The organism is Micromonospora sp. NPDC049081, from assembly GCF_040648835.1.
Classification (GTDB): domain Bacteria; phylum Actinomycetota; class Actinomycetes; order Mycobacteriales; family Micromonosporaceae; genus Micromonospora; species Micromonospora antibiotica.
In genome coordinates, this window is record NZ_JBEZEK010000003.1 from 216,869 (window position 1) to 332,211 (window position 115,343).

86 protein-coding genes, 1 tRNA gene and 2 pseudogenes (2 of these 89 running past the window's edge) are annotated in these 115,343 nt (G+C 72.2%); 36 read left to right on the top strand and 53 right to left on the bottom strand.

Features of this window, described 5'->3' with window-relative positions:
• Together AB0B63_RS08105 and AB0B63_RS08110 are read left to right on the top strand one after the other, a co-directional pair.
• Nucleotides 1-525 carry the 3' portion of a DUF5753 domain-containing protein gene (locus AB0B63_RS08105; RefSeq protein WP_357015708.1) on the top strand. 231 nt of this gene lie to the left of the window's left edge, so the window shows 525 of its 756 coding nt (coding positions 232-756); its start codon lies off the left edge, out of view; its stop codon occupies nucleotides 523-525.
• Nucleotides 518-712, top strand: a complete 195-nt coding sequence (locus AB0B63_RS08110) for a DUF397 domain-containing protein (RefSeq protein ID WP_208567283.1) — start codon at nucleotides 518-520, stop codon at nucleotides 710-712. Before AB0B63_RS08105 ends, AB0B63_RS08110 begins: the two co-directional genes overlap by 8 nt.
• A 51-nt stretch (nucleotides 713-763) precedes the next feature.
• On the opposite strand, the gene AB0B63_RS08115 is transcribed toward AB0B63_RS08110, so the two are convergent.
• The 4 genes from AB0B63_RS08115 to AB0B63_RS08130 are packed head-to-tail and all read right to left on the bottom strand — an operon-like array spanning nucleotide 764 to nucleotide 7,852.
• Nucleotides 764-3,694: a type I restriction endonuclease subunit R gene (locus tag AB0B63_RS08115; protein ID WP_357015711.1), complete on the bottom strand. Its 2,931-nt coding sequence runs from the start codon at nucleotides 3,692-3,694 to the stop codon at nucleotides 764-766.
• The gene (locus AB0B63_RS08120) at nucleotides 3,691-4,863 is read right to left on the bottom strand and encodes a restriction endonuclease subunit S (protein ID WP_357015714.1); all 1,173 of its coding nucleotides are present in this window, start codon (nucleotides 4,861-4,863) and stop codon (nucleotides 3,691-3,693) included. The genes AB0B63_RS08115 and AB0B63_RS08120 overlap by 4 nt, the downstream gene beginning before the upstream one ends.
• On the bottom strand, nucleotides 4,860-6,353 hold the full coding sequence (locus AB0B63_RS08125) for a class I SAM-dependent DNA methyltransferase (protein WP_357015717.1): 1,494 nt from the start codon (nucleotides 6,351-6,353) through the stop codon (nucleotides 4,860-4,862). The genes AB0B63_RS08120 and AB0B63_RS08125 overlap by 4 nt, the downstream gene beginning before the upstream one ends.
• The gene (locus AB0B63_RS08130) at nucleotides 6,350-7,852 is read right to left on the bottom strand and encodes a class I SAM-dependent DNA methyltransferase (protein WP_357015720.1); all 1,503 of its coding nucleotides are present in this window, start codon (nucleotides 7,850-7,852) and stop codon (nucleotides 6,350-6,352) included. The genes AB0B63_RS08125 and AB0B63_RS08130 overlap by 4 nt, the downstream gene beginning before the upstream one ends.
• Nucleotides 7,853-8,340: 488 nt before the next feature.
• Between AB0B63_RS08130 and AB0B63_RS08135 the strand changes: the two genes are divergently transcribed.
• Nucleotides 8,341-9,738 carry a stress response protein gene (locus AB0B63_RS08135; protein WP_208567288.1) on the top strand — a complete coding sequence of 466 codons (1,398 nt, stop codon included), beginning with the start codon at nucleotides 8,341-8,343 and terminating at the stop codon, nucleotides 9,736-9,738.
• 23 nt (nucleotides 9,739-9,761) lie between these two features.
• Here AB0B63_RS08135 and AB0B63_RS08140 read toward each other — a convergent pair whose 3' ends face one another.
• Nucleotides 9,762-10,823 carry a helix-turn-helix domain-containing protein gene (locus AB0B63_RS08140; RefSeq protein ID WP_357015723.1) on the bottom strand — a complete coding sequence of 354 codons (1,062 nt, stop codon included), beginning with the start codon at nucleotides 10,821-10,823 and terminating at the stop codon, nucleotides 9,762-9,764.
• Nucleotides 10,824-10,964: 141 nt separating this feature from the next.
• On the opposite strand from AB0B63_RS08140, the gene AB0B63_RS08145 reads away from it, so the two are divergent.
• Entirely contained in the window at nucleotides 10,965-11,435 is a 471-nt protein-coding gene (locus AB0B63_RS08145) for a DUF2690 domain-containing protein (RefSeq protein WP_357015726.1), read from the top strand.
• 135 nt (nucleotides 11,436-11,570) lie between these two features.
• On the opposite strand, the gene AB0B63_RS08150 is transcribed toward AB0B63_RS08145, so the two are convergent.
• The 8 genes and pseudogenes from AB0B63_RS08150 to AB0B63_RS08185 form a co-directional block, all read right to left on the bottom strand.
• Nucleotides 11,571-13,235 carry a SulP family inorganic anion transporter gene (locus AB0B63_RS08150; RefSeq protein WP_357015729.1) on the bottom strand — a complete coding sequence of 555 codons (1,665 nt, stop codon included), beginning with the start codon at nucleotides 13,233-13,235 and terminating at the stop codon, nucleotides 11,571-11,573.
• 137 nt (nucleotides 13,236-13,372) lie between these two features.
• Nucleotides 13,373-13,699 (bottom strand): annotated as a pseudogene (locus AB0B63_RS08155) (metalloregulator ArsR/SmtB family transcription factor); the annotation flags it as partial.
• A gap of 184 nt (nucleotides 13,700-13,883) precedes the next feature.
• On the bottom strand, nucleotides 13,884-14,813 hold the full coding sequence (locus tag AB0B63_RS08160) for an acetyltransferase (protein ID WP_357015732.1): 930 nt from the start codon (nucleotides 14,811-14,813) through the stop codon (nucleotides 13,884-13,886).
• Nucleotides 14,814-14,974: 161 nt separating this feature from the next.
• Nucleotides 14,975-17,017 (bottom strand): FAD-dependent oxidoreductase, encoded by a 2,043-nt coding sequence (locus AB0B63_RS08165; RefSeq protein ID WP_357015735.1) that lies wholly within the window; start codon nucleotides 17,015-17,017, stop codon nucleotides 14,975-14,977.
• Nucleotides 17,018-17,256: 239 nt separating this feature from the next.
• On the bottom strand, nucleotides 17,257-19,734 hold the full coding sequence (locus AB0B63_RS08170) for a glycoside hydrolase family 2 protein (RefSeq protein WP_357015738.1): 2,478 nt from the start codon (nucleotides 19,732-19,734) through the stop codon (nucleotides 17,257-17,259).
• Complete coding sequence (locus AB0B63_RS08175; protein ID WP_244252305.1) at nucleotides 19,731-20,636, bottom strand: carbohydrate ABC transporter permease; 906 nt, start codon at nucleotides 20,634-20,636, stop codon at nucleotides 19,731-19,733. Before AB0B63_RS08175 ends, AB0B63_RS08170 begins: the two co-directional genes overlap by 4 nt.
• A 55-nt stretch (nucleotides 20,637-20,691) precedes the next feature.
• Nucleotides 20,692-21,591, bottom strand: a complete 900-nt coding sequence (locus AB0B63_RS08180) for a sugar ABC transporter permease (protein ID WP_357015977.1) — start codon at nucleotides 21,589-21,591, stop codon at nucleotides 20,692-20,694.
• Between the two features lie 145 nt (nucleotides 21,592-21,736).
• Nucleotides 21,737-23,017 carry an extracellular solute-binding protein gene (locus tag AB0B63_RS08185; RefSeq protein ID WP_357015742.1) on the bottom strand — a complete coding sequence of 427 codons (1,281 nt, stop codon included), beginning with the start codon at nucleotides 23,015-23,017 and terminating at the stop codon, nucleotides 21,737-21,739.
• Between the two features lie 386 nt (nucleotides 23,018-23,403).
• Here AB0B63_RS08185 and AB0B63_RS08190 point away from each other — a divergent pair, with 386 nt between their 5' ends.
• Nucleotides 23,404-24,423, top strand: coding sequence for a LacI family DNA-binding transcriptional regulator (locus AB0B63_RS08190; RefSeq protein WP_208567296.1), 1,020 nt, complete (start codon nucleotides 23,404-23,406; stop codon nucleotides 24,421-24,423).
• A gap of 30 nt (nucleotides 24,424-24,453) precedes the next feature.
• On the opposite strand, the gene AB0B63_RS08195 is transcribed toward AB0B63_RS08190, so the two are convergent.
• A complete protein-coding gene (locus AB0B63_RS08195) occupies nucleotides 24,454-27,015 on the bottom strand; it encodes an EAL domain-containing protein (protein WP_357015746.1) in 2,562 nt (853 codons plus the stop codon).
• A 177-nt stretch (nucleotides 27,016-27,192) separates the two neighbouring features.
• Between AB0B63_RS08195 and AB0B63_RS08200 the strand changes: the two genes are divergently transcribed.
• Nucleotides 27,193-27,567 carry a PH domain-containing protein gene (locus AB0B63_RS08200; RefSeq protein WP_208567297.1) on the top strand — a complete coding sequence of 125 codons (375 nt, stop codon included), beginning with the start codon at nucleotides 27,193-27,195 and terminating at the stop codon, nucleotides 27,565-27,567.
• A gap of 184 nt (nucleotides 27,568-27,751) precedes the next feature.
• Here the strand turns inward: AB0B63_RS08200 and AB0B63_RS08205 are convergent, their stop codons facing one another.
• Nucleotides 27,752-28,678: a 2-hydroxyacid dehydrogenase gene (locus AB0B63_RS08205; RefSeq protein ID WP_357015749.1), complete on the bottom strand. Its 927-nt coding sequence runs from the start codon at nucleotides 28,676-28,678 to the stop codon at nucleotides 27,752-27,754.
• A 165-nt stretch (nucleotides 28,679-28,843) separates the two neighbouring features.
• Here AB0B63_RS08205 and AB0B63_RS08210 point away from each other — a divergent pair, with 165 nt between their 5' ends.
• The 3 genes from AB0B63_RS08210 (at nucleotide 28,844) to AB0B63_RS08220 (ending at nucleotide 33,619) form a co-directional block, all read left to right on the top strand.
• Nucleotides 28,844-30,649 (top strand): SpoIIE family protein phosphatase, encoded by a 1,806-nt coding sequence (locus AB0B63_RS08210; RefSeq protein WP_357015752.1) that lies wholly within the window; start codon nucleotides 28,844-28,846, stop codon nucleotides 30,647-30,649.
• A gap of 70 nt (nucleotides 30,650-30,719) precedes the next feature.
• Nucleotides 30,720-31,883: a PQQ-dependent sugar dehydrogenase gene (locus tag AB0B63_RS08215; protein ID WP_357015755.1), complete on the top strand. Its 1,164-nt coding sequence runs from the start codon at nucleotides 30,720-30,722 to the stop codon at nucleotides 31,881-31,883.
• Nucleotides 31,884-31,984: 101 nt separating this feature from the next.
• Nucleotides 31,985-33,619, top strand: a complete 1,635-nt coding sequence (locus AB0B63_RS08220; RefSeq protein WP_357015758.1) for a metallophosphoesterase — start codon at nucleotides 31,985-31,987, stop codon at nucleotides 33,617-33,619.
• An 810-nt stretch (nucleotides 33,620-34,429) separates the two neighbouring features.
• On the opposite strand, the gene AB0B63_RS08225 is transcribed toward AB0B63_RS08220, so the two are convergent.
• The 6 genes from AB0B63_RS08225 to ligA all read right to left on the bottom strand — a co-directional run bounded on the left by AB0B63_RS08225 (nucleotide 34,430) and on the right by ligA (nucleotide 45,240).
• On the bottom strand, nucleotides 34,430-36,787 hold the full coding sequence (locus AB0B63_RS08225; RefSeq protein ID WP_357015761.1) for a transketolase C-terminal domain-containing protein: 2,358 nt from the start codon (nucleotides 36,785-36,787) through the stop codon (nucleotides 34,430-34,432).
• Nucleotides 36,788-36,941: 154 nt separating this feature from the next.
• Nucleotides 36,942-38,441, bottom strand: coding sequence for an Asp-tRNA(Asn)/Glu-tRNA(Gln) amidotransferase subunit GatB (gene gatB, locus AB0B63_RS08230; RefSeq protein ID WP_357015764.1), 1,500 nt, complete (start codon nucleotides 38,439-38,441; stop codon nucleotides 36,942-36,944).
• 13 nt (nucleotides 38,442-38,454) lie between these two features.
• Nucleotides 38,455-39,930 carry an Asp-tRNA(Asn)/Glu-tRNA(Gln) amidotransferase subunit GatA gene (gene gatA / locus AB0B63_RS08235; protein WP_204923724.1) on the bottom strand — a complete coding sequence of 492 codons (1,476 nt, stop codon included), beginning with the start codon at nucleotides 39,928-39,930 and terminating at the stop codon, nucleotides 38,455-38,457.
• 112 nt (nucleotides 39,931-40,042) lie between these two features.
• On the bottom strand, nucleotides 40,043-40,348 hold the full coding sequence (gene gatC / locus AB0B63_RS08240) for an Asp-tRNA(Asn)/Glu-tRNA(Gln) amidotransferase subunit GatC (RefSeq protein ID WP_088641698.1): 306 nt from the start codon (nucleotides 40,346-40,348) through the stop codon (nucleotides 40,043-40,045).
• Nucleotides 40,349-40,537: 189 nt separating this feature from the next.
• Entirely contained in the window at nucleotides 40,538-42,910 is a 2,373-nt protein-coding gene (locus tag AB0B63_RS08245) for an EAL domain-containing protein (RefSeq protein WP_357015769.1), read from the bottom strand.
• A gap of 191 nt (nucleotides 42,911-43,101) precedes the next feature.
• Nucleotides 43,102-45,240 carry an NAD-dependent DNA ligase LigA gene (ligA, locus tag AB0B63_RS08250; RefSeq protein WP_357015772.1) on the bottom strand — a complete coding sequence of 713 codons (2,139 nt, stop codon included), beginning with the start codon at nucleotides 45,238-45,240 and terminating at the stop codon, nucleotides 43,102-43,104.
• Nucleotides 45,241-45,422: 182 nt separating this feature from the next.
• On the opposite strand from ligA, the gene AB0B63_RS08255 reads away from it, so the two are divergent.
• Complete coding sequence (locus AB0B63_RS08255) at nucleotides 45,423-45,935, top strand: type II toxin-antitoxin system PemK/MazF family toxin (RefSeq protein ID WP_357015776.1); 513 nt, start codon at nucleotides 45,423-45,425, stop codon at nucleotides 45,933-45,935.
• A gap of 149 nt (nucleotides 45,936-46,084) precedes the next feature.
• Here the strand turns inward: AB0B63_RS08255 and AB0B63_RS08260 are convergent, their stop codons facing one another.
• From AB0B63_RS08260 to AB0B63_RS08290, 7 genes are all read right to left on the bottom strand, one after another.
• Entirely contained in the window at nucleotides 46,085-47,086 is a 1,002-nt protein-coding gene (locus tag AB0B63_RS08260) for an ADP-ribosylglycohydrolase family protein (RefSeq protein WP_357015779.1), read from the bottom strand.
• Between the two features lie 162 nt (nucleotides 47,087-47,248).
• Nucleotides 47,249-47,617, bottom strand: a complete 369-nt coding sequence (locus AB0B63_RS08265) for a VOC family protein (RefSeq protein WP_357015782.1) — start codon at nucleotides 47,615-47,617, stop codon at nucleotides 47,249-47,251.
• Between the two features lie 37 nt (nucleotides 47,618-47,654).
• On the bottom strand, nucleotides 47,655-48,662 hold the full coding sequence (locus AB0B63_RS08270) for a methionine synthase (RefSeq protein ID WP_357015785.1): 1,008 nt from the start codon (nucleotides 48,660-48,662) through the stop codon (nucleotides 47,655-47,657).
• A 134-nt stretch (nucleotides 48,663-48,796) separates the two neighbouring features.
• Nucleotides 48,797-49,870, bottom strand: a complete 1,074-nt coding sequence (gene mnmA / locus AB0B63_RS08275) for a tRNA 2-thiouridine(34) synthase MnmA (protein WP_208567311.1) — start codon at nucleotides 49,868-49,870, stop codon at nucleotides 48,797-48,799.
• A 353-nt stretch (nucleotides 49,871-50,223) separates the two neighbouring features.
• Nucleotides 50,224-51,399: a cysteine desulfurase family protein gene (locus tag AB0B63_RS08280; RefSeq protein WP_208567312.1), complete on the bottom strand. Its 1,176-nt coding sequence runs from the start codon at nucleotides 51,397-51,399 to the stop codon at nucleotides 50,224-50,226.
• A gap of 285 nt (nucleotides 51,400-51,684) precedes the next feature.
• The gene (locus tag AB0B63_RS08285) at nucleotides 51,685-52,353 is read right to left on the bottom strand and encodes a class F sortase (protein WP_208567313.1); all 669 of its coding nucleotides are present in this window, start codon (nucleotides 52,351-52,353) and stop codon (nucleotides 51,685-51,687) included.
• A complete protein-coding gene (locus AB0B63_RS08290) occupies nucleotides 52,350-53,180 on the bottom strand; it encodes a DUF4397 domain-containing protein (protein WP_208567314.1) in 831 nt (276 codons plus the stop codon). Before AB0B63_RS08290 ends, AB0B63_RS08285 begins: the two co-directional genes overlap by 4 nt.
• 251 nt (nucleotides 53,181-53,431) lie before the next feature.
• On the opposite strand from AB0B63_RS08290, the gene AB0B63_RS08295 reads away from it, so the two are divergent.
• Nucleotides 53,432-54,037: a sigma-70 family RNA polymerase sigma factor gene (locus AB0B63_RS08295; protein ID WP_208567315.1), complete on the top strand. Its 606-nt coding sequence runs from the start codon at nucleotides 53,432-53,434 to the stop codon at nucleotides 54,035-54,037.
• A complete protein-coding gene (locus AB0B63_RS08300) occupies nucleotides 53,991-54,869 on the top strand; it encodes an anti-sigma factor (RefSeq protein ID WP_357015790.1) in 879 nt (292 codons plus the stop codon). The genes AB0B63_RS08295 and AB0B63_RS08300 overlap by 47 nt, the downstream gene beginning before the upstream one ends.
• Before the next feature lie 253 nt (nucleotides 54,870-55,122).
• On the opposite strand, the gene AB0B63_RS08305 is transcribed toward AB0B63_RS08300, so the two are convergent.
• From AB0B63_RS08305 to AB0B63_RS08320, 4 genes are all read right to left on the bottom strand, one after another.
• A complete protein-coding gene (locus AB0B63_RS08305) occupies nucleotides 55,123-56,082 on the bottom strand; it encodes an electron transfer flavoprotein subunit alpha/FixB family protein (RefSeq protein WP_208567317.1) in 960 nt (319 codons plus the stop codon).
• Nucleotides 56,083-56,093: 11 nt separating this feature from the next.
• Nucleotides 56,094-56,873 carry an electron transfer flavoprotein subunit beta/FixA family protein gene (locus tag AB0B63_RS08310; RefSeq protein ID WP_208567318.1) on the bottom strand — a complete coding sequence of 260 codons (780 nt, stop codon included), beginning with the start codon at nucleotides 56,871-56,873 and terminating at the stop codon, nucleotides 56,094-56,096.
• Between the two features lie 405 nt (nucleotides 56,874-57,278).
• A complete protein-coding gene (locus AB0B63_RS08315) occupies nucleotides 57,279-57,695 on the bottom strand; it encodes a hypothetical protein (RefSeq protein WP_219468001.1) in 417 nt (138 codons plus the stop codon).
• Between the two features lie 2 nt (nucleotides 57,696-57,697).
• Nucleotides 57,698-58,495, bottom strand: a complete 798-nt coding sequence (locus tag AB0B63_RS08320; protein ID WP_357015796.1) for a GNAT family N-acetyltransferase — start codon at nucleotides 58,493-58,495, stop codon at nucleotides 57,698-57,700.
• 41 nt (nucleotides 58,496-58,536) lie between these two features.
• Between AB0B63_RS08320 and AB0B63_RS08325 the strand changes: the two genes are divergently transcribed.
• The 3 genes and pseudogenes from AB0B63_RS08325 to AB0B63_RS08335 form a co-directional block, all read left to right on the top strand.
• On the top strand, nucleotides 58,537-58,926 hold the full coding sequence (locus AB0B63_RS08325; RefSeq protein WP_357015799.1) for a DUF202 domain-containing protein: 390 nt from the start codon (nucleotides 58,537-58,539) through the stop codon (nucleotides 58,924-58,926).
• On the top strand, nucleotides 58,923-59,249 hold the full coding sequence (locus AB0B63_RS08330) for a DUF202 domain-containing protein (RefSeq protein WP_357015802.1): 327 nt from the start codon (nucleotides 58,923-58,925) through the stop codon (nucleotides 59,247-59,249). Before AB0B63_RS08325 ends, AB0B63_RS08330 begins: the two co-directional genes overlap by 4 nt.
• A 27-nt stretch (nucleotides 59,250-59,276) precedes the next feature.
• Nucleotides 59,277-59,666 (top strand): annotated as a pseudogene (locus tag AB0B63_RS08335) (PLD nuclease N-terminal domain-containing protein); the annotation flags it as partial.
• A gap of 158 nt (nucleotides 59,667-59,824) precedes the next feature.
• Here the strand turns inward: AB0B63_RS08335 and AB0B63_RS08340 are convergent.
• From AB0B63_RS08340 to AB0B63_RS08355, 4 genes are all read right to left on the bottom strand, one after another.
• Nucleotides 59,825-60,643 carry an ABC transporter permease gene (locus tag AB0B63_RS08340; protein WP_208567323.1) on the bottom strand — a complete coding sequence of 273 codons (819 nt, stop codon included), beginning with the start codon at nucleotides 60,641-60,643 and terminating at the stop codon, nucleotides 59,825-59,827.
• Nucleotides 60,640-61,632: an ATP-binding cassette domain-containing protein gene (locus AB0B63_RS08345; RefSeq protein WP_208567324.1), complete on the bottom strand. Its 993-nt coding sequence runs from the start codon at nucleotides 61,630-61,632 to the stop codon at nucleotides 60,640-60,642. The genes AB0B63_RS08340 and AB0B63_RS08345 overlap by 4 nt, the downstream gene beginning before the upstream one ends.
• A 144-nt stretch (nucleotides 61,633-61,776) precedes the next feature.
• Nucleotides 61,777-63,399 carry an acetolactate synthase gene (locus AB0B63_RS08350; RefSeq protein WP_357015807.1) on the bottom strand — a complete coding sequence of 541 codons (1,623 nt, stop codon included), beginning with the start codon at nucleotides 63,397-63,399 and terminating at the stop codon, nucleotides 61,777-61,779.
• Nucleotides 63,400-63,548: 149 nt separating this feature from the next.
• Nucleotides 63,549-64,322 carry an enoyl-CoA hydratase-related protein gene (locus tag AB0B63_RS08355; protein WP_208567326.1) on the bottom strand — a complete coding sequence of 258 codons (774 nt, stop codon included), beginning with the start codon at nucleotides 64,320-64,322 and terminating at the stop codon, nucleotides 63,549-63,551.
• Nucleotides 64,323-64,420: 98 nt separating this feature from the next.
• Here AB0B63_RS08355 and AB0B63_RS08360 point away from each other — a divergent pair, with 98 nt between their 5' ends.
• The 3 genes from AB0B63_RS08360 (at nucleotide 64,421) to AB0B63_RS08370 (ending at nucleotide 66,005) form a co-directional block, all read left to right on the top strand.
• Entirely contained in the window at nucleotides 64,421-65,008 is a 588-nt protein-coding gene (locus AB0B63_RS08360) for a DUF6232 family protein (RefSeq protein ID WP_357015810.1), read from the top strand.
• 146 nt (nucleotides 65,009-65,154) lie between these two features.
• Nucleotides 65,155-65,637 carry a DUF6232 family protein gene (locus tag AB0B63_RS08365; RefSeq protein ID WP_208567328.1) on the top strand — a complete coding sequence of 161 codons (483 nt, stop codon included), beginning with the start codon at nucleotides 65,155-65,157 and terminating at the stop codon, nucleotides 65,635-65,637.
• Complete coding sequence (locus AB0B63_RS08370; RefSeq protein ID WP_208567329.1) at nucleotides 65,634-66,005, top strand: hypothetical protein; 372 nt, start codon at nucleotides 65,634-65,636, stop codon at nucleotides 66,003-66,005. Before AB0B63_RS08365 ends, AB0B63_RS08370 begins: the two co-directional genes overlap by 4 nt.
• 22 nt (nucleotides 66,006-66,027) lie before the next feature.
• Here the strand turns inward: AB0B63_RS08370 and AB0B63_RS08375 are convergent, their stop codons facing one another.
• Complete coding sequence (locus tag AB0B63_RS08375; RefSeq protein WP_357015815.1) at nucleotides 66,028-67,707, bottom strand: alpha/beta fold hydrolase; 1,680 nt, start codon at nucleotides 67,705-67,707, stop codon at nucleotides 66,028-66,030.
• A 318-nt stretch (nucleotides 67,708-68,025) separates the two neighbouring features.
• Here AB0B63_RS08375 and AB0B63_RS08380 point away from each other — a divergent pair, with 318 nt between their 5' ends.
• Entirely contained in the window at nucleotides 68,026-68,838 is an 813-nt protein-coding gene (locus tag AB0B63_RS08380) for a hypothetical protein (RefSeq protein WP_208567331.1), read from the top strand.
• A gap of 116 nt (nucleotides 68,839-68,954) precedes the next feature.
• On the opposite strand, the gene AB0B63_RS08385 is transcribed toward AB0B63_RS08380, so the two are convergent.
• Together AB0B63_RS08385 and AB0B63_RS08390 are read right to left on the bottom strand one after the other, a co-directional pair.
• Nucleotides 68,955-69,848 (bottom strand): ribokinase, encoded by an 894-nt coding sequence (locus tag AB0B63_RS08385; RefSeq protein WP_208567457.1) that lies wholly within the window; start codon nucleotides 69,846-69,848, stop codon nucleotides 68,955-68,957.
• A 195-nt stretch (nucleotides 69,849-70,043) separates the two neighbouring features.
• The gene (locus AB0B63_RS08390) at nucleotides 70,044-70,874 is read right to left on the bottom strand and encodes an ABC transporter ATP-binding protein (RefSeq protein ID WP_357015819.1); all 831 of its coding nucleotides are present in this window, start codon (nucleotides 70,872-70,874) and stop codon (nucleotides 70,044-70,046) included.
• A 131-nt stretch (nucleotides 70,875-71,005) separates the two neighbouring features.
• Here AB0B63_RS08390 and AB0B63_RS08395 point away from each other — a divergent pair, with 131 nt between their 5' ends.
• The 3 genes from AB0B63_RS08395 (at nucleotide 71,006) to AB0B63_RS08405 (ending at nucleotide 73,513) form a co-directional block, all read left to right on the top strand.
• On the top strand, nucleotides 71,006-72,037 hold the full coding sequence (locus AB0B63_RS08395) for an ATP-binding cassette domain-containing protein (RefSeq protein WP_357015821.1): 1,032 nt from the start codon (nucleotides 71,006-71,008) through the stop codon (nucleotides 72,035-72,037).
• Nucleotides 72,034-73,047, top strand: coding sequence for an ABC transporter permease (locus AB0B63_RS08400; protein WP_357015824.1), 1,014 nt, complete (start codon nucleotides 72,034-72,036; stop codon nucleotides 73,045-73,047). Before AB0B63_RS08395 ends, AB0B63_RS08400 begins: the two co-directional genes overlap by 4 nt.
• Nucleotides 73,048-73,117: 70 nt before the next feature.
• On the top strand, nucleotides 73,118-73,513 hold the full coding sequence (locus AB0B63_RS08405; protein WP_357015827.1) for a hypothetical protein: 396 nt from the start codon (nucleotides 73,118-73,120) through the stop codon (nucleotides 73,511-73,513).
• A 254-nt stretch (nucleotides 73,514-73,767) separates the two neighbouring features.
• Here AB0B63_RS08405 and AB0B63_RS08410 read toward each other — a convergent pair whose 3' ends face one another.
• The gene (locus tag AB0B63_RS08410) at nucleotides 73,768-74,943 is read right to left on the bottom strand and encodes an ROK family transcriptional regulator (protein ID WP_357015830.1); all 1,176 of its coding nucleotides are present in this window, start codon (nucleotides 74,941-74,943) and stop codon (nucleotides 73,768-73,770) included.
• A 200-nt stretch (nucleotides 74,944-75,143) separates the two neighbouring features.
• Between AB0B63_RS08410 and AB0B63_RS08415 the strand changes: the two genes are divergently transcribed.
• The gene (locus AB0B63_RS08415) at nucleotides 75,144-76,625 is read left to right on the top strand and encodes a glycoside hydrolase family 3 N-terminal domain-containing protein (protein ID WP_357015833.1); all 1,482 of its coding nucleotides are present in this window, start codon (nucleotides 75,144-75,146) and stop codon (nucleotides 76,623-76,625) included.
• A gap of 191 nt (nucleotides 76,626-76,816) precedes the next feature.
• Here AB0B63_RS08415 and AB0B63_RS08420 read toward each other — a convergent pair whose 3' ends face one another.
• Together AB0B63_RS08420 and AB0B63_RS08425 are read right to left on the bottom strand one after the other, a co-directional pair.
• On the bottom strand, nucleotides 76,817-77,179 hold the full coding sequence (locus AB0B63_RS08420) for an STAS domain-containing protein (RefSeq protein WP_357015836.1): 363 nt from the start codon (nucleotides 77,177-77,179) through the stop codon (nucleotides 76,817-76,819).
• 427 nt (nucleotides 77,180-77,606) lie between these two features.
• Nucleotides 77,607-78,269 carry a GNAT family N-acetyltransferase gene (locus AB0B63_RS08425; RefSeq protein WP_357015839.1) on the bottom strand — a complete coding sequence of 221 codons (663 nt, stop codon included), beginning with the start codon at nucleotides 78,267-78,269 and terminating at the stop codon, nucleotides 77,607-77,609.
• A gap of 203 nt (nucleotides 78,270-78,472) precedes the next feature.
• Here AB0B63_RS08425 and AB0B63_RS08430 point away from each other — a divergent pair, with 203 nt between their 5' ends.
• Together AB0B63_RS08430 and AB0B63_RS08435 are read left to right on the top strand one after the other, a co-directional pair.
• The gene (locus AB0B63_RS08430) at nucleotides 78,473-78,667 is read left to right on the top strand and encodes a DNA repair protein (RefSeq protein WP_244252307.1); all 195 of its coding nucleotides are present in this window, start codon (nucleotides 78,473-78,475) and stop codon (nucleotides 78,665-78,667) included.
• 105 nt (nucleotides 78,668-78,772) lie between these two features.
• Nucleotides 78,773-79,291 carry a hypothetical protein gene (locus AB0B63_RS08435; RefSeq protein ID WP_208567340.1) on the top strand — a complete coding sequence of 173 codons (519 nt, stop codon included), beginning with the start codon at nucleotides 78,773-78,775 and terminating at the stop codon, nucleotides 79,289-79,291.
• A gap of 102 nt (nucleotides 79,292-79,393) precedes the next feature.
• Here AB0B63_RS08435 and AB0B63_RS08440 read toward each other — a convergent pair whose 3' ends face one another.
• Entirely contained in the window at nucleotides 79,394-80,110 is a 717-nt protein-coding gene (locus AB0B63_RS08440; protein WP_357015842.1) for a Clp protease N-terminal domain-containing protein, read from the bottom strand.
• Between the two features lie 181 nt (nucleotides 80,111-80,291).
• Here AB0B63_RS08440 and AB0B63_RS08445 point away from each other — a divergent pair, with 181 nt between their 5' ends.
• Together AB0B63_RS08445 and AB0B63_RS08450 are read left to right on the top strand one after the other, a co-directional pair.
• Nucleotides 80,292-81,191: a hypothetical protein gene (locus tag AB0B63_RS08445; protein ID WP_357015845.1), complete on the top strand. Its 900-nt coding sequence runs from the start codon at nucleotides 80,292-80,294 to the stop codon at nucleotides 81,189-81,191.
• Between the two features lie 196 nt (nucleotides 81,192-81,387).
• Complete coding sequence (locus AB0B63_RS08450; RefSeq protein ID WP_357015981.1) at nucleotides 81,388-82,215, top strand: DUF72 domain-containing protein; 828 nt, start codon at nucleotides 81,388-81,390, stop codon at nucleotides 82,213-82,215.
• Between the two features lie 136 nt (nucleotides 82,216-82,351).
• Here AB0B63_RS08450 and AB0B63_RS08455 read toward each other — a convergent pair whose 3' ends face one another.
• Nucleotides 82,352-84,802: a tetratricopeptide repeat protein gene (locus tag AB0B63_RS08455; protein ID WP_357015848.1), complete on the bottom strand. Its 2,451-nt coding sequence runs from the start codon at nucleotides 84,800-84,802 to the stop codon at nucleotides 82,352-82,354.
• A 363-nt stretch (nucleotides 84,803-85,165) separates the two neighbouring features.
• On the opposite strand from AB0B63_RS08455, the gene AB0B63_RS08460 reads away from it, so the two are divergent.
• From AB0B63_RS08460 to AB0B63_RS08485, 6 genes are all read left to right on the top strand, one after another.
• On the top strand, nucleotides 85,166-86,461 hold the full coding sequence (locus AB0B63_RS08460) for a hypothetical protein (protein WP_357015851.1): 1,296 nt from the start codon (nucleotides 85,166-85,168) through the stop codon (nucleotides 86,459-86,461).
• Between the two features lie 575 nt (nucleotides 86,462-87,036).
• On the top strand, nucleotides 87,037-88,377 hold the full coding sequence (locus tag AB0B63_RS08465) for an MFS transporter (protein WP_357015854.1): 1,341 nt from the start codon (nucleotides 87,037-87,039) through the stop codon (nucleotides 88,375-88,377).
• Nucleotides 88,374-90,191: a prolyl oligopeptidase family serine peptidase gene (locus tag AB0B63_RS08470; RefSeq protein WP_357015857.1), complete on the top strand. Its 1,818-nt coding sequence runs from the start codon at nucleotides 88,374-88,376 to the stop codon at nucleotides 90,189-90,191. The genes AB0B63_RS08465 and AB0B63_RS08470 overlap by 4 nt, the downstream gene beginning before the upstream one ends.
• Nucleotides 90,192-90,444: 253 nt before the next feature.
• Nucleotides 90,445-92,379, top strand: a complete 1,935-nt coding sequence (locus tag AB0B63_RS08475) for a RiPP maturation radical SAM C-methyltransferase (RefSeq protein WP_357015984.1) — start codon at nucleotides 90,445-90,447, stop codon at nucleotides 92,377-92,379.
• A gap of 11 nt (nucleotides 92,380-92,390) precedes the next feature.
• Nucleotides 92,391-93,074, top strand: a complete 684-nt coding sequence (locus AB0B63_RS08480; protein WP_357015860.1) for a DUF5825 family protein — start codon at nucleotides 92,391-92,393, stop codon at nucleotides 93,072-93,074.
• 482 nt (nucleotides 93,075-93,556) lie between these two features.
• Nucleotides 93,557-94,588: a glycoside hydrolase family 11 protein gene (locus AB0B63_RS08485; protein ID WP_208567349.1), complete on the top strand. Its 1,032-nt coding sequence runs from the start codon at nucleotides 93,557-93,559 to the stop codon at nucleotides 94,586-94,588.
• 84 nt (nucleotides 94,589-94,672) lie between these two features.
• Here the strand turns inward: AB0B63_RS08485 and AB0B63_RS08490 are convergent, their stop codons facing one another.
• The 8 genes from AB0B63_RS08490 to AB0B63_RS08525 all read right to left on the bottom strand — a co-directional run bounded on the left by AB0B63_RS08490 (nucleotide 94,673) and on the right by AB0B63_RS08525 (nucleotide 111,420).
• On the bottom strand, nucleotides 94,673-97,114 hold the full coding sequence (locus AB0B63_RS08490) for a ricin-type beta-trefoil lectin domain protein (protein WP_357015864.1): 2,442 nt from the start codon (nucleotides 97,112-97,114) through the stop codon (nucleotides 94,673-94,675).
• Nucleotides 97,115-97,441: 327 nt separating this feature from the next.
• The gene (locus AB0B63_RS08495; RefSeq protein ID WP_357015867.1) at nucleotides 97,442-98,662 is read right to left on the bottom strand and encodes a hypothetical protein; all 1,221 of its coding nucleotides are present in this window, start codon (nucleotides 98,660-98,662) and stop codon (nucleotides 97,442-97,444) included.
• Nucleotides 98,663-98,838: 176 nt separating this feature from the next.
• On the bottom strand, nucleotides 98,839-100,209 hold the full coding sequence (locus tag AB0B63_RS08500; protein ID WP_357015870.1) for a ricin-type beta-trefoil lectin domain protein: 1,371 nt from the start codon (nucleotides 100,207-100,209) through the stop codon (nucleotides 98,839-98,841).
• A 467-nt stretch (nucleotides 100,210-100,676) separates the two neighbouring features.
• Nucleotides 100,677-103,370, bottom strand: coding sequence for an RICIN domain-containing protein (locus tag AB0B63_RS08505; RefSeq protein WP_357015873.1), 2,694 nt, complete (start codon nucleotides 103,368-103,370; stop codon nucleotides 100,677-100,679).
• Between the two features lie 550 nt (nucleotides 103,371-103,920).
• Nucleotides 103,921-105,183 (bottom strand): DUF6357 family protein, encoded by a 1,263-nt coding sequence (locus AB0B63_RS08510; protein WP_357015876.1) that lies wholly within the window; start codon nucleotides 105,181-105,183, stop codon nucleotides 103,921-103,923.
• An 84-nt stretch (nucleotides 105,184-105,267) separates the two neighbouring features.
• Nucleotides 105,268-105,921 carry a DUF6357 family protein gene (locus AB0B63_RS08515; RefSeq protein WP_357015879.1) on the bottom strand — a complete coding sequence of 218 codons (654 nt, stop codon included), beginning with the start codon at nucleotides 105,919-105,921 and terminating at the stop codon, nucleotides 105,268-105,270.
• Nucleotides 105,922-106,061: 140 nt separating this feature from the next.
• Nucleotides 106,062-107,669: a glycoside hydrolase family 44 protein gene (locus tag AB0B63_RS08520; protein ID WP_307799216.1), complete on the bottom strand. Its 1,608-nt coding sequence runs from the start codon at nucleotides 107,667-107,669 to the stop codon at nucleotides 106,062-106,064.
• 304 nt (nucleotides 107,670-107,973) lie between these two features.
• Complete coding sequence (locus AB0B63_RS08525; RefSeq protein ID WP_357015987.1) at nucleotides 107,974-111,420, bottom strand: ATP-binding protein; 3,447 nt, start codon at nucleotides 111,418-111,420, stop codon at nucleotides 107,974-107,976.
• Nucleotides 111,421-111,759: 339 nt separating this feature from the next.
• Between AB0B63_RS08525 and AB0B63_RS08530 the strand changes: the two genes are divergently transcribed.
• Both AB0B63_RS08530 and AB0B63_RS08535 read left to right on the top strand, forming a co-directional pair.
• Complete coding sequence (locus AB0B63_RS08530; protein ID WP_357015883.1) at nucleotides 111,760-112,509, top strand: hypothetical protein; 750 nt, start codon at nucleotides 111,760-111,762, stop codon at nucleotides 112,507-112,509.
• Nucleotides 112,509-114,566, top strand: a complete 2,058-nt coding sequence (locus tag AB0B63_RS08535; RefSeq protein WP_357015886.1) for a hypothetical protein — start codon at nucleotides 112,509-112,511, stop codon at nucleotides 114,564-114,566. The genes AB0B63_RS08530 and AB0B63_RS08535 overlap by 1 nt, the downstream gene beginning before the upstream one ends.
• A 178-nt stretch (nucleotides 114,567-114,744) precedes the next feature.
• Here AB0B63_RS08535 and AB0B63_RS08540 read toward each other — a convergent pair.
• Nucleotides 114,745-114,820, bottom strand: a tRNA-Lys gene (locus AB0B63_RS08540).
• A gap of 187 nt (nucleotides 114,821-115,007) precedes the next feature.
• Here AB0B63_RS08540 and AB0B63_RS08545 point away from each other — a divergent pair.
• Nucleotides 115,008-115,343, top strand: partial view of an Ig-like domain-containing protein gene (locus tag AB0B63_RS08545; protein WP_357015889.1) — the beginning only. It continues 939 nt past the right edge of the window; the window shows 336 of its 1,275 coding nt (coding positions 1-336); it begins with the start codon at nucleotides 115,008-115,010; its stop codon lies off the right edge, out of view.

Consider the following 115,343-nt stretch of genomic DNA (forward strand, 5'->3'; position numbering starts at 1 on the left):
ATTCTGGGGCTGTTCCAGACGCGCGGCTACGCGCTCGCCGTCTATCAACACCGCGAGGAGGTGACCGAGGACGAGCGCGAGCGCTTGGTCCAGGTGCGGCTTCAGCGGCAGTTCCTGCTCACCCGCCGACTGCCGGTGGCACCCCGGCTGGAAGCCGTGATCTCCGAGGCCACACTGCTGCGGATCGTAGGCGACCGCCCGACCATGGCCGCCCAACTGCGCCACCTGCTCGACGTCGGCGAGCGGGACCGGGTCGGCATCCGGGTCCTGCCGCTCTCGGTCGGCCTGCACCGGGGCGTCGAGGCCGACACCTTCGTCATGCTGGAGTTTTCGCTCGGCAACCGGGCGACGCCCGACCCGCCGGTGGTGTACAGCGAATCCTGGACCGGGGCGCTCTACCTCGACCGACCAGACGAGTTCGCCGCCTATGAGAAGGTGTGGTCGAGCCTGGATCAACTCGCCCTCGATGAAGGACAACCAAGAAATCTGATCAACAAGATCGCCACGGAGGTCCACCATGGCTGATCTGAGCGGTGCGCACTGGCGCAAGAGCACCCGCAGCGGCGGCAACGGCGGTGAGTGCGTCGAGGTCGCCGATAACCTGCCCGGCATCGTCGCCGTCCGCGACAGCAAGGACCCTACCGGCCCTGCCCTCACCTTCATCCCCGCCGCCTGGGCCACCTTCACCGGCCAGGTCGGGCGCACCCGTTGACGGCAGTCGGGTGGGGCGGGCGTCTGACCCGCCGCACCCGGCAAGCCGCTGTCAGTAGTACTCGCGGATGTAGCCGAGAGCCCGCTCGTACACATCGGGGTCACGGATCTTGAACTTGATGTAGAGGGTCTTGCGGAGGGCCTGCTGGACCAGGCGGTCGCCGTCGCGGGTGTCCTGCCAGCCGGTGAACCGCACCGCCCGCACGACCTCGTCGACCTCGGCGACGATGCGCTCGGCGATGATCGGGGTTCCGCTGCCCTTGAGGGACTGGAACAGCTCCGTCAGGGCCGCCTTGCCCTGGTCCTCGCGGGGGACCTCGGCGGCTTCCTTCTCTGCGGCCACGGTGTCCTTGGCCAGGAGGAACAGTTCCTTGAGAAACTCCAGGCTGGCCTGCTGGGAGTGCGCGTACTTCTCCCGCAGGGCCGTGAGTCGCTTGCCGAGTTCGATGAAGACAGGATTACCGAGGTGCCTGGCGATGCGGGCGGTAATCCACTTTTCGACCTCGACGGGGTCGACGTCCGTCGGCCGGCCCGACATCAGGTCCTCGATCACCTGGGCGTCCAGGACGATCGTGTCGAGGTCGGTGCGGGGCACCTCAACGGTGACGTGCGCGTTGATGAGTTCCAGGGTTTTCGCGCCGAGGGTGTGCCACACCAGCCGGCCGGCGACGTCCGCCGGCCGCACCGACTCGTAGACGTCGGTGAGCCACCGGTAGTCGGTTTGGTGGGTCGAGAGGATCGGGTCGGGGCTGAGGGTCTCCCAGAGTTGGGCGACGACGCTGAATGCCTGGCCGAAGGCGTCGCGGGCTGCGTCGCTGCTGATCGCGGTCTGCGCGGCGGTCAACCCCTCGTAGCCGCCGACGGTCCGGTCGACGCCGGGAAAGAAGGCCAGCGCGGCCTGGATGGCCGGGCCGAGCTGGTTCCGCAGCACGTCGATGTTGCTGACGACCTGCTGAACGCTCTTCTCGTCGAAGGCGAACGCCTTGGCGACGTCGTCGAAGATGCCCAGGTAGTCGACGATCAGACCGTGCGTCTTGCTCGGCGGGTAGACCCGGTTGGTGCGGGTGATCGCCTGGAGCAGGTTGTGCTCCTTGAGCGGCTTGTCGACGTACTGCGCGTAGAGGATCGGCGCGTCGAAGCCGGTGAGCAGCTTGGCCGTCACGATGATGATCTTCAGCGGGTCGGCCGGGTCGTTGAACCGGGCGGTGATCCGCTCCAACTCGACCCGGTCGGGGGTGTATTCCTTCCATGCCTTCGGGTCCCGCGCGCTGTGGCTCATGACCACGGTGGAGGCGTCAGGGCCGAGGAGCTTGTCGAGTTCCGCCTTGTAGGCGACACAGGTCGGCTTGTCGTAGACCACCACCTGTGCCTTGAAGCCCTGCGGCTCGACCTTGGCCCGGAAGTGCCCGGCGATGTCGGCGGCGATCCTGCGGACCCGCCCGTCGGCCTTGATCAGCGACTCCAACGAGGCGGCCCGCCGCGACAGCGTGCTCTTGTCGGCCTCGGTCAGCCCATGCTGTTCGGCCAGTTCCGCGAACGCGGCGTCGATCGCCGCCGCGTCGAGGTGGATCTCCGACAGGCGCGGCTCGAAGTGCAGCGGCAGTGTCGCCCCGTCCCGGATCGAGTCCTGGAACGAGTACCGCGACAGGTAACCACCGTCGTCCAAAGTGGACCCAAACCACATAAAAGTATTGCGGTCGCGCTTGTTGATGGGAGTGCCGGTCAGACCGAACAGGAACGCGTTCGGCAGCGCCTCGCGCATCTTGCGTCCGTAGTCACCCTCCTGGGAACGGTGGGCCTCGTCGACCATGACGATGATGTTGTCGCGGTCGTCCAGCACCCCGGGTGCCTCGCCGAACTTGTGCACGGTGGTGATGATGACCTTGCGCGCCCCCGCACCGAGGAGGGCTTGCAACTCTCGACGGCTGTCGGTGGAGACGAGGTTCGGCACGTCGGAGGCGTTGAACGTGCCGGTGATCTGCGTGTCCAGGTCGATTCGGTCAACCACGATGATCACAGTCGGGTTCGTCAGCCCGGCCGTGGCCCGCAGCTTCTGCGCGGTGAACACCATGAGCAGCGACTTGCCCGAACCCTGGAAGTGCCAGATCAGGCCCTGCTTGATCTCGCCGGTCAGCACCCGCTCGACGATCAGGTTCGTCGCCTGGAACTGCTGGAAGCGGGCGATGATCTTGATCTTGCGGTGCTTCTTGTCCGTGGCGAACACCGTGAAGAACCGCAGGAAGTCCAACACCGCCGCCGGGCTGAGCACGCCCTTGACGGCCTCGCGCACCGCCGCCAGGCCGCTTGGTGCCGGGACGTCATCGTCGGATTCCTCCCGCCACGGACCCCACAGGTCGACGGTCATGCCGACCGAGCCGTAGCGGAAGTCCTTGCCCTCGGTAGCGAAGTTGAACACGTTCGGCACGAAGAAGGCGGGGACGTTGACCTCGTAGTCCTCGTTGATCTGCGCCGCCGCGTCGATCCAGGTGTACGCCGGCCGGACCGGCGACTTCGCCTCACCCACGACCAGCGGGAAGCCGTTGCACCACAGCACCAGGTCGAAGCGGCGCTCCACCCGCCCGACCTTGTACGTCACCTCCGTGGAGATCATCCACTGGTTGGCGCTCGGTTCCGGGCTGTCGAAGTCGACGAGCCGGACCGTGATGTGCTCCCCGGCCGGGCCGAACGGCATCGACTTCTGCCCGGTCAGCCACGCGGCGAACTCCTCGTTCGCCACCACCGGGTTCGGCGTTCGCCGGGCGGACAGGATGATCGCGCGCAGATGATGGATGACCTCGTCCGCCCGCCGGGGGTCGGCCTCGATCGCCGGGTTCAACCGCCGCAGCGCCTCCGTGACCGGCCCCTCCAGCAACACCTCGTCCGCCCGACGCGGCAACTCCCTGCCGGCCACGAACTGAGTGTCGGTAGACGCGACAAGATCCCGCACAAAGTCTCGGACCGCGTTTGCCTCGGTGAAGATCATTTCTCATCTCCGAAGATCGCCCGACTGAGAGTCGCATAAAGCGCACCAGCGGCAGAGACATGCTTCACCGCCGCATCCCGCTGATCACTGAGGGTCTCAATCCGATCGACAATTTTGCGCTGTTCCGCCAGGCTGGGCAGCGGCAGGTTGACCAACTTGAGCTTGCTCGCGCTGATATTCGCCTGCTGAACACCCTTTGAAATATGCATCCGAATGCGCTTCTGGCCGAGCCTCGAATTAATGAAATAGTTGAGAAATCTCGAATCCAAGACACTTGGATCGGGTCGAAGCCTCACCAAATACGATGCGAAAACGAAATCGCCATCCAACTCAAAAAGACCCGACCGCCCAACGTGCTCAAAACTGTTCGTCCGATTGAATAGCACGTCACCCTTGGCAACCCGATAGGCGGCGAGTTCGGCACCGCCAAGCTCGCAGTACTTGAGGTCACGACCCACCACATAACCCGCATCAAGATTCGTCATGCGGAGCATGGGATAGGTGCCGTTTTCGGCAGCCCGCACGGATAGCCCGTACTGACACGTTTCCAGGACTTCAGAGATGCGACGCTCAGGGAAGACCGGATCAGCGAGAAGTGCATCAGTTACTTCTTCTACGACTCGACCAACTGTCGAGACCACACGATTCGCCGCACGGCGGTCACGCTCAACACTCCAGAGTAGTTCGGCGAGGCGCCTTTGCTCGCGAAGCGGCGGAAGGTCGAAATCGTAACGCGCAATGTCAGACCAGTTGAGGTATGGATTCACCGACCCCTTCGACTCACGAACAGCGAAAGCGTGAAATGCATCCGATTTCATCACGAAGGGTAGAAAGCTCTGCAAAAGCTGGCCGGAGCCCCTTGCCTCAACGACAAATGTGGTATTGGCAGTAATCCCGCTAAAATCAGCGACCGCCACTTTGCGCAAATAGGCCCTACGGGAGCCATAGAGCACCTGGCCCGGATGGAACCGCCGATGAAAGGCAGGCCCGAGGTATCCGTCGCCCACTTGACCCCAGCGGTGAATCTTCAGGTCGTCCGTATCCATGTGCTCGCCAGCAACGTACCGATCAACGACGCCCGAGCCAGGATCCACCTTCTCTTTGGAAGACGCCGCAATGTCCCCCAAGGCGACCCGCCTCCAACTACTCTTGTCAAGGCTGAGCGTCACCGAGACAGCTCCTTTCGCACGAAGGCGAGCAAACCGTCAATCGCGATGTCAGCATCGGTAGCTGCAGCCAGCCACAGGGTTGCCGCTGCGGAAACGCTCATCTGGTCAGCCTCATCAGCGGCAGTGTCATGTGCTACATGGAGCGGAATCGCTAGACTGTACTGCTGATTGGCGATCTCATCGAGGGTGGCGACTGCGGCGAATCCGTCTTCAGCGGCGAACGCCTCGTAAGCCGTCAGGATCCTCTTCTGATGATGCTCACGCAGGAATGACTGTGCCTGCTCGCGGGCGACCTCGTTGACCGCGTTGATGAAGAGAACTTTGCCGCGTTGCTCGGCGGACTTACTGGCGCGCAGCGTGACCACCACGGCCTCCATGGGCGAGTTGTAGAACAGCCCGGCTCCGAGTCCGATGACGGCTTCCAGCAGGTCGGACCGCACCAACTTCTCGCGCAGAGCCGCCTCTTCCCGGCGGAACAGCACGCCGTGCGGGAAGAGGATCGCGGCGCGGCCGGTCCTCTGGTCGAGGCTGGCGGCGATGTGCTGGAAGAAGGCGTAGTCGGCGCGGCCCTGCGGCGGAACGCCCCACATGTTTCGGCCGTACGGGTCGTTGGTGAACGCGGTGCGGTTCCACGCCTTGATGGAGTACGGCGGGTTGGCCAGCACCACGTCGAAGGTCCTCAGCTGACCACCGCGATCGAGGAAGGCGGGCTTGGTGAGCGTGTCGCCGTGCGCGACGTGGCCGTCGGCGATGCCGTGCAGGAACAGGTTCATTCGGGCGATGGCCGACGTGCCGTAGTTGAGTTCCTGCCCGTACAGGCGCAGGTTGCGCCACTCCTTGCCCTGGCGGCGCAGCTCGGCGGCGGTGGAGATGAGCATGCCACCGGTGCCGCAGGTCGGGTCGTAGACCGACTCCCCCGGCTCGGGCCTGAGCATCATCGTCATCAGGTGGACGAGGGTGCGGTTGGTGTAGAACTCCTGCGCGGTGTGGCCGGAGTCGTCGGCGAACTTCTTGATGAGGTACTCGTACCCCTGACCGAGTTCGTCCTCGGGCAGGTTGGCCACCGTGAGCGTCTTGGTGGAGAAGTGCTCGACGAGCTGCTTGATGGTCGCGTCGGGGAGCAGATTCTTGTTGCCCCAGTCGCCGTCGCCGAAGACACCGGCAAGAGTGTCCGGGTTGGCCGACTCGATCGCCCGCATGGCGGTGAGGATCGCCGCGCCCACGTCGCTCGCGACCTTGCGGACGTCCTGCCAGTGGGCACCGTCGGGGATGGCGAAACGGTGGTTCTCCGGCAGGTCGGCCAACTCGTCGTCACCGTAGACCTTCAGCGCGGCTGCATGCTCCTCGTCGTAGACGTCGGAGAGCCGCTTGAGGAAGACCAGCGGGAAGATGTACTGCTTGTAGTCGCCGGCATCGATGAGGCCACGCAGCACGACGGCTGCGCCCCACAGGTACGACTCCAGTTCGCGCTGGGTGATGCGGGCGCTCACGCCGTCACCTCCGTCGGGGCGAGGCCCCACCGGGCGAGTTCGGCTTCCAACGCGGCGCGGGTCTCCCGGGCAGCGGCGTGGGCCGCTTCGAGGTCGGTCAGGGCCTGCTCCAGGGTCGGCTGGTCGCCCCCGTCGGCGGGGGCGACGTACAGCGGGATGTTGAGGTTGTAGCCGTGGGCCCGGATGTCGTCGAGCGTGGCGACCGCCGCCAGGCCGGGCGCCTCGGCGAACTCCCGGCAGGCGCGCAGCAGGATGTCGGCGTGCCCGGGTTCGAGGGTGTTCTGGTTTCGGCCGCGCTTGAACAGCGTCTCGCCGTTGACGAACAGCACCCTGCCTTTGCGCTCGTCGGCCTTGCGGCGGCGCAGGATGAGCACGCAGGCGGCGAGGCCGGTGCCATAGAAGAGATTCGGTGCGAGACCGATCACGGCCTCCACCAGGTCCGCCTTCAAGACGAACTCACGGATGCGCCCCTCGGCACCCTGGCGGAACAACGCGCCCTGCGGCAGCACGACGGCGACCCGACCGGTCCCGGGCGACGCCGAGTCGATCATGTGCTGGACCCAGGCCCAGTCGGCATAACCCTTGGGCGGTACTCCCCCCAGGCGGTTGCGGCCCCACGGGTCGGTGCCCCAGGCCACGTCGCCCCAGTTCTTCAGGGAGAACGGCGGGTTGGCGATGACACAGTCGAACTGGGCGAGGCGCGAGCCGTCGTAGAAGGCCGGCGACCGGAGCGTGTCCTCCTGGGCGATCTTGAAGTCCTCGACGCCGTGCAGGAGCAGGTTCATCTTGGCGAGGCCGGAGGTGGCGAGCACCTTCTCCTGGCCGAACAGCTTGCCCCAGAGGGTCTGCGGCCGGCCACCCTGGCGCTTCACGTGCTCGATGACCTCGATGAGCATGCCGCCCGTGCCGCACGCCGGGTCGTAGACCGTCTCACCCTCCTGCGGGTCGAGGATGTCGACGAGCAGCTTCACCACCGGGCGCGGGGTGTAGTACTCGCCGGCCTTCTTGTTGGACTGGTCCGCGAACCGCTTGATGAGATATTCGTACGCCTGCCCGAACACATCCGGTGCGACGACCGCGTTGCTCAACGTCTTGGTCGAGAAGTGCTCGATGAGATCGCGCAGCTTGGCATCGGGCAGCTTGTCCTTGTTCGTCCAGGCGGCACTGCCGAATATGCCGTACAGCACGTCCGGGTTGGCCTTCTCGATCGCCCGGAAGGCGGTCACCAGGGCCTGCCCCACATTCTGGGTGCGGACACGCACGTCTTCCCAGAGGCTGCCCTCCGGAATGCCGAAACGGTGGTTCTCGGCGAACGAGGCGTACTCGTGGTCACCGTCCGACTCCGCGAGCGCCCGCTCATACTCCTCGGTGTAGGCGTCGCTGATCCGCTTGAAGAACACCAGCGGGAAGATGTACGCCTTGAAGTCCGCCTGGTCGATGCTGCCGCGCAGCAGATCAGCAGCCCTGGCCAGATATTGCTCCAGCTCAGACAGGCTCAACGGGACGGCCAGTGTGTCCCGGGCGGACACGGGGGGTCGCGCGAATCGGTCGGTCATGACAGGTACCCGTTCACGGTCATACTCGGTGGTGTCTCCTCACGGGCCGCGTGCTGGCGCTCGCGCCGGTCCCACCGTAGTCGCAACTATGCGCAGCGAGAGATTCCGCCCGAGCGAGTTCTGCGTGCTGTCAGGCGGCTCCCGCGTTCCCAGCATCGGCCAGCGCAGAGCAGCGCCCTTCTGGCCGCCCCGACTCGTCGAGCCAACATCCAGCTTCGCTGACCGGCCGCAGTCGACTACCTGATAGAAGTGCCGTCAAGGACCGAAGCGGCGATGTCGACATCGCCGTTCGACAGCCGCTGACAGCCGGGCGGATCGGCTGCCGTCCGACCCGGCAGCTTCTTCGGTGCGATCGCGCCGACAGTCGCGCCGGTTTCTCCCCGGTTCGCCGAGTAACTTCTCGTACCACCGCCTTCACGAGGAGTCATCGCATGTCCGAGGAGACCTGGCTCGCCGCCCGCCTCATCCCCACCTCAGGCATCAACGGCGCAGAGGAACAGGAACGCCGGGCGACCTCCGCCCTGCTGGCGGTGATGAGCGCGGTACGGGAGTTCGGGCGCGTCCTGACCCAGTCCCTCGGTGCGCCGGCCGGCACGGTGCAGACCTTCATCGAGGTCCCCTTCAAGCTCGGCACCCAGCAACTCTTCCCGGACGGCCTGATCCGCGTCACCCGGGGACAGCGCCAGTGGACCGCCCTGGTGGAGGTCAAGACCGGCAGCAACGTGCTGAAGACCGACCAGCTGGAGGCGTACCTCGACATCGCGCGGGAGCAGGGTTTCGACGCCCTGATCACGATCTCCAACGAGATCGCCCCCGTACCGGGCCAGCACCCGACCGTCGTCGACCGCCGCAAGCTGCGCAAGGTCGCCCTGTACCACCTGCCCTGGTCGGAGATCCTGACCCAGGCGGTGATCCAGAAGGAGTATCGCGGCGTCGCCGACCCGGACCAGGCGTGGGTCCTCGGCGAGCTGATCAGGTATCTGGAGCACCCCCGCTCCGGCGCGCTGGAGTTCAGCGACATGGGACCGGCGTGGGTGTCGGTACGCGACGGGGTGTCCGCCGGGACGCTACGGGCCAACGACGGCGGCGCGGCGGAGGTGGCCGGCCGCTTCGACGCGCTGATCCGCTATGCCTGCCTGCGTCTCGGTCGACAGTTGGGCACCGAGGTGACCCCGGCGTTGAGTCGCCGGGACCTGGCCGACCCGGCCGCCCGCACCCAGTCGTTGGTGAACCAACTCGTCACCACCGGCACCCTGACCGGCAGCATCAGGATTCCTGGTGCGGTCGGAGCGCTCCAGGTCATGGCCGACCTGCGGGCTGGGCAGATCGTCTGCCATGTCGACGTGGACGCCCCCCGCTCCGGTCGGCCGACGACGAGGGTGAACTGGTTGGTCCGCCAGCTGAAGGACGCGCCGGACACCGTACGGATCGAGGCGTTCGCCATGCACGCCCGGGGCGGCGGGGCCACGGACCTCCTACGTCGGGTCCGCGAGGAGCCCACCACGCTGGTCACCGATCCGTCCCGTGAACTGCGGGCCTTCCGGGTCGCCCAGAGCACCACGGCGGGCACCAAGCGCGGCAGTGGCCGGGGTGCGTTCATCGACTCGGTGCTGCACTCGATCGACGACTTCTACGAGCAGATCATCCAGAACCTCAAACCGTGGATGCCCGCGCCGCCCCGGCTGCGTACCCCCGATGACGTCACCCCTGTGCAGCCGGTGGCCGCCAGTCTCGTTTCCACCGCCATCTCCTCCCAGGACAACCCGGAGTTCGACACCCCGCCCGCAGGGTCCGAGCATCGCGCGGGCGTCGGCCAGCCGGGGGAATGACCGGGACGGCTGCCGGGGCGGGTTCAGGGGATCGGGCGGACCTGGGTGGCACCCCGGTAGCAGCCGGTCCGGGCCGGCGGTGACGTCCAGCCCGCGCCGGTGATCCGCACTTCGGCCCAGACGCAGGTCCGGGTGCTGGTGAGCAGGTTGCCGTAGGCGGAGATGCCGGCGTAGTCGATGGTGAAGTCGTGGCTGCGGGCCGGGGTGTCCCCGTCGGTGACGGCGAGCACCACCCGGGCCGGCCGGGGCACGGTCGGGGTGCCCGCCGGGGCCGGCATGAACCGGGGCCAGCTCGCCCCGCAGACCGGTGAGTATCTCAGCTCCACCAGGCCGATTACCCGCTCGTCGATCAGCACCGCCGCGCTGTCGACGGTGGTGACGGCGGGGTCGGCGGCACACCCGGCGTCCTTGGGGTCCGCCCCGTCGTGCACCCGCAGGGCGGGAGCGGACCCGGTGGGTGTCGGGTCGGGCACCCCGGCGGGTGGGCCGGACGTGGCCGAGGTGACCGGCGGTTGGTCGACGGAGCGCCAGCCGATCGAGGCCAGGCCGACGGCGAGCACCATGAGCAGGCCCGCCCCGGCGGCGGGGAGCAGCAGCCGACGATCGGACCGACCGGCCGGCACCGCAAGCGCCGGTCGGCCGTCGGGCGAGGACTCGGCAGCAGGCGAGGACTCAGTAGCGGGCGAGGACTCGACGGCGGGCCGAGGCTCGACGGTAGGCGGGGAACCAGCGACGGGCAGGGGCTCGACGGTGGACAGGGAATCGGCAGCGGGCGGGGACTGGGCGGTGCCGGGTTCGCGGTCGTCGGCCGCCGGGTCGGGGGTACTCGCGGCGACCCGGTGCCAGCGCCGGGCCCAGGCCGCCTCGTCGCCGCCGAGCACCCGGACGTACGCCAGGGTGGTGTCCAGGGTGGGTAGCTTCCGGCCGCCGGCCGCCTCGGACAGCGAGCTGGACGACCGGTGGGCCCGGCGGGCCATCGCCTGGTACGTCGGCCGACCGGCCCGGTCGCGCAGGCTGCGCAGCTCGGCGGCGAACGCCTGCACCGGGTCGGCGTCGGGATCGAGCGGGCGCTCCGTCCGGGCCACCGTGACTCCTCGGGGTTGATTGACCAGCGCCGGCTATTGATTGTCCAACGCCACACAGCGTAGAGACGACCGTCGACGGAAGGTAGAGATGGGAGTCGACCCAACCCGGTCCGAAAGTCGACCATCCACATCGGAGGAACGATGACCACCGCACCCCGAACGTCGAGGGCTGTCCACCGGACGGTGGCCACCCTGGCCGCCGGCGCCCTGGTCGCCGCGAGCCTGCTCGTGGCGAGCCCGGCGAGCGCCGGCTGCCCCACCACCGGCTGCGACGGCACCGACCCGATCAACACCCAGTGCTCGGCCGACGCCCGCAACGCGACCAGCCAGCCGGCGTACATCGTGAAGGGCGCGACCACCCTGGCCGTGGTGGAGCTGCGGTACAGCGCCGCCTGCGGCACCAACTGGGGCAGGATCAGCAACCGGGTGACCCCGAACCGGGTCCAGGTCACCGTCTACCGGGACAGCCCGCGCAAGTCGACGCCGTGGTACGGCGGCACCGGTGCCCAGTACTACGGCGACCAGCTTGACGGCCAGAACTCGACGATCTGCGCGGTCGGCGAGGTCGTCTACAACGGCACCACGTACACCAGCACGCCGCTCTGCGCCTGACCGCTACGGCTCCGGCCTGACCGGGGCGGCTGCGGGCCGGCCGGGGCGACGACGGGGCGGCGAGGTGCGCGCCGCCCACCGGGCGGCGGTGGGTGACGGTGGTCGCCCACCGCCGCGTGCGCCGGCCGGCCACCGTCAGGTGGTGACGGTGCCGCGCAGCAGGTCCCGGGCGTGGGCGATGGCCGCCGGGGTGTCGGCGAAGACCAGGCCGGCGCGGCGCAGCTCGTCGGCCACCCCGAGGGTCGCCAACACCTGGTCGTGGTCGGGGGTGATGCCGGAGAGCAGCACGGTGATCCCCCGGCCCCGCAGTCGCCGGACGGCGTCGCCGAGCACGTGTGCGCCGGTGGCGTCCAGCGCCGACACCCGCGACATCCGCAGGATGACCACCCGGACGTCGGCGACCTCGGACAACTCCAGCAGGAAGGTGTGTGCGGCGGCGAAGAACAGCGGCCCGTCCAGCCGGTAGGCCACGATGTGCTCGGCCAGCAGGGCGTGCTCCTCGGCGCTGTGCTCCCCCCGGTCGAGCGGGACCTGTTCCAGCCGGGCGCTGCGGGCCACCGCGCGCAGCGCGATCACCACCGCCACGGCCACCCCGACGGCGACGGCGGTGACCAGGTCCCAGGCGACCGTGACGACGAAGGTGAGCACCAGCACCAGGGCGTCGCCCCGGGTGGCGCGGGCCAACGCCCACAGCGACCCGGCCTCGACCATCCGTACCGTGGTGGCGAGCAGCACCCCGGCCAGCGCGGCGAGCGGAATCCGGCCGACCAGCGGGGCGGCGGCGAGGACGATCGCGGCGAGCGCCACCGCGTGGGTGAACGCGGCCAGTTTCGACGACGCCCCGGCGCGGACGTTGACCGCCGTGCGGGCGATCGCGGCGGTGGCCGGGATGCCGCCGAACAGCGGCGAGGCGAGGTTGGCCAGGCCCTGACCGAACAGTTCCCGGTCCGGGTCGTGCCGTTGCCCGACGGTCATCCCGTCGGCGACGGTGGCCGACAGCAGGCTCTCCAGCGCGGCGAGCGCGGCCACCGCCAGCGCCGACGGCAGCAGCACGCCGACCGCGCCGGGGTCGAGGAAGCCCAGCGACGGCGCGGGCAACCCCTGCGGCAGCGCCCCGATCCGGACCAGGTCGAGCGGGAGGGTCTCGGCGAGCACCGTGGCGGCGGCCACCCCGAGCAGCGAGAAGGGTACGCCGGGCCGGAAGCGTGCGCCGAGCAGCATCAGCGCCGCCACCCCGAGCGCGACGGCCAGCGCCACCGGCCGGGGGTGCACGACGAACCGGGCGACCGCGTCGGCGGCGACGGCCCACACCCGGTCGCCGTGCGCGTCGGTCACCCCGAGCGCGGCGGGGAGTTGTTGCAGGGCGATGACCACGGCGATGCCGGCGGTGAAGCCCTCGATGACGGGGGTGGGCAGGTAGCGGACGTAGCGGCCGAGGCGGGCCAGGGCGAGGGCGATCAGCAGCAGCCCGGCCAGTGCGCCGACCATCAGCACCCCGGTCGGGCCGAACTGCTGCACCACCGGCACCAGCACCACGGTCATCGCCCCGGTGGGGCCGGAGACCTGGAGGTGGGAGCCGCCGAACACGGCCGCCACCGCCCCGGCGACGACGGCGGTGACCAGCCCGGCCTGCGCACCCAGCCCGGAGGTGACGCCGAAGGCGAGGGCGAGCGGCAGGGCCACCACGGCCACGGTCAGCCCGGCGACCAGGTCCCGGCGGGGTGCCCGGCGTACCGCCTGCCAGTCGGCGCGGTCGGGCAGCAGGCCGAGGATCCGGTCGGCGACGGCGGCGGCGCTCACCGGCCGGGCCGGGTCGGTGGGCCGTTCGTGGCGGGGGTACGGGGCCCGTCGCCGGCCACGACGGGACCGGACGGTCCGGCGGCGGGTGTGGCTGCGGTGCTGCCGGCGACCGGGTCGGCGGTGGCGGTGGCGGTGGCGGTGCCGGCGCGGAGTTCGTCGAGGAGGGCGTCGCGGTCGGTGAGGACGGTGCCGAGGATGCGTCGGCCGGCGGCCAGCAGGTCGGCCACGTCGGGGGTGCTCAGCGAGTACATGACCAGCGGGCCGTCCCGGTAGGAGGTGACCATGCCGGCCCGGCGCAGCACGGCGAGCTGCTGGGACAGGTTGGACGGCTCGACCTCGATGACGGCGAGCAGGTCGCGGACCGGCTTCGGCCCGTCCTGGAGGAGTTCGAGCACCCGGATGCGTACGGGGTGACCGAGGGTGCGGAACAGCTCCGCCTTGGCCTGGTACAGCGGCACCGACACCGGCGACCTTCTTCCCGTTCGACGACGTGAAGACTTTAGCACTTGCACAATTCTTCAATTCACCTGTCGCGTGGTTCGTGACTCCCGCTTCGGGGCGGATCGCGCGGTGTGCCCCCGGCGGACCTGTCGGGGGCACACCGCAAGGGTCAGTCGACGCCCGGCCGACCAAGCACGGCCGCAGTGGTCAGCGCGGCCGCCCCGGATCGCTGGTCGACGCCGACAGCGCACCGTCGGCCGGCTCGAAGATCAACCGGGAGCGCAACTGCCGGAAACCGGTACGTTCCAGCTCGGCGACCACCGCCACCCGGTGGGCGTCCACGTCGGCCACCACCTCCCGGGCGCCGTCGGCCGCCAACGCCACGACCGAGTCGGCCAGCAGGTCGCCGCGCGCCGACGGATCGAGCACGCCGACGTAGCCGAGCATCGGGAAACAGGCATCCCCGGTCGGCCCGGCCAACCCCACCGGCTCCCCGGCGGCCAGGGCGACCCGCCAGCTCGTGGCCGGGCCGGCCAGCCAGGCCCGTGGATCCCTGGCCAGGTCCACCCCGGCCACCGCCTGGGCGATCTCCCGGCCGGTCAGCACGTCCGGGTCGGCTATCCGGGCGACCAGGGCGTCGATCTCGCCGGTGTCGGTGGCCGGACGGAAGGCGTGACGGCCGGAGGGTGCCGGAAGTGGGGTGCCCGCCCACGAGCACCGGAGTCGCTCACCCCGCTCGACCAGCCCGGCGAGCCGGGCCGCCGCCAGCGGTGCCCGGACCACGGCCAACACCTCCGGCCGACGCCGCCAGTGCGCCGGCAGGCCGGCGTAGTACCGGTGCGGACCACCGAGCGCCTCGTGGGCCGCGCGCAGCAGTGCCGCACCCACCTCCGGCCCGGCGGCCAGGTCGAAGCGGTCCAACCAGGGCGTGCCGGCAACTCCGGGTGGCAGGAGCCACGCGGCCCGGCCCACCACCCGGCCGTCCCGCAGGGCGATCCAGGTGCGCTCGGGTCGGTAGCCACCCCCGGCGACACCGTCGGCGTAACCGACCTTGCGCAGTTGGGGCAGCGGGTCGGGCATGGACTCGAACAGATCTTCCTCGCCCGCGACGAGCGGGCGGATGACCAGGTCGGTCATGGGGAATCCTCCGGAAAGCGAACGCCCCGGTCAGATCCGCGTGGACGCCGGGACGCGGAGGGGGCGCAGAACATCGGACATTGTTCTGACCTCCTTCCGGCTCGACGGCGTGCCGCAAAACGTACTCGACGCGCCAGCACGGCCGCAACACCGCCGACGGGTCAGGCCGGGACGAAGCGGACCGCGTCGGCGACCACGTAACCGTCGGTGCCCTCGGTGCGGATCAGCACGCTGCCGGCCGTACCCGCCGGGAACTGGTACGTCCCCAGCGACACCCACTGCCCGCCCGAGCCGCGCTGGTCGACCACCCGGGTGGTCACCCCACCGCCGTGCACCACGTCGACCGGGACGTTGCCGGCCCGGTTCGGGTCGGCCGTCCAGCGCAACTGGACCGCCCAACTCCCGGCCGTCGGCAGGGCGGGGGTGAACCGCAGCCGGTTGACGCCCTTGCCGGTGTTGCCGTCGTGCTCGTAGTCCGACCCCCAGTAGCCGCCGATGGCGGTGCTGCCCACCCAGACTCCGGCCCGGGTGACCCCGGCCGCCCGGTTGTCCACCACGATCTCACCGTCGGCGGTGGGCGGCCAGCTCAGGATCTGCCCGTCCCGGCGCAACCGGGCCTGGAGGGCGGCGACGTCGACCTGCTGCACCGGCACCCCGGCATCCACCGCCAGCAGCGCCGCCGTCGCCGCGGACTGGGCGAGGATCATGAAGACCGGTTCCATCCGGATCGAGCCGTAGGCGATGTGGCTGGCCGACAGGCAGACCGGGACGAGGAGGTTGGCGCACTGCCCGGTGGTCGGCACGATAGACCGGTAGCTGATCGGGTACGGGCCGGGCACCCCGACCTGCACGTCGCCCTCGTTCTTCACCAACCCGTCGACCACCACCCGCTGGCAGTTGTGCGAGTCCATGGTGTAGCTGGCCAACCCGACCGAATCGGCGGCCCGTACGCTGCCCCGGCAGTCCCGTTCGGTCATCACGTACGCCGACACCATCCGGCGGGCCTCGCGGACGTAGAGCTGCGGGGGCCACCCGCCGGTGGCGGTGAACTCGTCGGCGGCCAGGCCCCAGCGGGCCACCCCCGCCCGGACCGACGCCGGCAGCCGGGGGTCGTTGGCCAGGAACCACATCAGCCCCTGCTGGTACGTCAGGTGGTCGGCGACCATGCTGTCCCGCTGCGCCCGGGTCGCCGTCGGGTAGGCGTAGTTCGCGCCGATGAAGTCGGTGGAGAACGCCCCGGTGTTGTTCGAGTCGGTCTTGCCGCCACCGACGCTCTGCGTGGTGAAGAACGGCCCGGTGTACCCGGCCTGCACGTACCGCAGCAGCAGTTCGTAGTCGGCCGGGTCGTAGCCGGCCGGCTGCGGGAACGGGACCCGACCGGCGGCCTGGGTCAGGCACATCCGGAAGTTGTACGCCTGGATCCGGTCGTCACCGGTGCCGTTGCTCCCGACCGGGGCGGCGGAGATGCCGGGGAGCAGCCCGCTGGCCGGGCTGCCCGGCACCACGTACGGGTCGACCGGCAGGGTGAACTGGTGTGCCCCGCGCAGCTGCACCCCGTTGATCGTCTCGCCGTACGCGGTGTTGGCCTCCCGTCCGACCGTGTACGCCACCCCGGCGGCGGCCATCAGGTCACCCTCGTAGGTCGCGTCGACGAACATCGGACCGGTGAAGAGCTGCCCATTGTCGGTGACCAGGCCGGTGATCCGGTCCCCACTGCGCTGCACGGCGGTCAGCCGCGCGTTCAGGTAGACCGGCACCCCGTGCTCGGTGAGCAGCTCGTCGAAGACCCCGGCGGCCACGTGCGGCTCGAAGACCAGCCGCATCGGCGAGTCGGGGGTGACCGGGACACCCTGGTACCTGGCGTACACCCGGCGGTAGAACTCCCCGGCTAGACCGCCGATGGCGGCGCTGGTGCCGCTGTCGGTGTAGCCGAGCCCACCGGTGGTGAGCCCGCCGACGTGGCTGCCCGGTTCGACGATCACTGCGGTGCGCCCCAACCGGTGTGCCTGCACGGCGGCGACGATGCCGGCCGAGGTGGCCCCGTAGACCACCAGGTCGACGGTGACGGTGCCGGCAGTCAGGGCCGGCAGGCCGAAGCCGGTGCCGGCGGCCGGGGCGGGAAGCCCGGGACCGGTGCCGGCGGCGACGACGAGGGTGACCCCGCCGAGGCGGATCAGCTGACGGCGGGTGAACGCAGGCGACATCACGGCTGCCCTTCGCAGACGAGGGGAGGAGCGCGCCGCCGCACCCGGAACGCATCGACCCTCGCTGATCGAGTCGGGGGTGTCAAGAGGCGGACCGGAGCCCTCCTCCCCCGCGCCGAAACGGGAGCCGGACTCCGGCCGCCGCTGGCCTGCTGGCTCCGGCCGCCGCCGGGTTGCTGACCCGGCGTGGGTCGGGGTGGCCGGGCCGGGCCTGTGGAACGGGCACCCGGGTAGTCCGGTCAGCTCTCCGGAGCCGGAGCCAAAGCCGCGTCGTCCACCAGGTCGTTGACGCAGCGCAGCACCGGCCGGGCGGTCAACGCCGCCGGGTCCAGCGGCGCACCGCAGGTCACCGTGAACGTCACCGACTCCCCCGGCAGCAGGGTGACCAGCGCCGCGTCGACCTCGGCGGCCGGGTCGAGCCGGTCCGGGAAGAGCGTCAGGTCACGCAGCACGGTCCGCGCGGTGACCCGGACCCGCTGCCCGCCGACGACCGGCTCCACCGTCGCGTCGAAACGGGCCGCCGGCCACCGCGCGTCCCGGTCCTCGGCGAAGAACCACAACGCCCGCACGGCGCTGGCACCGGCCTCGGCGACCAGTAGTTCCCGGCGTTCCTCCTCCGCCACCGCCAGGTCCGCCGGCAACGGCACCGCCACCGCCGCGTACGCCGGCACGTCGAGCGGGTACGACGTCTTCGCCCTCGGCTCGCCGGTCAACGTCGACCGGGTCACCGTCACCGGGGCCCGCCACGGGTCACCGGTCTCGTTCACCGCGACCAGGGCCAGCCCACCGTCGCGGGGCTGGACGGTGAGCAACCGGTCGGCGTACGCCCGGCGCAACGCGTACCACAGGGGTTTGCGGCGACCGTCACCGTCGACGGCCGACCACGAGGTGACCGGCCAGCAGTCGTTGAGCTGCCAGACGATGGTGCCGGAGCAGACGTCCCGGTGCGACCGGAAGTGCTCCACCCCCAACTGGATGGCCCGCGCCTGGTTGAGCTGGGTCAGGTAGTGCCAGTCGTCGAAATCGGCCGGGACGGGCAGGTGCGCGTCGAGACCCCGTTGCAGCTTGGCGTCCCCGTCGGCCGCCTTCTGGTGGTGGGCCATCCCCGGCGAGTCGTGCGCCAGCGGCTCGTCGGACAACGCCCGGCGCAGCGTCGCGTACGCCGGGGGCGCCTGGTAGCCGAACTCGGCGACGAACCGGGGGACGTACTCGCGGTACTTCGTGTAGTCGTCGGTGTTCCACACGTCCCAGATGTGGGTGGTGCCGTGCGCCGGGTCGTTGGGGTGGATGTCCTCGACACCCGACCACGGGCTGCCCGGCCAGTACGGGCGGGTCGGGTCCAGCTCGCCCACCACCCGGGGCAGCAGGTCCAGATAGAAGCCCCGCCCCCAGGTGCGCCCGGCCAGCGGCTCCTGCCAATCCCAGTCGTGCCAGCCCCAGATGTTCTCGTTGTTGCCGGTCCACAGCACCAGCGACGGATGCCCGGCCAGCCGGGTCACCTGCTCCCGCGCCTCCGCCTCGACCTCCGTGCCGAACGGCTCCTCCTCCGGGTAGGCCGCGCAGGCGAACAGGAAGTCCTGCTGCACCAGCAGGCCCCGCTCGTCGGCGAGGGAGTAGAAGTCGTCCGACTCGTAACGCCCGCCGCCCCAGACCCGCAGCAGGTTGACGTTGGCTTCGGCGGCCTGGGTGAACCGGTGCGCCAGCCGGTCCCGGGTGACCCGGGTGGGGAACGCGTCGTCGGGAATCCAGTTGACCCCCCGCACCAGCACCGGCACGTCGTTGACGTGCAGGGTGAACGGGGTGCCGTGGGCGTCGGGGGTGGTGTCGAGGCGTACCGAACGGAACCCGATCCGCTGCGACCAGGTGTCCAGCGGGCGACCGTCGGGCGACGCCAGGGTCACCGCCAGCGGATGCAGGGGCTGTGCGCCGTACCCCCGGGGCCACCACAGCTCGGGGTCGGCGACGGTGAGCGTCAGCACGGCCGTGCGCCGCCCGGCCGCGACGGTCGCCTCGCCGGTCACCCCGGCGACCTCGGCGCGGACGGTCAGCGGCGTGTCCGTCACCCGCTCCACCGCGACGTGCAGCTCGACCCGGCCCCGGCCGTCGACGACCGTCACCAGTGGACGGACGGTGCCGAGCCGGGCGGTGGACCAGGCGTGCAGCCCGATCTCCTGCCAGATCCCGGCGGTCACCACCGTCGGCCCCCAGTCCCACCCGAAGTTGCAGGCCATCTTGCGGATGAACGCGAACGGCTCCGGGTAGGCGTTGGGCCGGTCGCCGAGCCGTTCCTGCTGCTCCCCGGCATAGCGGTACGCCGAGTCGAACCGGACCGCGAGGGTGTTCTCCCCCAGCCGCAACGCCGAGGCCACGTCGAACCGGTACGACCGGTGCATGTTCGCGGTGCGGCCGACCTCGACGCCGTTGAGGGTGATCGTGGCGACCGTGTCCAACCCGGCGCAGACCAGGTCGACCCGGTCGTCGTCGCCGGGCCGGTGCACGAAGGTGGTCGCGTACTCCCAGTCGGTGCGGCCGATCCAGGCCGACGCCGTCTCGTTGTCGTCGAGGTAGGGGTCGTCGATCAGGCCGGCGGCGAGCAGGTCGGTGTGCACACACCCCGGCACGGTGGCGGGTATCGACCGCCCGGCGACGGCGTCGGGCACCTGCGGCCCGGACACCGCGCGCAACTGCCAACCCTCGTGCAACGCCAGACGGTTCACGATTTCACCGCGCCTTCCATGATTCCCCGGACGATCTGCCGGCCGCCGACGAAGAGCATCACCAGCAGCGGCACCGTGGCGATGAACGCCCCCGCGAGCACCCGACGGTAGATGACGTAGTTGCCGCTCGCCAGATCGGAGACGGCCACCATCGAGGTCGGGTAGTCGGTGCCGCTGAGCGTGATCAGTGGCCACTGGAAGTCGTTCCAGGTCGCCACGAAGGTGAGCAGGCCCAGCACGGCCAGGGCCGGGCGGATCGCCGGCAACACGATGCTGCGGTAGATCCGCATGGTGGTCGCCCCGTCGACCCGGGCCGACTCGACCAGCTCGTCCGGCACGCCGTTGACGATGAACTGCCGCATGTAGAACACCCCGAACGCGGTGACCAGACCGGGCGCGATCACCGCCAGCAGGGTGCCGTTCCAGCCGAGCCGGCCCATCACGATGTAGAGCGCGACGATGCCGAGCTGGTTGGGGACGGTGAGGGTGAGCACCACCAGGAGCATCAGCGTGTCGCTGCCCCGGAACCGCAGTTTGGCGAAGGCGAACCCGGCCAGCGAGCAGAAGAACAGCACCGAGGCGGTCACCACGGTCGACACGATGACGCTGTTGACCAGGGAGGCGGCGAAGTAGACGTCCTGGAGCGAGAAGACCTCCTCCAGGTTGGCCAGGAACCGGTTGCCGGGGACGACCGCCGGGGGCAGCTTGGCCAGCGCCTCGTCGTCGCTGGTGGCGATGACGAACATCCAGTACAGCGGGAACGCGGCGAACAGAAAGGTCAACGACAGCAGCAGGTACGTGCCGAGACCGGCCGGGGTGTCCTGCGGCGCGCGCCCCGACAGGGCGGGCCGGCGCCGCCTGCGTGCCGGACCGGTGGGCCGTGGCGGTGCGACGGCGGTCATCGGTGTCCCCTTCCGCTCGCGACTGCGGGACTCCGCTGCGCTACGTTCCTCGCGCTCACCGGCGACCGCCGGACAGGCGGTTGGTGAGCAGGGTGTTGAGGCCGGTCACCAGCAGGATGATCAGGAACAGCGCCCAGGACATCGCGGCGGCGTAGCCGAGGTTGAGGTCCTTCCAGCCGACCTTGTAGATGAGCTGGGCGATGGTCTGCCACTCGCCGTTAGGTCCGCCGGTGGCGGCCTGCGCGTTCAGGTCGAACAGCATCGGCTCGGTGAACAGTTGCAGCCCGCCGATGGTGGACAGCACCACCGTGAAGACGATGACCGGTTGGATCATCGGTACGGTGATCCGCCACAGCTGCCGCCACGGGCCGGCCCCGTCGATCGCCGATGCCTCGTAGACGTCACGCGGGATGGACTGCATGGCGGCCAGGTAGAGCAGGGCGTTGTAGCCGATCCACTTCCAGTTGACCATGGTGGCGATGGCGATCCAGGCGTGCGGCTTGTCGGCCCGCCAGTCGATCGCCGCGTCCCCCGTCCCGCCGATGCCCACCTCGGCGAGCAGCCAGTTCGCCATCCCGAAACTGCGGGAGAAGAACGCGCTGAACACCATCGTCGAGGCGACGATCGGGGTGACGTACGGCAGCAGCACCCCGACCCGCCACCAGGTCTGCGCCCGCAGTTTGCGGTTGAGCAGCGACGCGACCACCAGCGCCAGCAGCAACTGGGGCACCGAGGAGAGCAGGAAGATGCCGAACGTGTTGTAGAGCGCGTTCCAGAAGTCCTCGTCGCCGAGCAGCCTGGTGAAGTTCGCGACGCCGGCCCAGTAGGGCAGGGTCGGGTCGTCGAGCCGGTAGTTGCGTAGCGCGACGACCCCGTTGAACAGCAACGGGAACAGCCCGAACACCCCGAAGAGCAGGAAGAACGGCGCGATCATCAGGTACGGCAGGTAGCGCATGTCGAAGCGGTACAGCCGGTCGCGCCAGCCTGACGGGCGACCCGTCCCGGCGGCGGATGCCGACCCGGGGTGGTGACTCGACGGCGGCGCGGCTCGGGTGGTGGGCACGGGACACCTCCGGGGACGGGACGGGGCTGGCGGACGGTCAGGACGTGCGGGCCTTCTCGGCCTCCTTGACCGCCTCGGCCCAGGCGGCGTCCGGCTTCAGGGTCTTGTTCTGCACGCGGTTGATGACGTTCTCCACGGCCACCCGGGTCGGGCCGTTCTTCCTGCCCAGGTACTGCGGGGTCAGCCCCTGCGCCATCTTGGGGAAGATCTGCCCGACCGGCGCGTCGTTGAAGAACGGGTTCTTGAAATCGGCGATCGCCGGGTCGGCGTAGAGCGCGGGTTGCGAGGGCAGGTTGCCGACCTTCTTGAAGATCTCGATCTGCTGTTCCGGCTGGACCAGCCACTCCAGCAGCTGGTATGCCTCGTCGACGTGCCTGCCCTGCTTGGGGATGGTGAGGAACGAGCCACCCCAGTTGCCGCCGCCACCGGGCACCGCGGCGATGTCCCACTTGCCCTGGGTGCCGGGCGCGGTGTCCTTGATGTGGCCGAGCATCCACGCCGGGCAGGCGAGGACGGCGAACGAGCCGGCGGTGAAGCCCTTGTCCCAGTCGGCCTGGAAGCTGGCCAGGTTGGCCGACAGTCCGGCCTGGACCGCCGTGATCGTGTAGTCGAAGGCGACCTTGGGACCCTGCTCCATCCGGAGCTGTTCCTGGTCGTCGTAGAAGCCGACGGGCTGCTGGCCGAGGATCGGGTTGAACAGGTTGGTGCCGGAGTCGAGGAACTTCTTCTTCGTCCGGCCGGTGTACTGCTGGCCGACCTCGATGAACCTGTCCCAGGTGGGCCAGAGGGCGGAGACCTGGTCCCGCCCGGTGGGCAGCCCGGCGGCGGCGAACAGGTCGGTGCGGTAACACATGGCCAGGCCGCCGACGTCGGTGCCGAGGCCGATCTGGGTCTTGCCGTCTGCCGACAACGACTGCTTCCACTTCCACGGCAGGTACTTGCTCTCGTAGGAGCCGGCGCCCTTGTCGAGCAGGTTGACGAACTTGTCGGACTGGCTACGGAACTGGACCATGAAGCCTTCGTCGATGGCGGCGATGTCGGCCGCGCCGGAACCGGCGACGAGCTTCTTCTGGAGATCCTCGTGCTGGGCGTTGTACTCGCCCGAATTGAGTTGGATCTTGACGTTGGGGTGGTCGGCCTCGTAGCGGGTCTTGAGGTCCTGGAGACCGAAGTCGCCCCAGAAATTGATCTTCAGGGTGACCTGGCCGCCTCCGCCGCCCGAGTCGGTGGTGCTCCGGCCGCTGCACGCGGCGACCATCGTCAGGCTGACGACGCCGACCGCCGCCGCGCGCGCCCAGTGGGTCCAGGACCGTTTCATCTCATCCTCCGCGCACACATCGGGGACGCCCATGACATCGACAGGCGTTGACTGAACCGGATAAGTGAGGCCACCGTACGGGCCACCCCACACGGTGTCAACGGCCGGTCAACAGCGCCTCGAACCGGCAACCTGGGCGTGCCCATCGGCCCGTGAGGGCAGGGCCGGAGTGCCTCCCCGCCCTGCTCGGCGCGCTGGTATACCGCCGCCACGCACCTCCCGCCGCGTACGCTTAACCGGGCAAGCGAATCCCGCTCAGCGGTAATGGCGGAGCACCCCGGCCGGGAGCGTCGACCGGACCAGGCACCGGTAGCGTGGGCACCGCCGGTGATCCCGGCCCCCGTCGACGGCCCACCCAGGCCGTGAGAAGTGGAGGAGACACACCGGTGAAGCGGCCGACCATCGCCGACGTCGCCCGACGCGCCGGAGTGTCCAAGGGCGCGGTGTCGTACGCGCTCAACGGGCAACCGGGGGTCTCGGAGGCCACCCGGCAACGCATCCTGGCGATCGCCGCCGAGATCGGCTTCAGCCCCAGCAGCGCCGCCCGCGCACTCTCCGGCGCCACCGCCGACGCGGTCGGCCTGGCCCTGTGCCGACCGGCCCGGATACTCGGCATCGAACCGTTCTTCATGGAGCTGATCAGCGGCGTCGAGGCCGAACTCTCCGCCCGGTCGTACGCCCTGACCCTCCAGGTGGTCGCCGACCAGGAGGCGGAGATCGCGGTCTACCGACGCTGGTGGGCCGAGCGGCGCGTCGACGGCGTACTCGTCTGCGACCTGCGGACCAACGACATCCGGGTGCCCGCCCTGGAGGAGTTGCAACTGCCCGCCGTGGTGATCGGCGGACCGGGACACACCGGCACCCTGGCCCACGTCTGGGCCGACGACGCGGCGGCGCTGGCCGAGGCGGTGGAATACCTGGTCGCCCTCGGCCACCGCCGGATCGCCCGGGTCGGTGGGCTGCCCTCGCTGCTGCACACCGAGATCCGCACCGACGCCTTCGCCGAGGTGTGCGGCCGGCTCGGCCTCACCGACGCGGCGACCGTGTGGTCCGACTACACCGGCGAGGAGGGCGCCCGCGCCACCCGGCGGCTACTCAGCTCCGCCCGACGCCCGACCGCGGTGATCTACGACAACGACGTGATGGCGATCGCCGGGCTCTCCGTGGCGCAGGAGATGGGCCTCGGCGTACCCGCCGATCTGTCCATCGTGGCCTGGGACGACTCGCCCCTGTGCCAACTGGTGCACCCGCCGCTGACCGCGCTCGGCCGGGACATCCCCGCCTACGGCGCGCACGCGGCCCGTCAACTGCTCGCCGTCATCGCCGGGGAGTCGGTGGGCGGGCTCCAGGACGAGACGGCGCACCTGACCCCGCGCGGCAGCACCGCGCCGCCCCGGGTCAGGTGAACCGGTTAAGCCACGTCGTACCGACGCAGGTCACCGGGAGGACGTGGGGAACTCCTCGAAGTACGCCTCGACCCGCTCGGCGGTGGCCGGACGGGCCAACGCGAAGCCCTGGCCGTACCGGCAGCCGGCCCGGGTCGCCCGGTCGACCTCCGGCTCCGACTCCAGGTCCGCCATCACCACGGTCACCCCCAACCGCTCCCCCAGGCCCACCACCACGTCGATCAGCGGGCGGGTCTCCGCATCCGGCCCGGCCGGCCGGGGCTGCACCTTGAGTAGGTCGATCGGCAACCGACGCAACTGCGCCAGGGAGGCGTGCTCCGCCCGGAAACTGTCCAACGCGACACGCACCCCCATCGACCGGAGCCCGGCCAACCGGGCCACCACCGTCGGCAGGTCCGCGCCCAGCCTCGACTCGGCGATCTCCAGCACCAGCCGTTCCGCCGGCAAGCCGTGCCCGGCCAGGACCGCCTCCACCCGGGGCACCAGATCCGGGGCCAACAGCTCGGCCAACGTCAGGTTGACCGCCAACCACAGCTCCCGCCCCCCGGTCGACCAGTCGGCGAGCTGCCGACAGGCCCGGTCCAGCACCCACCGCCCCAACTCACCGAGCAGACCCAGATCCTCGGCGACCGGCAGCAACTCGGCCGGCAGCACCGTGCCCAGCACCGGGCTGCGCCACCGCAGCAACGCCTCGATGCCGGCCGGCCGCCGATCGGCCAACGCCAGCACCGGCTGGTAGACTAGGTCCAGCTCACCCCGGGCCGCCGCACCGGGCAGTTCCCGTTCCAGGTCCAGCCGACGGACCAGCTGTTCCTCCAGGCAGGCGTCGTACCACTCGATCCGGTTGCGACCCAGCTGCACGGCCCGGCGACGGGCCAGGTCGGCCTGGCGCAGCACGTCCTGCGGTGCCGCCCCGGTCAGCTCGGTCAGGCCCACGCCGACCCGCAACCGGGCCATCCCGGTCGGTGCCAGGCACGGTTCGGTCAATGCGGCCAGCAGCCGTTCGCCCAACGCGTACGCCGGCACCGACCCGGCGTCGGTGACCACCGCGAACTCCTCCGCGGACAACCGGGCGACCAGGTCCCGGGGGCCGACCACGTCGCGCAGCCGGCGGGCGGTGGTGACCAGGAGGGCGTCGCTGCCCACCGGCGCCGGACCACCCTGCGTCGGGACGGGCACGTGCACGTCGACCAGCAGCAGGGCACCGGGTGGGCCACCCCGCGCGCCGAGCACGCGCAGCAGCTCCTGCCGGTCGGCCAACCCGGTGAGCGGGTCGGTGGCCGCGACCCGCCGCAGCTCCCGCTCCAGTCGGCGACGGTCCCCGACGTCGCGGACGTGCAGCACCACCGCGGCCACCTCCGGCACCGCACGCTGGTCGCTCACCGTCGACTCGATCTCCCGCCAGCCGCCGTCGCCGGTACGCATCCGGGCCACCAGCAGCGGCGGCGCACCGCCGTCGGACCGGGCGGCCAGTCGGGCCAGGACCCCCGGCGCGTCGTCGGGGTGCAGCAACCCGGCCAGCGGCAGCCCGCACACGTCGTCCTGGCGCAGCCCGAACCAGCGCTCACCGGCCGCCGAGAGCCACTGCACCCGCAGCCCGTCGTCGAGGACCACCACCAGGTCACGACCCCCGGAGACCAACGTCCGGAAGTACGCCTCCCGGGCGGCCAGCCGCCCGGCCCACCGGCGGTTGTCGGTCACGGAGATCAACTCCCGGGCCACCAGCGACGGGATCACCGCCAGCCCCAGCAGGACAGCGGTCGGGGTGAACCCGTCGGCGAACGCCAGATGCCCGCCCGCCGCCACGGTGGCCACCACCGCCGGTGCCGTCACCCGGGGCCAGGCCGGCGGCGGACCCGCCGGGTCGGCCGGGTCGCCCGCCGCGACCCGGGCCATCCCCGCCGCGGTCAGCAACGCCCCACCGACCAGCAACGGCACCGCCGTCAGCAGCGACACCTCCGACGTCCGGTAGGCGAACAGCCCCACCAGGACGGCCAGCCCGAGCAGGACGGCCGCCACCCCGACCCGGCAGCGGGCCGCCCCCGGGCGACGACGGCGGTCGGCCAGCGCGCTCACCAGCAGCCCGGCCAGTCCGACCGCGCCGACCACGGTGACCACCCGGACCACCGGTGGCACCGGGCCGGGCGGGACCAGCACCCAGCCGGCGAAGAGCAGGGCGGTGCCGGACCCGAGCACGTCCACCCCACGGCGCAGCCGGGCCCGGGAGCTCAACCGGACATGGCCGGGCAGCAGGAGCAGCCCGACCGCACCGGCCAGGGCGACCGCGCCGAACCCGGTCGCCACGACCCCGGCCCGCCAGGACGTCGGCACCAGTGGCAACACCGCCACGGTCAGCCCGACCACCGTCACCGCGACGTTGAGCGGGGCGGCGGCCAGGCGGGACCGACGGGAGGTGGCGGCCGACCGGAACAGCCGGACGGTGGCCAGGGCACAACCGACCGCGCCGGCCATGGTGGTCGCCGCCAGTGGCCGGAGGAGACCGGCCAGGCTGGCACCGGCCAGGAGCGCGACCAGCACCGACAGCGTGGTCGGCGCGGACGGGAAGCGACGGAGGAGGTGAGCGACGGTCACGGCGGTCGCCTTCGTGAGGGGGAACACGGGGCGGTATGACGGGGGTTAGCGGTTCAACGATTCGCCACCACACGGGTTATGCCCGCCGACCGTGATCCGCGTCACCAGCCGCGGTGGTCCCCGGCTGGTCGACCGCCCGGCCGGAACCGTCCCGGCCAGGGGTGGGATCATCGGGGGGTGAGTCGCGCCGACACCATCCGTTTCCGGCACAACCAGGCCATCCTGGTCGCGGCCGTCATCGCCACCATCGGCGCGCTGCCCCTGGCCGCCGCCCGGTGGTACCTGCTGCCGGTGCTGCTGGTCCCGTTGACCGTCGCGATCTGGGCCTGGCGTTCCGGCACCGACGCCGACCCGCGTGAGCTGCGCCTGCGGGCGCTGGCCGGGGGGCGACGCATCCCCTGGGAGCAGGTCGTCGAGCTGGCCGCCGACCCGCGCGGCCGGGCCGTCGTCCGGCTCGCCGACGGGCAGCACCTGCCCCTGCCGGCGGTCCGGGGCGTCGACCTACCCCGCCTGATCTCGATCACCGGCCAGTCCCTGCCCGAGGCCCACTGACCCCGGGGTCCACGCCGGGCCGGCCGGCCCGACCGGTCCCGACCGGCCCGCGACCACCACCGGTCCACCGCGACCACCATCGGTCCGCGACCGCCACCGGTCCGCGACCACCGCCGGTCCGCGACCACCGCCGGTCCGCGACCACCGCCGGTCCGCCGCGGCCGGCCCGTCGCGACCGAGAACGTCAGTAGCCGTCGACCACCGTATTGACCAGCGGTTCCCCGGCGACGAACCGCCGCAACTGCTCCCCCACCAGCCGGTACGCCCGGGGCAGCAGCCCCCGTACCGAGCCGGCGACGTGCGGGGTGAGCAGCACGTTCGGCAACCCCCAGAGCGGATGGTCGGCGGGCAGCGGCTCCGGGTCGGTCACGTCCAACGCCGCCCGCAACCGGCCGGAGGTCAGCTCCGCGACCAGCGCCGACGTGTCCGCCACCGGGCCCCGGGCGGCGTTGACCAGCAGCGCCCCGTCCGGCATGGCGGCCAGGAAACCCGCGTCGACCAGCCCCCGGGTGGCCTCGGTCAACGGCACCAGCAGCACCACCACGTCGGCCTCGGGCAGCAGCCGGGGCAGTTCGGTCACCGGGTGCACCCCCTCCGCCGGCCGTGCGGTCCGGGCGACCAGGGTGAAGGTGACGTCGAACGGGGCCAGCCGGGCCCGGACCGCCGCACCGATCGAACCGGCCCCCACGATCAGCACCCGCTTGCCGGTCAGCTCGTCGGTCGGCGCGACCCGGTCGTACGCCCACTCCCGCCGCGACTGCGCGCGGGCCAGCTCCGGGAATCCCCGCAGCTGGGCGAGGATCGCCGTGACCACCCACTCGGCGGTACCGGCGTCGTGCACCCCCCGGGCGTCGCACAGGGTCACCCCCGGGGGCACCCGGCCGGACCAGGCGTCCGCCCCGGCGGAGAGCAGTTGCACCACCGCCAGCTCCGGCAGCCGGCCCAGCATCGCCGTGGTGTCCACCCCGGCCAGGAACGGCGGCACCCAGAACCGGACGCCGGTCGGGTCGCCGGGCGGATGCTCCGGATCGGTCCACGGCTGTACGGTGACACCGGCCGGCACCGCCCCGAGCAGCTCGACACCGACAGGATGCGGAATCCATACCTTCACGCGTGCCGACGATAGCCCTCCGTCGGCAGGCTGTTCCGAGGGGCCGGCCCACCGACGCCGCACCGGGCGATGTCGCCCACCTCCCCGTGCGCGCGACGGTCGGGGCGGGTATAACCGGGGGTCGGACGTCGATCGGCGTCCCCCGTCCAGGCAGACAGGTGGTCGATGACCGAGCGCAGCGAACGGCCGGCCGTCGGGATCGCCGCGCTGGCCGACCCGGCCCGACTGCGGTCGCTGACCGACACCGGGCTGGACGCCGCGCCCGACGAGGCGTTCGACCGGTTCGCCCGGCTGGTCAGCGACCTGCTCGACGTGCCGGTGGCGCTGGTCTCCCTGGTCACCGAGACCCGGCAGTTCTTTCCCGGCGCGGTCGGGCTGCCCGACCCGTGGGCCGCCCGCCGGCAGACCCCGTTGAGCCACTCGTTCTGCCAACACGTGATCGACACCGAGATCCCCCTGGTGCTGCCGGACGCCCGGCTCTACCCCCGGGTCCGGGACAACCTGGCCGTGCCGGAACTGGGTGTCGTCGCGTACGCCGGGATGCCGTTGACCGACCTGGACGGCAGGGTGCTCGGCTCGCTGTGCGCGATCGACAGCAAACCCCGGGCGTGGACGAAGGCGCAGCTGCGGACGCTTGCCGACCTGGCGGCGGCCTGCTCCTCGGAGCTGCGGCTGCGGATCGCCCTGGACGCCGCCCAGCAGGCCCGCCGGCTGGTCGAACACGCGCACGACCGGCTCAACCTGCTCGCCTCGCTGAGCGAAACCCTGGCCGGCACGCTCGACGTCGAGACGGCCGTGGCGCGGCTGGCCGACGCGGTGGTGCCGCTGCTGGCCGACTGGGCCATGGTGACCCTGGTCGACCAGGCTGGCACCCCCCGGTGGGTGAACACCGTGCACCGCGATCCGGCCCGCGCCGCCGAGGCCGCCCGGTTCGGCGAGCTGGCGCTGCGCCGGCTCGGCCCGGCCTCGATCACCCGGACGGTGCTGCGGACCGGCCAACCGGTGCTGCGCCACGTCGCCCACCTGGACGACGTCCGGCAGGCCAGCGACGAGCCGGAGCTGGTCACCCTCGCCGAGCGGCTGGGCTTCGCCTCACACCTGACCGTGCCGGTGCCGGCCCCCGGCCGGGGTACGGCGATGGGCGCGGTCACCCTGGTCGCCGGGCCCGACCGGCGGGCCTTCGACGACGACGACCTCGGCACCGCGCTGGAGATCGGCCGGCGTGCGGGGCAGGCGGTCGGCAACGGCTGGATCTACGGCGAGCAACGGCACGTCGCCGAGGTACTGCAGCACAGCATGCTCCCGCAGTTGCCGCAGAGCCCGTGGGTCGAGCTGGTGGCCCGCTACCAGCCGGCCGCCGACCGGGTGGAGGTGGGCGGCGACTGGTACGACGCCTTCGTGCAACCCGACGGCGACCTGGTCGCGGCGATCGGGGACGTCGCCGGCCACGACATCGAGGCCGCCGCGACCATGGGTCAGCTGCGCAACCTCGTCCGGGGCAACGCGTACGGGCGCACCGATCCGGTCGACGAGCTGATGCGGCGGTTGGACGCCACCATCTCCGGGCTGCGCATCCCGACCGCCGCCACGGCGGTGCTGGCCCGGCTGCGGCCGGTCCCCGACGGGGTGGCGGTCACCTGGTGCAACGCCGGCCATCCCGCGCCGCTGCTGGTCACCGCCGACGGCACGGTACGACTGCTCGACGGTCGCCGGGAACCCCTGCTGGGGTTGACCCGGCCGGTCCCGCGCACCGGGGCACGGGTGCTCCTCGCCCCCGGGGACACCCTGCTGCTCTACACCGACGGGCTGGTGGAGCGGCGGGACCAGCCGATCGACGAGGGCATGGCGCAGTTGTGCGAACGGGTCACCGCCGCCGGGGTCCGACCCGCCGCCGACCTGTGCGACCTGCTGCTCGGTTCGGAGGAGCGGCGTGAGGACGACGTGGCGTTGCTGGCCATCCGGGCCCGCTGAGGCGGTCGCCGACCGGTGGGCCGTTCCCGGTGGCCCGGCGGGCCCCGATTCGCGGGCTAGGCTGGGCCGGGTGAGCGCCCGTCTCCCGTACCCCCGCACCGCCCGGGTCCGCGCGGCCCTGGCGACGTCCGGTGTCGCGCTGCTGCTGACCGGGTGCAGTCTCGGCCCGCCGGATCCCGATCCGGCCGGTGAACCACCCAACCTGCCGACCCCGTCGGCGTCGGCGAACACCCCCGAGCAGCAGGTGGTGGCCACGGTGCTGGCCAAGGGGTTGCGGGTGCCGTGGGGGATGGCGTTCCTGCCCGACGGGGCGGCGCTGGTCACCGAACGGGACAGCGGCCGGATCCTCAAGGTCGGGCCGGAGTCGGGGCCGCAGGGGTTGACCGTCACCCCGGCGCAGACCGTGCCGGGGGTGGCCGCGTCCGGCGAGGCGGGGCTGCTCGGCATCGCCGTCTCCCCGGCGTACGCGCAGGACCGGTCGGTGTTCGTCTACTACACCACCGAGCAGGACAACAGGGTGGCGCGGTTGACGCTGGGTGGCGCACCCACGCCGATCCTGACCGGCATCCCGAAGGCCGGCAACCACAACGGCGGTGGGCTCGCCTTCGGCCCGGACGGGCAGCTCTACGTCAGCACCGGCGACGCCGGTGACCGGGCCGCCGCGCAGGACCGGGCCACCCTGGCCGGCAAGATCCTGCGGATCACCCCGGACGGCAAGCCGGCCCCGGGCAACCCGTTCCCCGGCTCGCCGGTCTGGTCGCTGGGGCACCGCAACGTGCAGGGACTGGCCTGGGATGCGGGCAAGCGGATGTACGCCACCGAGTTCGGACAGAACACCTGGGACGAGATCAACCGGATCGACAAGGGCGCCAACTACGGCTGGCCGACGGTGGAGGGTCAGGCGGGTGACGGCAGGTTCGTCGACCCGATCGTGCAGTGGGGCACCGACGAGGCGTCCTGCTCGGGGCTGGCCGCGACGGGCCGGCTGTTGGCCGCCGCCTGCCTGCGCGGCGAGCGGCTCTGGCTGGTGGAGTTGACCGACACGGGCACCGTGCTGGGCGCACCCCGGGAACTGCTCACCGGGAAGTACGGGCGGCTGCGGGCGGTCGCCGCCGCCCCGGACGGTTCGCTCTGGGTCTCCACCTCCAACCACGACGGGCGGGGCCGGCCGGTGCCGGAGGACGACCGGCTGCTGCGGTTGGTCTTCGCCGACGGTGGTGCCGGCCGGAGCTGACGACACGCCGACGTTCGGACAGCAGGGCAGGTACCGGGCGGATCGGCCGCCCGTCCGCCGGGTTTGCCAAGATCTTTCAGTGGGCAGGTCAGAATCTCAGCATGGACGGTCAGGAGAACGAGCAGCGCGGGCCCGGGGACGACGACACCCCCGCCCGGCGTGAGCGGCGCTGGTCGCCCCGGTGGCCCACCGGCCGGTCAAGGGGGATGCGCCGGGCCGGCGTGGTGCTGGCGGTGCTGCTGGTCGCGCTGACCGGAACGGTCATCGGGGTGTTCGCCGGTGGTCGGGTCAGCACCGACATCGGCCCGTTCCGCGCCGACCTGACCCTCGCGCCGGCAGTGCGGGGCGGCACCACCGTCGACATCCCCCCGCTGGGTGCGCTCCAGCTCGACAGCCACCAGGGTCCGACCCACCTGACGGTGGGCCTGGGGGCGCTGGACCAGCGTAAGACCGAGGCGTTGATCGACGACCCGGCCAGCATCAGCCGGGCCAGCCAGTCGGCGGTGACGGACGTCCGTAACGGGGTGCTGCGGCTCGGTCTGCGTACCCTCGGCGCGGCGGTGCTGGTCACCCTGATCCTGGCGGCTCTGGTCTTCCGGGACGCCCGGCGGACCGCCTGGGCCGGTGGGGTGGCCCTGGTGGTCACCGTCGGCAGCCTCGGGCTCGCGGCGGGCACCCTGCGCCCGCAGGCCATCGAGGAGCCACGGTACGAGGGGCTGCTGGTCAACGCCCCGGCGATCGTCGGTGACGCGCGGCGGATCGCCAACGACTACAGCCGTTACGCCGAGCAGTTGCAACGGTTGGTCGGCAACGTCAGCCAGCTCTACACCACGGTCTCGGCCCTGCCCGTGTACGAGCCGGCGCCGGGCACCACCCGGGTGCTGCACGTCTCCGACATGCACCTCAACCCGACCGGCTGGCAGTTGATCCGCACCGTGGTCGAGCAGTTCGGCATCGACGTGGTGATCGACACCGGTGACCTGACCGACTGGGGCAGCGAACCCGAGGCGTCGTACGTCGGGTCGATCGGCCTGCTCAAGAAGCCGTACGTCTACATCCGGGGCAACCACGACTCACCCAGGACAGCCGCGGCGGTGGCCCGGCAGCCGAACGCGGTGGTGTTGAACAACTCGACCACCACGGTCGCCGGGCTGACCATCGCCGGCATCGGGGACCCCCGGTTCACCCCGGACAAGGAGACCTCGCCGGCCGGCAGCGGTCTCACCGCGCAGGTCGCCGACCAGGTCATCGGGGCCGGTGAGACCCTGGCCGCCACGATCCGCAGCTCACCGCGACCGGTGAACATCGCGCTGGTGCACGACCCGGCGTCGGCCGGGCCGCTCTCCGGCACCTGCCCCCTGGTGCTGGCCGGGCACACCCACGCCCGCCAGATGTCGAAGTTGCCGCAGGTGGACGGCCAGCAGCCGACCCAGCTGATGGTGGAGGGCTCCACCGGCGGTGCCGGCCTACGCGGGCTGGAAGGCGAGAAGCCAACCCCGCTGTCGATGTCGGTGCTCTACTTCGACCAGGAGAAGCTGCTCCAGGCCTACGACGACATCACGGTCGGCGGCACCGGGCAGGCCCAGGTGAACCTGGAACGTCACGTGATCCGCGACCCGGCGAAGGGCGCCGACGTCCCGGTCACCCCGACCCCGACCCGGGGCGCGTCGGAGTCGGCGTCCCCCTCCGGGAGCGCCCCGACCCCCACCTCGCCGGCCCCCACCCCGACCAGCTGACCCCCGACAGGCGGACCGCCGACATACCGTGGTCAGACAGGCGGCTGGGACAGGTGGCCGGGGCAGGCGGCGGCAGCCCGGCATGGACCGGCACGGACCGGCAGCCCGGGCACGGACCGGCAGCCCGGGCACGGACCGGCAGCCCGGGCACGGATTGGTGGCCGGGGCAGGCGGCGGCGCACAGCCGACGTCCGCCAGGGGACCGGCGCACAGCCGACGTCAGCGGGTGGGCCGCCGCCACACCACCGCCGCTGCCGGCGCATGGCCGATGGCGATGGCCACACGCCGACCGCCAGGGCCTCTGATGCGCGAACACCCCGCTCACCCAACCTCCACCGATGTCACCGAGGGTTACCTTCAAGCCGCACCCACCTATGCACAACCGCATCCTTTGCTCTGCTGCCCTCACCGCGACAGCTACCTTCCGTCACGGAGCTACCAACAACCCCCAGTCGCGGCGTTCCGCATTATCCTTGCTCAGGTCCGTGTCGCTTCTATGGCAGCAGAGCAAAGGATGCAGACCCACATCACGAGGACCGCCAGAAAGAACACTCAGAGTGACCTGGAGCGGCACCGGCCATAACGATGACAGAGGGTAATCAGATAGGTGGTCTGCCCCGCTGAGGGGCGGGTTTCCGTCCCCGCCAGCACCGAACAGGTCCGCTGTCGCCGCTGGGTCCGCGCATGGGCCCGGCGGCGAGGGCGATGGCCGGCGCTCCAGGTCTTACACCAGACCGAACCGTCTTCCACCAGACCGAACCGGAGATGGCCCGGGCCACGCGCGGCACCGTCGCGGCACCCGCTGACCCGTCAGCGTAGGGACAGGGCGGCCAGGGCGGCGTTGACGATGCTGCCGGGGAGCAGGTCGTGCAGCTCATACAGCTCGCGGACGCTGCCGGACTGGCCGAACTCGTCCACCCCGAGCGGCACCGCCGGCACACCCAGCGCCGAGCCGAGCCAGGCCATCGCGTGCGAGGCGGCGTCGTGCACGGTCACCAGGGGGGTACGGTCCCCGAAGGCGGCCCGCAACGCGCCCGGCACGCTCGGCACGGTCGCCGTACGCACGCCCTGGCGCAGGGTGCGCTGCCACGCCCGGTAGAGGCGGTCCAGGCTCGTCACGTCGACCACATGCGCGGCGATGCCCTCGTCGGCCAGTTCGGCGGCGGCGGCCAGCACCTCCGGCAGCACCGCCCCCGAGGCGGCCAGGGTCACCACCGGCGCGTCGGCCAGCTGCGGGTACGCCTGGTGCGCGTCCACCAGCCGGTACGCCCCGGCGACCACCTGCCGGCGCAGCACCGCGTCGCCGAGGCGGACCCGGGCCGCCTCGAACGGTGCCTGGTCCAGCGGGCGGGTGCTCAACCGGAAGTAGTACGCCCCGTCCTCGGCCGGCGCGGCGGTGGCGGCCGGCGCAGCGCCCTGCGCGATCTGCCCGAACGCGTCACAGAGCAACCAGTCGAGGCTGGTCGCGTACGCCGGTTCGCAGAAGGTGACGCCGGGCAGTTCCAGGCCGACGGAGGCGGTGATGGTCGACTGGTGGGCGCCACCCTCCGGGGCCAGCGTGACGCCCGACGGGGTGCCGGCCACCACGAACCGGGAACCCGAGTAGGTGCCGTAGAGGAACGCGTCCAGCCCGCGCAGCACGAACGGGTCGTAGACGGTGCCGACCGGCAGCAGCGGCTGCCCGGACAGGTCCCAGGACAGGCCGAGCTGACCCAGCAGCAGGAACAGGTTCATCTCGGAGATGCCCAGTTCGATGTGTTGCCCGGCGGGGCTCTCCGTCCAGCGCAGCATCCGGTCCTGCGACCAGGACCGCCGCTCGGTCGGGGCGAACACCCCGGTCCGGTTGATGAACCCGGCCAGGTTGGTGGAGGTCGCCACGTCCGGCGCGGTGGTGACCAGGTAGGGCGCGACCTGCGGGTCCCGGGCCAGCTCCACCAGCACCCGCCCGAACGCCTCCTGGGTGGAGATGGGCTTCTGCGTGCGTACCCCGGTGGACTCCGGGACGGTGACCCCCAGCGAGCGGTGGCGGGGCGCGCGGGCCAACGCCTCACGGCGCGCGCCGGCCCGGATGCCGGCCGGGCTCGCCGGGTCGAGCCGGTCCCACTCGGTCGCGGTGGTCAGGCCGTGCGCCGCCCGCAACGCGTCGACCTGCCCGGTGGACAGCAACGCCGAATGGTTGCGCGGATTGCCGGCGAGCGGCAACCCCCACCCCTTGACGGTGTACGCGAAGACGACGCTGGGCCGGTCGGTCACCGCGTCGCACTGCGCGTACGCGTCGAGCATCGCCGCCAGGTCGTGCCCGCCCAGGTCGGTGACGAGCGGGGCCAACTCCTCGTCGGTCAGGTCGGCGATGAACCCGGCGATGCCGTCGGGCGCCCCGTCCAGGAACTGCTGCCGCAGCGCCGGCCCGGCCAACCCGAACAGCGACTGGTACTGCTCGTTGGGCATCCGGTCGATCCAGTCGCGCAACGCCGCCCCACCCGGCCGGGCGTACGCCTGCGCCAACCGGCGGCCGTACTTGACCTCGACGACGTGCCAACCGGCGGCCTCGAACTGCCCCCGCCACTGGTCGATCCGGATGCCGGGCACCACCCGGTCCAGCGACTGCCGGTTGAAGTCGACAAGCCACATCACGTTACCCAGGCCGGTGGTGGCCGGGTCGGCGACCGCCTCCCAGATGTTCCCCTCGTCCAGCTCTGCGTCGCCGATCAACGCGACGAACCGGGAGTGCGGGCGGGCCCCGAAGTGGGCGTCGACGTAGCGGCGGGTCACCGCGGCGAACAGCGGGGCCGCCGCGCCCAACCCGACCGAGCCGGTGGAGAAGTCCACCTCGTCCGGGTCCTTCGTCCGCGACGGGTACGACTGCAACCCGCCCCGCGCCCGCAGCTGCGTCAGGTACGACCGGTCCAGGTTGCCGAGCAGGTATTGAATCGCGTGGAACACCGGGGAGGCGTGCGGCTTGACCGCCACCCGGTCCTCGGCGTCCAGGTGGGCGAACCACAGCGCGGTCATCGCGGTGACCAGGGAGGCACTCGACGCCTGGTGCCCACCGACCTTCACCCCGTCGCCGGTGTCCCGGTCGTGGTTGGCCGCGTCCACGATCCGGGTGGCGAGCCACAGCACCCGCCGCTGGATCTCGTCGAGGACGTCGAGGTCGTGCTCGTTCACGGCAACTCCATCCGGGCGTCGCCGTTGACGCCCTCGGTGGGGGGTCACGCGGGTCGCGCGCGTACCCCGGGGGAAGGGGTGAGGGCCACCGTCGGGTCACGACGGCGGCCCTCGCCGGTCGCGGGCGGGAAGCCTCGGCTCCGGCCCGCTCGGGTCAGCCCTGGACGCCGAGGCGCTCCAGGATCAGGTCACGGAGGGTCTTGGCGTCGGCCTGGCCACGGGTGGCCTTCATCACCGCGCCGACCAGCGCACCGGCCGCCGCGACCTTGCCGCTACGGATCTTGTCGGCGATGCCCGGGTTGGCGGCGATCGCCTCGTCCACGGCGGCGGTGAGCGCACCGGTGTCGGAGACCACCTCCAGGCCCCGGTTGGTCATGATCTCGGTCGGCGAACCCTCGCCGTCGACCACACCCTCCAGCACCGTCCGGGCCAGCTTGTCGTTGAGCTTGCCCGCGTCGACCAGGCCCTGCAGCTCGGCGACCTGCGCCGGGGTGGCCCCGATGTCGGCCAGCTCCACACCCGTCTCGTTGGCCCGGCGGGACAGCTCACCCAGCCACCACTTGCGGGCCGCCGCCGGGGTGGTGCCGGCCGCCACGGTCGCCTCGATCAGCTCGACCGCACCGGCGTTGAGCACCGACTGCATGTCGAGGTCGGACAGGCCCCACTGCTCCTGGAGCCGGCGACGGTGCAGCCGGGGCAGCTCCGGCAGGGCCGCCTTCAGCTCGGCCACCCAGGCGGTGTCCGGGGCGAGCGGCACCAGATCCGGCTCCGGGAAGTAGCGGTAGTCGGTAGCGGTCTCCTTGGACCGGCCCGGCGTGGTGTCCCCGGTGTCCTCGTGGAAGTGCCGGGTCTCCTGGGTGATCCGGCCACCCGCGTCCAGCACCGACGCCTGCCGCAGGATCTCCGAGCGGACCGCCCGCTCCACCGACCGCAACGAGTTGACGTTCTTGGTCTCGGTGCGGGTGCCCCACTCCTGCCCCGGCAGGTTGAGGGAGGTGTTGACGTCGCAGCGCAGCGAACCCTCCTCCATCCGCACGTCGGAGACCCCCAGCGAACGCAGCACGTCCCGCAGCTCCGTCACGTACGCCTTGGCGACCTCGGGGGCGAGCGCACCGGTGCCGGGGACCGGCTTGGTGACGATCTCCACCAGCGGGATGCCGGCCCGGTTGTAGTCGACGAGCGACTCGGTCGCCCCGTGGATGCGGCCGGTGGCCCCACCGACGTGCAGCGTCTTGCCGGTGTCCTCCTCCAGGTGCACCCGCTCGATGCCGATCCGCACCAGCTCGCCGTTCACCTCGACGTCCAGGTAGCCGTCGGAGCACAGCGGCTCGTCGTACTGGCTGATCTGGAAGTCCTTCGGCATGTCCGGGTAGAAGTAGTTCTTCCGGGCGAACCGGCACCACTGCGCGATGGAACAGTTCAGCGCCAGCCCGATCCGGATCGTCGCCTCGATCGCCGCCTTGTTGGCCACCGGCAACGAACCGGGCAGCCCCAGGCACACCGGGCAGACCCGGGTGTTCGGCTCGCCACCGAAGTCGGTCGGGCAACCGCAGAACATCTTGGTGTTCGTACCCAGCTCGACGTGGGTCTCCAGGCCGATCACCGGCTCGTAACGCGCAACGACCTCGTCGTACGCGGGCAGTGTCGTCGTCATCTGAACTCCAGCCTCACAGTGCCGGTGGGGTGAACGTGCCGACCACGGACTCCAACGCGGCGGCGACCCGGTACATCCGGTCGTCGGCCATCGTCGGGGCCATCACCTGCAGACCGACGGGCAGCCCCTCGGACAGGCCGCACGGCACCGAGATGCCCGGCCCGCCGTACAGGTTCGTCGGGATGGTGAACAGGTCCGCCAGGTACATCTGGTACGGGTCGGCGGTGCGCGCCCCGATCGGGAACGCCACGAACGGCGTGGTGGGCGAGATCAGCGCGTCGACCTGCTCGAACGCCGTGGTGAAGTCGCGGGTGATCAGGGTACGGACCTTCTGCGCCTGCCCGTAGTAGGCGTCGTAGTAGCCCGACGACAGCGCGTACGTGCCGACCATGATCCGCCGCTTGACCTCGGCGCCGAACCCGGCCTCCCGGGTCAGCGACATGACCTCCTCCAGCGACCGGTTGCCGTCGTCGCCGACCCGCAGCCCGAACCGGACCCCGTCGAACCGGGCCAGGTTGGAGGAGCACTCGCTCGGCGCGATCAGGTAGTACGCCGGCAGCGCGTACCGGAAGTGCGGGCAGGACACCTCGACGATCTCGGCACCCAGCTTGGCCAGGGTGTCCACCGACTCGCGGAACGCGGCCATCACGCCCGGCTCCGCGCCCTCACCGGTGAACTCCTTGACGATGCCGAGCTTCACCCCGGTCAGGTCGCCCGTCGCACCGAGCTTCGCGGCGGCGACCACATCCGGCACCGGCTGCGGGATGGAGGTGGAGTCGCGCGGGTCGTGCCCGCCGATGACCTGGTGCAGCAGCGCCGCGTCGAGCACCGTACGGGCGCACGGGCCGGGGGTGTCCAGCGAGGAGGAGAACGCGACGAGGCCGTACCGGGAGGTGCCGCCGTAGGTGGGCTTCGCGCCGACGGTCCCGGTCACCGCGCCGGGCTGGCGGATCGAGCCACCGGTGTCGGAGCCGATGGCCAACGGGGCCTCGTACGCGGCCAGCGCGGCGGCGCTGCCCCCGCCGGAGCCGCCCGGGATCCGGTCGGTGTCCCACGGGTTGTGCGTCGGGCCGTACGCCGAGTATTCGGTGGAGGAGCCCATCGCGAACTCGTCCATGTTGGTCTTGCCGAGCATCACCGTGCCGGCCGCCTGTAGCCGCTGCACGATCGTCGCGTCGTACGGCGGACGCCAGCCTTCGAGGATCTTCGAACCGACGGTGGTCGGCACGCCCTTCGTGGTGAGCACGTCCTTCACCGCCACCGGCACCCCGGCCAGCGGTCCGAGCTGCTCACCGGCGGCCCGCCGCTCGTCGACGGCGCGGGCGGCGGCCAGCGCCCCCTCGGTGTCGACGTGCAGGAACGCGTGCACCCGGTCGTCGACGGCGGCGATCCGGTCCAGGTGGGCCCGGGTCACCTCGACCGCAGAGGTCTCCCCCGAGGCCACCAGGCCGGCCAGGTCGGTCGCGGTCATTCTGGTCAGGTCGGTCATGCCGTCGCCTCGCTCCGCTCACCGGCGCCCCGGACACCCGGCGCACTGTGCTCCATGGTTCGCTCGCCCCGCCCGCCCACCGGATCACACCCGGTGTCAAGTTCACACCCGCTCACGACGCCACGTCCTCGTCCAGGATGCGCGGGACGCGGAACCGCTGCTCGGCGACGTCGGGGGCACCCGACAGCGCCTCCTGCGGGGTCAACCCGGGCACCACCACGTCGTCGCGGAGCACGTTGGTCAGCGGCACCGAGTGGGAGGTCGGCGGGATGTCCGCCGCCGTGACCTCACCGACCTGCGCGACCGACTGGAGGATCACGTCCAGTTGGCCGGCGAAGGTGTCCAGCTCCTCCTCGGTGACGGCGAGCCGCGACAGTCGCGCGAGGTGCGCGACCTCCTCGCGGGAGATGGCGGCCATCGGTGCCCCCTTCGTGGCTGTGCTGCTGCGTCTCGGTGTGCCGGCCGCGCCGTCGACGGGATGACGCGCGGTGACCGGAGCGAGTCTATTGTCCTGCGCTCACCCCGACACCTCCGACTCCCCCTGCGTCCGGGCCGCCGGCCGGTCCGGGGGCCGCCCGCCCACCCCCTGTGGATGTGCCGGCGACCGTCAGCGGGCGTGCCGGCGGGGGATCTCGGCGTCCGGGCTGGGGACGGGGCTCAGCGGGCGGTAGCGGGCCAGCCAGGCGGTCAACTCGTCGGCGGGCATCGGGCGGGCGTAGAACCAGCCCTGCGCGGCGTCGCAACCGGCCGCGTGCAGCAGCCGCCAGGTCCGTTCGTCCTCCACACCCTCGGCGACCACCCGCAGGCCGAGCGCGCCGGCCAGCTCGATCGTCGACTTGACGATCGCGGCGTCGTCGGCGTCCTCGGCCATCCCCAGCACGAACGACCGGTCCACCTTCACCTCGGACAGCGGCAGCCGGCGCAGGTGCTGCAACGACGAGTAGCCGGTGCCGAAGTCGTCCAGCGAGATGGCGACCCCCAGCTGGTGCAGCCGGGTGATGGTGGCCAGCACCCGTCGGGGGTCGGCCATCAGCGCCCCCTCGGTGATCTCCAGTTGCAGCCGTTCCGGGCTCACCCCGGCACCGGCGAGCCGGTCGGCGATCCGGTCGACGATCTCCCCGGTGTGCAGGTCCCGGACGCTGACGTTGAGCGCCGCCCGCAGGGTGATCCCGGCCGCCGACCACGTCGCGAGCTGCGCCACCACGTCGTCGATCACCCGGTAGGTGAGCAGGCGCATCACGGCGCTCTGCTCGGCGACCCGGATCAGCTCCTCCGGGTCGACCATCCCCCGGCGCGGGTGCCGCCAACGCAGCAACGCCTCCACCCCGACCACCTCGCCGGTGGCGATGGCGACCTGCGGTTGGTAGTACATGGTGATCTCACCGACCTCCGCCGGGCCCGCCGGGGGCGCGACGTCCTGCGCCGCCGGGGTCGGCACGGCCGGCCGGTGCTCCGGGACCCCACCGTGACGGCGGACCGGGTCGGCACCGGTGAGGATCCGGTTCAGCAACTCGTCGGGGTGCACCGGTGTGGGCCGCTGCCGTCGGCGCGGCAGCCACCACCGGCCCGGTTCGCCGACGCGGGGGGCCGGGCCGCCGGCGGGTCCGTCGACGGGGGCCAGCCGGGACGGCAGTGTCGCGCCGTCACCGCCGCGCACGGGCCGCCCACCCGTCGGCCCCGCCTCCAGTACGCGCCGCAGGTCGGCCAGGAGCGCCAACCGCTCGGCGGAGTTGTGGTCGGACTCGGCCGCGTACACGGCGACGGTGTCGTTGCGGTGCTTCGCGTCGTACATGGCGACGTCGGCGTGGCGCATCAGGGTGGCGTAGTCCTCGCCGTGGTCGGGGAAGAGCGCGATGCCGATCGAACCGCCGACGTCCAGTGGCAGCCCGTCCAGCGACACCGGTTCGGCCAGCGCGGCGACCACCCGGTCCGCCAACTCCCGGGCCTCGGCCACCCCGTCGAGCCCACCGGCCACGATCGCGAACTCGTCCCCGCCCAGCCGGGCCAGCAGGTCGCGCTCCCCGATCACCTCGGCGAGCCGGGCACCCACCTCGACCAGCAGCCGGTCACCGACCGCGTGGCCGAGCGCGTCGTTGACGTTCTTGAACCGGTCCAGGTCGATGAGCAGGAGCGCCACCTGTGCGCCGCGGTCCCCCCGGGCGACCCGCTCGGCGTGCCGGTGCACCTGCTCGGCCACCTCGGCGAGCAGCGCCTTGCGGTTGGGCAGGCCGGTGAGCGGGTCGAGGGCGGCGAGCTGGACCTGTTCGTCGGAGAGGTGCGCCATCCGGTAGACCGCGAACAGGGGCACCAGCACCAGCGGGATCAGCGCGGCGTTGGCCCGCGCCGCGGTCACCAGGACCGGGGCGAGCAGCAGCAGCGAACCGGTGGAGAGCAGTTCGAAGGGCAGCCCCTGCCGGGCGGCCGGCCACCACCGGCCACCGAAGCGCAGCCGCAACGCGGTGCTGACCAGCCCGTAGTTGACGACGAACCAGGTGACGGTCGCGCCCCCGGCGGTGAGGACGTCGGTCCAGCCCACCCGGTCGTCGTCGAACAGTCCGCCCGGTCCGAGCCGGAGCACCAGGTGGGCGGCGGTGAGCGCGCAGGCGTACTGGGCGGCGTTGAAGGTGGTCCGCCAGGGGGCGTGGCCCAGCCGCACGCCGGAGACGGCGACCGCGACGGCCTGCACCAGCACCGCCGGCCCGAGCCCCCAGCCGAGCAGGATGGCGAAGGTGAAACAGGTGGACGGGAAGACCGCCGAGGTCTGCCGGCGTCCCGAGGGGATGAAGGGTCGGGCGTCGCAGCCGACCGCGAGCACCGCCATCGTCCAGAACGCCACCGGGAGCTGGTCCAGCCGGCCGACGAGGTCGATCAACGGCCCGACGCAGGCCAGCACGGCCAGGCCGATCACCCCGACGACGAGGCCCAGGAACGGCCCCTCCCGCCCGCCCGGGAACGAGTTGCGGGGGTCGGCGGTCTCCATCGCACCTCCCGGGCACGCCCCATCAGGGTGTACGCCGGTCGCACACCTGCCACCATGAAACGCCCTGGGTGCCGGTGGACCCGTACGACAGCCACGAATCGGTCGTAGTCGTGACTAAGTTGGTATACGACCCCAAGATTCACCTATGGGCGGAGCAGGACGGGCGGACGGTCAGGTCAGCGGCCGGACGCTCAGCTCTCCTCGACCCGGGCCACCTCGCGGGCCGCCTCCGGGCCGGCGTCGAGCAGCACCCGGAAGCCGTCCTCGTCGAGCACCGGCACCTTCAACCCGGCCGCCTTGTCGGCCTTGGACCCGGGGTTGTCGCCGACCACCACGAAGCCGGTCTTCTTGGAGACCGAACCGGTGACCTTGCCGCCCCGGCTCTGGATCGCCTCGGCCGCCTGGTCCCGGCTGAACCCGGCGAGCGTGCCGGTCACCACCACGGTGATCCCCTCCAGCGGGCGCGGCCCCTCGTCGACCGCCTCCTCGGCCATCCGGACCCCGGCCTCGGCCCACTTGCGGACCACGTCGCGGTGCCAGTCGACGGCGAACCACTCCTTGATGCTGGCGGCGATGGTCGGACCGACCCCGTCGACCGAGGACAGTTCCTCCTCGGCAGCCGCCTCGATCGCCACCACCGAACGGAAGTGCCGGGCCAGGGCCTGCGCGGCGGTGGGCCCGACGTGCCGGATGGAGAGCGCCACCAGCACCCGCCACAGGTCGCGTTCCCGGGCCACGGCGAGGTTGTCGAGCAGCTTGGTCGCGTTGGTGCCGAGGCTGCCGTCCTTGTTGACGAAGAACGGCGACCGGGCGAGCTGCGCGGCGTCGAGGGCGAACAGGTCACCCTCGTCGCCGATGATCTCGGCGTCGAGCAGCGCGGCGGCGCCCTTGTAGCCGAGCACCTCGATGTCGAAGCCACCCCGCCCGGCGAGGTGGAAGACCCGTTCCCGCAGCTGCGCCGGGCAGCTGCGGGTGTTGGGGCAGCGGATGTCGACGTCGCTCTCCTTGGCCGGGGCGAGCGGCGTGTCACAGGACGGGCAGTGGGTGGGCATGACGAACGGGCGGGCGTCGGCGGGTCGCAGCTCGATGACCGGGCCGAGCACCTCGGGGATCACGTCGCCGGCCTTGCGCAGCACCACCGTGTCGCCGATCAGCACCCCCTTGCGTTCGACCTCGCGGGCGTTGTGCAGGGTGGCCTGGGCGACCGTCGAACCGGCCACGTGCACCGGCTCCAGCACCGCGTACGGGGTGATCCTGCCCGTCCGCCCGACGCCCACCTCGATGTCGAGCAGCGTGGTGTTGACCTCCTCCGGCGGATACTTGAAGGCGATCGCCCACCGGGGCGCCCGGCTGGTCGAGCCGAGCCGACCCTGGATGGGCACCGGGTCGACCTTGACGACCACCCCGTCGATCTCGTGCTCGACGTCGTGCCGGTGCTCGGCGTAGTGGGCGATGTATTCCGTCACGCCGGCCAGGTCGGGCACCACCCGCCAGCGGTCACTGGTCGGCAGCCCCCACGCCTTCAGCGCCGCGTACGACTCGGACTGGGTGGCCGGCCGGAAGCCGGTGCGGGCGCCGGTGCCGTGCACCACCAGCCGCAGCGGCCGGGACGCGGTGATCCGGGGATCCTTCTGGCGCAGGCTGCCGGCGGCGGCGTTGCGCGGGTTGGCGAACGGCGCCTTGCCCTGCTCGACCAGGCTGGCGTTGAGGTCGGCGAACCCGGCGACCGGGAAGTAGATCTCGCCCCGCACCTCCAGCAGCTCCGGCACGTCGGGGAACTCGTCGGACGGGGTGAGCCGGGCCGGCACGCTGCGGATGCTGCGCACGTTGGCGGTGACGTCCTCACCGGTGCGCCCGTCGCCCCGGGTGGCGGCGCGGACCAGCCGACCCTTCTCGTAGGTCAGGTTGATGGCCAGGCCGTCGACCTTCAGCTCGCACAGGTAGGGCACCGGGCCACCGGCGTCCCGCTCGACCCGCTCGGCCCAGGCGGCCAGCTCCTCGTCGGCGAAGGCGTTGTCCAGCGAGAGCATCCGCTCGGCGTGGGTGACCGGGGTGAAATCGGTGGAGAAGGTGCCGCCGACCCGCTGTGTCGGCGAGTCGGGGGTACGCAGTGCCGGGTACTCCGCCTCCAACGCCTCCAGCTCGCGCAACTGCCTGTCGAACTCGGCGTCGGTGATGGTCGGCGCGTCGAGGACGTAGTAGCGGTACTGGTGTTCGGTCAGCTCCTGACCCAACGTGGCGTGCCGCTCCCGGGCCTCGGGGGTGGGCTCACCGCCGGCCGCCGCCTCCTGGGCCGCGCTGACCTGCTGGGGAATCTCTTCTTCCGACACCCTGTCGCCTCCGGACACCGTGCGAACCTCCCCCGTGATCACGCTACTGGAGCACGGTAACCGGCCGGTGGGACATTCCCCCTGCCTGCCCCACCCCGCCCGACGGGCGACCGGCCCCGGGGCGTGCGACGATCGCCGCACGTCGGCGGCGCGGTGGCCGCCCGGAGGAAGGCGGGGTACCGATGCCGGAGTGGTTGCTGTGGGGGCTGCTGATCGTCCTGGCGGTCGCCGCCGGCTGGGCCTGGAACGAGTGGCGACGCCGGGGCGGACGACCGTCGAGCGGCGACGGGCGCACCCGACCGGAGCGGGGCACCCCGCCCCGGGACCGGGCCCGACCGACCGCGCCACCGCGTCCCCGCACCCCCACCGGCACGCCCCGCCCGGGTGACATCTGGTGGGCGGACGTGCCGTTCCACGACGGCACCGGCTCGAAGGTACGCCCCTGCCTGGTGGTAAGCGCCGACGACCGGGGTATCGAGGTCCTCAAGATCACCAGCCAGGACAAGAACGACCGGGACGACCACGTGTCGATCCCGACCCGGGACTGGGACCCGGACGCCGAACACGACAGCTGGCTGGATCTGGCCGAGCCGCTGCGTATCCCCGCCGACGCCTTCTCCCGCCGGGCCGGTAGCTGCGACCCGGCCCTGTGGCGGCGGGTGAAGCGACTGCACGGGCGACGCAGCCCGGCCTGAGCACCGCACCACCCCGGCGCTCCCGTCGTGGTGGCCGACACCGCGACGGCGCGGCATCCGGGCATCCGGCCGGTCGGGCATCCGGCCCGGCGGTCCGGCGGGCGGACATCCGGCCCGGCGGGTGGGCGGCATCCGGCCGGGCGGGCGGGTCAGTCCCAGGTCGCGCCGAGGGCGGCGAGCTGGTCGGCGTACTCGATGCGGGTGGACCAGGCGGGCGGCCAGCCGGACAGCCCGTGGGCCGCGCCGAGGAACGCGCCGGCCAACGCGGCGATCGAATCCGAGTCACCCGCGGTGGTCGCGCCCCGGCCGAGCGCGGCCACCGGGTCGTCGGGGTGCCACCGGACGCAGAGCAGCGCGGTGGCGAGCGCCTCCTCGGCGATCCAGCCCTCACCCGTGTACCGGCACGGGTCTCCCCCGTCGTCCGGTCGGCGCAGCGCGGCGTCGAGCCGCTCCAGCGCCGACCGGCACTCGTCCCAGCCGGTGGCGATGAACTCCGTCGGGGAGTCCGCCCCGCACCGCCGCCACAGGTCACCCAACCAGTCGTCACGGTAGGTGTGGCGCTGGTCGCGGGCCCGGTCGGTCAGCAGGCCGGGCAGCTCCGTCAGCGCCGCGCCGTCGCGCAGCACCCGCACCGCGTACGCGGTCAGCTCACTGGCGGCCAGGCCGGTGGGGTGGCCGTGGGTGAGGCCGGCCTGGAGCTGGGACAGCCCGGCGAGGGTGTCCAGGTCGACGTCGAGCAGGCCGACCGGGGTGACCCGCATGTTCGCGCCGCACCCCTTGGAGTCGACCACCGTCGCCTGCTGCCAGGGCAACCCCCGACCCAGCTCACCGCAGGCCCGCAGGCACGTCATCCCCGGTGCCCGGTTGTTCTCCGGGCTGGCGGCCCAGTCCAGGAAACGCCGACGCAGCAACGGTTCGACCGCCTCCGGGGTGTACCCGGGTGCGTCGTGCAGGGCCCACGCCACCGCGAGCGCCATCTGGGTGTCGTCGGTGACCAGCACCGGATCGCCGACCAGTTCCCGTGGCCCCGCCGGGCCGTACCGGCGATGGATCTCGGGCACGGACAGGAACTCGGTCGGCTTGCCGAGCGCATCGCCGTAGGCGAGCCCGAACAGCGAACCGGAGGCACGACGGAGCGAGGAGTCGATCACGACCCGATCATGCCCCGCCCAGGCCACCCCGGCACCCCGGACACCGCCGGCCGGGCAGCGCCACGGCGGCACCCGCCGCCGCCCGTCCGCCACCTGATCGGTCGAGGACGGGCCGGTAGACGGCAGCACCGTCCGGCGAAGGCCCGGCCGGCGGCGGCAGTGTCAGTCCCAGCAGAGGCAGAACGGGTGGCCGACCGGGTCGGCGTACACCCGGAAACCCTCCCCCTCCCCGGGCAGCCGCCGGGCGCCCAGGGCGAGCGCCGCCTTCTCGGCCACCTCGATGTCGTCGACCGTGACGTCGAGGTGGACCTGCTGCGGACGCGCCGGATCGGGCCGGGCCGGGGGAATCAGGTCGGTTGCCTGTTGGAAGGCGAGCCGGGGCTGCTGCCCGAGCGGACCACCCAGCACGACCCACTCGTTGCCGTCGGAGTCCGCCTCGACCAGGGGCAGACCGAGCAGCTCGGCGTAGAAACCGGCCAGGGCCCGCGGATCGGGGCAGTCGATGGCCACGGTACGCAGTTTTCCAATCATGACCGTCATCCTGCCCACCCGGTACGACGGAAAACCCTCACTCCTCGTGCAGCCGGCGGGCGGCGTCCCGGCAGGCGGTGAGCACCGCGCGGGCGTACTCCGGGCTGGCTCCGGCGAGCCCGCAGGCCGGGGTGACCACCACCTGCTCGGCGAGTTGGCGGCGCGGAAAGCCGAGGCGGTCCCAGAGTCCGCGTACCCGATCGGCGAGCTGGGCCGACGTCGGCGCGCGGCCGGCCGACGGCGGCTGCGTCGGCGCCACCCCGGCCAACAGGCCGAGACCGGCGTCGATCGCCTCGCCCACCGGGTCCAGGTCGGTGAGCAGGGCGAGGTCCAGCGCCACCCCGACCGCCCCGGCGGTGCGCAGCAGCTCCAACGGCACGTCCGGGGCGCAGCAGTGCACCACCGTCGGCACCCCGGCCGCCGTGATCACCTCGCTCAGCAGGGAACGGGCGACGGTGGTGTCGACCGGCCGGTAGGTGCCCAGACCGCTCTCGGTGCGGACCCGGCCGGCGAGCGCCGCCGGCAGCGACGGCTCGTCGAGTTGGAGCAGCACCGAGGCCCGGGGCAGCCGGCGGGCCACCGCCTCGACGTGCAGCCGCAGCCCCTCCGCCAGGGACGCGGTCAGCTCCCGCACCGCACCCGGGTCGCGCAGCAGCCGCCCGCCGATCGGCAACTCCACCGCCGTGGCCAGGGTGAACGGCCCCGCCGCCTGCACCTTCACCGGCCCGGCGTACGCCTCGGCCTGCTCGGCGAGCTGGTCGAGGTCACGTTCCAGCAGGTCCCGGGATCGGCGCAGGTCCCGACCGGGGCGGGGGGCGATCCGCCAACGGGCGGCGTACAGCTCCACCGGCAATTCCACGAGCAACCCGCCGGTACGCCCGATCAGGTCGGCGCCCGGCCCCCGGGCGGGCAACTCGGGCAGGTGCGGTAGGGCGGGCAGTTCACCGATGACGATCCGTTGCGCCTCGGCGATGTCGGTGCCGGGCAGCGAACCGATGCCGGTCGCCGCGCCCGCCGGCCAGGGCCAGAGCTGCTGTCGAGTCACCGCCGAAGGGTAACCGGCCCCCGCCGACCCACCCGGCCGACGGTCAGCTCAGCAGCACCCCACCCGACCGACGGTCAGCCCGACGGCACCCACCTGGCCGACGGTCAGCCCGACGGCACCCCGTCGTGGGCGGATCAGCCGGTGATGGTGGCGGAGCCGAGCACCACGTCACCGGCCGGATCCGGCCGGTACGCCACGACGGCCTGCCCGGCGGCCACCCCGCGCACGGGACGGCGCAGCTCGGCGACGAGCGTGTCGCCGTCCACGCTCACCGTGGCCGGTACGACGTCGCCGTGCGCCCGCAACTGCACCTCACACTCGATCGGCGCGGTCGGCCGCGCACCACCGGTCCAGACCGGACGGCTGGCGCGGACCACGGAAACCTCCAGCGCCTCGGCGGGCCCGACGGTGACCGTGTTGGTCTTGGGGGTGATGGAGAGCACGTAACGCGGCCGCCCGTCCGGGGCGGGACGGTCCAGGTGCAGGCCGCGCCGCTGGCCCACCGTGTAGGCGTACGCGCCGGTGTGGCTGCCGACCACCTCGCCGGTGGACGCGTCGACCACCTCGCCGGGCGCCTCGCCGAGCCGCCCGGCGAGGAAACCCCGGGTGTCGCCGTCGGCGATGAAGCAGATGTCGTGCGAGTCGGGCTTCTCGGCGACCGCCAGGTCACGCCGGGCCGCCTCGGCGCGGACCTCCGCCTTGGTGGCGTCACCGAGCGGGAACACCGACCGGTCGAGCTGCGCGCGGGTCAACACCGCCAGCACGTACGACTGGTCCTTGGCGAGGTCGACACTGCGGCGCAGCAGCCCGTCCGGGCCGAGCCGGGCATGGTGACCGGTGACCACCGCATCGAAGCCCAGCGCCACCGCCCGGTCCAGCACCGCCGAAAACTTGATCTTCTCGTTGCAGCGCAGACACGGATTCGGGGTACGCCCGGCCGCGTACTCCGCGACGAAGTCGTCCACCACATCGGCGTGGAACCGCTCGGCCATGTCCCACACGTAGAAGGGGATGCCGATAACGTCGGCGGCCCGCCGCGCGTCCCGGGAGTCCTCCAGCGTGCAACACCCCCGGGCCCCGGTCCGGAAGGTCTGCGGGTTACGGGACAACGCCAGGTGCACCCCGGTCACGTCGTGCCCGGCGTCCACCGCCCGCGCCGCCGCCACAGCGGAGTCCACCCCGCCCGACATCGCCGCCAGAACCCTCACCAGCCACACCCCTTCTCCCCCACCAACCCTACCCACCCACCCCACCCCGTCCCTGCCCCCGCCCCGTCCCTGCCCCCGCCCCGGCCCGCCCCGGTGATCAAGAGGTTTGCGTCATCCCGGCGCCCGTTCCTGACCTGAACCTCTTGATCACCGAACACCACCACCGCCCACGTACGACGGGGCGGGCTGGAAGGCCTGCATGGGCAGGTGGGGGTGGAGGCCGGCAGGGGGCCGGGCCGGCAGAGGCGGGTGATCAAGAGGTTTGCGTCAGAATCCGGCCGACGGGTGACGTAAACCTCTTGATCACCGGGGCGGGGCGGGAGCGGGCGGAGCGGGCGGGGCGGGAGCGGGGGTCAGCGGGGGGTGCGGAGGGCGGCGGCTCGGCGGGCGCGGTCGACGGCGGCGGGTAGGGCGGCGATGAGGGCGTCGACGTCGGCGGAGGTGCTGGTGTGGCCGAGGGTGAAGCGCAACGAGGAGCGGGCCCGGTCGTGGTCGGCGCCCATCGCCAGGAGTACGTGGCTGGGCTGGGCCACCCCCGCCGAACAGGCTGAGCCGGTGGAGCAGGCGATGCCCTGGGCGTCGAGCAGGAGCAGCAGGGCGTCCCCCTCGCAACCGGGGAAGGAGAAGTGCGCGTTGCCGGGCAGCCGGTCGACGGGGTCGCCGTTGAACACCACTTCGGGCACCGCCTCCCGGACCCGTCGGACCAGGTCGTCGCGGAGCGCGGCCACCCGGGCGGCGTACTCCTGCTGGCCCTTGACCGCCGTTTCGACGGCGACCGCGAAGGCGACGATGCCGGCGGTGTCCAGGGTGCCGGAGCGGACGTCGCGTTCCTGCCCGCCGCCGTGCAGCAGCGGGGTGGCGGCGACGTCCCGGGCGAGCAGCAGCGCGCCGACGCCGGTCGGGCCGCCGAGCTTGTGCCCGGTCACGGTGAGCGCGGCGACCCCGCTGGCCGCGAAGTCGACGGGGACCTGACCGACCGCCTGCACGGCGTCGGTGTGCAACGGCACCCCGTGTTCGGCGGCGACGGCGGCCAGTGCGGCCACCGGCTGCACGGTGCCGACCTCGTTGTTGGCCCACATGGCGGTCACCACGGCGACCCGCTCGGCGTGCTCGGCCAGCTCGGTGCGCAGCCGTTCCGGGTCGAGTTTGCCGGCGGCGTCCGTGGGCAGCCAGGCGACCTCGGCGGCTTCGTGGTCGGCGAGCCAGTCGACCGCGTCGAGTACGGCGTGGTGCTCGACCGCGCTGGAGACCACCCGGACCCGGTCGGGCCGGGCTGCCCGCCTGGCCCAGAAGATGCCCTTCACGGCGAGGTTGTCGCTCTCCGTGCCGCCGCCGGTGAAGATGACCTCGGAGGGGCGGGCGCCCAGCACCGCGGCCACCCGCTCGCGGGACTCCTCCACCCGACGCCGGGCACGCCGGCCCGTCGCGTGCAACGACGACGCGTTGCCGACCTCGCGGGCGGTGGCGACGTACGCCGCCAACGCCTCGTCGAGCATCGGGGTGGTCGCCGCGTGATCCAGGTATGCCATCACTGTTCAGCGTAACGGCCGGGGCACGGACCGTCGGATGCCGGATCGCCCGTACCGAAGCGTGGGTCGACCCGGCCCGGTCGGACCGGGACCGGTTCGGTCCCGGTCCGACCGGAAGCCGGGCCGACCCACCAGCGCATCACCGGCCGTCCGGACGGCGGCACGCGGGTACGCCGGCGCGGCAGGCCGTCCGGAGGGCGGCACGGCAGCGCCCCAGGCACAGCAGCGCCGCAGGTACGGCAGCACCCCAGGCCCGCACGGCAGCGCATCAGGCAGCGCAGCGCATCAGGCCGGTACGGCCGTGACGACGATGTTGTCCCGGTAGTGCCGGGTCTTCGGGTCGAACGGGCCACCGCAGGTGATCAACGTGAGGCGCGGCTTGCCGTCGCGGGCGAAGTACCGGTCCAGTGGGATCTTCGTCTTGGCGTACTCCTCGCGGGCGACGACCCGGTAGGCCCGCTGTTTCCCGTCCGCGCCGGTGGCGGTGAGGGTGTCGCCCCGGTCGAGTTCGCGGAGCCGGAAGAACGCCCCCTTGCCCTGCTCGGAGCTGTCGACGTGGCCGGCGATCACCACCGAGCCGGCGTCGGTCTCCAGCCCGGGGCCGTACCGGTACCAGCCGATCTGGTCCACGCTCGGCGGGACGTCGAACTCGTCGGTCCGGGTGTCGACGCCCACCGGGTTGACCGTGGCGGTGACGTCGATCGCCGGGATGCGCAGCTTCACCGGTGGCACGGTCCGCTCGTCGGTCGGCAGGCCCCCGGCGGTCACCGGCACCGAGGGGCCGCCGCCGGTGCCGGTCGTCGGACTCGGCGGGTTGCTGCTGGCCAGGGCCGCCGCCTCGTCGGTGCCGACGTCGTCGGCCGGTTGCGATCCGCAGGCCACGACGGTGGCGATGGTGAGCGCGGCGACGCCGGCGGCCATCGCCGCCAGCGCCCCGCGGTGTCGCACCGTCACCGGCGACCGGTCCGGGTGGTGGCCACCCGCGCCCCACCGCCGACCAGCAGCAGTACGCCGGCGCCCGCCAGCACGTACCACCAGGTGTCGACGCCGGTGCCGGCCTGCCCGCCGGTGCCGCTGGGCACCCCACCCGGGGCGGAGTGCAGACCGGTGATGGTCTGGGCGACCACGTCGAGGTTCTTGGCCTCGGCCGAGCCGATCGCGTAGACGATGGTGGCGGTGCCCTCCTTGAGGTTGAGGTCCGCCGGGCCGATCGCCACGGTGTCGGTGCCGGCCAGTACCACGTCGGCCTTGACCGTGCCCGCGTCGACGTCCGCCTTGGCCTCCTTCGGGTTGGTGAGGTCCTCGAAGACCGGCTTGCCACCGGCCCGGACGTCGACCGCCGGGGCGGCGGCGGTGTGCCGGACGATCAGTCGGGCCTTGCCGGCGGCCAGCTTGGCGGTGTCGTTGACGAAGGGGGTGATCTGCGGCTTGCCGTCCGCGCTGAGGTGCGCGGCGAGACTGATGTTGGCGCCGCCGGGCACCTTGGCGTCGTCGACCTTGAGGATCGCGCTGCCCACCGGCTCACCCGGCTTGGTCAGCGCGATGTCGTACTCGCCCTCGGGCAGGGTCAGCGGGCCGGCCACGTCACCGGGCTTGAAGTTGTCGAGGGTCTTCTCGCCGTTGACGTAGACGTCGACCGGGGTGTCCGGGATGCCGTGCACGACGGAGACCTTGGACGAGGCGGCGTACGCCGGGGTCGTGGTCGCGGCGCCGACGCCCGCGAAGGCCAGGGCGGCCACCGCGCCGCCTGCGGCGACCCGACGGAAGATAGCGAGCTGCATGTCTGCCTCCTGGTGATTGGTACTGGTTCGTCAGGTCTGGCTTGCAGAACGGGTTACGCCACCCGTCGCACCGCCGGATGCAGCCGGACACCACTTTCTTTTTCTTCGTCCGGGGTGCATCCGGGGCCACCCCCGGTGACGAAGAGCAGGTGAGACGAGTGGAGGCGAACACGGACCGGGAGAGTGGGGCGGAGGCTGTGGGCGTTACAGTCGGGCATGCCCCAGGGAAGGCGACCCGCCCGGTGACAGCGGTGGGAACAGCAGGCCAGGAACCCGAACCCCCACCCCCCGACGAGTTGGCCGCGCGCTTCCGGGCGGGCGACGAGAGCGCGCTGCGGGAGGCGTACGACCGGTACGGCCGGGCCGTGCACCACCTGGCCACCAGCACGCTGGCCAACCGCAGCGACGCGGAGGACGTGACCCAGGCGACGTTCGTCGCCGCCTGGTTGGGACGGGACACCTTCGACCCGGCCAAGGGTTCACTGATCGGTTGGCTGCTCGGCATCGGCCGGCGCAAGGTGATCGACCGGCTGCGCGCCTCGGCGCGGGAGATGCGGGTGGTGGAGACGGTCCGGCAGCTGCCCGAGCCGGTCGCCACCGGCGGGGACCCGGACACCGTGGTCGACCGGCTGGTGGTCGCCGACGAGTTGGCCCGGCTCCCGGACGACCAACGGCGGATGTTGGAGCTGGCCTTCTACGACGACCTGACCCACCAGCAGATCGCGACGGTGACCGGAGTGCCGTTGGGCACGGTCAAGAGCCACATCAGACGGGGCATGGCGAGCTTGAAACGCAGATGGGAGGTGGACGGTGCAGCACCTGGACCACGACCGGCTGGTCTTTCTGGCGCTCGGTGAGAGCGAGGCGGACCACGGTGAGACCGACCATCTCGGTGGCTGCGTGACCTGCCGGGGCGAGCTGGACACCCTCCGGCACGTCGCCGGGCTGGGCGCGCAGACCCAGGGCCTGCACGACCTGCCCGACCCGCCGGCCCACCTCTGGGCGGGCATCCTGGCCGAACTCGACGCCGTCGCGCAGGCGCCGTCGTCGGCGCAGGCACACCGTCAGGATCTCGGGCCCGACCCGACGGGGGTACGTCCCGTGCCGGCACAGCCGGCCACCGGTGACGACGTCGACCCGGCGTACCGGCAGCTGTCGGCGGTGACCGGCGACCGGCCGGGTTCCCGGCGGCGGCAGTCGTCCCCGGGTAGCGGGCGGGCCGCCGGACGACCGGCGGGCCGGTCCCGACGGTGGCCCCGCTGGGCGACCACGGTCGTCTCGGCGACCGCCGCCGCGGCGATCGCGGTGCTCGGCACCGTCGCCGTCCTCGGTGACCGGGACTCCACACCCCGGCAGGAGGTGCTGGCCAGCGCACCACTGGCCGCGTACGGCAGCACGCCGAAGGAGGCCAACGGTGACGCCCGGGTCTTCGCCGACGGCCGACTGCATCTGCACGTCGCGAATCTCCCGGACGTTGCGGGGTACTACGAGGTCTGGCTGATCAATCCGACGAGCATGGAGATGTTCTCGGTGGGTGTGCTGCGGGGTAGCTCGGGTGACGCGCTGCTGCCCCTGCCCCCGAATGTGGATCTCCAGGCGTACTCGGTGGTCGACGTCTCCGCCGAGCAGTACGACAACAAGCCCGCCCACTCCGGCGACAGCCTGCTGAGGGGCACCCTGACGGGCTGATCGGTGGGCCGGTTCAGCTCCCCGGCCCGCCGATCAGCTCCCCTCACCACGGCCGGAACCGGGGTCGTGCCCCCGTCTTCCGGGTCGTTGCGCATTCCGGCGCCGGCCGGGTCGCCGGGCAGCGCCGCCGCCCGCCCGGCACCACGCCGGACCCGGCACCACGCCGGACCCGGCACCACGCCGGACCGGTCACCACGACGGAGCCGCCGCCCGGGCGGACCGGACGGCGGCTCCAGTGCTGACCCGGTTCGGGTCACTTACGCTTGCGGATCTCCTCGGCGGCCTGCGGCACGATCTTGAACAGGTCGCCCACCACGCCGTAGTCGGCCAGCTCGAAGATCGGGGCCTCGCCGTCCTTGTTCACGGCGACGATCGTCTTCGAGGTCTGCATGCCGGCCCGGTGCTGGATCGCACCGGAGATGCCCAGCGCGACGTAGAGCTGCGGGGAGACGGTCTTGCCGGTCTGCCCGACCTGGAACTGGTGCGGGTAGTAACCGGAGTCGACCGCCGCGCGGGACGCCCCGACGGCACCGCCGAGCAGGTCGGCCAGCTCCTCGACCAGCTTGAAGTTGTCGGCGTTGCCGACGCCGCGACCGCCGGAGACGACGATGCCGGCCTCGGTCAGCTCGGGGCGGGAGCCCTTCTGCTCGGCGACCCGCTCGACGACCTTCGCCAGCTTGTCGGTGTCGGTGACCGCGACGGTGAGCTGCTCGACGGCCGGGGTGGCCGCCGCCGGCGTCGGGGTGACCGAGTTCGGCCGTACGGTGACCAGCGGCAGGCCCTTGGTGACCTTGGACTTGACGATGGTGGAGCCGGCGAAGGCGACCTGGGTGGCGGTGCCGTCGGCGTCGAGGCCGACCACGTCGGTCAGGATGCCGTTGTCCAGCTTGACGGCCAGCCGGGCGGCGATCTCCTTGCCCTCCTGGGCCGAGGCCAGCAGGACGGCGGCCGGCTGCACCCGGTTGACCAGTTCGGCCAGCACGGTCGCCTTGGGGGCGACCAGGTGACCGTCGATCTCCTCGCTCTCGGCGGCGTAGATCTTCTCCGCGCCGTACTCGCCGAGCTTGGCGCTCAGCGCGTCGGCGGCACCGGCGCCGCCGAGCACCACGGCGCTCGGGGTGCCCAGCCCGCGGGCGAGGGTCAGCATTTCCAGGGTGACCTTCTTGACGCCGAACTCCCTGGTGGCTTCGACGACGACGAGTACCTCAGCCATGTTCAGACCCCTCAGACGAACTTCTCGGTGGCGAGGAACTCGACCAGCTTGACGCCGCCCTCGCCCTCGTCGGTGATCTTGGCGCCGCCGGAACGCGGCGGACGCCTGGTGTGCTCGACGACGGCGCTGGTGGCGCCCTCGAAACCCACCTCGGTCGGGGCGACGCCCAGGTCGGCCAGGGACAGCGTCTTCACCGGCTTCTTCTTGGCGGCCATGATGCCCTTGAAGGAGGGGTAGCGCGGCTCGTTGATGGTGTCCCAGACGGAGACCACGGCCGGGGTCGAGGCGGTGACCACCTCGTAGCCCTCCTCGGTCTGCCGCTCGACGGTCAGCGTGCCGCCGTCGACGGTGAGCTTGCGGGCACCGGTCAGCGCGGCGACCCCCAACCGCTCGGCGAGCATGTGCGGCATGACCTGGACCCGGCCGTCGGTCGACTCGGCGCCGCAGATCACCAGGTCGGCGCCCAGCTGCCCGAGGGCGGCGGCGAGCACCTTCGAGGTGGCCACCGCGCAGGACCCGTGCAGGGCGTCGTCGAGGACGTGCACGGCGGCGTCGGGGCCCATGGAGAGCGCCTTGCGGATCGACTCGGTGGCCCGGTCGGGCCCCATGGTCAGGATGGTGACCTCGCCACCGTGCGCTTCCTTGATCTTCAGCGCCTCCTCGATGGCGTACTCGTCCATCTCGTTGATGACGTTGTTCGCCGAACCGCGGTCGACGGTGTTGTCGTCAGCACGCAGGTTGCGGTCCGCGCCCGAATCAGGCACCTGCTTGACGAGTACGACGATGTTCATCGCGATTCGACAACCCTCCTGTTGGTGGTGTGCGATCTGCTCGCCCGGTTAAGGGCGGAGCTTTGCGCGTCGTTGACACCCGGTCAACCGCGGGCTGCTGTGCAGTTGCCCACGAACGCAATGTTACCTGCCAGTAGGTTAACCCTCCGGGTCACCCGCGGTGACACAGCTCACCGCGACAGGCGCACCCCGACGCAGAGCCGGCAGCCCACCCCTCGACCTGACCACCCACCGAGAGTCGGGCCGCGACCTCGTCGGGGCGGTGGCGGACGTCGAAAGCGGTGAACCGCAGGAACCGGTCGGCACCAGCACGACCGGCCACCCCGGACCGGCGACCTCGGGGTCGATCAGGGCCGCCGAACCGGCCCCGGGTCAGCCCGGCGCGACCGGGCACACGCGACCCGATCAGGCCGGCTCGACGGGCCCGGCCAGGGCGGTCCTGATCCGCTCGATGGCGTCCGCCTCGGCCGGCGTCACCCCCCGGTGCGCACTGGCCACCTGCTCCGCCGCCGTCACCACCAGCTCGCGGTACGCCGACAGGTCGGCCGGCGACTTCTCCCGCAGGATGTCCACCGCACGCCCCAACGCCGGCAGCACCACCGACTCGATCTCCAGCGCCGAGTCCCGGGGCAGCCGGGGCAGCCCGCCCGCGGTCAGCGCCTCCTTCACCAGGCCACTGGCCCCGGCGAACGCCCCGGACGCGGCGAAGCTCTCCCGGATCATCGCGAACACGCCCGGATCGGCGTTCGACACCAGGAAGACCGCCCCGAAGGCACCCGTCTTGAGAACCTGCTGCTCGTCGTCCGTCAGTCGCTGCTCCATCATCACGGAGTGTAGACGTAGGGGGTGGTCGTGGTGACCGGTACGAAGCCGAGTCGCTCCAGGATCGGCCGGCTGTCCTCCGAGGCGTCCACCTGCAACAACGTCTTGCCCCGCTGGTCGGCCAGCCGGGCCCGGTAGGCCACCAGCGCCCGGTAGATGCCCCGACGCCGCCACTGTTCGAGCGTCGAACCGCCCCACAGGCTGGCGAAGCCGGTGCCGTTGAGGTAGCGCACCCAACCGGCGCTGACCACCGTCTCCCCCGCCTCGGCCACCACCACCGTGATCGACTGCGGGTCCGCCTCGATCTCCCGGGCCAGCCCGGTGACCAGGTGGGATCGGTCGCTGCGCCAGACCTCCTCCTCCATCGCGGCGATCCGCTCCAGGTCGACCAGACCGGTGACCTCGCGCAGCCGTACCCCCTCGGGGAGCACCGGCACGGCACCCGCCAGCGGCGCGACCGGCCCGATCAGCACGGTCTCCCGGTCCTCCGGCACGAAGCCGGCGGCGCGCAGCCGGTCCGGCAGGTCGGCGGGCTCGTCGTGGGTGTTGTGCTTCCACTCCACCGACTCGCCGCGCTGCCGGAACAGCTCGACCTGCCGGACGATCAGCGCATCCAGGTCATCCCCGACCAGCCCGTCCAGGGTGCGGTAGGTGAGGAAACCGCCATGGTCCAGACCCAGGATGCGCACCAGCGGGCCGTCGTGTTCGACGGTCACGCCGGCCGGGACCGGGTCGGGGATCTCCGGCCGGAGCTGCCGGTCGTAGGTGTCGCGCAGGGTGGAGGCATCAAGATCGGTCATCGCCCCAGGCTATGTCGACGGTAAAGCGGATAATCGGCGTCGTGTGGCAGGCGATCAGACGGTGGTTCGACCCGTCGGACCTCAACTCCGTGGGCAGCACCCCCGACTACCGCTTCTCGCTGGCCAACGAACGGACCTTCCTGGCCTGGCTGCGCACCGGGCTGGCGCTGATCGCGGGCGGGCTGGCCGCCGCCCAGTTCCTCCCACCGCTGCCACTGCGCCACCTGCGGGAGGCGATCGCCGTGGCGCTGCTGCTGCTCGGCGCGACCGTCGCCGTCCGCGCGGTGGACCACTGGTCCCGCACCGAACGGGCCATCCGGCTCGGCGAACGCCTGCCGGCCTCCCGCTTCCCGGCCGTCCTCGCCCTGACCGTGGCGGTAGGCGCGCTGCTGCTGGTGGTGGCGGTCCTGGCGCGCGGGGTGAGCGGGTGACCGGGGTGTCGGCGGGCGGGGACGGCACCCGCGATCCCGGCCTGCAACCGGAGCGCACTCGGCTGGCCTGGCGGCGCATGGGGCTGGCGTACACGGTGGTGACCGTGCTGGCGGTCCGGTTGGCGCTGACCGGCGACACCGCCGGTGCCCTGCTGGCCGGGGTCACCGTGGCGACCTGGTGGGCGACGCTGGTGGTGGGCTGGGGGCGGGCCACCGGTCGCCGGCAGGCCCGGATCGACACCCACGCCGTTCCGCTGATGGCCCTCGGCACGACCGGTCTGGCACTGCTGTGCGTGGCGCTGGTGCTGCGTGGGGTGTGGTGACGCGCACGGCTGCGCCATGATGGGGGCATGGCCCGGCTCTATGTGGTGTTGTTCCTGCTCCAGGTGGTGCTCGCCGCCGGTGCGCTGATCAGTTGCCTCTCCGCGGAGGACGAGGGGATCCGGGGGCTGCCCCGGTTCGCCTGGGTCCTGGTCATCCTGGTCTTCCCGTTGGTCGGCTCGATCGCCTGGTTCCTCGCCGGTCGACCCGCCCCCACGGGTGACCGGCGCGGCGGATGGCCGTCCGGCACCGGCTCCCGGCGACCCGTCGCGCCCGACGACGACCCCGAGTTCCTGAAGTCGATCGACGAACGCGCCAGCCGGGACGACAACGCCCTCTTCCAGCGCTGGGAGGAGGACCTCCGCCGCCGGGAGGACGACCTGCGCCGGCACGACGGGAAGCGCCCCCGCGACGGTGCGCCGCCACGGGAGGACACCCCGCCCGCCGACCACCCGCCGACCCGACAGGACGCCGCACCGCACGACGGCGAACGACCCCGCGAGGGCGACCGGCCCGAGATCTGACCCCGCCGGGGTCACCCGCACACACCGGGTGACCCCGAACGTCGCCGCCCCGGTCACAACCGACGGCGTAGGCCCCTGACCGCGAGCGGGGCGAAGACGGCGGCGATGACGACCGCCCAGAGCAGCGACTGGAGCACCGGCCCGGCGACCGGCCCGCCGACCAGCAGGCCGCGCAGTGCGTTCGCCAGGATGGTCACCGGGTTCACCTCGACCCAGTGCTGGAGCCAGGACGGCATCGTCTCGGTCGGCACGAAGGCGTTGCTGGTGAAGCTCAGCGGGAAGATCACCGTGAAGCCGAAGATCTGCACCTTGTCCGGCTCACTGACCAGCACCCCGACCAGCACCGACATCCAGGCGGCGGCCAGCGAGAAGACCAGCAGCAGCGCGAACGCGGCGAGCAGGCCGAGCAGGCCGTTGCCGAGCCGGAAGCCGAGGATCATCCCGACGCCGAGCAGCAGCGACAACGACCACGCCTGCTTGACCGTGTCGGCGACGATCCGGCCGGCGAGCGGGGACCACCGGGCCACCGGCAGCGACCGCAGCCGGTCGAAGACACCCTTGGTGAGGTCCTGGTTCAGCCCGAAGCCGGTGGTCATGGTGGCGAAGAAGGCGTTCTGCACGATGATGCCGGGCAGCGCGAAGGTGAGATATTCCCCCGGGCTGCCCGAGATCGCCCCACCGAAGACGTACGTGAAGAGCAACACGAACATCACCGGTTGGATGCTCAGGTCGAGCAGCTCCATCGGGTTGTGCTTGATCTGCACCAGGCTGCGCCAGGCCAACGTGCCGGTGTGCCGCAGGCCGGCGGCCGGGCTGAGCCGGCGGGCCGGTACGGGTCGGGCCGACGGGGCGGCGACGGTCACGGCGGTCATGCCGGGCTCCCTTCCAGGGCGTCAGCGGTGTCGGCCAGGTCGGCGGTGTCGGCGGTGTCCTCGGCGCGGTGGCCGGTGAGGGAGAGGAACACCTCGTCGAGGCTGGACCCGCGCAGGGCCAGCTCGGCGACCTGCACCTCGGCGTCGTCGAGCCGGCGCACCACGGCGGGCAGCGCGCCCGGACCGTTGACCGGCGCGCTGACCGTGGTCTGGGTGACCTCCGGGTCGACCCCGGTCACCTCGCCGACGACGGCGAGCACGGTGGCCAGGTCGGTGGCCTCGACCGGCCGGACCGTCAGCACCTGGCCGCCGGTCTTGGCCTTCAGCTCCTCCGGGGTGCCCTGGGCGATCACCCGACCGTGGTCGACCACGGCGATCTCGTCGGCCAACTGGTCGGCCTCCTCCAGGTACTGCGTGGTCAGCAGCACGGTCACCCCCTCGGCGACCAGACCCCGGACGATGTCCCACAGGTCGTTGCGGCTGCGCGGGTCGAGGCCGGTGGTCGGCTCGTCGAGGAAGAGCACCTGCGGCCGACCGACCAGGCTGGCCGCCAGGTCGAGCCGGCGGCGCATCCCGCCGGAGTAGGTCTTCGCGGCCCGGCCGGCGGCGTCGGTTAGCTGGAACCCGGCCAGCAGCTCCGCGGCCCGGTCCCGGGCGTCGCGCCGGGACAGGCCCAGCAGCCGGCCGATGAGCAGCAGGTTCTCGGTGCCGGTCAGGTTCTCGTCGACCGAGGCGTACTGGCCGGTGAGGCCGATCAGCTGGCGGACCTGGTGGGCGTCGCGGCGGACGTCGTACCCGCCGACGGTGGCGTGGCCCGCGTCGGCGGTGAGCAGGGTGGCGAGCACCCGTACCGCGGTGGTCTTACCGGCGCCGTTGGGGCCGAGCAACCCGAAGACCGTCCCGGTGGGCACCTCAAGGTCGACCCCGGCCAGGGCGGTGGTGGCGCCGAACCGGCGCACCAGACCCTCGGCGCGGATGGCGAATGTCATCAGAACTCCCGTCGTTATCGCTGGATCGTCCAACGATGGGCGAGGGGTCTGACGTTACGTGTGTCGCCGCTGACATTCCGCCGATTTATCCGCCCGGCAGAACACGACCGCCGCCGGGTCCGGCGGCGGCCGTGGGCCGGGTGGTCAGGCCAGGTTGGACGAGCGCGGGTACGCGTCGGCCGGGTCGGTGAGCACGTTGACCAGGTACGGCACCCCGGCGTCGAACGCCCGCCCCAGCGCCGGGCCGAGGTCGGCGGCCTTCGCCACCGTCTCCCCGGCCCCGCCGAGCGCCTCGACCACCTTGTCGTAGCGCAGTTCGGGCTGCAGGTCGGCCGCGACGTCGTAGCCGTACATGGCCCGCATCGGGTGCTTCTCCAGCCCCCAGATGCCGTTGTTGCCGACCACGATCACCACCGGCAGCCGCTGCCGGACCAGCGACTCGACGTCCATCAGCGAGAACCCGGCCGCGCCGTCGCCCATCAGCACGCAGACCTGCCGGTCGGGGTGGCTGACCCGGGCCCCCATCGCGTAGCCCATCCCGGTGCCCAGGCAGCCGTACGGGCCGGGGTCGAGCCAGGTGCCGGGCTGCGACGGCTCCAGGTAGCGCCCGGCGTACGAGACGAAGTCGCCGCCGTCGCCGATGGTGATCGCGTCCGGGGCGAGAGCCCGGCGCAGCTCGCCGTAGACCCGGGCCGGGCGGATCGGGTCGGTGTCGGCGGCCATCTCCCCGGCGTCGCGTGCCTTCGCCGCGTCCTCGGCGGTGCGCAGCCGGGCGATCCAGTCGGCGTGGTCGGCCCGGTCGCCGGTGTGGTCGGCGAAGGCGGACAGGATCAGCCGCAGGTCACCGGCGGGGCTGGCGGCGGGCTGGACGTGCCCGGCCCGCTGGGTGGGGGCGTCGACGACGTGCACCACCGCCGCGTCGCCGAAGTCGCCGAAGCTGAGCCGGAAGTCCAGCGGGGTGCCGACGACGACCACCACGTCCGCGTCGCCGAGGGCGACCCGGCGGGCCTTGGCGAAGGCGAGCGGGTGCTGCGGCGGGAGCGCACCGCGGCCCATGCCGTTGGTGAAGACCGGCACCTGCAACGCCTCGGCGGCCTCGCGGAGCGCGGCGACGGCGTCCCCGGCGTACACGTCGGAACCGGCGATGATCACCGGGCGGTCGGCGGCGGCGATCAACCGGGCCGCCTTCGTCACCTCGTCCGGGTCGGGTTCGACCGGGGCGACGGCGGTCGGGGCGGCCAGTTCGGTGTCGCCGACGGAGAAGATCGCCTCCAGCGGGAAGTCGAGGAAGACCGGGCCCCGGTGCGGGGTGAGCGCGGTGGTCAACGCGGCGGAGACCGCGCGGGGGATGTCGTCGGCGGTGAACACCGTCTCGGCGTGCTTGGTGACGGGGGCGACCAGCGGCAGGTGGTCCATCTCCTGGAGGCTGCCGGAACCCCAGCGGAACTGCGGGGCCCGGCCGCCCAGCACCAGCACCGGTGAGGCGTTGAAGAAGGCGCTGGTCAGGCCGGAGACGCCGTTGGTGACGCCGGGGCCGGCGGTGAGTACGGCGAGGCCGGGGCGGCGCTGAAGCTTGGCCACCGCCTCGGCGGCGAAGACGGCGGACTGCTCGTGCCGGACGTCGTAGATCGGGAAGCCGGTGGTGTGCGCGGCGTCGTAGAGCGGGAAGACGTGCCCGCCGGAGAGGGTGAACATCTCCCGTACGCCGTGCGCCCGCAGTGCCGCCAACGCCAGCGCTCCGCCGTGGCCCTCGACCCGTTCCGTCATCGCCGCTCCCTCGTCCGCTGACCGGAGTCACACGCTACTGGCCGGTAGGCGGGATGTGAACACCTCCCGGCACGGCGTCGGCGGCACCACCACCATCGCGCCGGGAGTCCGCCCCGGACCGGCAGGAGCGCGGCCCGGGGCGGGACGGGTCAGCGGCCGGTGAAGTCCGGCTTGCGCTTCTCGACGAACGCGGCCATCCCCTCGCGGCGGTCGTCGGTGGCGAAGAGCGCGGCGAAGAGCTGGCTCTCCCACGCCAGCCCGGAGGTCAGGTCCATGTCCAGGCCGGCGTCGACCGCCAGTTTCGCCGCCCGCAACGCCTGCACCGGCCCGGTCAGGTACGGCCGCACCAACGCGACGGCGGTGTCGTAGACCTCGGCGGCCGGGGCGACCCGGTCGGCCAGCCCGATCCGCAGCGCCTCCGCCGCGTCCACCATCCGGCCCGACATGATCAGATCCTTGGCGCGGGCCGGGCCGACCAGCCGGGCCAGCCGCTGGGTGCCGCCCGCACCGGGGATGACGCCGAGTTTGATCTCCGGCTGGCCGAGCTTGGCGTCCTCGGCCACCACCCGCCAGTCACAGGCCAGCGCCAGCTCACAGCCGCCACCGAGGGCGTACCCGGTGATCGCGGCGACCACCGGCTTGGGGATCCGGGCGAGTGCGCCGACGGCGCTGGACAGGTCGGCGGCCCGCTCCGCCATGTCCACGTAGGACATGTCGGCCATCTCCTTGATGTCGGCGCCGGCGGCGAAGACCTTCTCCCCGCCGTACACGATGACGGCGCGGACGGCCGGGTCGGCGGAGGCGGCCGTCGCGGCGGCCCGCAACTCCTCCTGGACCTGCTTGTTGAGCGCGTTCATCGGCGGCCGCTCCAGCCGGATGGTGCCGATGCCGTCCCTGGTCTCCAACCGCACGAACTCGCTCACGCCACCCCTACTTCCTCGTCGAAGTCGTGCCAACCTTACGACCCGGATCGTTGGGGTACGTAGTCTGGTGTTCGCCACCCGCGCCCGGGAGTCCCGCCATGATCACGTATTACGACGACCGGTCGGTGCAGGTCACCTCCACCGCCATCCGGGTCGACGGTCGCGCCTTTCCGCTGGCCGAGATCGGCCTGGTCTGGCACCGCCGGGGCGACCGCTCCTGGCGGGTACTCGCCGGACGGGGGGCGATCGGCGCCGCCCTGGCCGGCCCCCTGGTGGCTGCGGTGATCGGCATCGCGGTGGCGGTCTGGCTGCACCGCTCCCCCACCGTCACGCTCGCCATCGTCGGCGCGTCGGTGCTGGTCGGGCTGGCCGTCGGGCCGGTCGCCGACTTCCTCTTCGACCACCTGGACCGCTCCTACGACCAGGGCAGCCGACAGCGTGAGCTGTGGGTCCGCTGGCATGGACGGCCGGTGCTGCTGCTGCGCACCGGCGACGCGCTGCGCTTCGGCCGGATCTACCGGGCGGTGCAGCGGGCGATGGAGAACACCGCGCCACCGCCCCGGGCCGGCCACGACCCCGGGCCGCCGTTGCGCACGGAGCGCCACGGCGGGTCGACGGCCGGCACCGGGCGGCAGCACGCGACCGGCTCGCCCGGCGACGGCCCCGGGCCCCGCCGCAGGTCGTAGCCGTCCGCACCACCCGTCGCCCCGGGTACCGACCACCAGGTCACCGGGCCGGCGAAGCACCGGCCGACCGGCAGCCGGCCCCCAGGAGGGCCCGATCGACCGAACACGGCCCGGCACCGGCCGGCTGCGAACGGTTAGGGTTAGTGATGACCCTCTATTACCGGGACGACACGGTGCAGGTGACCTCCGAGTCGATCACGGCCGGCGGGCAGATCGTCCGGATCGCCGACGTGGCGTACGTCTGGCACGCCCGGGGGGCCACCACGATGGCCGTCCGGTCCCGCATCCTCGGACGCGGCGTACTGGTGCTGCTGCTCTCGCTGCCCCCCTTGGTCGCCCTGGTCTGCGTGGTCTCACTGCTCTGGTCGGCACAGGACCGCGGCGAATGGAAGCCGGCCCTGCTCGTGCTTGCCGCCTGCGCCGTCGGGGTGCTCGCCCTGCTGCCCTTCCTGGAGCTGCCGCTGGGCTGGCTGGACCGCTCCTACGAACGCGGCAACCGGGTCAACGAGCTGTGGGTGCAGCACCTCGGTCAGGAAGTGATGCTGCTGCGCACCCCCGACGCGCTACGGTTCGGACAGATCTACCGCGCCGTCCAACGCGCGGTCGAACAGCAGGGGGAACACCGATGAGCACCCGTCGCGGCGAGGCCGTCGCCCTGGCCGGTCTGCTCGCCCTGGCCGGCGTCACCCACTTCGCGAAGCCCCGCCCGTACGACCGGATCGTGCCCCGGGCACTGCCCGGACCCGCCCGCCGCTGGACGTACGCCAGTGGGGTGGTCGAGCTGCTGGTGGCGGCGGCGCTGGCGCACCCGGCCACCCGACGCCGGGGCGGTCTGGCCGCAGCGGCGCTGTTCACTGCGGTGTTCCCGGCCAACGTGCAGATGGCGGTGGACTGGCGACGGCAACCCCCGCTGCGCCGGGCGGTCGCCTACGGGCGGGTGCCCCTGCAGGCGCCGCTGATCTGGTGGGCGCTGCGGGTGGCCCGCGCCCGGCCGTGACCCCCGCTGCGCCGGCTGAGGGTCAACTCAGGGGCAACGCGGTGGCGACCGGCCAGGCCAACAGGACCGCGCCCACCACCGCCGGTGACCACCGGGGCGCACCGGCCCGCCGCAGCACCGCCGCCCAGGCGGCCTGCCAGCCGAGGAGCACCGCGAGCAGCGGCACCACCAGCAGTACGAACCCGGGGGCCAGCCCCACCACGGCCGCCCCGGTCAGCGCCGGCACGACCAGCGCGCCGACCGCCGCGTACCGCCAGCTCCGGCCGTCCGTCACCAGCTCGGCACCGGCCAGGAAGACCAGACAGGCGACCGCCACCACGGGCAGCAGCCACCACCGGGGGCCCACCGGCACGGCCCAGGTGAGACCCAGGTGGATCGGCACGGCGACGGCGATCGCGGCGTACCCGGTCAGCAGCAGAACGGCGACCACGGACCGCACCGGCGTGCGGCCCCCGGGTGGCACGGCGGCCGGGTCGGGCCCGCCGGCAGGAGCCGGGGCGGCGGGGACCGACGTGGCCGCGCCGACCTGGGTTGCAGCCGTAGCCGGGGCGGCGGCCGGGGTTGCGGCCGGGGCCGGGGTTGCAGCCGGAGCGGTGGCCGCATCGAGGGCGGGGGGCCACGTGTGCAGCGGCCACCAGCGTGCGGCGGCCAGCAGGACGCCGGTGACCAGCAGGAAACCGGTGAGGTAACCACCCATCGCAAGGGGGAGCCGGTCGGTGGGCGTCACCGCACCCGACAGCACGCCCACGCCGATGGCGCACGCCGCCACCGCCACCACGACCGGGGCGACCGTGACCGGTCGGCCGGGCCCGCGGCGGGCGGACGGCGGCACCCGCCGCGGGCCCAACAGCAGCGCCGCCAACGGGGCGAAGCCCAGCACGAACCCGAGCAACAGCAGCCCAGCCGGGACCAGCCGGGCGACCGGCCGCGGTGCCGTGGTGCCGCCACCGCCGACCCAGGCGGCGACCTCCGCGTGGGTACGGCCGGCGAAGAGCACCGAGACATGTTCCGTCCCCGGCACCACCACCAGTCGTCGGCCGGCACCCCGGCGGGCGGTCGCCTCGGCGGTGGCGCGGAAGTCGGGGAACTCGAGACCGCCGACGATCAGCAGCAGCCCCTCCGGCCGGCCGTCGGGCAGCTCGCTGCCGTCGGGCAGTGAGATCGCCACGGTCCGGGCGATGTCGGGATGACTGGCGGCGTACCGGGTCACCGCGCCCGCGCCCATCGAGTCGCCGAGCAGCACGATCCGCGCCGGGTCGACGTCGGGCCGGCCGCGCAGGTGGGCGACGGCGACGGCCAGGTCGTGTTCGAGGACGGCACGGGAGTCGATGTCGTCGCGCCCCGCCCCGACCAGCGGTGCCGGATTACCGCCGTGCCCGGCGAAGTCGACCAGCAACGCGACCACACCCTGCCGGGCGAGCGTGTCGGCGAACGGACGCATCAGCCGGGCCGAACCGGCGAAACCGTGGGCGATCACCACCCCCGGCCGACGTCCCCGCGCCGGCCCGGCCCCCGTCCCGCCCGGTGTTTCGGCCCGTACCTCGGTCAACGGCACCCCGTCGACGGTCACCTGCCGGGTGGTCAGCCCGGCGTCCGCCCGGGACAGCCCGTAGCCGCCGGTGAACACGGCGAGCACGGCGAGGATCGCGAGGCCCGCCAGACCACGACCGGCCGGCGTCACCCCGCGGGGGCGGACCGACATGCCGGCACCCTACCGCCCGGCGCGACGGCCGCTTTCCGGCCGGCCCACACCCGCGCCCCGGCCCTGACCGAACCCCCTGGCCCCGCCCCCGTTCCCGTCCCACCGTGGTCCCGCCGTCTCGGCCCCTGGTCCGGATCTGGCCCCACCGCTGGTCCGGACCTGGCCCCACCCCTGGCCCGGACCTGGCCCCGGCTGGGATCCCACCCCCGGTCCGGATCTGCTCCCGCCCCTGGTCCGGGTCTGGTCCCGTCCCTAGGCCGGCCCGGGCCCGACCGTGCCGACGGGCAGCACTGGCCGAGCCGACGCACACTGGGGGACATGGCCCTCTCCCTGCCCCGACCGACCGCCGTCGTCGGCCTCACCCGTGCCGCCCTCGACCAGGCGGTCGGGTCGGCCGCCTCGTTCGCCGCCGTGCCGGCCCGTGCCTTCGCCGTGCTCGACGGGGTGGAGGCGCTCCTGACCCGGATCAACGGGGTGGTGGACCGGATCGAGGAGACCCTGGACCGGACCGACCGGGTGCTCACCGACGCCGAGACGGCGGTGCGTGAGGTGGCGGTGATCAGCACGGCGGCCACCACGGCCATCGTGCAGGCCACCGAGGTCGCCGGGGCGGCGGCCGTGGTGGTGGCCGAGGCCGAACGGGTCTCCGGGGCGGCAGCCGTGGTGGTGGCCGAGGCCGGACAGGTCGCCGGGGCGGCAGCCGGCCTGGTGGCCGAGGCCGGACAGGTGTCCCGGGCCGCCGGCACCGTGATCGCCGAGGCCGGGGCGGTGGCGGGTCGGGCCGCCGGCACGGTGGCCACCGCTGAGGGCGCCGCCACCGTCGCGGCGGAGCTGCTGACCGCGTACGAGCCGGCCTTGCGTCGGGGTGCGCCGATGGCGAACCGGTTCGTCGCCGAGCTGAGCCACGAGGAGGTGGTCGCGGCGATCCGGCTGGTCGACGAGCTGCCCAAGCTCAAGGAGCACCTGACCTCGGACGTGCTGCCGATCCTGGCCACCCTGGACCGGGTCGGCCCGGACCTGCACGACCTGCTCGACGTGACCCGCGACCTCAAGCTCGCCGTCGCCGGCATCCCCGGCCTCGGCATGTTGCGCCGCCGGGGCGAACGGCTCAGCGACGACCCGGCCGGCTGAGCCACCGGTCAGCAGGATGACGCCGGGCCGGGCCGCGCGGTCGGTCCGGCGGCCGGGGCGATCGCGGCGTCGGCGACAGGGCGGGCCGGGACGCGACCGTCGGGGCGCCCCGCTCGTCACGGGGTGTACAGGGCGTCGATCTCGGCACGGCGGGGCAGGGCCACGGACGCGCCGAGCCGGCGGACGCAGGCCGCACCGGCCGCCGCCGCCCAGCGCACCGCGTCGACCACCTCGCGACCCTCACCCCAGGCCACGGCCAGGGCGGCGGTGAACGCGTCTCCGGCGGCGGTCGTGTCGACCACGTCCACGGCGACGGGTGGCACGTGCACGGCCCGGCCGTCCCGCTCGACGTACCAGGCGCCCTCGCCGCCGAGGGTGAGTACCGCCCTGGGCACCAGGGCCAGCAGCGCCGCCGGCTCCTCGCGCCCCCGGCCGGTGAGCAGCTGCGCCTCGGTCTCGTTGACCACCAACAGGTCCACCGCGGCGAGCAGCTCGGCGGGCACCTGCCGGGCCGGCGCGGCGTTGAGGATCACCCGGGTACCGGCGGCACGGGCGGCCACCGCCGCCTCGGTCACCGTCTCGACCGGGATCTCCAACTGGGCGACCAGCACGTCCGCCCCGCGTACGACGTCCAGCTCGGCGTCGGTGAGCGCGGTGAAGGCGGCGTTCGCGCCGGGGGTGACCAGGATGGCGTTCTCCCCGGCGGCGTTGACCATGACCAGCGCCACCCCGGACGCCCCGTACACCACCCGCAGATGGCTGGTGTCCACCTGCGCGGCGGTGATCCGGGCCCGCAGGGTGACCCCGAACGAGTCGGAGCCGAGCGCGCCGAGGAAGGTGCAGGCGGCCCCGGCCCGGACGGCGCCGACGGCCTGGTTGGCGCCCTTACCACCGGGCACCATCACGAAGTCGTCGCCGAGCACCGTCTCGCCGGGCCGGGGCAGCCTCGGTCCGGCCCCGACCACGTCCATGTTCGCGCTGCCCACCACGACGATCCGGCTCTGCCGCACCCCACCTCCCACCGACACCACGCCCTCCCCACCGCCCCGCCGGACACGACCACGACGAGTCTAAATCCCCACCCTCCACCCACCCATCCCGTCGATCATGGACTTACGGTGGCCACAAAAGGGGCATGGGAGGGCGTTTCCCCCACCACAACTCCATGATCGACGTTGGGGTGGGGGTGGGGTGGGTGGGGGGGGTTAGGCGGCGCGGGCGGTCCAGCGGGGGCCGTGGCGTTCGACCAGCAGGGGCAGACCGAAGGTCTTGCTGAGGTTGTCGCCGGTCAGCGTGTCGGCGAGCAGTCCCTGGGCGACCACCGCGCCGTCACGCAGCAGCAACGCGTGGGTGAAGCCGGGCGGGATCTCCTCGACGTGGTGGGTGACCAGCACCATCGCCGGGGCGTCCGGGTCGTACGCCAGCTCGGCGAGCCGGCCGACCAGGTCCTCGCGCCCACCCAGGTCGAGCCCGGCGGTCGGTTCGTCGAGCAGCAGCAGCTCCGGATCGGTCATCAGGGCGCGGGCGATCTGCACCCGCTTGCGCTCGCCCTCGGAGAGGGTGCCGTACGTCCGGTCCGCCAGGTGCCCGACGCCGAGCTGCCCGAGCAGGGCACGGGCGCGGGCCTCGTCGGCCGGGTCGTAGCTCTCCCGCCAGCGGCCGACCACCGACCAGGCGGCGGTGACCACGACGTCGCTGACCCGTTCCTCGGTGGGAATCCGCTCGGCCACCGCGGCGGTGGTCAACCCGATCCGGGTCCGCAGCTCGGTGAGGTCGGTACGACCGATCCGCTCGCCGAGCACGTGCGCCACACCCGCGCTCGGGTGCAGCCGACCGCAGGCGAGGTTGAGCAGGGTGGTCTTGCCGGCGCCGTTGGGGCCGAGCACCACCCAGCGTTCGTCCAGCTCGACCTGCCAGTCGACGTCGTGCAGCAGGGCGGTGCCGGATCGCCGGACGGCGACGCCGTCCAGGCTGACCACCACATCCGCGTCCACGGGCGAGGGGGCGGCTGCGGCGGGGAACGGGTCAGCAGTCACCGCTCCATCCAACCACGCAGCCCGAGACCGCCCCCCACGGGCGGTGGCCCGGCCATAGGGTGGGGCACCGTGTCATTGGTCACCACACCCGGAGGACGGCCCATGCCCGTGAGCGACGAGGAGCGGTGCGGATGAGCGCGGTCATCGAGATAGCCGGTCTGCGCAAGACGTTCCGTACCCTGCGCCGGGGCAGCCGGGTGGCGGTGGACGGTTTCGACATGGTCGTCGAGGCGGGCCAGGTGCACGGCTTCCTCGGCCCCAACGGCTCCGGCAAGACCACCACGCTGCGCGCCCTGCTGGGGCTGGTCAACGCCGATGCCGGTGAGCTGCGGGTACTGGGCGCGTCGGCCCCGGAGCAGTTGGGTCGGGTCGCCGGCCGGGTCGGCGCGATCGTGGAGAGCCCGCAGTTCTTCGGCAACTTCACCGGGCACCGTACGTTGCGGTTGCTGGCGGTCGCCGGGGGTGTGCCGACGTCGCGGGTGGACGAGGTGCTCGACCAGGTGGGTCTGCGGGACCGGGGCGAGGACCGGGTGAAGGGCTATTCGCTGGGCATGAAGCAGCGTCTCGCCGTCGCGTCGGCGTTGCTGAAGAACCCGGAGCTGCTGATCCTGGACGAGCCGGCGAACGGGCTGGACCCGGCCGGTATGCGGGAGATGCGCGAGCTGATGCGCACCCTCGCCGAGGCCGGGGTGACCGTGCTGGTGTCGAGCCACCTGCTGGCCGAGATCCAGCTGATCTGCGACCACGTCACGATCATCGCGCGGGGGCGTCGGGTGGCCGCCGGTCGGGTGGACGACGTGCTGGCCGGGCACGACCCGCACGAGTGGCGGGTCCGGGTGGCCGAGCCGGAGCGGGGCGCGGAGCTGCTGCGGACGGTCGGGCTGACGGTCACCGTCCACCCAGACGACGTGCTGGTGGTCGGGGGCGCACCGGAGTCGGAACTGATCAGCAGCACCCTCGGCGGCCAGGGCCTGTGGGTCCGCGAACTGACCCCGATCCGGCCGGACCTGGAGAGTGTCTTCCTCGAACTCACCGCCGGGGCGACCCCACCCCGGCAGTCGGACGGCACCGCTGCCGACGACGCCCTCCCCGCTGACACCGGCGCCGCCGCTGAGCCGCTGATCGAACTTGACCGGACCGAAGGTCGGAGGGTGGACGCGTGAACCTGGTCCGTGCCGAGGTGGAGCGGTTGGCCGCCCGACGCTTCGTCCAACTGATGGTGCTGCTGCTCGCGGTGGCCTTCACGGTGACCACCGCGACCACCCTGCTCGGCTCGCACCGGCCGACGACGCAGGAGATGTACGCCGCGCAGACGCAGGCCGCGCAGGCGGTGGCCGCGATGGAGGCGGACCACACCCGCTGCCTGCGGATCAGGGCGGGCGAGATCCCGATCATGGAGGACGCCGGGTACGTGCCGGCCGACTGCGGGGAGCTGGACCCGGCGCGGATGGAGCGGCTGCCGCTGGCCACCGACTATCTCACCTCGGTCTTCGTCTTCTCCCAGGAGGCGCGGGGGCTGCTCTACTTCCTGATCGCGTTCCTGGTGCTGTTCGGCTTCCTGGTGGGCGCGTCGTACATCGGGGCCGACCTGAACTCCGGCGGGGTGGTCAACCTGCTGCTGTGGCGGCCGGGTCGACTCACCGTGCTCGGCACGAAGTTGGGCACCCTGGTCGGGGTGGTGGCCGCGCTGTCGGTGCTGGCGTCGGCGCTCTACCTGGGCACCTTCTGGACGATCGGGCAGACGGCCGGTGTGCCGGGCCCGCTGGGCGGGGAGTTCTGGGGGCAGCTCGGCGCCATCTACGGGCGGGGTCTGGTGCTGGTGCTGCTGACGACGGTGCTCGGCTTCGGGATCGCCACGTTGGGCCGGCACACGTCGGCGGCGCTCGGCGCGGTCGCCGCGTACGCCGTGGTCTGGGAGCTGGGCGCCCGGCTGGTGCTGCAGATCCTCGACGTGGCCCGGGCGGACCTGTTGATGCTCTCCAACTACCTGGGCGCGTGGTTGTCCGGTCGGTTGGAGCTCTGGGACGACCGGGGTTGTCCGCCGGGCAGCGGCGTCTGCGACGGCGGCACCTACGTGATCACCTGGGGACCGGCGCTGCTGGTGCTGTTGGCGCTGACCGGTGCGGTCACCGGGTCCGCGTTCGCCGCCTTCCGCCGCCGCGACCTGCTCTAGCTGTCCTGACCACAGACGTTGGTGACGGGTAGGTCTTGAACTAGGTGAGGGCCTTCGGGTTCGGTGTGGATTGCGACGTCCTACCCCGAACCCGCCCTCCCCCGGCACAGCCACGCTCACCCGGTACTTCTGGCCCGGCCGGGACCACGTCAGCTCCGCCACCTACCCCGGCGGCAGCTACCAGGCCGAGGGCAGCCTCGGGAAGGTGCTCACCGCCCAGGTCGCGGGCAGCCACCCCCTGTACCAGTGCCAGATAAACAACGACCGGTTCACCTCCGTGTCCGCCAACTGCGAGGGTCGGACCTTCCTCGGGGTGATCGGCTACGCCTACGACGGCCCACCGGCCGCGGCCCACCTCCTCCTCTACCGGTGCATCACGAGCAACGGCGTGGATCACTTCGACTCGCCGGACCCGAACTGTGAGGGGCAGAACAGCGAGGGGACGCAGGGTTACCTGCTCCTCTGATCGGCTGTCCCGCCGGCCGACGGCGGGGCGCGGGCCCGGGGTGCCGGGACCACGCCTCGCCGTCGGCGGCGCTCCCACCCCCCGTCACACCGGCATCGGGGTAACCTTGGGACGACTGCTGCCGCACTTGCCCTGATCCCGTTCAGCCCCGTCGTGCCGACCGGGTGACCGCCCCCGATCCTGGCAGGATATTGCCAGGATCGGTGGCAGTGGTGAAGTATTCCTTCATGGTGGCGGATGGGCGGGGTGAACGACTAACCGACGGTCGACCCGAACACCTCGTCCCGGACGGCGTCCAGCGCGGTGCGCAGCGCCCCCCGCAGGATCGGCTCCTCGGTCAGCCCGGTCGGCACCACCCGGGGCCGGACCAGGGTGATCGCCGCCACCTCGTGCTGCACCCGCTCGGCCAGCGCCGCGCCACCGGCCTGCCCGACCTCACCGGCCAGCACCACCAGCGGCGGGTCCAGCACCACGCAGGTGCTGGCCACGCCGAGGGCGAGCCGGCGGGCGAGTTCGTCGAGGAGCGGGCCACCGGCGGTGCCGGCGGCGATGGCGGCGCGCACCGCGTCGGCCGCGTCGGGCGCGTCGACGCCGTGCTCACGGGCCACCGCCCGGACCGCGTCCGCCCCGGCGAGCTGCTGGAACGCCGGCTTGGCCCGGCGCGAGACGTCCCGGGGGATCGGCACCCCCGGCACCGGCAGGTAACCGATCTCGCCGGCCGCGCCGCTGCTGCCGTGGTGCAGCCGGCCACCCAGCATGATCGCCAGGCCGACGCCGGCACCCACCCAGACCAGCACGAAATCCGTCATCCCCTGCGCCGCCCCGGACTGCGCCTCCGCGACGGCGGCCAGGTTCACGTCGTTCTCGAAGACGACCGGGGTGTGCAGGTCCTCCCGCAGCGCGGCGAGCAGCCCCCGGTGCCAGCGGGGCAGGTTGAAGGCGAAGGTGATGTCGCCGGTGGTCGGGTCGACCAGACCCGGGGTGCCGAGCACCACCCGCCGTACGCTGTCCAGGTGCGCGCCGGCCCGGCTGGCCGCCTGCACCACCGCGGTGTGCACCACGCCGACCGGGTCGTCGGTGTCCCGGGTGGACTGTTCGACCTGACTGACCACCGCACCGGTGATGTCCGCGCAGGCGGCCACCACCCGCTCCGCCCCCACGTCCACCCCGACCACGTACGCGCTGCCCGGTCGGACGGCGTAGAGCTGCGCGTTCGGCCCCCGCCCACCGGCCTGCTCGCCGACCCGGGCGACCAGACCCCGCTCCTCCAGCCGCTCGACCAGCTGCGAGGCGGTGACCTTGGACAGGCCGGTCAGCTCACCGAGGCGGGCCCGGGTGAGCGGGCCGCGTTCGAGCAGGAGTTCCAGCGCCGCACGGTCGTTGAGCGCCCGCAACAGTCGGGGGGTGCCGGGCAGCCGGGTCGCACTCATGCCACGTCCTCTGTTTTTCGTAAACTCTGCTAACGAATCGCGCTGGTCAGGGATGTCCGTAGCGTATCGGCCGACCCACGCCGGGAAACTCGGACGACCCGGCCGGCCGAGCCGACACTCGTGCCATCCGGCGGCACAGGGCCGCAAACCCGGGACATCCGGGCAGCCGTACGGCACACACCGGCGGAAAGGAGACTCAGGTGGGGGATCCGGGGCTGCGCCGGCTGGCGCTGGGCACACTGCTGGCCGCCTATCCGGGGCCGGTGCCACCGGACTGGGCGGTCGACCTGGTCGCCGAGGGACTGGCCGGGCACACCCTCTTCGGCACCAACGTGCACGACCCGGCCCAGCTGGCGGCGAGCACCGCCGCGCTGCGTACCGCCCGGTCGGACGTGCTGGTCACCATCGACGAGGAGGGTGGTGACGTCACCCGGCTCGCCCACGCCACCGGCAGCCCGTACCCGGGCAACGCGGCGCTCGGCGTGGTCGACGACACCACACTCACCCGGCGGATCTATGCGGCCATCGGCGGCGAACTCGCCGCCGTCGGCGTCACCGTCGACCTGGCCCCCACGGTGGACGTGAACACCGCCGACGAGAACCCGGTGATCGGCACCCGTTCGTTCGGGGCCGACCCGGGGCGGGTCGCCGCCCACACGGCAGCTGCCGTGGCGGGTCTCCAGTCGGTCGGGGTGGCGGCCTGCGCCAAGCACTTCCCGGGCCACGGCGCGACCGTCGCCGATTCGCACCACGAGCTGCCCACGGTGGACGCCGACACGGCGCTGCTGCGGGCCCGGGACCTGCCGCCCTTCGCTGCGGCGGTCGACGCGGGCGTACAGGCGGTCATGACGGCGCACATCCGGGTGCCGGCGCTGACTGGGGACGGGCCGGCCACCTTCAGTCGGGCCGTCCTGGTCGACCTGCTGCGCGGCGAACTCGGCTTCACCGGCACGGTGATCACCGACGCGTTGGAGATGAAGGGCGCGGCCGTCGCCGCCGGTGGGGTCGGCCCCGCCGCCGTACGGGCGCTGGCCGCCGGGGCGGACCTGCTCTGCGTGGGCGCGCGGGTGGACGCCGCGCTGGTCGAGCGGGTGGTCGCCGAGATCGTCGGAGCGATCGGCGACGGCCGGCTGGACCGGGCCCGGGTGGAACAGGCCGCCGGCCGGGTCGCCGCGCTCGCCGCCTGGACCCGGGCCGCAAGCCAACCCCGCCCCCTCCCGGCCGGCGCTGACCGCACGCCCGGGTCCGGCCCGCCCGGCATCGGTTACCGGGCTGCCCGCCGGGCCGTCCGGGTGGAGGGCGAGCTGCCCCGGGGGGAACGGCCCCTCGTGGTGCAGGTGTACGCCGCCGCCACCATCGCCGAGGGGCGGGTGCCCTGGGGGCTGGGCCCTCACCTGTCCCGGGTCGAGCAGGTCCGGGTGATTGCCGCCGAGGCGGATCCGGCAGCGTTGCGGCGTCTCGCCGCCGGGCGGCCGATCGTACTGGTCGGCCGGCACCTGCACCGGTTGCCCGGCGGGCCGGCCCTCGTCGGGTCGCTGGCCGCGACACACGCGCTGACGGTGCTGGAGATGGGCTGGCCGGGGCGGTGGCGACCGAGCGGGGTGCGGGCCTTCGTCACCACCTACGGCGCGAGTCATGCCAACGGTCGCGCGGCGGCCGAGGTGCTCGGCCTGACCGACTGAGTCAGGACCTGCCTGCCGGGCCCGGCCCGACCGGCGACGCCGGGGCCAGCCGACGACGCCGGGTCACGGCCGCCGTCCGCGCCGGGGCACTTCACGGACCGGTACTCACCCGCCGGTCCCCCACCGGCAGCCGGCCGACGACACCCGGGGGCCCGGCAGGGACAGTTGCCGTGGTCGCCCGGGGAGGTCGGTCAGCGACGCCAGGGGGCCGGGTCGGCGACTCCGGGGGGCCGGTCGCCGTGGTCGTCGGGGAGGCCGAGCAGCCGCCCGACCGCGGTGATCCGCAGCACCCGGGACACCACCGGTTGCGGATCGACCAGCCGCAGGGTGGCTCCCCGGCCGACCGCCTCGGCCGCCCCGCGCAGCAGTGCGGCCACCGCCGTGGAGTCGAGGAAGGTGACGGCGGCGAGGTCGACGACGATCTCCAACAGGCCGGCCCGGCCGAGCGCCTCGTCGAGAGCGTGTTCCAGCCCGGGAACGGTGGCGATGTCCAGGTCACCCTTCGGTGCCAGCACCACCCGGCCGGACTCCTCGCCCGGCGTCGGCAGCTGCATACCCGTCCATTTCCGCTTCGCCGGCCACCGCTGACCGCGCGCCGACCCTCGCCGCGACGGCCGACCATACCGGTGGCCCCTGACATCGTTCGGCCGGGCAGCCGCCGGAGCATCTCCGGCCGCCTGCACAGCACGGTGCGTCACCGGAGCGCGCCGGGATGCCGGCCACCTGTCTGGGCAGCTCAAGTCCACTACCGGACAATGTCAACGCGCCGGGCACCCCTTGCCCGGCACGCCAACGAGCACATAGCGTAACCAGCGCCGTAGGTCGGCCGGCGGCGCCGGTCACGGCGGGGCCTGGGGCGGTTTGCGGACCGTGGATCCGGCCCGGGATCCACGGTCCGCGCGCCATCCGACCGACCTGGCCGGCGAGCGACCGGGTGCCCATCTCGGGCTGGACGCCACCCGTACCGCCACCGGACGCCGGTCAGGGCGGGTAGACGCCGCACGACGACCAGCCCCGGTCGGGGAAACCGGCCGCCTCGGCGACCCGGGCGGAACCGAGGTTCGCGGGGTCGTGGCGGTAGGTCGGCACCGCACCCTCGTCGAGCACCCGCCGGGCGGCCTGCGCGACGAGTCTGCGGGCCAGCCCCCGGCCACGCGCCGCCGGGACCGTGCCGACCGCCAGTTCGTGCCCGTACGCGTCGTGGCGTTTGATCCCGACACCGGCCAGGTAGCCGCCGTCGTCGTCGCGGACCACGAGCACGTCGGAGTCGAACAGGTGCAGCCAGGGCGGCAGGGCCGGATCGGTGGGAGCGGTCCACCCGCCGACGTCGGGCAGTGCCGGCGGGGTGAGACACCACCGGAACACGTCGTCGTGGACCACCCAGCCGGGCTGCCCGACCATGGCCGGCAGGGCCTCGTGCAGCGCGGATCGTGACCTCGCGGCGAGCGCCCGGACGGCTTCGACCCGTCGCGGCGGCACGGAGAGCACCGTGCTGCCGGCGACCCGGACGGCGATCGCCGGGCGGGGACGGCCGTCCCAGGCCGGGCGGGTGCGCCGCCAGGAGCCGACCACGTGCAGACCGGGGCCGGCCGGCCACTGCCCGAGCCAGGTCGCCAGGTGCAGGTACAACCGCCGCTCCAGCACCGCCCGCCCCTCTCACCCGGTGGCCATCCCATGATCCACGGTACGCCGCACCCCCACCGACGGCGGTCCGGTTGCCGATGGCGGTGCGCGGGTAGCAGAGGAATGGACCGTGACCTGCCTCACCGGAACCCGGTCCATCGACGATGCGTCATATCTATTTCCATACATGTACACCTTTCTTTGGGACGGTAATGGTCATGCCCATGCAGCCGAATGACCGATACCAGCAGCACGGCGTGTGTTTCTGGGGTACGGCGGAGGCCACCGGCCTCTTCCCCGCCCAACCGCGGTACCGGGAGATCCGGTGCGGTCGCGGCGTCGAGGGACGACTCTCCTGGAGCGAACTCGACACCCTCCCCGCCGGCTCCTCCGCCCGACGCGGTCTCACCGCCCACTGAGATGCGGACCGGCGCCCCTACCGGGGTGTCCGGCCGGGGCGTTCGCACACCTGTCGGGTAGCGTCTTGTGGTCGATTCCGGCCAGCGACAGGAGAAGCGCAGCGCATGGGCAAGAAGACGATCCACGTCTCCGACTTCAGCGGCACCGTGCTGCGTCCCGACGACGAGGTGGTCCGGGTCGTCGTGCTGGAGCATCCCGACCTGGTGGCCGGGCCCGTGCAGTTGGACGCCACCGTGACCGAGGTGGAGGGCATCGACGACGCCGCGCTCGACGTGGCGGTGGTCGAGATCCACGACCTGCACGCGGGCGGGGAGCCGCGCCGGGTGGTGCTGACCGCGAGCGAGTTCGACGCGATGGCGACGGACACGCCGATGGCGCAGCTGTTGCGGACGGCGGAGCGGGTCCGTCCGCCGAAGGCCCGCAAGAGCACCGAGAAGATCGACTACGGCACCCTCGACCACGCCGGGAGGCCGCACCGGGGCCGGGTCACCGAGGAGGAGGCCCGGCTGGTGCGCGAGCAGCTCGACGAGGTCAACAAGCGGCTCGCCGACGCCGGGGTCCGGCAGATCGACCCGGCCGACCCGGAGCACGCCCTGCGTTACGGCTTCCCGGCCACCGACTGACTCACCGGTGGCCGGGCATCCCGGTCCCGTGCCCGGCCGTCGGTGGGACCGCCCGGTCCCGCCGGGCCGGTGTGCGTCGTCCCGGCCGCCGACGGGGGTGCGCTACCGCCCGGAGAGCGCGGCGGCCACCCGTGCCTCGACCCCGTTCTTGGTCAGGCCCAGGCCGGACAGCACGCCCGCACCGTCCTCCAGCTCCAACAGGGCCAGCAGGACGTGCTCGGTGCCGATGTAGTTGTGCCCGAGCCGCAACGCCTCCCGGAAGGTGAGTTCGAGGGCTTTCTTGCCCTGCCCGTCGTACGGGATCAGGTCGGGGACCTGGTCGGTCGGGGCGGGCAGCGCCGCCGCGACCGCCTCCCGGACGGCCGCCGGGCTCAACCCCTCGGCGAGCAGGGCCTTGGCGGCGAGGCCGTCCGGTTCGGCGAGCAGGCCGAGCACCAGGTGTTCCGGTCGGATCTCGGCGTTGCCGGCGCCCCGGGCCTCCTCCTGCGAGGCGATCACCACGTTGCGGGCGCGCGGGGTGAACCGGCTGAAACCCGCGTTGGGGTCCAGGGCCGCCGCCGCGTCGGCCTTCGTGGCGGAACGCTTCTGGGCAGCCTGCTTGCTCACCCCCATGCTGTTGCCGATCTCGGTCCAGGAGGCACCGGAGCGGCGGGCCTGGTCGACGAAGTGGCCGATCAGGTGGTCGGCGAGGTCGCCGAGGTGGTCGGCGACGAGCACCGCGTCGCTGAGCTGGTCGAGGGCTGCGGGACGGGCCTGCTTGATGGCCTGGATCAGCTCGTCGAGGCGGACAGGGTGCGGGAGTTGAGTGGGTTCCGTCATGCGTCAACCATAGGTTGACGCGCCCTCCATCGTCAACCACGGGTTGACGGTGAACTTCGCGGTGAGTAAATCCCGACACTCACGGTGATCCTGTGGACCCGTACCGCAACATCAGTGGGGCCACTAATCGATATCGGTCTCTGTAGACCGGAGGAGGTTCCGTCCCCTCATGCTCGGAACGATGAAACGCCTCGCCGCGCTCACCACCACAGCGCTGCTCCTCACCACAGCCCTCGGCGCGACCGCCGCGTCGGCCGCCCCCGACGCCGCCCGGTCGGCCCCCGACCGCGCCGCCAAGACCACCCTCGTCGCCTCCTGGTACTCGGGCACCCTCGCCGCGGGCGCCACCCAGAACTGGCAGTGGAACAACAACCCGGCCGGCGCCGTCTACCAGGTCGGGCTCTCCCCCACCGGGGCCAGCACCACCCAGCCGTGCCAGTTCCAGGTGACCCGGAGCTGGTACACCCAGCTCTACAGTGGTGAGCGCCGGTTCAACTGGACCATCCGCAACACCGGCGCGATCGCCTGCGGCACCCAGGTCATGCTCAGCTCGCTGAACTCCGGGGCCAGCTGGGCTCTCGGCGGCATCTCCCCCGGCGGCTCGGTCACCTCGGTCTGGAACAACAACCCGGCCAACATGGCGTTCCTGCCCGGGGTGGCGCCCAGCGGCGCCACCAGCGCGACCCCCTGCCAGTTGGAGGTGACCAGCTCCTGGTACGCCCGGCAGACCAACGGTGAGCGCAAGTTCTACTTCACCGTCAAGAACGTCGGCTCCATCACCTGCGCCGGCACCGCGCTGCTGGGCAACACGTCGACCTCGACCACCTGGTCCACCGGCACGCTCGCTCCGTCGGCCAGCAGCGGATCGGTGTGGTACAACGCCAACCCGACGACGCTGATCTACCTGCCCGGCCTCAACCCCGCCGTGTCCACCAGCACCTGCCAGTTCGGCGTCACCAGCAGCTACTACCAGCAGGTGGTGAACTCCGACGGCACCGTCCAGCGGCAGTACCTCGCCTATTACACCAACAACGGCGCGGTCAGCTGCTCCGCCACTTTCCTCCTCGCCTCGATCACCTGATCCACCGGTGCGGCGGCCCACCCGACCCGGGTGGGCCGCCGCACCCGTCTTCCAGCAGGGCACCCGTCGCCCGGCAGTTCCGGTACCGGTCCGCCCGACGCGGGTCGCCAGCGCTCCGATACCGTGCGCCCACGGACCGGATCGGACGGCGCTGCGGGAGAGGATCGGGATCATGCGGTTGCACGTCGGCTGCGCGATGTGGACCCACCGGTCGTGGCAGGGGCGGCTGATCGCCCACCCGCTTGCGGCCCAGGAACGGCTGCGGCACTACGCCGGCTGGTGCGACGCGGTCGAGGGGAACACCACGTTCTACGCCACCCCGACCCGGGAGACCGTGGAGTCCTGGGCCCGGCAGACCGGGCCCGACTTCCGGTTCGTCCTCAAACTGCCGAAGGCCGTCACCCACGAACGCCGGCTCGTCGACGCCGACGCGCCGCTGCGGACCTACTTCGACGCGATCGCGCCGCTCGGCAGCCGAGCGCACGCCCTGTGGATCCAACTGCCGGGGTCGTTCGCACCGATGGACGTCCCCGTGCTCGCCGACTTCCTCCGTCGGCTGCCTACCGAACACCGGTACGCCGTGGAGGTCCGGCACCCCGCCTTCTTCCGGGAGCCCGGCGCGACGCGACTGCTGGAAGGGGTGCTCGCCGACGCCTCGGCCGAGTGGGTCCCCTTCGACACCACCGCGTTCTTCCGTACTCCGCCGACCAGTGACGCGGAGCGGGAGGCGTGGACGAAGAAACCCCGCCTGCCGTTGCGGACGGCGGCGCTGACCGACCGGCCGATCATCAGGTACCTCGGCCGCGACGCCGAGTCGGAGACGGTGCAGGGCTGGCAGCGCTGGGTCGAGATCGCCGCCGGCTGGTTGCGGGAGGGCCGGTCACCGACCATGTTCGTGCACACCCCGGACAATGCCGACGCACCCCTGCTCGCCCGCCGGTTCCACGACGAGGTACGGGCCCGGGTGCCCGCGCTGGCGGCGCTGCCCGAGCCGATCCCGACCGGACCGCTCACCCTGTTCTGACACCCGTACGACCTGCCGTCGGGGCATCAGGCCGCCCGCACCCCGGCGGGCGTCGCGCCGGGCAGGCCGCCGCACCGGGGTGGGATCAAGAGTTTCGTGAGCCTGACCCCGGCCGGCCTGTCGGGCACAGCACCGATCAACCACTCTCCTCCACGCCCGGGCCAGGAGTCCCGCCCGCACCTGTCCCGGCGGTGACCCGGGTCAGCAGGTCACGGACGCGGGCGGCGTCCGGGTGGCCGAGGTCGTCGAAGATGTCCAGCGCCCGCCGCCAGGTCCGCAGGGCACCGGGTACGTCCCCCGCCGCCTGCCGGGTCGCACCGAGCCGGGTCAGGGTGTCGGCCTCGTCGTACCGGTCACCGATGCGCCGGTAGAGCGCCAGCGCCAGGCCGTAGCAACGGATCGCCCGCCGGTGCTGGCCCAGCCGGTCGTGGATGAAGCCCAGGCTGTCCCAGGTGTTCGCCTCGCCGTGCCGGTCGCCGGTCGGGCGCAGCAGGGCCAACGCCTGGGAGCAGTGCTCCAGCGCCGGCCCGTACTGGCCGAGTTGGGCGTGCGCCCAGCCGACCCCGTTGCGGGCGCTGGCCTCCCCGGCCAGGTGCCCGGCGGCCCGGTAGAGCGCCAGCGCCCGCTGCCCGTGCTCCAACGCCTCGGCGTACCGGCCGAGCCCGTCGAACATCGCGCCGAACGCCCGGTGGGTGCGCGCCTGCCCGGTGTGGTCGCCCAACGCGGCGAACAGGGTCAGCGCCTCCCGGTAGTGCGCGACCGCCTCGTCCAGCCGACCCAACCGGTAGAGCACCCGGGCCAGGTCACGGTGGGCGTTCGCCTGCCCCGCCCGGTCCCCCGCCCGTTGCGCCCCGGCCAGGGCGGCCTGCTGGGCGGCGGCCAGGTCCAGCCAGTTCCCCCGGCGCTGGAGGAAATCCATCAGGGTCCAGGCCAGTTGCCAGGCATGGCCGTCGAACCCGGTACGCCGCGCGTGCGAGACCGCCGCCAACAGCACCGGGTACTCGGTGGTGAACCAGGCCAGGGCCGCAGCGTGGTCGGTCAACTCCTCGGGCGCCACCCCGGGCAGGGCGGTCGCCAGCACCACCGGGTCCCGACCGGGTTGCAGCAGCAGCGCCGCCGTGTGCGCGGTGTGCAGGTAGTGGTCCAGTCCTCGCCGGACCGCGGCCTGCCGCTCCTCGGCGGGGTCGAGGCTCTCGGCCAACTCGCCCGCGTACGCCCGCAGCAGGTCGTGCGCGGTGAACCGGCCGGGCGCGTGTTCGGTGACCAGGTGGGCGTGGGCCAACTCGGCCAGCAGCCGGGACACCTGGCTGCGGGGCAGTCCGGCCAGGCTGGCCGCTGCGGCGATCCCGACGTCCGGCCCCGGGTGCGAGCCGAGCAGCCGGAACAGTCGCGCCGCCGGTGGGGTCAGGTTCCGGTAGGACCAGGAGAAGACCGACTGCACGTCGGTGCCGGTGTCCCCGCCGTCGAAGGAGTCCAGCAGGCGGGGCGCCTCCCGCAGCTCGGTGACGATGGTGGACAGGGGGAACGCGGGGTGCGCCGCCCCGCGCGCGGCGAGCACGGCCAACGCCAACGGCAGCCGTACGCACCGCTCGATCATTTCCTCCACCGCCTGTGGTTCGCCCGTCAACCGGGCCGCGCCGAGCCGGCGGGCCAGCAGTTGCCAGGCCTCGGCGGTGCTGAGCAGGTCGACGGCGATCTGCCGGGCCCCCTCGGTGGCGATCAGCCCGGCCAGCCGGTTGCGACTGGTGACCAGGAACAGGCAGCTCGGGCCGCCGGCCAACAGCGGCCGGACCTGCTCGACGTCGCGGGCGTTGTCCAGCAGCACCAGCATCCGCCGGCCGGCGAGCAGACTGCGGTAGAGGCCCACCTGCGCGGGCAGGTGGGTGGGGATGCGCTCGGGCGGCACCTCGAGGGCCTCCAGGAATCCCCGGACCGCCTCGGCGGCCGTCACCACCGCCCCGGTGGCGTCGAAGCCACGCAGGTCGACGTAGAGCTGGCCGTCCGGGAAGCGGTCGGCGACCCGGTGGGCCCAGTGCAACGCCAACGTCGTCTTGCCGACCCCGGCCGTGCCCGACAGGGTCATCGTGGTGGTCGACTCGGCGCAGCCGGGCGTGCCGTGGCCGGCGCAACCGGCGTCGAGCTGGGCGAGCTGCGCGGCCCGCCCGACGAAACCGGGCAGCGCCGGGGGCAGTTGCCGGGGCACCGGAAGCCGCGCCGCCGGTGTGCCGACCCGGGTGCCGCCGGCTCTGGCCCGGACGGTCGCGCGGCCGGCCCGGCCGGCGGGCGGGTGTTCCGGGTTGGTGTTCCGCCGGCGTTCCTCGACCCGGTCCCGCGCGGTGGCCAGCGCCCCCTGCTCGGCGGGGCTGGCCCCGAGCAACCGGATCAGCGTGTCGAAGCGCTCCGGTGGGGGCAGGATGTTGCCGGCGAAGTACTCCCCGATCACCCCCCTCGACCAGCCGGTCTTCGCCGCCAGTTGGCGGTAGGTCAGTGGGGTCTCACCCTGCTGCCGGGCCTCCCGGCGGCGCAGCTGGCGCAGCAGCCCGGCCAGCTCCTGCACGGTCTGCGCCCCGGCATCCAGGTGGGTCACCGCCGCTGCGGGACGGTTCGTCCCGGTGCCCCCCTGTCGCGCGCCCGAAGGTACCCGTTGGTCGGACATGCGCCCTCCACCCCCGTCATCCCGTCGCCCCGGAATGCCGACACCGGCAGGGTAGAACCGGTCACCCGATGCCGGTAGGTCACCGCCGATGTATGACAGTTCCATGTCGCGCTGGTTTCGCCTGGTGGGATGTGCCCCGCCCACCATCGGCGTGCGACCGGTCCGGGGGGCCTCCGTCCGACGCTGTCCGGGGGTGTCCAACGGTGTCCAGGATGGACCGCCGGACACCCTCGACACCTGCCAATGTCCCCAGGGCGGGCTGGTGCCCGCACCACTCTGGGGAAGGAACACTTCATGACTCGTCCACACCCGACCGTGCTGCGGTCGGCAGGGATGCTGCGTCGCGTCGCCGTCGCCGCATTCGGCGTCACGATGCTCGTCGCGGGGGTGGCCACCGCGCCGGCCACCGCCGCACCCGCTCCCGCCGCGCCGGGCGGCAAGGCGGCCACCACCGGATCGTTCGTCGACAGCACGCCGGTGCCCGGGGGCTTCGCCTCCTGGAAGGAGCTGCTCACGTTGCAGCAGCGGATGAACACCGCCGCCGCCCGGATCACGAAGATCGCGCAGCGTGACGCCAAGTCCGGTTTCGCCGGTGTGGTCGCCGACCCCACCGCCCGTAAGCTGCAGGTCTACTGGAAGGGCGAGGCACCGGCCAGCCTGGTGGCGACCAGCCGGGCCACCGTGCCGACCGAGGTGCTGCCCGCCGCGTACACCCGACGGGAGCTGGACGTCGCGGCGGCCAAGCTGCGCCGCTCGGCCGGCAACAAGATCACCACGGTCGGCCCGCGCGCCGACGGCGCCGGCCTCCTCGTCGGTACGCAGAGCGGCCTGCTCGGCGCGGCCAGCATGGCCGGCGTCCCGGTGACCGTGCAGACCGGGGTCTCCGCCACGCCCGCCACCCGGTGGGACGACACCGCCCCGTGGTGGGGCGGCGGCGCATGGCGCAACACCGCCACCGGTGGCGGCTGCTCGACCGGCTTCGGCGTGTTCCGCAACGGCGTCGCGCGGCTGCTCACCGCCGCGCACTGCGCCAACATCAACGTCGTCGCGGCCGACCCGACCGGTCAGACGATCGGCGCGGTCGGCATCCGCAACACCGGCACCGACACCCTGCTGCTGACCACCAGCGCGGGCGGCCGGGTCTTCAACAACAGCACCGACGCCAACGGCGCGGTGGTCAGCGAGTTCAGCAACCAGGTGATCGGCGCGCAGGCCAGCCAGGTCGGCAACTTCGTCTGCACCTCCGGGGCGTACTCGGGGACCCGCTGCTCGATCCAGGTCAAGGCCCGCGACCTGTGCATCAACGTACGTGACTTCGCCACGGTCTGCGGCCAGGTGCAGGCGGAGAGCACCACCCGTACCAACGCGGTCGGCCAGGGCGACAGCGGCGGCCCGGTGGAGATCGTCAACGCGGCGAACACCCTCCAGGTCTGGGCCACCGGCACCAACACCGCCATCGACGACGTCAACACGCTGACGGCGTGCACCGGCTACGTTCCCGCCAACCGCAAGTGCGCCTGGCGGATGTACTACGAGGACATCAACTCCGGGATGTTCGGCGTCAGCGCCACGGGCGTGGTCCTCGGCTGACGGACCCGGTCCCCGGTCGACGGGGGCTGGCGGAGGAGGGTCGGTCGGCGGGGCAGGCTCCGCAACCGTCGATCGACCCGGCGGCCGGGTCGGCGTGCGTCCAGCACGCCGGCCCGGCCGTTCGTCGTCCACCGGCCCGGCCGTTCGTCGTCCACCGGCCCGGCCGTTCGTCGTCCACCGGGCAGGCGGGCGCGGTGGCGCGTCAGGCGTTCGGGCGTCGGGGGCCGGACCACCGCGGGCGGTCGACGCCACTGCGGCGACGCCGTCGAAAATCACGAATTCAGCGGAGATTGTCGTCAATGAAACGGTCGACTCCGGGCACTGTTCGGAGGTTCGGCGCGTAGCGCGGATTATCCGAACAGAGACGTACAAGCCTCTCATCATCCCCACAACCCAATAACCACCGAACAACTAGACGTATTTGAATCCTTGCGTTCGGCACACGGCATTGTTAACCTCATACGCACCCCACTCCACATTGGGGTAAAGGAATTCAGCCCCGGATCGCGCGAACTCGTACCGAAAAACCTCGCACCGATATTTGGGAAAATCATGAGCACAATGCGGCCAGGGCAATGACGGCTGCCCCCAGCCAGGAAACAAAACCCGCAAATAGCCCCCACCGGGGCCGTGATTTCCGCCTCTACTGGATCGCCGGCGCAATCGACCAACTCGGGTCGCAGGCGTCCGGGATCGTTCTTCCACTGGTCACCCTGGCCGTGACCGGCTCACCGGCGGCGGCCGGACTGGTCGGCGCCCTCGCCCTCGCCGGGCGGCTCGTCGCCGCTCCGGTGGCGGGGGTGCTGGCCGACCGGCTGCCGCGTAAACGCATGATGGTCAGCTCGCTGCTGGTCGCCGCCGCCGCGATGTCGACGATCTTCGTCGTACTGGTGGCCGACGTGGCGACCCTCGGCCTGCTGGCCGCCGCCGCGTTCGTCGAGGGGATCGCGCAGAGCGGCTACGAGGCGGCCGGCTCCGGTGCCATCCGCCGCCTGCTGCCGGCCGACGACCAGAAGGCACTGTCGCGGTTGGAGGCCCGCAACCACGCCGCCCGGCTCACCGGCCCGTTGTTGGGCGGGGTGCTCTACCAGCTCGCCCGCTGGCTGCCGTTCCTGGCGGACGTGCTGTCCTACCTGCTCGCGGCAGCTCTCGTCGCCACCATCCGGACCGACCTGACACCCGAACGCGCCGAGCGCACCTCGTTCCGCACCGACCTGCGCGTCGGGCTGCGCTTCGTGTGGCGGCAGCCGTTCCTGCGGTTCGTCACGATCTGGGCGGCCGGCATCAACTTCACCTTCGGCGCCCTCGTCTACTACGCCATCCTGACCGCCGGTCGGCAGGGTGCCCCCGCGGCGTCGATCGGCCTGATCCTCACCATCGCCAGCGTCGGTGGCCTGAGCGGCGCGCTGGCCGCTCCGATGATCTTCAGCCGGGTCCGGCCGACGACCGTCATCGTGTTCGCCTCGTGGGCCATGGTCGGCCTCGTCGTCGCGATGTCCCAGGCCCGGCAGACCTGGAGCTACGGGCTGTTGTTCGGGTTGGTCTTCCTGCTCAGCCCGCTGCTCGGGGTCATCTTCCAGTCCCGGGTGATCGCGTTGACGCCCGACGAGCTCCAGGGTCGGGTGGCGACCGTGATGGGCACCGTCGGCGAGGCGCTCCAGACGCCCGCGCCGCTGCTCGCCGGGGTGCTGGTGGCCTGGTACAGCCCGGGCACCGTCGCCCTGGTCTTCGCCGCCGCGCTGGCGCTGCTGGCCACGTACACCACCGTCAGCCTGCGCCAGCTCCGCGCCGGCGCCGGTGCGACGGCCGGCACCGACCCCGGCCCGACCGACGGCACCGGCCCGACCGACGGCACCGATCCCGGCCCGGCCGCCGGTGCCGGGGCCGCCCCCGACCCCGAGGAGGCCCGCCGATGAGTCGTGGTCACCGGCTGTTCTATCCGGCGCTGCCGGTCGTCGCCGAGCACGCGCCGCACCGGGCGGTCTACGTCGGTGACGCCGGGGGGCGCTGCGAGATCCTCACCTGGGACCGGCTCGCCGGCACCGCCCGGCAGGTGACCGACCGGGCGGCCGGCACGATCCGGGCGGCGCTCGACCCGACCGGGTCCACCATCTGGTGGTTCGACGACGATCTCGGCGGCGTCGGCACCTGGCGGACGTGCGACTTCGACCAGCCCGACCGGTCCGTCGCGGCGCTGCCGTCGGTGCCGCCGGCCCGCCACGCCGGCATCGCCATGGCCACCGACGGCACCACCGCGATCGGCCTGTCCGACGACGGCGGGATGACCCTGTTCCTGCGCACCGGCGACGGCCGGGTGAGCGAACGGACCCACGTCACCGGCTACGCCTACCTGGTCGATCTCGATCCGGCCGGGCGGCTCGCCGTGATCGGCGCCGATGCCGCCACCGACGCGGCGGCCACGGTGGTCACCACCGACGGCGTCCGGGTGGCCGGCATCGCCGGTTGCGCCGACGGGCGGGTGTGGGCCCTCGGTTTCGCCCCCGGCTCCGGCCCGGCCCGGCTGCTGCTGGTGATCGAGGACGAGGGCGGCTACCTCCCGGCGACCTGGACCGAAGAGGAAGGTCTGGTCCGGCACGACTGGTGCCGCTTCGACACCGAGGTCACCGCCGGTTGGTTCCCGGACGGGCGGCGGCTGCTCGTCCGGCAGGACCGGCACGCCCGCAGCCTGCTGCACGAGGTGGACCTCGCCGGGCGGACCCGGGCGGTCGTCGACACCCCCACCGGCAGCATCCTGGACGCCGCGGTGTGGCCCGACGGGGACGTCGCCTACGTGTGGACCGACTCGGTGACCCCGCCCCAGCTGCGTTCCGTGCGTGGGGTGCAGCTGCCGGAGCACCCCGGCGGTCAGCCCGACGTGGGCGGGCCGGACCCCGTCGCGACGCCGGTGGAGCACCGCCGCGAGGAGATCCGGGTGCCGGGCCCCGGTGGGCCGATCCCCGCGCTGGTCGCCCTGCCGGCCGACCGGGAGGGACCGAGACCGGCCGTCTTCCTGGTCCACGGCGGGCCGTTCCAGCACGCCCGCGACGCCTACGACCCGCTGGTCGAGATCCTGGTCAGCACCGGCTGCGCGGTGGTCCGGGTCAACTACCGGGGCTCCAGCGGGTACGGCGCGACCTGGCGCAACGACTTCTCCGCCGGGGTCGGCCTCACCCAGTTGGCGGACCTCGCCGCGGTCCGGGCCCATCTGGTCGCCGAGGGCGTCGTCGAGGACCGGCGCACCGCCCTGTGGGGAACGTCGTGGGGCGGCTACCTGACCCTGCTCGCGCTCGGCCGGCAACCGGAGCTGTGGCGGCTCGGGATCGCGATCAGCCCCGTCGCCGACTACGTCGCCGCGTTCGAGGCGGCCACCCCGGCGGTACGGGCGCTGGACGTGCTGCTGTTCGGCGGCACCCCCGACGAGGTGCCGCAGCGGTACGCCCGGTCCTCCCCGATCACCTACGTCGACCAGGTCCGGGCCCCGGTGCTGCTGGCCGTCTCCACGGGTGACGTGCGCTGCCCGCCGGCACCCGTGGAGCACTACGCGCGGCTGTTGGCCGAGCGCCGCATTCCCCACCAGGTGGTCCGGCGGCGGGCCGGTCACGAGGACTTCGACGCGCAGAGCCACCTGGCTCTGATGCAGACCGTGCTGCTGTTCATGCAGCGGCACTTCGACGGCGTGCGGGACGAAGGCACACCGGTGGCGCTCGCGATGGCGCGACCGGCGGGCTGACCCCGGCACGTGACCCGATCCCCTCGATAACGGAAAGGAGGTGAACGACATGCGCAAGAACGTTGTCGAGAACGACCCGATCAACGGCAACCGCGACCAGCTCCGGGCCTCGAACGTCACGGTCACGGTCACGGTCAAGGTCAGCTTCTAGCGGCCGTACGGGGTGGGGCCACCCGCCCGGGCAGGTGGCCCCACCCCGTATCCGTCATCCGGTCCGAACAGCTCACGAGAGAGGAGAGGTTACGTGCGGGTCATGCTGGTCAATATGCCATGGACTTCCATCGACGTCCCTTCGTTGGCGATTGGAATCCTCACCAACAGCGTCCGGCAGAAAATGCCGGATGCCGAAGTGGAGGCCGTCCACGCGAATCTCGACTTCGTCGACTGGGTGGTCGACCGGACCGAGTTCGGATTGAGCGACTACTACTACTATTCGCTGTTCACCTATTTCGCGGGCTGTGGTGACTGGGTCTTCTCCTCGGCCCTGTACGACGATCCCCAATGGCGGGTGCAGGAGTTCACCGACCGGGTCCGGACCCAGATGACCGAGCGGGAACTCGCGCTCAACCTGGAGCTGCACCGGCTGGCCCCGGAGTTCGTCGCGGAACTGGCCGACCGGATCGTCGCCCAGGCACCGGACGTCGTCGGCTTCACCTCCACGTTCCAGCAGAACGCCGCCGCCCTCGCCACCGCCCGGGCGATCAAGAAGCGGTCACCCGGCATCCGTACGGTCATGGGCGGGGCGAACTGCGACGGTGAGCAGGGTGCCGCGATCCACCGCAACTTCTCGTTCGTCGACTTCGTGGTCCGGGGTGAGGGCGAGACCGCGTTCCCCCGGCTGCTCGCCGCGCTCGACCCGGCCCGGTCGGCGGTCGGCGGGGCGGAGCCGGCGGGCGGGCTCGCCGACATCGAAGGGCTGTGCTGGGGCGGCCCGGACGGCCGGTCCGTGGCGAATCCGATGAGCACCACACCTTTGCCCCCGGCCGAGATCGTCGCCCCGGACTACGCGGGCTACTTCGAGCGGTTGGCCGCGTCCCGGGCGCAGCACTGGGTCGAGCCCCGGCTGGTCGTCGAGGGTGCCCGGGGCTGCTGGTGGGGCGAGAAGCACCACTGCACGTTCTGCGGCCTCAACGGATCGTTCATGCAGTTCCGCAGCAAGCACCCGGGCAGGTTCTACGACGAGATCATCGAGCTGGTCGAGCGGCACCAGGTCCTGGACATGTTCGTCGTGGACAACATCCTCGACATGAGCTACGTGACCTCGCTGCTGCCCCGGCTCACCGAATCCGACTACGACCTGCGGTTGCAGTACGAGATCAAGTCGAACATGAAGGGCCCGCAGGTGCAGGCGCTGGCCGACGCCGGTCTGGTCAGCGTGCAGCCCGGCATCGAGAGCCTCAACAGCCGGGTGCTCAAGCTGATGGACAAGGGGGTCAGCGGCTGCCTCAACATCCGGATGCTGCGTGACGCCGAGACCAGCGGGATCACCATCGCCTGGAACTACCTGTACGGGTTCCCCGGCGAGACCGAGGACGACTACCTGCCGGTGATCGCGCAGATGCCGGCGCTGCACCACCTGTGCCCGGCCGACGGGAGCACCCGCATCGCCATCGAGCGGTTCAGCCCCTTCTTCGTCCGCCCCGAACTCGGCTTCACCGACCTGCGGCCGGCGGCCCAGTACCGGCTGATCTACGACCTGCCCGAGTCGGAGCTGATGGACCTGGCGTACCTGTTCGACGTACCGCCGCAGGGCATCGGCGGCGAGACGGCCGACCGGCTGGACCGGGCGGTCACCGAGTGGCAGCACGAGTACGCCCGCAGCCGGCTCACCCACCACGACCTCGGCGACGAGATCGTGCTGGTCAGCCGACGCAGGCACTTCGACTGGCACGTCCTGCGGCTGACCGACCCGGTGGAGGTGGCCGTGTTCCGGCAGCTCGACCAGCCGCACAGCGTCAGCGCGCTGGCCCGGCGGCTGTCGGTCGACGAGCCGGTCCTTACGGCGTTGCTGCGGCGCTGGCGCGGTCTCGGCCTGGTCTACGAGGACGCCGGGCAGTTCATCCAGATCGCCCCGCAGGCCATGAACCAGGATCTGCTGCGCATCGACCACCTGCACCTGGAACGTGAAGCCGCCGAGACCAGGGCCGCCGCCGAGGCGGGCGAGCCGGCCGCGCTCAGCGCGGTCTGAGGGGAGGGAACGTGTCCACCATCGACGCCGGTCTGCGGCCCATCCTGGTCGGTCTCGCCCGGGACCACGACCCGGCCGTCCTGTCCATCCCCGGCATGACCATCGGTCCGGCCGAGCTGCGTGAGCCGGCCGCCGACGCGGTCGCCCGCTGGCGCGCCGAGGGGGTGCGCCGGGTCGACCTTCCCGACGTGGTGGACCTGACGGTCACCGGGGACGACGCGACGGCCGTCGACACGGTCCGCCGGCTGGTGCTGGTCCGGGAGCTGACCAGCCACGGTATCGCCGTGGACTGGCGGCTGCGGCTGCCCGGTGTCGAGGCCGACGAGTGGCTCCCGTACAGCCACCTGCGGGCGCCGGTCGAACTGCTCCCCGCGCCGGGGGGCGAGGGCGACCCGGTCGCGCAGCTCGACGCCTGGGTGAAGGGTTTCTACTTCGACAAGTGCACCTACCGTCGGGGCCCGGGGTTCGTCCAGGTGCGGGACCGCCGCGCCGGTCGGTTGAACCTGCTGACCATCGACGATCCGGCCTACCTGACGGTGCTCGACCAGTTGCTGGACGGTGCCGCCGTCACCGGGGTCGACCTCTCCATCGCCCGGGACTTCGGCGCGGAGGGCCTGGTCACCAAGATCGGCGAGCTGCTGGTGTGGCTGCCGCACCGGCTGCGCCGCTGGCCCCTGCCGTCGATGGTGATCTGAGCGCGCCCGGCGCCGGCCGCGTCACCGACCGCCCGTCCACCCGCCCGCGACCCCGGGCCGGGTGGGCGGGCGGTCTCGCGTTCGCCCCGACTGGTGGTTCCCGAAAGTTTCGGGTATACAGGGGAGGCGGCTCCGTTGAGGTCGAATTAATACCTGCCCCTCGCGGGTCCATCTCGGTGACAGCCGACGTCAACCCGTCGAAATCCGCCCCCCGTCCGGCCGCAGCCCGGGACGATGTTTCGGGAAGATTTCCGAAACTTGTTGACAGGTGGAGCATCGACACCCTACCGTCGCCATCGACGGCACTCGATGCTGTCGACACCACCCACCGCGACCCGTCCCCCCGGTTCTGCTGGACGACCGGCCCACCACCGCGTGGTGACACCCACCGCATGGCCGGCTGCCGTACCTGGCCACGGACAGTCCACCGGGTCGTACCGCGTCGCTGGCGTCCGCCAGCTGTCACGAGGAGGAACACGTACATGAGCGACACCTCGACCCGACCGCGAAGGAGCGGTCGCCTGCGGCTGCTGCTCAGCGCCGCGTGCGCCGCGGCGCTCGCCGTCACCGGCACGTTCATCGCCTCGCCCAACGCGTACGCGGAGAACGACCGGACCCTCACCTCCAACCTCACCGGCACGCACAACGGCTACTTCTTCTCGTTCTGGAAGGACAGCGGCAACGCCAGCATGACGCTGCGCGCCGACGGCCGCTACAGCAGCAGTTGGGACCGCAGCACCAACAACTGGGTCGGCGGCAAGGGCTGGGCCACCGGCACCCGGCGGACGGTCAGCTACTCGGGCAGCTACAACCCGGGCAACAACAACACCTACCTGGCCCTGTACGGCTGGACCCGTAACCCGCTCATCGAGTACTACGTGGTGGAGAACTTCGGCAGCTACAACCCGAGCAGCGGCGCCACCCGGATGGGCACGGTGACCACCGACGGCGGCACCTACGACATCCTGCGCAGCCTGCGGGTCAACGCCCCGTCGATCGACGGCAACCAGACGTTCTACCAGTACTGGAGCGTCCGGCAGCAGAAGCGCAGCAGCGGCACCATCACCACCGCCAACCACTTCGACGCCTGGGCCCGCGCCGGCCTGAACCTCGGCACCAACCACAGCTACCAGATCATGGCGACCGAGGGTTACCAGAGCCAGGGCAGCTCCGACATCACCGTCCGCGAGGGTGGCGGCAGCAACCCGACCAGCGGGCCCACCGGCAACCCGACCACCCCGCCCGCCGGCGGCAACTGCACCGCGGTGCTCTCGGCCGCCGAGCAGTGGGGTGACCGGTTCAACCTCAACGTCGCGGTCAGCGGCACCAGCAACTGGGTGGTCAGTCTCGGGCTGAACGGCGGCCAGAGCATCCAGAACAGTTGGAACGCCTCGGTCAGCGGCACCACCGGCACCGTCACCGCCAGGCCGAACGGCAACGGCAACAACTTCGGCATCACCATCATGGCGAACGGCAACTGGACCTGGCCCACGGTCAGCTGTCGAACGGCCTGACCCCGACCAGTTCCTGAGCGCACGCGACGGCGGGCGGTCCCGGTGCCACCGGGACCGCCCGCTTACTGCGTCAGGTGTCGCTGGTCAGCCGCGTATCCACTGCTGGTTGGTGCCGCCGTTGCAGGTCCAGAGCTGGACGGCGGAGCCGTTGGCGGTGGCCCCGCCGTTGATGTCCAGGCACAGCCCGGAGGCGACCCCGACGATGGTGCCGTCGGCGTTGAGCCGCCACTGCTGGTTGGTGCCACCGGTGCAGCTCCAGATCCGGGCCCGGGTCCCGGACGCGGCGCTCGGCACGTCGAGGCACTTGTTGCCGTAGACGGTGAGCTGGTTGGTGGAGCTGAGCGACCAGCGCTGGTTGGCGCCGCCGTTGCAGTCCCAGATCTGCACCACCGCGCCGTCGGTCTGGCTGGCCCCGTTGACGTCCAGGCACCGGTTCGAACCCGCGCCCCGGATCTCACCCGTCGGGGTTCCGGGGCTGCCGACGGCGGTCACCGAGAGGTTGTCGAACTGGGCGGTGACGCCCTGGCCGGTGCCGTACCCGATCTGGCCGGCGACCCAGGTGGAGTCGGTGGCCGTGCCGACGGTGCTGCCGTCGATGGCGGCGGTCAGGGTGCTGCCGTTGAGCGTGAACGACAGGTTGTGCCACCGCCCGGTGCCCAGCGCCGAGGTGTTGCCGCTGGCCAGGGTGCGCCAGTTGCCGCTGGTGTTGTTGCTGCGGATCGACCAGGCCCCGCCGTCGGTGACCCGGAAGTAGTACCCGTTCATGTTCTGCGGGCCCTGGTGGTTGTAGGTGTTGCCGCGCCCGATGAGCTGCGCGTAGCCGGACTTCTCCAGCAGCACGTCGGAGGAGATCGTGTAGTTGCGCCAGGTCAGGTCGCCCAGCAGGGTGTACGGCTCGGCCTGCCCGGAGGTCCAGTAGATCGGGGCCTGCTCGGACATCTGGCGCACGCACTGCCCGGTGCGGCCGGCGGCACACCCGACGACCTCGAACGAGCCCTGCTGGTCCATCAGGTACCGCGCCTCGCGGCCGGTGGCGTACGAGTCGAAGGTGTCGGCGTACGGCAGCTGCAGGTTGCCCTGCGCCGGGCTGGTCGCGGTGCCCTTGCCCTGCCCGTTGGTGGTGGTGATGCTGTAGACGTAGCCGGGCTGGACGGTGAGCGAGAAGCGCCCACCGTTCGGGGTGATGTCGCTGCCCCGGACGAAGTGGTCGGCGGTGTTGTTGGAGCGCACGTTCGTCGACCAGACCCGTACCGTGCCGGTGGACAGGCCGCCGGTGACGGTGAAGTCGAGGGTCTGCGCGCCACCGGCGTCCATCGTCTCGACGATGGTGCTGTAGTCGCTGTTGTTGGTGGACTTCAGCGAGACGTAGCTGCCGTTGTTGCGGTTGCCGCCGATGTACCCGCTCGACGCGTCGAGGTAGCGCCAGCCCGGTGCGGTGAACTGGGTGGTCTGCGCCATCACCCAGGCGTTCTTGCCGATCGAGTAGGCGCCGGACCAGGGCTGCTGGGCCACCGCCACGCCGGTGGTCGCCCACGGGATGTTGGGGGTGATGGCGGCGATGACCGGCCAGTTGATGTAGCCGGTCATCTTGCCGTCGAGGTAGCCCCGGTTGATGCCGCGGGCGAGCGCCTGCGCGCCCGCGTTGTAGTCGTCGGAGCCGTTCTCGCTGGCCCACAGCGACTTGCCGGTGGAGACGGCGTTGTTGGAGCTGGGGCAGTTGGTCTGGGCGCTGCGGTAGCCGCAGACGTAGTGGCTGCCGAGGACCTGCACGGCGTTGCCGAAGGCCGGGTCGCGCAGCGAGTCGTCGGCCGCGCCCCAGCCGAAGTCGTCCGAGGCGACGATCTTGACGCTGCTGTAGCCACGGGCGTTGAGGGTGGAGCGCAGGTTCTTGTACCAGGTGGTGTTGTAGCCCTTCTCGTTCCACCCGCCCAGGTAGTTGATGGTCAGCCCGTGGGCGCCCGCGCAGTCCAGCCAGGCCACCAGGTAGTCGATGGAGTCGGTGGACCAGAAGTTGCCGTTGCCGATCCAGCCCGGCGCACCCCAGGCCAGGCCGACCAGGGCGATGTTGGGGTTACGGGTACGGGCCTGCTCCATCAGCCACCACTCGTAGCCCCGGTTGCAGTTGATGCTGCCCCGGGTGTGCTCGTGGCTGGGCTCGGCGCCGGAGGTGGAGTTGGTGTCGCCGCCGATCTCCACCTTCATCAGCTGCATCGCCGCGCCGTAGCCCGGCTTGAACAGGTAGTCCAGGATGTCGCTGCGCTGCGGCTCGGGGTAGTCGACCAGCAGCCGGCTGTTGCCACCGCCGCCGCTGACCGCGCCGATGCCGTCCAGCGTCCGTCCGCCGGACCCGCCGTTGATCGTGATGGCGGTCGCCGCCTGTGCGGGTGCGGCGAAGCCGGTCAGCACCGCCGCCGCCGTCACCACCACTCCCAGCACCGATGCGGTCAACCGACGCGGACGCCACGCGCTGCGCCCCGGTCTGCGGCGTGGCTCGCCGTCGTGTCGACGGCTGCGTGCACTGAACATGTGACTCGCCTCCCCAGCCGGTCTCCGACCTCGAAGCGGTACGGCACACGTCGAACTGTCGCACCCCGCGCAGCACGGAAATCGGCGAACATCAATGATAAGACGTCGTATGTTAGGCACCGCAGCGCTTACCGGTCAACGTCCTGTTCGGAGGGAAATAATCCATACTCGCCCGCACCGCACCCACCTGGGAATCCCGAATAGATCAGATGTATGGACTCTGCTGTGACGGGCGGGAAAACGGGACACGCCGCCGACCCGGACGCCACCGGATCGGCGGCGGTACGGGTCGGCGGCGCGGCATCGGCGCTTCCGGTTCAGCCGGTCCTACAGGACCAGCTGCGCCGGGGTCGACCGGTGGGTGGTGGTGCCGTCACCCAACTGCCCGGACATGTTGTTGCCCCAGCACCACAGGCCACCGTCGGTGCGGACGCCGCAGCTGTGGTAGCTGACGCCCAGGTTCTGCGTCCAGGTGGTCGCGGTGCCGACCCGGACCGGGGCGGACCGGTGGGTGGTGGTGCCGTCACCCAACTGCCCGAACCCGTTGTTGCCCCAGCACCACAGGCCACCGTCGGTACGCAGCGCGCACGACGAGTCGACGCTCGCCACGACCCCGGTCCAGGTGGTGGCGGTGCCGACCTGGATCGGACTGGTCTGGACACCGGTGCCGCCACCCACCTGGCCGTACCCGTTCTCGCCCCAGCACCACAGCGTGCCACCGGACTGCACCGCGCAGGTGTGCGCGTGGCCGGCCGTCACGCCGGTCCACGTGCTCGCGGTGCCCACCTGCGCCGGGGTCGCCCGGTAACCCAGGATGCCGACACCGAGCTGCCCGTCCGTGCTGTCACCCCAGCACCACAGCGTGCCGCCGGTCTGCACGGCGCAGCTGTGCGCGTAGCCGGTGGTGACGCTGGCCCAGGTGGTCCCCGTACCCACCTGCACCGGGCTGGTGGCCTTGGAGGGCGAGGTGCCGACGCCCAGCTGCGCGTTGCGGTTCAGGCCCCAGCACCACAGGGTGCCGGTGGTCTGCACGCCACAGGTGTGGTTGGCGCCCGCGCTGACGCTGGCCCAGTTGGTGGCGGTGCCGACCTGCACCGGGGTGCTCCGGCTGGTGGTGGTGCCGTCACCGAGCTGCCCGCTGTAGTTGCCGCCCCAGCACCACAGCGTGCCGTCGGTGCGGATCGCGCAGTTGTGGCTGGTGCCCGCGTCGACCCGCGACCAGGTGGTGGCGGTGCCGACCTGCACCGGGCCGGTCCGGTTGGTGGTGGTCCCGTCACCGAGCTTGCCACCGTAGTTGTCACCCCAGCACCAGAGCGTCCCGTCGGTACGGATCGCACAGGTGTGCAGGTCACCCGCGGTGACCTGGGCGACCGGCGCGGCGGCGAACGCCGCGTTCGTCGCGACCCCCCCGACGCCCGCGACGGCGGCACCCGCCGAGAATCCCACCGCGAGCGCGGCCACCCCGAGGGACACCGCCGCCGCGGTGACCGCGCTGCGGGCCGCCCGCCGCCATCGGGCCCACAGGCGGCTGTTCTGTCGTTGCTCCATGCTCTGTTCTCCCCAGAAAAACGTCGATTCGTGCACGATGAGGGCAGCGTCGCCCCGGCGGGCCTCCATCGGCCCACCGCGTACAGCAGTGACCCTATGCATTGAATGCAATCAATGCGAGTTCCCGCCGGGGTTACGCTCGGCCTACTGCCGCCCTCCGTCGACGTCCGCCGGGCTCAGCTCCGGCTCCACCGCTGGCCGGCGGTGCCGTTGCAGTCCCAGATCTGGGTACGCGTGCCGTTGGCCGTACCGTTGCCGACCACGTCCAGGCAGCGGCCCGAGCCGACGGCGGTGATCGTGCCGTCGGCGTTGAACCGCCAGCGCTGGTTGGCCTGGCCGTTGCAGTCCCAGATGATCACCGAGCTGCCGTTGGCGGTGGCCGCGCCGTTGACGTCCAGGCACTTGCCGCCGAAGACCCGCAGCTCCTGGGCGGCCGTCGAGGTCCAGCTCTGGTTGGTCTGCCCGTGGCAGTCCCAGATGATCGCCGCCGCGCCGTTGGTCTGCGTACCACCGTTGACGTCCAGGCAGCGCCCGGAGGACGAGTTGCGCACCGCGCCCGTGCCGGACGGCGGCGGGGTGGTCGGGTTGCCGGTCGGCGTCACCGTCGGGGTCGGCGTCGGGGTGGTGCTGTCGAACTGGGTGAAGAACCGCCACACCTCACCCTTGGTCCAGGTCCGGGCACCGCTGTCGCCGCCACCGTCGACCGGGCCGGGGGTGTGCCCGCCGTCGAACGCCGCCCACACCACCGGGTAGCCGGAGCGGCAGCCGGAGTAGGTGGTGGTGACGTGGGTCAGGCTGCCGGCGCGCGGCTCGGGCGGGCTCTGCGCCGTACACCCGTTGTTGCGCACGAAGGTGTCCCGCAGGGACCGGCCGGCCGAGACGTTGAGCACCGGGTCCCCGATGCCGTGGATGCCCATGTAGGCGATCGGCTGGCCGCCGCCGCTGCACCCGCTGAGCTGCCCGCCGGAGTAGACCGCGACGGCCCGGAAGACGTTCGCCCGGGAGCAGGCCAGCGAGTAGCTCATCCCGCCGCCGTAGCTGAAGCCCAGCGCGAACAGCTGCGTCGTGTCGACGCACAGGTCGTTCTCGATCAGCCGGACCATGTCGTCGACGAAGGTGACGTCCTGGCCGCCGGGGTTGGCCCAGCCGTTGCCGTTGCCCTGGGGGGCCACGAAGATGGTGCTGTTGTTCGCCTGCTGGCGCAGCCCGTAGTAGGACCAGGCGGCCCCGTCCGACCCGCCCCCGTCGACGTCGTTGGCGGTGCCGCCGTTCCAGTGGAAGCCGAAGATCAACCGGTACTGGTGGTTGCGGTCGTAGTTGTCGGGGATCCGGAGGATGAAGCTGCGGTTCTGGCCGCTGCTCTGGATCGACCGTTGACCGCTGGTCAGGGTGGGGGCCTTGCCGCACCCGGCGGTCGCCGCCGCCGCCGAGACGTCGGCGGCGGCGGCCGTGGTGGTGAGGCCACCGGCGAGTGCCGTCGCGCCGACGGTCACGACGAGGGCCGCCGCCGCCGCTAGGGAACCAAGGATGGGTCTGCGCCTGGTCATGATGGGGCTCCTGCCACTCAGCCTGCACTGCTTCAGGTATGTAGTCGACGGCGATCCCGACGTGTCGCGCCCGACCGACCCCGCTGACCGCACCCGCCAAGGACGGAACACCGGAGGACACTCGATGCGCTCACCGCGCCGGCTGGCTCATCGCCGCGGCTGCCAGCCGCTGGTTCCGCTGCCCAGGCAGGACCGACTGGTCGTCGAACCGATCGGTGGCCACATCGCGCCCGCCCGGACACCACCCGGTCGACCGCCGGTGCCGGAGCACCGGGCTCGACGTCGAATCGATTCGGCAAGACCCTAGGTCGGAAAGTGAAATATGTCAATGCTGTGTCGAGGGGGTTGCGACCCGGGAACGTCCACCCGACGGCGACGAACCGCAGGCCACACGCGCAGTCCCCCGCCGCCCGCGACGGGTCCGGTGCCCCCGGGGCCGGCGTCACCCGGCCCCGGGGAACGCCCGGTCAGTTGCGCAGGCTCCACTGCTGGTTGGCGCCGCCGTTGCACGACCAGAGGATGATCTTCGTGCCGTTGGCGCTGGCCGCGCCGTTCGCGTCGAGGCACAACCCCGACTGGCCGTTGGTCAGGGTGCCGTTGGCGTTGAGGTTCCACTGCTGGTTGGCTCCGCCGTGGCAGTCCCAGATGATGACGGCGGTGCCGTTGGACGTGCCCGCACCGCTCGCGTCCAGGCACTTGTTGCCGTACACGGTCAGCTGCCTGCCGGCGGAGTAGGTCCACTGCTGGCCGACGCCACCCGCGCAGTCCCACAACTGCACCTGCGTGCCGTTGGTGGTGCTGGCGTTGGGTACGTCCACACAGCGGCCGGACTGGCCGCCCACCAGACGCCCACCCTGCTGGCCACTGCCGGTGCCCTGCTGCCGGACCAGCGAGCTGGACTCGGCCGACCGGTTGCCCTGCGCGTCCACCACGAACAGCCGGTACTCACCCTGGTTGGCGGGCACCGCGATGGACGTGGCGGTGCCCGTCGCCCGGGTCATCGTCGGACCGGCGGTGAAGGTGGTCGTGCCGGCAGGGGCCAGCCAGACCGTCCTGGCGGCGTCACCGGTGCTGCGGATCGGGATCGACGCCGTCGAGCTGGTGACGAAGGTGCTGGCCGGTAGGACGTGGTTCGGCAGGGAGAGGTTGCCCGCCGGGACGATGTCGCGGTACGCGTCCTCCAGCCCCGAGGCGGCGGCGATGCCGTACGCCTGCGCCGGCCAGACATAGTCGGAGGAGACCAGGATGTCGCTGACCGTGCTGTTGGGCAGGTTCTTGTTGGACACCTTGTTGATCGGGCCGTAGATCTGGGTGATGCTCAGGTCGTGCTTGCGCCCGAAGTCGTCTGAGTTGATCATCCAGGTGATGTTCTTGTCCACGCTCAGCACGTTGTCGCGGAAGGTGATGTACGCCGAACCCTCGTCCGGGTGCAGGCCGTACTTGTGCCCGGACGGCACACCCTGGAGATAGTTGTTGGTGATCGTCGTCCCCGGCTGCGCGCCCAACGTGTAGATGGGTGCGGTGTCGCTGAGCCGCTGCACCGTGTCGATGATGTGGTTGTAGCTGATGGTGTTGTTCCGGGCCGTCGTGGTGGGCCGGTTCGGCGCGATCGAGCCCGATGACCCGTCGAAGTTCCACCAGCCCCAGCCGAGCGTGATGCCCGACCACGGCGACTTCTCGATCCGGTTGCGCTGGATCGTCAGGGTGTCCACGAAGTACGCCGAGATGGGGCTGTGCCCGTTGAACAGCACCGCGCTGTCGTACAGGTAGTTGTTCTTGATGTCGATGTTCTTCGGCAGCCCCTCGACCTGCGGCAGCCACTTCTCCCGGTTGGTCGACGTCCCGTCGCCGATGTAGACGTGCTGGGGATGTCCGACGGTGATCGCGGAACCCGCGATGTCGTTGGTGAAGTTCCCGGTCAACTGGGTGCCCTGCACGTCGTTGACCATGTTGACGCCGTCCGCGCCGCTGTGCTGGATGCGGTTACGGTTGAGCAGGATGCCGTCGGCGTTCTCCACCTGGATCATGCCCGGGGTGACGTCGACGTTGCGGTAGTAGTAGTCGTGGAAGTTCCGCTTCGCGTACGCCTGCGCGCCGAGGTTGCCCTGCTGCGCCTGCTTGTACGACGAGCCGGCCACGGAGAACAGGTTCCAGTCGGAGTGCTGCACGGTGAGCCCGGCAAACGTGAGGTTGCGGGCGTGGTTGCTCGTCGACGTGCCGGCGACCCGCAGCAGGGTGGTCACGTTGTTCGGCGCGAACACCGACGCGGTCGTCATGTTCTCGGCGCTGCTCTTGTAGTAGTAGAGGGTCCTGCTGCCCTTGTCGAAGAAGAACTCACCCGGCGCGTCCAGGAACTCGTAGGCGTTCATCAGCTTGTGGCTGCCGCCGGCCTGGGCGTTGCCGTTGAACGCGCCCTGGGCGATGGCGGCACCCGGCTGCTGGAACAGCGCCACCCGGTTCGCCCCGTCGGAGGTGACCTGGCGTACCCCGACGATGGCGGTGGTCCAGGTGGTCGCCGTCTCGATCTCGATGTCCTCGGCGTTGCGGGCGACGGCCGGGAAGTCGTTGAGGTTGTACTTCGCGCCGTCGCACTGCGAGCCCGACTCCCAGGCCCACGCCGCCTGCCCGGCCGTGATGTTGTACGTCCCGTAGCAGCCCGCCGAGCCGACCGTCTTCGACGCCATGAACGCCCGCTTGTCGTTGACGTAGAGCGCGCGCAGCTTGTTGGCCCGGTCCAGCGGGGCCTTCCAGATGTTCCCGCTGTGCTGGGTCCACCCGGTCACCGGCACACCGCCGTCGAGCACCGGGGTCTCGCCGGGGTAGGCGGAATAGCTGACCCGGTAGCCGTTGCTGCCGGAGTCGGCCGCGCCGAACTCGATGGTGCTGGTCACCGGATACCGGCCACCCCGCAGGTAGACCTGGATGTCGCCGGTCATGTTCGCGTTCACTGTCCGCACGACGTCCCGGGCGCGTTGCATCGTCCGGAACGGCGACTGCATCGTGCCGGGATTGGCATCGCTGCCGTCCGGCGCGACGTAGTAGGTCTCCTGGACTGCCGCCGACGCCGGCAGTTGATTCGCGATCACGGCCGGGAACGCGGCGGCGACGAGCAACACGCCGGCCAGCAGCGACCTTCGGGCGGTGGAGAGGGCTGGTTTCACGTACCGTTCCTTTCGCAGGCCACCGACAGACATGTCCGCTGGACAGTCGTCCTGGGGGTGCGACAGTGAACCCGCCATGCGAACATGGGCCGCCGCGCCGGGAGACGGGGTGCTCCGGGCGGGTTCGGCCGTTGGCGGGTTACTGGGAGACACCGTGACCGGCAGTGGCAAGGTGCACGTGTGAGCGACCGGCATCAACCGGCGACAGTCCCCCGCCACAGGGAACTCCCGCCGACCACCCGGCCGCTCTTGCCCGTGGTCACGGAATTCTGCCCTGAAGCGTATGCGTCCGACCCATAGGCCGCAACCATCAATTGTCAACCACCTATGCGTAATCGTGACCGCAATGATCAGCCGATAGACCGGGCGGCGGGTCGGCCCGCCAGCGGTGGCCCACCTGGCAGCCGGGTCGCGCCCGCGTCAGGTCCGCCGGCCGGGCCAGGCGTCGCGGCCCTGTCGACGGGCGGTGGAGCACCCCACGCCGTCCGGTCCTGCGTGGTGTGGGCGTCGCCGACCAGCACGGTGTCGCGGGAGTGGACGTCCCCGGGAACTACCGGTCGTCGCGCCGACGACGCGCCCGCTCGAACTCGGCGACATCCGACGTCCACGGGCCGTGCTGGTCGAGTGCGGCGCAGCCGCCACGGACGAAGGCACCCACCAGGGTCCGGTACCCGCCGATCCCGTCGACCAGGCGGTACTCGACCCGGTACTGCGACGCCGACCCCGCCTCCCCGGGCCACACCGTCGTGATCCGGGCGATGGAGTCCGCATAGAAGAGCAGCTGGATCCCCTCGCCCCGCTCCTCGTCCTCGATGGTGAACACCTCGTTGTCCCCGGCGGAGCGACCGGCGACGAAGTCCCAGAACGCGGCGGAGGCGGTGCGGGGGCCGCCCCGCAGCCACGTCTGCTCGCCACCCTTGTCGTCGGTGAACGACAGGGCGGTCTTCCGCGCGCTGTCGTCGCCACCGGGATGGTCGTCGGCAGCCTCGTCGTCGTCCGCCGGCATGTTCCGGGAGCGGTCCGCAGCCTCCGAGCACATCAGGAAACTCACCGACCGCACCGCGTCATCGACGAGTTCGGGGTACGCCCGGCGTACGGCCGCGTCGACCGTCGCCGTCATCCGCTCCCAGTCGCGCTTGTCCGTCGCCCGGTTCCCCCGGCGCGGATCGAGGCCGATCCGCATCCCGGCGCACGCCTGCTCCGCAGTCGCGATCACGCCCATGACCTGGGGCAGCAGGGTGGAGTCGACGGCATCTGGCAGCCGCCGGGGCACCGTCGCGCCGTGCAGGTACTGGCCGGTGAACCGCAGGATCCCCGCATCGAGAGGCCCGAGGACCACTGCCCGCTCGGCGCGACGGCGGGCCGCCTGATGCTCCTGGGCGCGTCTCTCGTCCGGCTGCTCCGACGCCCCGCGCATCGCCGCGCAGACCTGACCGCGCTCCAGGAGGCCGATGTCGGCACCATGGGCGACGAGTCGGCTCCGGTCCCACCGGATGCGCCGGAAGAGCGCGTCGACGTCCGTGGGCGCGGACAGCAGGACCGGGTCGAGCAGCGCGACGGCAGCCTCCTCGTCGAGCCCGCCCCCGATTCCGGCGGCGTCGCACAGCGGAAGGAGCGCACTCCACAGCAGCAGGTGTCTGGCCAGGTCCTCCCGGATCACCGCGAGATGGGCCTCGCCGATCGGGACCGTGAACATCCGAGGCTCGTGGTTGGCGTCGGCCCCGGCGGCGAGCGTCAGCTCCAGCGCACCGTTCGCACGGATCACCTGCGGAAGCCAGCCGCTGCCACGTCGCGTGAAAACGACCTCACGCACCGCTCGCACCCCCTCGGAACCGTACCGGCCGGACCCGACAGGGTGAGGTCCCCAGCGTCTGGTGACCCACCCGGCACCCGCTGCTCACGACCACCTGGCGCACTCGGCGTCGAGGCGTGGTTCGGTCCGCACCCAGACCTCGCCCCCGGCGGCCCCGGCCGGGGCGTCGACCCGTTCGAGACCGAGGAACCCGATCAACTGGAGCAGTTCGGCCCGCTCGGCCCGGTCGTCGTCGACACCGTGCGATTCGAAGAAGACGTGGTACGCGCCGCTCGGGTCGACGCAGCCCGAGTCCGCCCAGATCCGGGCGACCTCCACGATCGCCGCCGCTTCCGTCGTGAACGTGGCGGCGCGGGCCGCGCCACGGGCCTCCGGTGACGCGTCGAGGTCGGCGCGGTCGGGGAACCACTGGCCGAAGCGGTCGAGGCCGCCGTACCCGTTCTCGAAGAACAGCATCGCGCCCGGCAGGTAGCGGTTGGCCCGGTCGATCCGCAGGTGTTCCGACCGGGGCTGCTCCCCGCGCCTGATCCGGGAGATCACCCCCGCCCGGGGCATGAGCACCACGCACTGCCCCGCCGCCTCGTCCTCGATGGTGTAGGTGTCGCAGTCCCGCCCCCGGAAGAACGCCGAGAACGCCAGGTACGCCTCCTGCGGGTCACCCACCGAGACGTGTTCGACACTGCCGTCCCCGGCGGTGAAGACGAACTGCTTCGGTCCGGGCTCGTAAGGGCGGGCCATGCGCGTCCTCCGTTAGCGGGTGACAGCTCCACCGGGCGGTGGACCAGGGCAGACATGCCTACGGCCTTGATCATAGGCATGCCTGGCCCGGTGGTCCTGTGCTGGCAGTCAGCCGCCGGCCCGCGCAGGGCGGTGGGCGCTCAGTGCCGGCGCTGCGGCACGACGAGCAGCGTCACGGAGTTCGCCGGGTACGTCGCGCTGACGCCGCCCCGGGTCACCCGCAGATCAGCACCCCGGACGATCGAGGTGAGGTCGGCCGGGCCGTAGGTGAACCGCTGCGCCCGGTCCCCGCCGCGCAGGCCGGGGAGCGCCAACCGGGACGTCAGATCACCGCCCGTCTTGTTGACCACCATCACGGTCAGTGCCCGGTCGGACGAGCGTTGCGCGGCATAGACCGCGAGCTGCCCCTGGTCGCTGCTGACCGCCGAGACACTCACGTCGCCGAACCTGCTGCCGACGCCGTCGTAGTTCCGGTACATCCGGAAGGCGTACGCGCCGGGGTCCGTCGGTTTCGGCTCGCCCCAGATCGTGGCCAGGTCCAGCCCCTCACGGCCGAAGATGCCGAGGACGTCGGCCTGGGCGAGCGCGCCGTTGATGTCGTCCAGCGCACCCCAGTTGTATTCGGTGATGGCGACCTTCGTACCCGGGTAGTGCTGGGCGACCCACGCCTTCATCTGCCGGATGAACTGCAACGGCGGCGCGTTGACCCCGCCCGGCCCGATCCACGACTCGTCGACGTACGTCGGGTCCCACAGCGACCGGGTGGACCGCAGCCGCAGCGCGTTGGCATCCGGGTCCTTACCGCCGCTGATCTGCGGGTAGTAGTGCTGGTCGAAGTAGTCGAGGAAACGCTTCCCGCCGTGGGCGTCGCTGAAGTCCTTCATGTTCTTCAGGTACCACTGGGAGAGGTTGAGCCCGCCGTGCGCCGCCGCGTCCGCACCCGGCGCACAGCCGTCCACACCGGACGCCACCCACTCGCAGTATCCCCAGCCGGACGGGCCGAGCACCGCCGCATGCGGGTCGGCGGCCTTGATGGCAGCGGCGGTCGCGGTGCCCTTGCCACCCAACTCGTCGTAGCTCACCGGCTCGGGATGCACGTCACGGTGGGTGGAATTCCACAGGACCGGCTCGTTGTCGAGTTCGTAGATCTTCACGCCCCCGCGTGCCGCCGGGCCGAACTGGTTTACGAGATGGGACACCATCTCCCCGGCGAACGACGCGCCGGCCGGGATGGAGGTGTCCGTGGGAACCGCGCCGGTCAGGTTCGCGTCGGCACGCCGACCGTTGCCGCAGTTGGGGTCCCACTGGTCGAACGAGTCCTGCTCCGGGAAGCGGGTGGCGGGGAAGCCGCAGGCGAACGGGTGCGACGAGGGCGAGTCCTTCGCCACCCAGCCGATCAACGGCACGGCGACCACCTGTTTCGTCCCGTGGTCCCGGTTGCGCTGGACGAACGCCTCGACCGTGTTGTCGGGCCCGGCGACGATGTTCTCGAAGTACCAGTCGCTACCCGTGTTGTAGGTGTGGTTCTTGAAGTTGTAGCGGCTGCTCGCGTTACCGCCCCAGCGGGCCACCGGCGTGTCGAGTTCGGCGACGAGGGCGGGGTCTCCGCCGTTCATGCCGTAGATGTCGGGGCTGATCCGGTGCCGGGCGGCGGACACGTCCACGGTCAGGGTGAGATCGGCGGCGGCGGCCGCCGGGCCGACGCCCGCCTGGGTGGCCAACAACCCCACCACGAGAGAGCCGGCCACCCCGATCACCGTGGCCGGTCGTGGCCTGCGCCGTCGTCGCACACCCATCAGAGTCTCCTGCCGCCGATCGGCCCAGAGTGGCCGAACCGTCACCCACATTACGTGTCGTCCAGATCAAGTCAATCGATTCATTCAATTGACATGCGACGATCTTAATTGCTGCCGCCATCGCCATGCGGACGGCAATCAGGGAGGCGGAAAGGCCGACGGCTACCGTGCCCGTCACCGGTCACCGGTCACCGGTCACCGGGCAACGGGCAACGGGCAACGGCATTTCGGCCGTCCGGGTGCCGGCTGTGAGCAGCTAGGGCCGAACCGGGTCCTGGCGCGGCAGCTCGGCTGACAGGACCTTGAAGTAGCGCAACGGCGACCATGCCTGCCGGTCGCCGATGACATAGAGCCGGCGCTTGGCCCGGCTCACCGCGACGTTGAGCAGGTTGGGCCTGCTCGACGCCCACCGGCGGGCACCCACCCGGTCCGGCGCACCGCCGAGCACCAACACGACGATGTCGGCCTGCTTGCCCTGTGCCGTGTGGACGGTGCCGGCGACCAGACCGGGATACCGCCGGGCCCGCCGGCCGACCTCGCGGGCGACGTCCCGGAACGGCCCGATCACCATGACCTCGGACATGTCGAAGTCCAGCTCGGCGAGGGTGGCGAGGATACGGTCGAGCTGCCGGCCCTGGTCGGGAATCCAGTGGCCCTGCGCGCCGGTGCCCGCGACGTCGATCCACTTCGACGGGGGCAGCGTCGGGTAGACGAGCTGGAAGCGGTCCGCTGCCCCGGTGCCGGTGCCATCGATCATCAGACCGCCGTAGGCGACCTGGTTGACGATGTCGAACATCGGCTGGTCGCAGCGCCGGTGCACGGTCAGCGGCACACCCACCCAGGTCGGCTCGTCGTCACCGTCCAGCCAGGTGCCCAACGGCGTGAGCCGGTCGGCGAGGCGCTGGACGGAGGTACGGCTGGTCAGCCACTGCTCGTCCACCGCCTGCTCGGTCCGGATCGCCTGTTCGGTGCGGAACGGCAGGGTGGTGATCGGCTCCAGTTGCAACGGGTCGCCGACGACCACCGCACGCCTGGTGCGCCAGAGCGCCCCGACCGCGTTCTGTGGTGTCGCCTGCCCGGCCTCGTCGATGAGCAGCCAACCGAGCGCTTCCCTGCCGAGGTGACCGAACACCCGGGCGTACGAGGCGAAGGTGGTGGACACCACCGGCACCACGAAGAAGAGGCTCTGCCAGGCCGCCAGCGCCGCATCGGGGGCCAGATCGGTGGGGGCGTCGCCGCCTACGAGATCCATCGCGGCCTGCAGGTTGCGTCGCAGCCGGGTGGCGTTGTGTCGCAGGAACGCTTTGTGCAGCGCCAGGGCCGCCAGGAACAGGTCGCTACGCGCCTCGTTCCACTCCCGGTCGGTCCAGAGCGCCGCCAACTCCCGGCGCTGGCGGTCGGCGTGCCATTCGGGATCGGGAAAGTGCCGGCCGAGCGCGCTCGCAGCCCGCCTCAGCCGCGCCTGGAGGGTGGAGAGGTCGGCCTCGGCCGCCCGGATCGCGTCCTCGGCCGCGCCGTGGGCCTGGACGGCCGTGGAGAGTTCCTGTTCCGCCGACGCCACCGTCCGCCTGGCCGCGGTCAGCGGCGCGTGGTCGACCCGCGGCTTGGGTATGCCCGCCGCCAGCATGCGTCGGATCTCGTCCGCCTGCCGCCGGGCGGTGTCCACCGCCCGCTGCACCACGTCGATCTCCACCTGCACGGCAGCCCGCTCCGCCCGGGCCGCGTCCAACGCGACCTGGGCCTGCCGGACCCCGGCCAGGAGCTGACCGTCGTGGTACGACCAGCGCCGTCGTGCCTCGCCGAGGGTACGCAACCACTCCCACGGGCCGGGCTGCGCCCGTTGGTGCGCCGCCTGCGCGGTCAACCACCGGCTCAGCTCCGCCTCACTCGACCACAGGGCCCGCTCGGCGGTGGCCCTGCGGCCGGTGCTCAGGTGCTCGACCTGCCGCTCGGCCGTCGCGAGGGTCTGGTCGGCAGCCGCCGCGCGACGGCGGGCGTCCCGTTCGGCCTCGGCCTGGAGGGCCGACGCGATCCGGTCGGCCTCGGCCACCCGCTCGCGCTCGGTGTCCAACGCCACCCCGTGGCGACGCCGTGCCGACTCGACCGAACCCGCCGCCACCTTCACGGCGTGCCGCAGCTCGGCAAGGTGGAGCTCGGGATGATCCCGGCGCTCGACGTCGCGGTACACCTCGGCCCGCTTCGTACGCACCGCCTCGACCCGTGCCTGCGCGGCCCGGAACCGCGACACCGCAGTCGACCACGGGACCTCCGGGCCCGTCTGCTCGTACCCTTTCAGCACCGACAGCAGGCCGGACCAGATGTGGCCCTCGCCGGCTCCCTCCCGGGGCTCGTCCGGGGTGTGGTACCAGAACGTGTTGACGAACCGGCTCCGGTTGGCCTTGTTCCCCAGCCGCGCCGCGACCAGGGCCCATGCCCGCTCGCCGACCTGAGGTTGCTCGGCCTCCGGCTGACCGGCCAACAGTGCCGTGGCGATGTCGGGAAAGTAGTCGGCCGCCGCCGCCCGTTCCCGCCACGAGTCATCGATCGCGTCAGCGGCGGGAATCTCGTCGGTGACGTTCTGCACGGCACCGTTGTTGGCCGAGGCGACAACCATCTCGAAACCCGTGAGGTCGGGCTGCCACACGTCGACGACCCGCGTACGTTGTCCTGTGCTCCAGCGGAGCTGCCGTCCGGTGAACGCCCGGGCCGGATCGGTCAGCGCGGCCAGCCGCCGGGCCCGCTCGACGACGAGCGCCGCGACGAGGTCGCGCAGCATCGTGGTCTTACCGGTGCCCGGCGGGCCGTTGACGCCGAGAATCCCGGCGGTCATGCCCAGCGCGGTGCAGACGGCCACCTGCTGGTTGAGCGCGAGCGCGTGCTCGGGATGGCTGGGCCACCGCCCCGCCGGCACCACCCCTGGTGCCGTCGCCGCCAACACGGCGTCGACACGGTCGCACACGTCCACCCGGCCGGCGGTGGCGAGATCGGCCTCGGGCCGCAGATAGTCGCGCAGTGCGACACCGACCTCACCCTTGACGATCTTTCCCGCGACCCGCTCCAGGTCGTACATGATGAAGCTGTTGAGAAACGCGTGGCCCGCGGCGCTGTCCGGGTTGCGACGGGCCACGAGCTGGCTCTTGATCCGGATGTCGGTACAGGGTAGGGCTGCGCCGATCCCGGCCACCCCCAGGGCCAGATGCAGGCAGTCGGCGAGCAGGCCGTGGTCCACCACCCGCGGAGCCATCTGCGGCGCACAGTTCTCCGTACCGTCGGTGGTCACGGTCACCAACTCCTGGAGCGACTCGTGGAGATCCTCGGTGGCGGACTCGAACCGCGCGAGCCAGTCGCCTCTGGCACGCCTGTCCCGCACCAACCGGCCGGTCGCCCAGGCGCAGCTCGACAGCACCAGCGAGTCGAGCAACACGTGCCCCTGCTCGTCGACCGTCAGAGCGACGACGGCGCTCTCCCCCGCCGGCCTTTCGTCGTAGCTGTCCGGGTCCGGTTCGAATATCCGGGACAGCACCCCGAACAGTTCGTCGAGACGGTGGATGCCCAGATACACGACGTGTCGCCACGTCTGGTTCGGGCGCAGCTTCCACCGCGAGAGCTCGTGACCCGCCTCCCACGGCAACGGCTGTCCCGGCTGGACCGCGAAGACCAACCGGTCCCGGCTGACCCGCTCGACGCTCTGCGGACTGAACATCTCCACGGTTCGCCAGAACCTGACAACCTCTGCCTGTGCGGCCTGCGCGCTCCGTCGCAACACCACTCCGATCGTCGATCAGATCGTGCCCGGGCGGAGGATCGTATCGTTCGCAGAACGCCGACGGGCACCCGATGAGGCTCCCGTACGGGGGCACCGGATCTCGGTCGGCTCCGTCCTTGTCGTCACGGCCCGAGTCCTGTGTGGACACCGGTTTTCCTCCCCGCCCATCGTGACCGGGCCCGGCACGATGAAAGCCTCATTGTTGGGGGATTCGCTGTCGCCTCGGGATGGTAGAAACGAACCGACCGACCGGTGTGCCCAGCGGAGGGTGAATGGGTGTCTGATATCGCGGATCCGAGCCGGCATCTCGTCCTCACCGTGGACGTGGAGCGGTACAGCGGGCGGGACAACGTGCTCCAGTGGCGTGTCCAGCAGGCCCTGCCGAGGATCATGCGGCGGGCCCGGGAGGAGCTGGGTCTACTCCCGGATGGCTGGCTGGTCCAGCCGAGCGGCGACGGGCAGCTCGCGATCCTGCCGCAGGGCACCAGCGAGCGGACGATCGTGACCCGACTGGCACCGACCGTGGACCGGCTGCTCCGCGAGCACAACCACGGACTGGCCCCTGAGGCCCGCATCCGGCTACGGATCGGCGTCCACGAGGGCCTGGTCCACCTCGACGGCGACAACGGCTTTCCCGGCGAGGCCGTCGTCACGGCCTGCCGGCTGGTCGACTCTCCACAGCTCAAGGCCACCCTGCGACGGTTTCCCGAGGCGCAGGTCGCACTGATCGTGTCGGACCGGCTCTACCAGGATGTCGTCCGGCACTACGGTGACCTGCGGCCAGAGCACTTCCTGCGGGTGACCGCCAGCCTGCCGGAAAAGAGCTTCGACGCCGTCGCCTGGATCCACCTGCCTGGCGAGAACGCCGCCGCAGAACAGCCCTCCCCCGCCACCACCCCGGTCCAGCCCTCCGCCGGCGGTCAGACCTTCCAGCACATCACGGCGCACGGGCCGACGGCGTTCGGCAACGGCAACGTGATCACCACGTACGGTTCCGCCGGCAGCGCGACCCCGCACCGGCCCTGATGACGGCGCAGGACCGTCCCCGCACCGACCAGGTGGCACCGTCACCCGGGCCGGGCACCGGCATCCACCAGGCCAGCTACTCCGGGATCACCACCCACGGGCCGGCCGCCTTCGGTGACCACAACATCGTCAACCAGGTCAGCTACCGGAGCGCCCCGCCCACCCACGCCGACGACGTGCTGGTGTCGAAGGCCCTGGAGGCCCTGGCGGGACAGGTGGAGACCGAGCGACGGCGGGACGAGGAGCGCAGCCAGGTGCTGCGACGCCCGCTGCCCGTCCGCTGGGCGGTGACCGCCGCCGCCGGCTCGGCGATGGCCGACGTCGACTGGTCGTCGATCGGGGTCACCGACGACCAGCTCCCGGCTGGCGGGTTGGACGACCTCGCCGGTCTTCTCGCCCGACGGCTACCGCACCGCCGGCTGGTGATCCTGGGTACGGCCGGGGCGGGCAAGACCGTGCTGGCCACCCGGCTCGTGCGCGGTCTGCTCCGGGAACGCCTGGCCGGCCAGCCGGTCCCGGTGCTGCTGCCCGCCGACACCTGGCACCCGGGCGAGCAGCACCTGCGGGAGTGGATGGCGCAGCGGCTGACCCAGGACCATCCCCACCTGGGGACACCGGCCCCGGGCCGCTCGCGCACCCGTCGGACGATGGCCACCCACCTGATCGAGAGTCGGCTGGTGCTGCCGGTCCTTGACGGGTTGGACATGATCGGCGACGGGCTGCTCGGCACAGCGCTCAGCGAGCTGAACAGCCTCGGCGCGGGAGAACCGCTGGTGGTGACCAGCCGCATCGAGCCGTACGAGGGCGCGGTCCGGATCGCCGGCTGCGGGTTGTCCGGCGCTGCGGTGGTGGAGGTGCTGCCCCTCAGGCTGACCGAGGTCCGGGACTACCTCGCCCCCGCAGGCGGAACCGGGCGGTGGCACCGGGCCTTCGCCGAGTTGGCGAACGAACCGGACGCCCCGCTCGCCCAGGCCCTGCGGACGCCGCTGATGGCCTGGCTGGCCCGCACCAGCTACCCGACAGCGTCACCCACGACCGTCACCGCCGACCCGGCCACCACCGTCGCCGATCCGCACGAGCTGGGCGACCGGGCCCGTTTTCCGGGCCGGGACGCCATCGCCGACCATCTCATCGACGGTCTGCTGCCGGCGGTCTATCCGGCCGAGCCGACCCCCACTGGCCGCCGGGACTCCGACGAACAGTGGCACCGTCAGGAGGTGGAACGGGCGCTGATCTTCCTGGCCCGGCACCTGCGTCGGACCGACACCCACGAGATCGCCTGGTGGCGACTCGACCGGGCGGTCCGGCACCAACGAACCCTGTGGATTCCGCTGCTCGGCACGCTCTACGGACTGTTCTTCGGGCTCGGGCACAGCCTGACCGCCGGCCTGGCGATGGGGACGGTCATGGGCCTGGTCGGGACGAGCCGGCGGGCCCGCACCAAGCTGGGCTGGGTCGCCAGCGAGACGCCGTACCGCACGAAGGTGAGCTTCCGCCGGCTCCGGGTCACCCTCTGGCACGGCCTCGTCTCCGCCACGAAGCTGGTCGTGCCGCTGCTGGCGGGGCTGGTCCTGCTGAGCATGCCGGAACCTGGTCCGCTGGTCATCACGGCAGGCGTGCTCCTGCTGGTGACGACAGCCGTCCTACTCGTCCGGCAGACCTGGCCGGGAAGAGAACACGACCCGACCCGGGAACTCGTGGTGCCTGCCGATCCGTCCCGTGCCGTCAGTCCGACCTCGACGTTGCGCGGCGACCGGGCGGCAGGACTGATGGTCATGCCGCCCGTGATCCTGTTCGGCGTACCGCCGGCGATCCTGTTCGACACCGTCCGCCCGATGATGGTCGCGACCGCGTTCACCATCGGTTGGATCGGCGCCGGCGCCTGGGCCAGGTACACGGTCGCCCGGGCCGTCCTCGCGGCCCGGGGGCACCTGCCGTGGCGGACCATGGCCTTCCTCGACGACGCGGTCGACCGGGGCGTGCTGCGGCGGGTCGGTGCCACGTACCAGTTCCGGCATCCCCGGCTCCGCGACCGGCTGGCCGAGCATCCCCGGTGACCGCCCCACCTGGTGCGAAGCCAGCAATCGAAGACGCCCGCCCGGCCGGAGCGCCAGGTGCGCCGCCATGGGCCTCAGTCCATGTGGGCACGCAACGGTCCAACGGCGCGCACGTCCACAGACAGAAACGCCAAAAAGCTCCGACCCAGGGTGAAACCCCAGGTCAGAGCCTTTTTGGTGGTGCGCCGCCAGGGACTCGAACCCCGAACCCGCGGATTAAGAGTCCGCTGCTCTGCCAGTTGAGCTAGCGGCGCTCGTTGGCAACGGAGAGAACACTAGCACGGGCCATGAGCGGGGTTCCAATCCGATACCCGGCTCCACTCTTCGGGCGAGCTTAACGGGCAAAAGGCTTCAGATCCCCCCGCCGGGGAGCTTCCGGCATCGAGCTGGTGGCCGACATGGGGCACGATGTCCGCCAGGTACGCAAGAACAGAGGTGGGGATGGGCAGGTTCACGCGGGGCGGGGCGATGGCGGGCGCTCTCGTCCTGGCGGCGTCGCTGGCTCTGGCCGGCTGCGGCGGCGACCAGAAGAAGGAAGCCGAGTTCGTCGGCGGCACCGGGGCTTCGCCCAGCGCCGAGGCGGTGACCCCGGCGCAGTCCGGCGGGGCGTCGCCGTCGGCACCGGTGGCGGACGGCCTGGCGGTCAGTCCGGCCGACGGGGCGAAGGGCAGACCGGTCAGCACCGAGATCAGCGCCGAACTCCCGGGCGGCGGGAAGGTCTCCTCGGTCACCCTGACGACGGGTGACGGCAAGCAGGTCGGCGGGAAGCTGCGGCTG

What these genes read in the sequence shown, in the direction of transcription:
- AB0B63_RS08110 (WP_208567283.1), top strand. Translation starts at nt 518, where the DNA reads ATGGCTGATCTGAGCGGTGCGCACTGGCGCAAGAGCACCCGCAGCGGC.
- AB0B63_RS08115 (WP_357015711.1), bottom strand. Translation starts at nt 3,694, where the DNA reads ATGATCTTCACCGAGGCAAACGCGGTCCGAGACTTTGTGCGGGATCTT.
- AB0B63_RS08135 (WP_208567288.1), top strand. Translation starts at nt 8,341, where the DNA reads ATGTCCGAGGAGACCTGGCTCGCCGCCCGCCTCATCCCCACCTCAGGC.
- AB0B63_RS08145 (WP_357015726.1), top strand. Translation starts at nt 10,965, where the DNA reads ATGACCACCGCACCCCGAACGTCGAGGGCTGTCCACCGGACGGTGGCC.
- AB0B63_RS08160 (WP_357015732.1), bottom strand. Translation starts at nt 14,813, where the DNA reads ATGACCGACCTGGTCATCCGCCCGCTCGTCGCGGGCGAGGAAGATCTG.
- AB0B63_RS08165 (WP_357015735.1), bottom strand. Translation starts at nt 17,017, where the DNA reads ATGTCGCCTGCGTTCACCCGCCGTCAGCTGATCCGCCTCGGCGGGGTC.
- AB0B63_RS08175 (WP_244252305.1), bottom strand. Translation starts at nt 20,636, where the DNA reads ATGACCGCCGTCGCACCGCCACGGCCCACCGGTCCGGCACGCAGGCGG.
- AB0B63_RS08180 (WP_357015977.1), bottom strand. Translation starts at nt 21,591, where the DNA reads ATGCGCTACCTGCCGTACCTGATGATCGCGCCGTTCTTCCTGCTCTTC.
- AB0B63_RS08185 (WP_357015742.1), bottom strand. Translation starts at nt 23,017, where the DNA reads ATGAAACGGTCCTGGACCCACTGGGCGCGCGCGGCGGCGGTCGGCGTC.
- AB0B63_RS08210 (WP_357015752.1), top strand. Translation starts at nt 28,844, where the DNA reads ATGACCGAGCGCAGCGAACGGCCGGCCGTCGGGATCGCCGCGCTGGCC.
- AB0B63_RS08220 (WP_357015758.1), top strand. Translation starts at nt 31,985, where the DNA reads ATGGACGGTCAGGAGAACGAGCAGCGCGGGCCCGGGGACGACGACACC.
- gatB (WP_357015764.1), bottom strand. Translation starts at nt 38,441, where the DNA reads ATGACGACGACACTGCCCGCGTACGACGAGGTCGTTGCGCGTTACGAG.
- gatA (WP_204923724.1), bottom strand. Translation starts at nt 39,930, where the DNA reads ATGACCGACCTGACCAGAATGACCGCGACCGACCTGGCCGGCCTGGTG.
- gatC (WP_088641698.1), bottom strand. Translation starts at nt 40,348, where the DNA reads ATGGCCGCCATCTCCCGCGAGGAGGTCGCGCACCTCGCGCGACTGTCG.
- AB0B63_RS08245 (WP_357015769.1), bottom strand. Translation starts at nt 42,910, where the DNA reads ATGGAGACCGCCGACCCCCGCAACTCGTTCCCGGGCGGGCGGGAGGGG.
- AB0B63_RS08255 (WP_357015776.1), top strand. Translation starts at nt 45,423, where the DNA reads ATGCCGGAGTGGTTGCTGTGGGGGCTGCTGATCGTCCTGGCGGTCGCC.
- AB0B63_RS08265 (WP_357015782.1), bottom strand. Translation starts at nt 47,617, where the DNA reads ATGATTGGAAAACTGCGTACCGTGGCCATCGACTGCCCCGATCCGCGG.
- AB0B63_RS08280 (WP_208567312.1), bottom strand. Translation starts at nt 51,399, where the DNA reads ATGGCATACCTGGATCACGCGGCGACCACCCCGATGCTCGACGAGGCG.
- AB0B63_RS08290 (WP_208567314.1), bottom strand. Translation starts at nt 53,180, where the DNA reads ATGCAGCTCGCTATCTTCCGTCGGGTCGCCGCAGGCGGCGCGGTGGCC.
- AB0B63_RS08305 (WP_208567317.1), bottom strand. Translation starts at nt 56,082, where the DNA reads ATGGCTGAGGTACTCGTCGTCGTCGAAGCCACCAGGGAGTTCGGCGTC.
- AB0B63_RS08310 (WP_208567318.1), bottom strand. Translation starts at nt 56,873, where the DNA reads ATGAACATCGTCGTACTCGTCAAGCAGGTGCCTGATTCGGGCGCGGAC.
- AB0B63_RS08315 (WP_219468001.1), bottom strand. Translation starts at nt 57,695, where the DNA reads ATGGAGCAGCGACTGACGGACGACGAGCAGCAGGTTCTCAAGACGGGT.
- AB0B63_RS08320 (WP_357015796.1), bottom strand. Translation starts at nt 58,495, where the DNA reads ATGACCGATCTTGATGCCTCCACCCTGCGCGACACCTACGACCGGCAG.
- AB0B63_RS08340 (WP_208567323.1), bottom strand. Translation starts at nt 60,643, where the DNA reads ATGACCGCCGTGACCGTCGCCGCCCCGTCGGCCCGACCCGTACCGGCC.
- AB0B63_RS08345 (WP_208567324.1), bottom strand. Translation starts at nt 61,632, where the DNA reads ATGACATTCGCCATCCGCGCCGAGGGTCTGGTGCGCCGGTTCGGCGCC.
- AB0B63_RS08350 (WP_357015807.1), bottom strand. Translation starts at nt 63,399, where the DNA reads ATGACGGAACGGGTCGAGGGCCACGGCGGAGCGCTGGCGTTGGCGGCA.
- AB0B63_RS08360 (WP_357015810.1), top strand. Translation starts at nt 64,421, where the DNA reads ATGATCACGTATTACGACGACCGGTCGGTGCAGGTCACCTCCACCGCC.
- AB0B63_RS08365 (WP_208567328.1), top strand. Translation starts at nt 65,155, where the DNA reads ATGACCCTCTATTACCGGGACGACACGGTGCAGGTGACCTCCGAGTCG.
- AB0B63_RS08370 (WP_208567329.1), top strand. Translation starts at nt 65,634, where the DNA reads ATGAGCACCCGTCGCGGCGAGGCCGTCGCCCTGGCCGGTCTGCTCGCC.
- AB0B63_RS08375 (WP_357015815.1), bottom strand. Translation starts at nt 67,707, where the DNA reads ATGTCGGTCCGCCCCCGCGGGGTGACGCCGGCCGGTCGTGGTCTGGCG.
- AB0B63_RS08380 (WP_208567331.1), top strand. Translation starts at nt 68,026, where the DNA reads ATGGCCCTCTCCCTGCCCCGACCGACCGCCGTCGTCGGCCTCACCCGT.
- AB0B63_RS08395 (WP_357015821.1), top strand. Translation starts at nt 71,006, where the DNA reads ATGAGCGCGGTCATCGAGATAGCCGGTCTGCGCAAGACGTTCCGTACC.
- AB0B63_RS08410 (WP_357015830.1), bottom strand. Translation starts at nt 74,943, where the DNA reads ATGAGTGCGACCCGGCTGCCCGGCACCCCCCGACTGTTGCGGGCGCTC.
- AB0B63_RS08420 (WP_357015836.1), bottom strand. Translation starts at nt 77,179, where the DNA reads ATGCAGCTGCCGACGCCGGGCGAGGAGTCCGGCCGGGTGGTGCTGGCA.
- AB0B63_RS08430 (WP_244252307.1), top strand. Translation starts at nt 78,473, where the DNA reads ATGCAGCCGAATGACCGATACCAGCAGCACGGCGTGTGTTTCTGGGGT.
- AB0B63_RS08435 (WP_208567340.1), top strand. Translation starts at nt 78,773, where the DNA reads ATGGGCAAGAAGACGATCCACGTCTCCGACTTCAGCGGCACCGTGCTG.
- AB0B63_RS08440 (WP_357015842.1), bottom strand. Translation starts at nt 80,110, where the DNA reads ATGACGGAACCCACTCAACTCCCGCACCCTGTCCGCCTCGACGAGCTG.
- AB0B63_RS08445 (WP_357015845.1), top strand. Translation starts at nt 80,292, where the DNA reads ATGAAACGCCTCGCCGCGCTCACCACCACAGCGCTGCTCCTCACCACA.
- AB0B63_RS08450 (WP_357015981.1), top strand. Translation starts at nt 81,388, where the DNA reads ATGTGGACCCACCGGTCGTGGCAGGGGCGGCTGATCGCCCACCCGCTT.
- AB0B63_RS08460 (WP_357015851.1), top strand. Translation starts at nt 85,166, where the DNA reads ATGACTCGTCCACACCCGACCGTGCTGCGGTCGGCAGGGATGCTGCGT.
- AB0B63_RS08465 (WP_357015854.1), top strand. Translation starts at nt 87,037, where the DNA reads ATGACGGCTGCCCCCAGCCAGGAAACAAAACCCGCAAATAGCCCCCAC.
- AB0B63_RS08470 (WP_357015857.1), top strand. Translation starts at nt 88,374, where the DNA reads ATGAGTCGTGGTCACCGGCTGTTCTATCCGGCGCTGCCGGTCGTCGCC.
- AB0B63_RS08475 (WP_357015984.1), top strand. Translation starts at nt 90,445, where the DNA reads ATGCTGGTCAATATGCCATGGACTTCCATCGACGTCCCTTCGTTGGCG.
- AB0B63_RS08485 (WP_208567349.1), top strand. Translation starts at nt 93,557, where the DNA reads ATGAGCGACACCTCGACCCGACCGCGAAGGAGCGGTCGCCTGCGGCTG.
- AB0B63_RS08490 (WP_357015864.1), bottom strand. Translation starts at nt 97,114, where the DNA reads ATGTTCAGTGCACGCAGCCGTCGACACGACGGCGAGCCACGCCGCAGA.
- AB0B63_RS08495 (WP_357015867.1), bottom strand. Translation starts at nt 98,662, where the DNA reads ATGGAGCAACGACAGAACAGCCGCCTGTGGGCCCGATGGCGGCGGGCG.
- AB0B63_RS08500 (WP_357015870.1), bottom strand. Translation starts at nt 100,209, where the DNA reads ATGACCAGGCGCAGACCCATCCTTGGTTCCCTAGCGGCGGCGGCGGCC.
- AB0B63_RS08515 (WP_357015879.1), bottom strand. Translation starts at nt 105,921, where the DNA reads ATGGCCCGCCCTTACGAGCCCGGACCGAAGCAGTTCGTCTTCACCGCC.
- AB0B63_RS08525 (WP_357015987.1), bottom strand. Translation starts at nt 111,420, where the DNA reads ATGTTCAGTCCGCAGAGCGTCGAGCGGGTCAGCCGGGACCGGTTGGTC.
- AB0B63_RS08535 (WP_357015886.1), top strand. Translation starts at nt 112,509, where the DNA reads ATGACGGCGCAGGACCGTCCCCGCACCGACCAGGTGGCACCGTCACCC.